Source organism: Dethiosulfovibrio russensis, from assembly GCF_021568855.1.
In the GTDB taxonomy this organism is placed as follows: domain Bacteria; phylum Synergistota; class Synergistia; order Synergistales; family Dethiosulfovibrionaceae; genus Dethiosulfovibrio; species Dethiosulfovibrio russensis.
In genome coordinates this window covers 114059-229401 of the sequence record NZ_JAKGUG010000001.1, presented here as the reverse complement: position 1 = coordinate 229401, position 115343 = coordinate 114059, and the positions used below count along the sequence as shown (strand labels likewise).

The 115343-nt window shown below is 52.6% G+C and carries 106 protein-coding genes and 4 tRNA genes (2 of these 110 running past the window's edge); 40 read left to right on the top strand and 70 right to left on the bottom strand.

What is annotated here, in order from left to right:
• On the bottom strand, nt 1-203 hold the start of the coding sequence (murJ, locus tag L2W48_RS01155; RefSeq protein WP_236097837.1) for a murein biosynthesis integral membrane protein MurJ. It extends 1384 nt beyond the left edge of the window; 203 of the gene's 1587 nt are visible here — the first part of the coding sequence; it begins with the start codon at nt 201-203; its stop codon lies off the left edge, out of view.
• 39 nt (nt 204-242) lie between these two features.
• Between murJ and L2W48_RS01150 the strand changes: the two genes are divergently transcribed.
• Complete coding sequence (locus L2W48_RS01150; protein ID WP_236097835.1) at nt 243-686, top strand: hydrogenase maturation protease; 444 nt, start codon at nt 243-245, stop codon at nt 684-686.
• Between the two features lie 7 nt (nt 687-693).
• Here L2W48_RS01150 and lptB read toward each other — a convergent pair whose 3' ends face one another.
• The 4 genes from lptB to L2W48_RS01130 form a co-directional block, all read right to left on the bottom strand.
• Nucleotides 694-1431: an LPS export ABC transporter ATP-binding protein gene (lptB, locus tag L2W48_RS01145; protein WP_236097833.1), complete on the bottom strand. Its 738-nt coding sequence runs from the start codon at nt 1429-1431 to the stop codon at nt 694-696.
• A 13-nt stretch (nt 1432-1444) separates the two neighbouring features.
• A complete protein-coding gene (locus tag L2W48_RS01140; protein WP_236097831.1) occupies nt 1445-2185 on the bottom strand; it encodes an LptA/OstA family protein in 741 nt (246 codons plus the stop codon).
• The gene (locus L2W48_RS01135) at nt 2182-2601 is read right to left on the bottom strand and encodes a hypothetical protein (protein WP_236097823.1); all 420 of its coding nucleotides are present in this window, start codon (nt 2599-2601) and stop codon (nt 2182-2184) included. Before L2W48_RS01135 ends, L2W48_RS01140 begins: the two co-directional genes overlap by 4 nt.
• A gap of 86 nt (nt 2602-2687) precedes the next feature.
• Nucleotides 2688-3941, bottom strand: coding sequence for a class II fructose-bisphosphate aldolase (locus L2W48_RS01130; RefSeq protein ID WP_236097821.1), 1254 nt, complete (start codon nt 3939-3941; stop codon nt 2688-2690).
• A 314-nt stretch (nt 3942-4255) separates the two neighbouring features.
• Between L2W48_RS01130 and L2W48_RS01125 the strand changes: the two genes are divergently transcribed.
• Both L2W48_RS01125 and L2W48_RS01120 read left to right on the top strand, forming a co-directional pair.
• A tRNA-Gln gene (locus tag L2W48_RS01125) sits at nt 4256-4329 on the top strand.
• Nucleotides 4330-4332: 3 nt separating this feature from the next.
• A tRNA-Glu gene (locus L2W48_RS01120) sits at nt 4333-4408 on the top strand.
• A gap of 55 nt (nt 4409-4463) precedes the next feature.
• Here the strand turns inward: L2W48_RS01120 and L2W48_RS01115 are convergent.
• From L2W48_RS01115 to L2W48_RS01095, 5 genes are all read right to left on the bottom strand, one after another.
• Nucleotides 4464-6020 (bottom strand): Na+/H+ antiporter NhaC family protein, encoded by a 1557-nt coding sequence (locus L2W48_RS01115; protein ID WP_236097819.1) that lies wholly within the window; start codon nt 6018-6020, stop codon nt 4464-4466.
• Between the two features lie 36 nt (nt 6021-6056).
• On the bottom strand, nt 6057-7175 hold the full coding sequence (locus tag L2W48_RS01110) for an ATP-NAD kinase family protein (protein WP_236097810.1): 1119 nt from the start codon (nt 7173-7175) through the stop codon (nt 6057-6059).
• A gap of 72 nt (nt 7176-7247) precedes the next feature.
• Nucleotides 7248-8819 (bottom strand): aminomethyl-transferring glycine dehydrogenase subunit GcvPB, encoded by a 1572-nt coding sequence (gene gcvPB / locus L2W48_RS01105; protein ID WP_236097808.1) that lies wholly within the window; start codon nt 8817-8819, stop codon nt 7248-7250.
• Between the two features lie 16 nt (nt 8820-8835).
• Nucleotides 8836-10215 (bottom strand): aminomethyl-transferring glycine dehydrogenase subunit GcvPA, encoded by a 1380-nt coding sequence (gcvPA, locus tag L2W48_RS01100; RefSeq protein ID WP_236097806.1) that lies wholly within the window; start codon nt 10213-10215, stop codon nt 8836-8838.
• 23 nt (nt 10216-10238) lie between these two features.
• Complete coding sequence (locus L2W48_RS01095; RefSeq protein ID WP_236097804.1) at nt 10239-11012, bottom strand: SDR family NAD(P)-dependent oxidoreductase; 774 nt, start codon at nt 11010-11012, stop codon at nt 10239-10241.
• A gap of 189 nt (nt 11013-11201) precedes the next feature.
• On the opposite strand from L2W48_RS01095, the gene L2W48_RS01090 reads away from it, so the two are divergent.
• Entirely contained in the window at nt 11202-11867 is a 666-nt protein-coding gene (locus L2W48_RS01090; protein ID WP_236097802.1) for a GntR family transcriptional regulator, read from the top strand.
• 48 nt (nt 11868-11915) lie between these two features.
• Here L2W48_RS01090 and L2W48_RS01085 read toward each other — a convergent pair whose 3' ends face one another.
• The 7 genes from L2W48_RS01085 to L2W48_RS01055 all read right to left on the bottom strand — a co-directional run bounded on the left by L2W48_RS01085 (nt 11916) and on the right by L2W48_RS01055 (nt 18942).
• Nucleotides 11916-12347 (bottom strand): MarR family winged helix-turn-helix transcriptional regulator, encoded by a 432-nt coding sequence (locus tag L2W48_RS01085; protein ID WP_236097800.1) that lies wholly within the window; start codon nt 12345-12347, stop codon nt 11916-11918.
• A gap of 161 nt (nt 12348-12508) precedes the next feature.
• Nucleotides 12509-13036: a chemotaxis protein CheX gene (locus L2W48_RS01080; protein WP_236097798.1), complete on the bottom strand. Its 528-nt coding sequence runs from the start codon at nt 13034-13036 to the stop codon at nt 12509-12511.
• 60 nt (nt 13037-13096) lie between these two features.
• Complete coding sequence (locus L2W48_RS01075; RefSeq protein WP_236097790.1) at nt 13097-14500, bottom strand: dihydrolipoyl dehydrogenase family protein; 1404 nt, start codon at nt 14498-14500, stop codon at nt 13097-13099.
• 192 nt (nt 14501-14692) lie between these two features.
• Nucleotides 14693-14768 (bottom strand) — tRNA-Ala (locus L2W48_RS01070).
• 77 nt (nt 14769-14845) lie between these two features.
• Nucleotides 14846-15589: a peptidylprolyl isomerase gene (locus tag L2W48_RS01065; RefSeq protein ID WP_236097789.1), complete on the bottom strand. Its 744-nt coding sequence runs from the start codon at nt 15587-15589 to the stop codon at nt 14846-14848.
• Nucleotides 15590-15680: 91 nt separating this feature from the next.
• Nucleotides 15681-16775: a RelA/SpoT domain-containing protein gene (locus L2W48_RS01060; protein ID WP_236097788.1), complete on the bottom strand. Its 1095-nt coding sequence runs from the start codon at nt 16773-16775 to the stop codon at nt 15681-15683.
• A 103-nt stretch (nt 16776-16878) separates the two neighbouring features.
• The gene (locus L2W48_RS01055) at nt 16879-18942 is read right to left on the bottom strand and encodes a tetratricopeptide repeat protein (RefSeq protein WP_236097787.1); all 2064 of its coding nucleotides are present in this window, start codon (nt 18940-18942) and stop codon (nt 16879-16881) included.
• Nucleotides 18943-19117: 175 nt separating this feature from the next.
• On the opposite strand from L2W48_RS01055, the gene L2W48_RS01050 reads away from it, so the two are divergent.
• A complete protein-coding gene (locus tag L2W48_RS01050; RefSeq protein ID WP_236116489.1) occupies nt 19118-20782 on the top strand; it encodes a phosphodiester glycosidase family protein in 1665 nt (554 codons plus the stop codon).
• Here L2W48_RS01050 and L2W48_RS01045 read toward each other — a convergent pair.
• From L2W48_RS01045 to L2W48_RS01030, 4 genes are all read right to left on the bottom strand, one after another.
• Complete coding sequence (locus tag L2W48_RS01045; protein WP_236097784.1) at nt 20761-23235, bottom strand: ATP-dependent Clp protease ATP-binding subunit; 2475 nt, start codon at nt 23233-23235, stop codon at nt 20761-20763. The genes L2W48_RS01050 and L2W48_RS01045 overlap by 22 nt on opposite strands.
• A gap of 11 nt (nt 23236-23246) precedes the next feature.
• The gene (locus L2W48_RS01040) at nt 23247-23726 is read right to left on the bottom strand and encodes a CtsR family transcriptional regulator (RefSeq protein WP_236098030.1); all 480 of its coding nucleotides are present in this window, start codon (nt 23724-23726) and stop codon (nt 23247-23249) included.
• An 85-nt stretch (nt 23727-23811) separates the two neighbouring features.
• Complete coding sequence (plsY, locus tag L2W48_RS01035) at nt 23812-24423, bottom strand: glycerol-3-phosphate 1-O-acyltransferase PlsY (RefSeq protein ID WP_329604249.1); 612 nt, start codon at nt 24421-24423, stop codon at nt 23812-23814.
• Complete coding sequence (locus L2W48_RS01030; RefSeq protein WP_236116488.1) at nt 24423-26474, bottom strand: acetate--CoA ligase family protein; 2052 nt, start codon at nt 26472-26474, stop codon at nt 24423-24425. Before L2W48_RS01030 ends, plsY begins: the two co-directional genes overlap by 1 nt.
• 596 nt (nt 26475-27070) lie before the next feature.
• Here L2W48_RS01030 and adhE point away from each other — a divergent pair.
• Nucleotides 27071-29698, top strand: a complete 2628-nt coding sequence (gene adhE / locus L2W48_RS01025) for a bifunctional acetaldehyde-CoA/alcohol dehydrogenase (RefSeq protein ID WP_236097781.1) — start codon at nt 27071-27073, stop codon at nt 29696-29698.
• Between the two features lie 47 nt (nt 29699-29745).
• On the opposite strand, the gene nifU is transcribed toward adhE, so the two are convergent.
• From nifU to L2W48_RS01000, 5 genes are all read right to left on the bottom strand, one after another.
• Nucleotides 29746-30174 (bottom strand): Fe-S cluster assembly scaffold protein NifU, encoded by a 429-nt coding sequence (nifU, locus tag L2W48_RS01020; RefSeq protein WP_236097777.1) that lies wholly within the window; start codon nt 30172-30174, stop codon nt 29746-29748.
• Nucleotides 30174-31367, bottom strand: coding sequence for a cysteine desulfurase NifS (gene nifS, locus L2W48_RS01015; RefSeq protein ID WP_236097775.1), 1194 nt, complete (start codon nt 31365-31367; stop codon nt 30174-30176). Before nifS ends, nifU begins: the two co-directional genes overlap by 1 nt.
• Before the next feature lie 68 nt (nt 31368-31435).
• A complete protein-coding gene (gene carB, locus L2W48_RS01010; RefSeq protein WP_236097774.1) occupies nt 31436-34570 on the bottom strand; it encodes a carbamoyl-phosphate synthase large subunit in 3135 nt (1044 codons plus the stop codon).
• Nucleotides 34571-34573: 3 nt separating this feature from the next.
• Nucleotides 34574-35605 carry a carbamoyl phosphate synthase small subunit gene (locus tag L2W48_RS01005; protein WP_236097768.1) on the bottom strand — a complete coding sequence of 344 codons (1032 nt, stop codon included), beginning with the start codon at nt 35603-35605 and terminating at the stop codon, nt 34574-34576.
• A gap of 162 nt (nt 35606-35767) precedes the next feature.
• Nucleotides 35768-37408 (bottom strand): bifunctional metallophosphatase/5'-nucleotidase, encoded by a 1641-nt coding sequence (locus L2W48_RS01000; protein WP_236097766.1) that lies wholly within the window; start codon nt 37406-37408, stop codon nt 35768-35770.
• A gap of 113 nt (nt 37409-37521) precedes the next feature.
• Here L2W48_RS01000 and L2W48_RS00995 point away from each other — a divergent pair, with 113 nt between their 5' ends.
• Nucleotides 37522-38061 (top strand): DUF2179 domain-containing protein, encoded by a 540-nt coding sequence (locus tag L2W48_RS00995; RefSeq protein ID WP_236097763.1) that lies wholly within the window; start codon nt 37522-37524, stop codon nt 38059-38061.
• A 63-nt stretch (nt 38062-38124) separates the two neighbouring features.
• Here L2W48_RS00995 and L2W48_RS00990 read toward each other — a convergent pair whose 3' ends face one another.
• The gene (locus L2W48_RS00990; RefSeq protein ID WP_236097762.1) at nt 38125-39783 is read right to left on the bottom strand and encodes a dipeptidase; all 1659 of its coding nucleotides are present in this window, start codon (nt 39781-39783) and stop codon (nt 38125-38127) included.
• A 270-nt stretch (nt 39784-40053) separates the two neighbouring features.
• Between L2W48_RS00990 and L2W48_RS00985 the strand changes: the two genes are divergently transcribed.
• From L2W48_RS00985 to L2W48_RS00960, 6 genes are read left to right on the top strand one after another with little or no spacing between them, the layout of a single operon-like run.
• Nucleotides 40054-40731: a queuosine precursor transporter gene (locus L2W48_RS00985; RefSeq protein ID WP_236097760.1), complete on the top strand. Its 678-nt coding sequence runs from the start codon at nt 40054-40056 to the stop codon at nt 40729-40731.
• Between the two features lie 19 nt (nt 40732-40750).
• Nucleotides 40751-42385: an ABC transporter substrate-binding protein gene (locus L2W48_RS00980; RefSeq protein ID WP_236097752.1), complete on the top strand. Its 1635-nt coding sequence runs from the start codon at nt 40751-40753 to the stop codon at nt 42383-42385.
• On the top strand, nt 42382-43371 hold the full coding sequence (locus L2W48_RS00975; protein WP_236097751.1) for an ABC transporter permease: 990 nt from the start codon (nt 42382-42384) through the stop codon (nt 43369-43371). The genes L2W48_RS00980 and L2W48_RS00975 overlap by 4 nt, the downstream gene beginning before the upstream one ends.
• The gene (locus L2W48_RS00970; RefSeq protein WP_236097748.1) at nt 43368-44525 is read left to right on the top strand and encodes an ABC transporter permease; all 1158 of its coding nucleotides are present in this window, start codon (nt 43368-43370) and stop codon (nt 44523-44525) included. The genes L2W48_RS00975 and L2W48_RS00970 overlap by 4 nt, the downstream gene beginning before the upstream one ends.
• Nucleotides 44522-45301 (top strand): ABC transporter ATP-binding protein, encoded by a 780-nt coding sequence (locus L2W48_RS00965; protein WP_236097747.1) that lies wholly within the window; start codon nt 44522-44524, stop codon nt 45299-45301. The genes L2W48_RS00970 and L2W48_RS00965 overlap by 4 nt, the downstream gene beginning before the upstream one ends.
• Nucleotides 45298-46233: an ABC transporter ATP-binding protein gene (locus tag L2W48_RS00960; RefSeq protein WP_236097746.1), complete on the top strand. Its 936-nt coding sequence runs from the start codon at nt 45298-45300 to the stop codon at nt 46231-46233. The genes L2W48_RS00965 and L2W48_RS00960 overlap by 4 nt, the downstream gene beginning before the upstream one ends.
• Here L2W48_RS00960 and L2W48_RS00955 read toward each other — a convergent pair.
• On the bottom strand, nt 46230-47138 hold the full coding sequence (locus L2W48_RS00955; protein ID WP_236097744.1) for a DMT family transporter: 909 nt from the start codon (nt 47136-47138) through the stop codon (nt 46230-46232). The genes L2W48_RS00960 and L2W48_RS00955 overlap by 4 nt on opposite strands.
• A gap of 139 nt (nt 47139-47277) precedes the next feature.
• On the opposite strand from L2W48_RS00955, the gene L2W48_RS00950 reads away from it, so the two are divergent.
• Nucleotides 47278-48081, top strand: a complete 804-nt coding sequence (locus tag L2W48_RS00950) for an EFR1 family ferrodoxin (protein ID WP_236097743.1) — start codon at nt 47278-47280, stop codon at nt 48079-48081.
• A gap of 93 nt (nt 48082-48174) precedes the next feature.
• Nucleotides 48175-48669 carry a peptidylprolyl isomerase gene (locus L2W48_RS00945; RefSeq protein WP_236097742.1) on the top strand — a complete coding sequence of 165 codons (495 nt, stop codon included), beginning with the start codon at nt 48175-48177 and terminating at the stop codon, nt 48667-48669.
• Nucleotides 48670-48732: 63 nt separating this feature from the next.
• Here L2W48_RS00945 and L2W48_RS00940 read toward each other — a convergent pair.
• From L2W48_RS00940 to L2W48_RS00905, 8 genes are all read right to left on the bottom strand, one after another.
• Nucleotides 48733-48818: transfer RNA gene (locus tag L2W48_RS00940), tRNA-Leu, on the bottom strand.
• Between the two features lie 64 nt (nt 48819-48882).
• Entirely contained in the window at nt 48883-49230 is a 348-nt protein-coding gene (rplS, locus tag L2W48_RS00935; protein WP_236097740.1) for a 50S ribosomal protein L19, read from the bottom strand.
• Nucleotides 49231-49264: 34 nt separating this feature from the next.
• A complete protein-coding gene (gene trmD / locus L2W48_RS00930) occupies nt 49265-50419 on the bottom strand; it encodes a tRNA (guanosine(37)-N1)-methyltransferase TrmD (protein WP_236097739.1) in 1155 nt (384 codons plus the stop codon).
• Nucleotides 50416-50949 carry a ribosome maturation factor RimM gene (rimM, locus tag L2W48_RS00925; protein ID WP_236097735.1) on the bottom strand — a complete coding sequence of 178 codons (534 nt, stop codon included), beginning with the start codon at nt 50947-50949 and terminating at the stop codon, nt 50416-50418. Before rimM ends, trmD begins: the two co-directional genes overlap by 4 nt.
• A gap of 2 nt (nt 50950-50951) precedes the next feature.
• Complete coding sequence (locus L2W48_RS00920; protein WP_236097733.1) at nt 50952-51197, bottom strand: KH domain-containing protein; 246 nt, start codon at nt 51195-51197, stop codon at nt 50952-50954.
• A 2-nt stretch (nt 51198-51199) separates the two neighbouring features.
• Entirely contained in the window at nt 51200-51475 is a 276-nt protein-coding gene (rpsP, locus tag L2W48_RS00915; protein ID WP_236097732.1) for a 30S ribosomal protein S16, read from the bottom strand.
• Nucleotides 51476-51549: 74 nt separating this feature from the next.
• Nucleotides 51550-52902 carry a signal recognition particle protein gene (ffh, locus tag L2W48_RS00910; RefSeq protein WP_236098028.1) on the bottom strand — a complete coding sequence of 451 codons (1353 nt, stop codon included), beginning with the start codon at nt 52900-52902 and terminating at the stop codon, nt 51550-51552.
• A 24-nt stretch (nt 52903-52926) separates the two neighbouring features.
• Nucleotides 52927-53277: a sigma factor-like helix-turn-helix DNA-binding protein gene (locus L2W48_RS00905; RefSeq protein WP_236097730.1), complete on the bottom strand. Its 351-nt coding sequence runs from the start codon at nt 53275-53277 to the stop codon at nt 52927-52929.
• 157 nt (nt 53278-53434) lie between these two features.
• Here L2W48_RS00905 and L2W48_RS00900 point away from each other — a divergent pair, with 157 nt between their 5' ends.
• Complete coding sequence (locus tag L2W48_RS00900; RefSeq protein ID WP_236097729.1) at nt 53435-54100, top strand: lactate utilization protein; 666 nt, start codon at nt 53435-53437, stop codon at nt 54098-54100.
• Between the two features lie 17 nt (nt 54101-54117).
• Nucleotides 54118-55110 carry an asparaginase gene (locus L2W48_RS00895; protein ID WP_236097728.1) on the top strand — a complete coding sequence of 331 codons (993 nt, stop codon included), beginning with the start codon at nt 54118-54120 and terminating at the stop codon, nt 55108-55110.
• Between the two features lie 42 nt (nt 55111-55152).
• On the opposite strand, the gene L2W48_RS00890 is transcribed toward L2W48_RS00895, so the two are convergent.
• Nucleotides 55153-55908 (bottom strand): sulfite exporter TauE/SafE family protein, encoded by a 756-nt coding sequence (locus tag L2W48_RS00890; RefSeq protein ID WP_236097726.1) that lies wholly within the window; start codon nt 55906-55908, stop codon nt 55153-55155.
• Nucleotides 55909-56026: 118 nt separating this feature from the next.
• On the opposite strand from L2W48_RS00890, the gene L2W48_RS00885 reads away from it, so the two are divergent.
• Entirely contained in the window at nt 56027-56452 is a 426-nt protein-coding gene (locus tag L2W48_RS00885; RefSeq protein WP_236097725.1) for a PPC domain-containing DNA-binding protein, read from the top strand.
• A 50-nt stretch (nt 56453-56502) separates the two neighbouring features.
• Here the strand turns inward: L2W48_RS00885 and L2W48_RS00880 are convergent, their stop codons facing one another.
• Together L2W48_RS00880 and L2W48_RS00875 are read right to left on the bottom strand one after the other, a co-directional pair.
• Entirely contained in the window at nt 56503-56979 is a 477-nt protein-coding gene (locus L2W48_RS00880; RefSeq protein ID WP_236097723.1) for a YbaK/EbsC family protein, read from the bottom strand.
• Nucleotides 56980-56981: 2 nt separating this feature from the next.
• Nucleotides 56982-57863 carry a LysR substrate-binding domain-containing protein gene (locus tag L2W48_RS00875; protein ID WP_236097721.1) on the bottom strand — a complete coding sequence of 294 codons (882 nt, stop codon included), beginning with the start codon at nt 57861-57863 and terminating at the stop codon, nt 56982-56984.
• Nucleotides 57864-58011: 148 nt separating this feature from the next.
• On the opposite strand from L2W48_RS00875, the gene L2W48_RS00870 reads away from it, so the two are divergent.
• The 3 genes from L2W48_RS00870 (at nt 58012) to L2W48_RS00860 (ending at nt 59998) form a co-directional block, all read left to right on the top strand.
• Nucleotides 58012-58671 (top strand): TenA family protein, encoded by a 660-nt coding sequence (locus L2W48_RS00870; RefSeq protein WP_236097719.1) that lies wholly within the window; start codon nt 58012-58014, stop codon nt 58669-58671.
• Nucleotides 58634-59005, top strand: a complete 372-nt coding sequence (locus tag L2W48_RS00865; protein ID WP_236114817.1) for a helix-turn-helix domain-containing protein — start codon at nt 58634-58636, stop codon at nt 59003-59005. The genes L2W48_RS00870 and L2W48_RS00865 overlap by 38 nt, the downstream gene beginning before the upstream one ends.
• A 126-nt stretch (nt 59006-59131) precedes the next feature.
• Entirely contained in the window at nt 59132-59998 is an 867-nt protein-coding gene (locus L2W48_RS00860; protein ID WP_236097716.1) for a MurR/RpiR family transcriptional regulator, read from the top strand.
• Here the strand turns inward: L2W48_RS00860 and L2W48_RS00855 are convergent.
• The 16 genes from L2W48_RS00855 to L2W48_RS00780 all read right to left on the bottom strand — a co-directional run bounded on the left by L2W48_RS00855 (nt 59992) and on the right by L2W48_RS00780 (nt 79023).
• The gene (locus L2W48_RS00855; RefSeq protein ID WP_236097714.1) at nt 59992-60696 is read right to left on the bottom strand and encodes a metal-dependent hydrolase; all 705 of its coding nucleotides are present in this window, start codon (nt 60694-60696) and stop codon (nt 59992-59994) included. The genes L2W48_RS00860 and L2W48_RS00855 overlap by 7 nt on opposite strands.
• A 79-nt stretch (nt 60697-60775) precedes the next feature.
• A complete protein-coding gene (aspS, locus tag L2W48_RS00850; protein WP_236097712.1) occupies nt 60776-62575 on the bottom strand; it encodes an aspartate--tRNA ligase in 1800 nt (599 codons plus the stop codon).
• A gap of 32 nt (nt 62576-62607) precedes the next feature.
• Nucleotides 62608-63876, bottom strand: a complete 1269-nt coding sequence (hisS, locus tag L2W48_RS00845; protein WP_236097710.1) for a histidine--tRNA ligase — start codon at nt 63874-63876, stop codon at nt 62608-62610.
• Between the two features lie 123 nt (nt 63877-63999).
• Nucleotides 64000-64260, bottom strand: a complete 261-nt coding sequence (locus L2W48_RS00840; protein ID WP_005661518.1) for a stage V sporulation protein S — start codon at nt 64258-64260, stop codon at nt 64000-64002.
• 133 nt (nt 64261-64393) lie between these two features.
• Nucleotides 64394-64969, bottom strand: coding sequence for a nucleoside deaminase (locus tag L2W48_RS00835; RefSeq protein WP_236097709.1), 576 nt, complete (start codon nt 64967-64969; stop codon nt 64394-64396).
• Between the two features lie 12 nt (nt 64970-64981).
• Nucleotides 64982-66349: an FAD binding domain-containing protein gene (locus tag L2W48_RS00830; RefSeq protein WP_236097708.1), complete on the bottom strand. Its 1368-nt coding sequence runs from the start codon at nt 66347-66349 to the stop codon at nt 64982-64984.
• Entirely contained in the window at nt 66346-68640 is a 2295-nt protein-coding gene (locus tag L2W48_RS00825; RefSeq protein WP_236097706.1) for a xanthine dehydrogenase family protein molybdopterin-binding subunit, read from the bottom strand. The genes L2W48_RS00830 and L2W48_RS00825 overlap by 4 nt, the downstream gene beginning before the upstream one ends.
• Before the next feature lie 14 nt (nt 68641-68654).
• Nucleotides 68655-69563 carry a dihydroorotate dehydrogenase gene (locus tag L2W48_RS00820; RefSeq protein WP_236097705.1) on the bottom strand — a complete coding sequence of 303 codons (909 nt, stop codon included), beginning with the start codon at nt 69561-69563 and terminating at the stop codon, nt 68655-68657.
• A gap of 31 nt (nt 69564-69594) precedes the next feature.
• A complete protein-coding gene (locus L2W48_RS00815) occupies nt 69595-70920 on the bottom strand; it encodes an amidohydrolase family protein (protein ID WP_236097704.1) in 1326 nt (441 codons plus the stop codon).
• Between the two features lie 81 nt (nt 70921-71001).
• Nucleotides 71002-73350, bottom strand: coding sequence for a xanthine dehydrogenase family protein molybdopterin-binding subunit (locus tag L2W48_RS00810; protein WP_236097702.1), 2349 nt, complete (start codon nt 73348-73350; stop codon nt 71002-71004).
• Nucleotides 73343-73810, bottom strand: a complete 468-nt coding sequence (locus L2W48_RS00805; RefSeq protein ID WP_268906595.1) for a (2Fe-2S)-binding protein — start codon at nt 73808-73810, stop codon at nt 73343-73345. Before L2W48_RS00805 ends, L2W48_RS00810 begins: the two co-directional genes overlap by 8 nt.
• A gap of 9 nt (nt 73811-73819) precedes the next feature.
• Complete coding sequence (locus L2W48_RS00800) at nt 73820-74626, bottom strand: FAD binding domain-containing protein (RefSeq protein ID WP_236097700.1); 807 nt, start codon at nt 74624-74626, stop codon at nt 73820-73822.
• 146 nt (nt 74627-74772) lie between these two features.
• Nucleotides 74773-75759 carry a bifunctional molybdenum cofactor biosynthesis protein MoaC/MoaB gene (gene moaCB, locus L2W48_RS00795; protein ID WP_236097698.1) on the bottom strand — a complete coding sequence of 329 codons (987 nt, stop codon included), beginning with the start codon at nt 75757-75759 and terminating at the stop codon, nt 74773-74775.
• Nucleotides 75760-75764: 5 nt separating this feature from the next.
• The gene (gene moaA / locus L2W48_RS00790; protein WP_236097697.1) at nt 75765-76742 is read right to left on the bottom strand and encodes a GTP 3',8-cyclase MoaA; all 978 of its coding nucleotides are present in this window, start codon (nt 76740-76742) and stop codon (nt 75765-75767) included.
• A 110-nt stretch (nt 76743-76852) separates the two neighbouring features.
• Complete coding sequence (locus L2W48_RS00785; protein ID WP_236097696.1) at nt 76853-78403, bottom strand: AbgT family transporter; 1551 nt, start codon at nt 78401-78403, stop codon at nt 76853-76855.
• Nucleotides 78404-78585: 182 nt separating this feature from the next.
• Nucleotides 78586-79023 (bottom strand): MOSC domain-containing protein, encoded by a 438-nt coding sequence (locus L2W48_RS00780; RefSeq protein ID WP_236097694.1) that lies wholly within the window; start codon nt 79021-79023, stop codon nt 78586-78588.
• A gap of 115 nt (nt 79024-79138) precedes the next feature.
• Here L2W48_RS00780 and modA point away from each other — a divergent pair, with 115 nt between their 5' ends.
• The 10 genes from modA to L2W48_RS00730 all read left to right on the top strand — a co-directional run bounded on the left by modA (nt 79139) and on the right by L2W48_RS00730 (nt 86724).
• On the top strand, nt 79139-79876 hold the full coding sequence (modA, locus tag L2W48_RS00775; RefSeq protein WP_236097692.1) for a molybdate ABC transporter substrate-binding protein: 738 nt from the start codon (nt 79139-79141) through the stop codon (nt 79874-79876).
• Nucleotides 79873-80502: a molybdate ABC transporter permease subunit gene (gene modB, locus L2W48_RS00770; RefSeq protein ID WP_236097690.1), complete on the top strand. Its 630-nt coding sequence runs from the start codon at nt 79873-79875 to the stop codon at nt 80500-80502. The genes modA and modB overlap by 4 nt, the downstream gene beginning before the upstream one ends.
• Nucleotides 80499-81587, top strand: coding sequence for an ABC transporter ATP-binding protein (locus L2W48_RS00765; RefSeq protein ID WP_236097688.1), 1089 nt, complete (start codon nt 80499-80501; stop codon nt 81585-81587). Before modB ends, L2W48_RS00765 begins: the two co-directional genes overlap by 4 nt.
• Nucleotides 81584-82603, top strand: a complete 1020-nt coding sequence (locus tag L2W48_RS00760; RefSeq protein WP_236097686.1) for a molybdopterin-binding protein — start codon at nt 81584-81586, stop codon at nt 82601-82603. The genes L2W48_RS00765 and L2W48_RS00760 overlap by 4 nt, the downstream gene beginning before the upstream one ends.
• Before the next feature lie 10 nt (nt 82604-82613).
• The gene (locus L2W48_RS00755; protein ID WP_236097685.1) at nt 82614-83051 is read left to right on the top strand and encodes a Fur family transcriptional regulator; all 438 of its coding nucleotides are present in this window, start codon (nt 82614-82616) and stop codon (nt 83049-83051) included.
• 1 nt (nt 83052) lies between these two features.
• The gene (locus L2W48_RS00750; RefSeq protein ID WP_236097683.1) at nt 83053-83805 is read left to right on the top strand and encodes a Rossmann-like domain-containing protein; all 753 of its coding nucleotides are present in this window, start codon (nt 83053-83055) and stop codon (nt 83803-83805) included.
• Entirely contained in the window at nt 83787-84896 is a 1110-nt protein-coding gene (locus L2W48_RS00745) for a DVU_1551 family NTP transferase (RefSeq protein WP_236097681.1), read from the top strand. Before L2W48_RS00750 ends, L2W48_RS00745 begins: the two co-directional genes overlap by 19 nt.
• The gene (locus tag L2W48_RS00740) at nt 84893-85483 is read left to right on the top strand and encodes a histidine phosphatase family protein (RefSeq protein WP_236097679.1); all 591 of its coding nucleotides are present in this window, start codon (nt 84893-84895) and stop codon (nt 85481-85483) included. The genes L2W48_RS00745 and L2W48_RS00740 overlap by 4 nt, the downstream gene beginning before the upstream one ends.
• Before the next feature lie 13 nt (nt 85484-85496).
• Nucleotides 85497-86294, top strand: coding sequence for an XdhC family protein (locus L2W48_RS00735; RefSeq protein ID WP_236097678.1), 798 nt, complete (start codon nt 85497-85499; stop codon nt 86292-86294).
• A gap of 61 nt (nt 86295-86355) precedes the next feature.
• The gene (locus tag L2W48_RS00730; RefSeq protein WP_236097677.1) at nt 86356-86724 is read left to right on the top strand and encodes a cupin domain-containing protein; all 369 of its coding nucleotides are present in this window, start codon (nt 86356-86358) and stop codon (nt 86722-86724) included.
• A 44-nt stretch (nt 86725-86768) separates the two neighbouring features.
• On the opposite strand, the gene gpt is transcribed toward L2W48_RS00730, so the two are convergent.
• Nucleotides 86769-87254: a xanthine phosphoribosyltransferase gene (gene gpt / locus L2W48_RS00725; protein WP_236097676.1), complete on the bottom strand. Its 486-nt coding sequence runs from the start codon at nt 87252-87254 to the stop codon at nt 86769-86771.
• A 187-nt stretch (nt 87255-87441) separates the two neighbouring features.
• Here gpt and L2W48_RS00720 point away from each other — a divergent pair, with 187 nt between their 5' ends.
• The 4 genes from L2W48_RS00720 to L2W48_RS00705 all read left to right on the top strand — a co-directional run bounded on the left by L2W48_RS00720 (nt 87442) and on the right by L2W48_RS00705 (nt 92198).
• On the top strand, nt 87442-88536 hold the full coding sequence (locus L2W48_RS00720; RefSeq protein WP_236097674.1) for a BMP family ABC transporter substrate-binding protein: 1095 nt from the start codon (nt 87442-87444) through the stop codon (nt 88534-88536).
• A gap of 158 nt (nt 88537-88694) precedes the next feature.
• The gene (locus L2W48_RS00715; protein WP_236116487.1) at nt 88695-90209 is read left to right on the top strand and encodes an ABC transporter ATP-binding protein; all 1515 of its coding nucleotides are present in this window, start codon (nt 88695-88697) and stop codon (nt 90207-90209) included.
• Nucleotides 90206-91270, top strand: a complete 1065-nt coding sequence (locus L2W48_RS00710) for an ABC transporter permease (RefSeq protein ID WP_236097671.1) — start codon at nt 90206-90208, stop codon at nt 91268-91270. Before L2W48_RS00715 ends, L2W48_RS00710 begins: the two co-directional genes overlap by 4 nt.
• A gap of 1 nt (nt 91271) precedes the next feature.
• Nucleotides 91272-92198 (top strand): ABC transporter permease, encoded by a 927-nt coding sequence (locus tag L2W48_RS00705; protein WP_236097670.1) that lies wholly within the window; start codon nt 91272-91274, stop codon nt 92196-92198.
• Between the two features lie 47 nt (nt 92199-92245).
• Here L2W48_RS00705 and L2W48_RS00700 read toward each other — a convergent pair whose 3' ends face one another.
• The 14 genes from L2W48_RS00700 to L2W48_RS00635 all read right to left on the bottom strand — a co-directional run bounded on the left by L2W48_RS00700 (nt 92246) and on the right by L2W48_RS00635 (nt 110293).
• Nucleotides 92246-93190 (bottom strand): ArsA family ATPase, encoded by a 945-nt coding sequence (locus L2W48_RS00700; protein ID WP_236097668.1) that lies wholly within the window; start codon nt 93188-93190, stop codon nt 92246-92248.
• Between the two features lie 21 nt (nt 93191-93211).
• Nucleotides 93212-93493, bottom strand: coding sequence for a DUF7990 family protein (locus L2W48_RS00695; RefSeq protein ID WP_236097666.1), 282 nt, complete (start codon nt 93491-93493; stop codon nt 93212-93214).
• Complete coding sequence (locus L2W48_RS00690; RefSeq protein WP_236097665.1) at nt 93483-93794, bottom strand: hypothetical protein; 312 nt, start codon at nt 93792-93794, stop codon at nt 93483-93485. The genes L2W48_RS00695 and L2W48_RS00690 overlap by 11 nt, the downstream gene beginning before the upstream one ends.
• Before the next feature lie 2 nt (nt 93795-93796).
• On the bottom strand, nt 93797-95644 hold the full coding sequence (locus tag L2W48_RS00685) for an ATP-binding protein (RefSeq protein ID WP_236097663.1): 1848 nt from the start codon (nt 95642-95644) through the stop codon (nt 93797-93799).
• Nucleotides 95645-95658: 14 nt separating this feature from the next.
• Entirely contained in the window at nt 95659-96900 is a 1242-nt protein-coding gene (locus L2W48_RS00680) for an HDOD domain-containing protein (RefSeq protein WP_236097662.1), read from the bottom strand.
• A gap of 54 nt (nt 96901-96954) precedes the next feature.
• Nucleotides 96955-98178 carry an MFS transporter gene (locus L2W48_RS00675; RefSeq protein ID WP_236097661.1) on the bottom strand — a complete coding sequence of 408 codons (1224 nt, stop codon included), beginning with the start codon at nt 98176-98178 and terminating at the stop codon, nt 96955-96957.
• Nucleotide 98179: 1 nt separating this feature from the next.
• Nucleotides 98180-100768 (bottom strand): acyl-CoA reductase, encoded by a 2589-nt coding sequence (locus L2W48_RS00670; protein ID WP_236097660.1) that lies wholly within the window; start codon nt 100766-100768, stop codon nt 98180-98182.
• A gap of 11 nt (nt 100769-100779) precedes the next feature.
• Nucleotides 100780-101922 (bottom strand): LuxE/PaaK family acyltransferase, encoded by a 1143-nt coding sequence (locus tag L2W48_RS00665; RefSeq protein ID WP_236097659.1) that lies wholly within the window; start codon nt 101920-101922, stop codon nt 100780-100782.
• Nucleotides 101919-103421 (bottom strand): GNAT family N-acetyltransferase, encoded by a 1503-nt coding sequence (locus tag L2W48_RS00660; protein ID WP_236097658.1) that lies wholly within the window; start codon nt 103419-103421, stop codon nt 101919-101921. The genes L2W48_RS00665 and L2W48_RS00660 overlap by 4 nt, the downstream gene beginning before the upstream one ends.
• A gap of 17 nt (nt 103422-103438) precedes the next feature.
• A complete protein-coding gene (locus L2W48_RS00655) occupies nt 103439-107023 on the bottom strand; it encodes an AAA family ATPase (protein WP_236097657.1) in 3585 nt (1194 codons plus the stop codon).
• Complete coding sequence (locus tag L2W48_RS00650; RefSeq protein WP_236097656.1) at nt 107020-108240, bottom strand: exonuclease SbcCD subunit D C-terminal domain-containing protein; 1221 nt, start codon at nt 108238-108240, stop codon at nt 107020-107022. The genes L2W48_RS00655 and L2W48_RS00650 overlap by 4 nt, the downstream gene beginning before the upstream one ends.
• A 4-nt stretch (nt 108241-108244) precedes the next feature.
• Nucleotides 108245-109306 carry a DUF2157 domain-containing protein gene (locus L2W48_RS00645; RefSeq protein WP_236097655.1) on the bottom strand — a complete coding sequence of 354 codons (1062 nt, stop codon included), beginning with the start codon at nt 109304-109306 and terminating at the stop codon, nt 108245-108247.
• A gap of 89 nt (nt 109307-109395) precedes the next feature.
• Complete coding sequence (locus L2W48_RS00640) at nt 109396-109593, bottom strand: YwbE family protein (RefSeq protein WP_236097654.1); 198 nt, start codon at nt 109591-109593, stop codon at nt 109396-109398.
• Between the two features lie 46 nt (nt 109594-109639).
• Nucleotides 109640-110293 (bottom strand): class I SAM-dependent methyltransferase, encoded by a 654-nt coding sequence (locus L2W48_RS00635; RefSeq protein WP_236097653.1) that lies wholly within the window; start codon nt 110291-110293, stop codon nt 109640-109642.
• Nucleotides 110294-110592: 299 nt separating this feature from the next.
• On the opposite strand from L2W48_RS00635, the gene L2W48_RS00630 reads away from it, so the two are divergent.
• The 5 genes from L2W48_RS00630 to L2W48_RS00610 all read left to right on the top strand — a co-directional run.
• A complete protein-coding gene (locus L2W48_RS00630) occupies nt 110593-111345 on the top strand; it encodes an IclR family transcriptional regulator (protein WP_236097652.1) in 753 nt (250 codons plus the stop codon).
• A gap of 71 nt (nt 111346-111416) precedes the next feature.
• Complete coding sequence (gene dctP, locus L2W48_RS00625; RefSeq protein ID WP_236097651.1) at nt 111417-112427, top strand: TRAP transporter substrate-binding protein DctP; 1011 nt, start codon at nt 111417-111419, stop codon at nt 112425-112427.
• A 66-nt stretch (nt 112428-112493) separates the two neighbouring features.
• Nucleotides 112494-113033 (top strand): TRAP transporter small permease, encoded by a 540-nt coding sequence (locus L2W48_RS00620; RefSeq protein WP_236097650.1) that lies wholly within the window; start codon nt 112494-112496, stop codon nt 113031-113033.
• A 34-nt stretch (nt 113034-113067) separates the two neighbouring features.
• The gene (locus tag L2W48_RS00615) at nt 113068-114372 is read left to right on the top strand and encodes a TRAP transporter large permease (protein WP_236097649.1); all 1305 of its coding nucleotides are present in this window, start codon (nt 113068-113070) and stop codon (nt 114370-114372) included.
• An 11-nt stretch (nt 114373-114383) separates the two neighbouring features.
• Nucleotides 114384-115343, top strand: partial view of a M20/M25/M40 family metallo-hydrolase gene (locus L2W48_RS00610; RefSeq protein WP_236097648.1) — the 5' portion only. 678 nt of this gene lie beyond the right edge of the window; the window shows 960 of its 1638 coding nt (coding positions 1-960); it begins with the start codon at nt 114384-114386; the stop codon falls past the right edge of the window.

Genomic DNA, 115343 nt, shown 5'->3' with positions numbered 1-115343 from the left:
GCCGCGGAGAGAGCCCCTTCAGCCAGAAGCTGCCTTGCCAGATTAGCAAGGGTGTAGGCTATATAGAAAGCGTCGAGAGAACGAGAGGCCCCGAAGAGGGCCGCGGTTATGATCTCTCTAGCCAGTCCAAGTATGCGACTAGCGAAGGTTCCTAGCATCATTGTAAGAGCGTTTCTGACCATACGAGAGAGAATTACAGACACAGAGTTTCCTCCAGTTCAAGATAGATCGAGGTGCATGAGATGAACAAAACGATGATATGGGGTCTGGGAAACGAGCTCTACGGAGACGACGCGGTAGGGGTAATAATATCGGACAGACTAAAGGTGACACCTCCTGCCGACACGGTGGTTTACACGTGTTATACCGTTCCCGGAAATTACGTATACGCCATAAAGAAAGAGAGCCCAGAAAGGCTGATCCTGGTGGACGCCTCCGACATGGGGCTCATGCCAGGAGATTTCAGGCGTTTTTCAATAGAACGGATATCGGATGTCTCTTTCACAAATCACGACATGCCCTTAAATTTGATGTTGAATCAGTTCGATCTGGAAACGTTCGTAATCGGAATACAGCCAGATAGAGTCGTTCTGGGAGCTCCCCTCAGCGTCAAGGTGGCCTCTGCAGCAGAAAAGGTAGAGAGAATCCTTAGAAGAGGGAGGGCCTACGAAATAGCTCCTCTTTGATTAAAAATCACCAGGTAAACCTCTCCCCAAGATAGAACTTCCTGGCTACCTCGCTTCTGGCTACCTCGTCGGGATTGCCCTCTATGACTATCTCTCCTCTATGGATGAGATAGGTTTTATCGGTTATGGCCAGGGTATCCCTGACGTTGTGATCGGTTATCATTATCCCATAGCCTTTTTCCCTGAGCCCTAGAATTATCTGTTGTATATCGTAGACCGCTATCGGATCGATCCCGCTGAAGGGCTCGTCCAAGAAGATGAAATCCGGCATTATAGCCAGACAGCGAGCTATTTCAAGCCGTCGTCGCTCTCCACCGCTCAAGGCATATCCCGACACGTCCACCAGTCTCTGAAGCCCCAGATCTTCTATCAGACGATCTGCGATCTCCCGTCTCTCCGCTTTAGCGATGTGCCTCTCCTCCAACACGAGGTCTAAATTTTCTCTAACAGTCAGACTTCGAAATACCGAGCTCTCCTGAGGCAGATAGCCTATTCCTATACGGGCTCTCCTGTAGACAGGAAGGCCGGTTATCTCCCTGTCTCCCAGTAGAACACGACCTCTGTCGGGTCTTATCAACCCCACTATCATGTAAAAACTGGTGGTCTTTCCCGCTCCGTTAGGCCCCAAGAGACCGGTGATCTTCCCCATAGGAATTTTCAGATCGACCCCTGAGACCACGGTCCGTTTTCTGTAACTCTTCGTCAGACCCTCTGCAGAAAGGGTCACTCCGTTTCGGGATGTCATAGTTAGCACGACCTCATTCCACGTCGAAGGTTATCTTGGGGTTCCCCTTCGCCTCTATCTTGCTTGTGGTCGGATAAAAGACCACGTTTTTGGCGGTTATCTTTCTACCCCTCTGAACCGCCACCGCTCCTCCGCTCATAACGATGGAACCTCTGTCTTTGGAGTATAGTGCCTTACCACCGGAGATTTTAGTCACAGTCCCGTCTTTTGCGTGTTTTATCTCCATTTTTACGGACCCTTCGGCCTCGAACTCTCGAAGCAGACCTTCGACAATCGCTCCTTTCACCCTATCACAGGACAGGGAAAGGCCTTCGTCGTCGTCCTTAAAACGAGAGACCTTAGTCGCTATAAAACGATCTCCGATCATCTCAACGTCGTAACATTTCAAAGAACGGCTTCCGAAACGACCTTCGACGGATCCGACCATGGATATTTTCTCCGGCTTAGAGAAGGACGCGCTAAGTTCCTGACAGTGAAACGAAAGGCTCTCTCCGCTCCAGGTTCCCTCGGCCCTGACGTTCTGCCACATCCTGGCGGTATTTTCCCTGTAGCTGCCCTCGCAACGGTCGGAGATAACCTTGAGATCCTCCCTTATCAACGTGACGTTTCCCACTCCGACCAAAAGCCCCGTAGCTGTGTCAAAGGTCATGTTGTCCGCTGTAAGCTTCACCTCAGCAAGAGTAGTGGAAGGAAGGGGAAACACCGAAAATAGAGAAAACAATAGCACCGCCAGAACCGTTTTGGATAGCCTCATCTACGACCGCCCTCGTCGGAATCAACAGGGACCCACCCCATCGAACCGATCCTATCAACCGCGTCTTCCACCTGATAACGAGAGTAAAAGCCCCTGTCGACGATTTTCTTCGTCGCCCGTAGTATTATCTCCTCCCCGTACCATCTGCTTATAGAATCCTCTACCAGGGCTTCTTTCGCAGCCCCTCCTCCACGAATTCTACAGTAGACTACGAACGGAGTTCTCCCTCCAGAAGGCACCCTATTGCGTCTGATATAGCTGGACGTCAGTTTTCTACTATCGACCACGACAGGATCTATGACCAGACGGGCTTCTTCCATATCGTCAAGTAGATGGCTTATCCTCTCATAGTTGGCTATCTCCACTGACAGAACATCCAGAAAGTGATCCTCCAAGCGAATAGATCTATCCTGCATTTTCCAAGCCCCCTTTAAAATCGAACATCGGCCTTGAAATTATATAGTAAAGGCCTCCATAATAGGAGGCCTCTGGGTAAAATGTTCTAGTCGGAGTAGTCCTCGCCGTCTTTCTTAGCTGCGTTGGGAGCTTTGTCCGCACCGAAATCCCCTCGAGAGGCTTGGACCTTAGTATCGGGGAACGGATTCCAGTTTTCCCTGGAAGACATCCTTTCCTTGACTATCTCGGCGGTCCCCTCCGCGTTGAAGGCCTTTATGAACCTCTCGGCCCACCATTGGGTCTCCTCGACTATCATATCGACACGCTCCGAAGGAAGAGACGCTATCCGCTCCCAGAAAGGAAGATTGGCTTTTTTATAGTTCCCGTCCTTACGACTGTAACCCTGACCGTCGCACCAAGAGACCAGATCTTTCCATAGATCCATCGGTATCCCTCGATCCGGCTCTTTCACATAGCTATCCCCTTCTATTACGGCGTTACCGGTCTCCTGATCCATCTTGATTCCGAACAGCACGTTTTGGAATAAAGTGGCCACGTTACCCTTGTTTATGCCATATTTTGAGAATTCAGCACACTTGTCTATGGCAGTACCGGATATGCCGTGTTGAGCTATGGATACACCGTAGGGGGCTATGGCTTCGGCGATTTCCTTCGTCCTCTTGAGATCGATCCCCTCCGCCTGCCCCTTCGAGGCATCGTAGGTACCGTGTAAACTCCCGTTTGAGATGGCCAAAAGATCGGGGAAGACGCTCCAGGAATTCAATCCGCCCACGAAGTAAAGAGCCTCCTCTACCGTTGAAAGTTCCCCCGCTCCTTTTATCTCGCCTACCTCGACCTCCAGACCAAAATAAGGAGGCACGTGCATGGCGACATCTCTAGTAGCACAGAGATTCTCCCAATCGGGAAGATGGGAGGCGTCTATGGCGACTGAGGTCCAACCGTTTTTGACTATCCTGCCTAGGTCGGAGACCGCCTTAATAACGTCGTCGTAGCCTTTTATGCCGTAGTGGTCCACATGAAGGGCAAAGACCGCTCCGTGACCGATCTCAGATGAGTACCGAACGGCAGCCTCCGGCAGACTATCGAAGTTACTTCCACAATAGTTGGTCTCCGATTTCGCTATTTCTATCACGACCGCGGCATCGAGTTTTTTTGCTGCCTTCAGAATCCCTTTTACCGTAAGGGGATGTCTAGCGTTCGCGGCCAAAGCGATTGCTCCTTTATGCTTCATAGCGCCGAAGACATCTCGCCCGCTGACCAATGCCACGTCCTCGGAACCCCATCTAGCTCTGACGTTTAGAGGACGTCTGTCGAGATACGAGCTCTCTTTGGATACCATAACACTATCACTCCTCAAGATAATACGATAACGTCTAGGTGGCACCTCTAAGACCTCTCTCCTCCGTGAGATCCTCCCATACGGGCTCCATCGGGACAACAACCTCACGGAGAACTCGCGTTTTTAGAGGTACGCTAAAATAGACGTTCCAAATACTTCGTTCCTCTTTTGCCATTATAGCCATACAGCCGGTTTCGTAAAAGAGGAGAAGTACGTCCAAAAAAGGGACTATTTCGATATTTATTCCGGGGTTGCGAACATCCAACCTCCATGGTATTATACCTTTCGCACCGGGCTGAAGCTCGGTCGACCATTGGGGAATCGTCCAACGGCAGGACGCCTGACTCTGGATCAGGTAATCGGGGTTCGAATCCCTGTTCCCCAGCCAAATGGTCCCTTCGTCTAGTGGTCTAGGACGCCGGGTTCTCAGCCCGGTAACAGGGGTTCGAACCCCCTAGGGACTGCCAAAAATTAAAGGCCTTCCATAAAAATGGAGGGCCTTTTTTGTTTTAGATCGTTCTCCTAAGATTCACTCACCTTCAAACCTCTCAAGTACCCCACGTGAAGGAGTTTCTGCAGCAACAATAGCAAAACCATGCCCATAGGTATTAAAATCGCAGGAGAGATCCTGAAAGCCCCGTACAAAATGTACATGGACAACACCACCACCGCTACGGTAATGGCGTAGGGTAACTGGGTGGCTACGTGATCTATATGATCGGCCCCGGAAAAGATAGAGGACATCACGGTTGTATCGGATATAGGTGAACAGTGATCTCCAAATATAGCACCAGACAGAACCACACCGGCAATGGCGGACGATGTCGAGGGATCCCCCGTTATGTTGTAAGCGAGGGGAATAGCCAAGGGAGTCATGATGGCCATGGTTCCCCAAGATGTCCCGGTAGCAAAAGCTATCAATATGGAAAGCAAGAAGATAATCACTGGAAGCATCACGAAAGGTAAATCCGTACCGATTTTTTCTATTATGAATTGAGCCAACCCCATCTCCTTCGTTATCGCACCAAGGGACCATGCCATCACCAATATGGAGGCGGTCAAGACCATCAGTTTAAAACCATCTACGAAGGTATCCATCGCGTCCTTGAAGTCCATTATCCTCGTCATTAGAGCCAGTGTTACCCCCGTCGCCGCCATAGCAAAGGCCCCCCAAAGCAAAGCTATCGACGCATCCGAATTCTCCAAGACCCCCATAAGAGAGGTTCCGCTCCTTCCGGTCCAGTAAAGCCCCGCTAGAATAACCACGAAAGCCGCTAAAAGGGGCAGTACGAATGTTATAACCATCGGGTTGGTCTTTATAGGTTCTCCCAGCTCAGACCCTACGTCCAACATCGGTACGGCTCCATCCCGGTTGAACTTACCCGTAGAGATAGCCCTCATCTCTGCCTTTAACATCGGTCCATAGTCCTTGCCCGTATACATAAGAACTCCAACGAAAAACAACGTAAATATGGAATAGAGGTTAAACGGAATAGTCTTAACGTAAGCCTCCACCGGTTTTATGGTAGTTATTCCGGCGATATCCAATCCCTGTTGAATCATCCCTATCTGATAGGCAACCCAATCGGAGATGAACAGAGCGGCGGCCGGAGCAGCTGTGGAATCTAGAACGTATGAAAATTTCTCGGAAGAGACCCTGTACTCTTTACAGATATCCCTGAAGACGTTGCCATCGACGGCGGCGACCAGACAATCGTTGATGGATGTGCCCATTCCCAAAAGCCAGGTACCGAGACAGACCGATCTTCTGGTCTTTATCCTCTTCTTGGCCTGATCCGCCAACGCAAAGCTGCCTCCCAGCCTCCATATGAAGGATATCCCTACTCCCATGAAAAAAGTAAAAAGCAGCAATCTCGCGTTCCATGGATCCACCACGTTATCGACGATCGTCTCAAGAGAGTATCCGATACCTGCAAGAACATTACCGTGCGATACTATAACCGCTCCGGTAAAAAGCCCGGCAAAAAGCGACGGAAGGACCATCTTGGTCCTGAAACACAGTATTATGGCGACCAAAGGCGGCAATACCGCCCATAATCCGTATCCGACAGATTCCATTCTTAAATACCTCCCAACCAAGTTCACATTCAAACATCATTCCAAAGGCCATATAAGCTCTCTACTGTCTCCGACTATAACCGACACAAATCCCCTCAGCTCTTCGTCCAGCTCTCGGTCCCCCGTATCAACCAGCAGAGGTTTTCCAAAAAGCTCCTCCATTTTTTCAGGGGTTGCTATAACCGATATCCCCTCCTTTCCTACGGAACGAACGATATCGGGACTAAGCTGTTGGTTTCCTCTTCCCAACAGAAATCCCTGTCCTCCTATTGGAGAGAGAATCATGGCTACCTTGAGGGAGGTCGCTTCGATCGCTTTCCTTATCTCTTCCTCGGTCATATCCTTGCCGATCATCCTTCCTCCTATGACGGCATCGACTCCGAGCAAGGTTCCGTCGATACCGAGATAATCTGAAAGCCCCTTAACGGTGGCCCCCGACCCAAGTAGATATATGACGTCCTCATCCATGGAAGAAGTGACGTAACAGGCTAATTCCTTCAACCGGAAGGACGACGACTCTCTGTGTCTTCCCGACTTCTTAGACTGCATGGCCTCCGGTGATACCGGGACTCTCATATATCCGTAAAGGCTGGCGGACAGTCTCCCATCTCTGAACGCTTCTTCATCTATGTCCATCACCTCGGCAAGACGAAAGTCGTCTATCCTCCCCCTGATATATCTCTCGAGTATTTCCCCCGCTTTCAGCGGAGTCTTCGCGAAAACCGCGGAGTGCAACTTAACCCCGCCGGGAATCCCTACCACCGGTATTCGATCTCCAATTACGGACGCGACATCTCTGGCTGTACCGTCCCCTCCGACAAAACTCAGGAGATCCACGTTCATATCGATCATTTTTTCGGTCGCGAAAGCGGTATCTCGACCGGTCGTAGGAATAGCGAAATCGCCGTCTAACACCTCAAAATCCATGCCTAAAGACAGAAACGCCTCCTCCCCCATAGGACCGGGACAGGTTATCCATCTAACCTCATCGAGATCCATCAATCCCCTCAGGACTGAGATAGCCCTTTCCATCGCTTTAGGGACAGCTCCCAAAGCGATGGCCCGCTCCAGGATCTCCGGGCCATCGGTTCCCTTTAGTCCCACCGCCCCTCCCATTCCTGCAACGGGGTTGACTATAAAACCGACGGTTTTCAAAGCATCACCCCTCTTTTCTAAAAAAGAACGGCCTTTAGACGTGAACCGAAACCCACGTCCAAAGGCCGAGAATCAATCTTTCCTTCTCTCAAAATAGCCGTCGTATTTCTTTTTATACGCTCTCCAGGTTATGGCCCAAAGATCGGGATCGTCCAAAACGTCGTGATCCACGTGGTGTATAGTGCTATTATGCGGAGCATGTCGGATGGTATCAGGATCGTCGTAACACTCTTGGGAGATCCGTTCCAATATGGCACAGAACTCGTCAAGATCGGCCTTTGAATAGGACTCGCTCGGTTCCACTGTAAACGGTTCGGGGATAACCCAGGGTTCGTGACTGGACCAGTAATGAGTTCCGAAGTCAGCTATACGACGCTGAACGTCCTCGGTGCCGAACCCCGTGTCCTCTTTGAGTTTTCTCCAGCTGTACCTCGCTTGTTCTATTCTCGGAGAATGATCGGGAAAGGAGATGGAACAGCCCTTTATGGAGAGAAGCTTTTTCATAACATAGTTATTGTTGAGAATGGCTACCCTGGAGACCTCGTTCAGACCTTCGGCTCCTAGGCTCATAATCCAGGCATAAGCCCTGACGATAACCGGAAGAGTGCCGTAAAACGCCTTTATCTTCCCACAGCTTTTAGGCATATCCCAGTCCAGCGAAAAACGGTCTCCTTTTTTAACGACCAGAGGAGCGGGTAGGTAAGCCCCTAGGAACTGCCTAGCAGCGACCAGACCTGTTGCAGGACCTCCACATCCGTGAGGAGAGGAGAAAGTCTTATGAAGATTGAAAAATGAGAGATCAAAATCGGCCTCTTTCGCCCGAGCGATACCGAGCAATCCGTTGGCATTGGCCTGGTCATAACAACATAGAGCACCGAATTTCCTGGCCAAACCGGTGAAATCCTTTATACGACCGTTGAATATACCGGTGTCCTCGGGATTGGTGAAAAATATAGCAGCAGTACGATCGGATAAAGCGGCCTTAAAGGCTTCAAAATCGGGCAAACCGTCCTTATCGGGCGGAAGGACTACCACCTTAAACCCCTTCACTATCGGAACAGCCGCGTCGGCGGGATGGGAGAAAAAGGTGGTTATCACCTCGTCTCTACGATCCTCCTCGCCTCTATCCCTAAAATATGAACGAACTACGGTGGCCATCGCCAGAGCTCCGTGTGACCCACCTCCAGGCTGAAGACTGAAACAGTCCAGGCCGGAAATCTCCTTGAAACACTCCCCCAGGCGGTACATGACCTCAAGGGCTCCTTGGACGGTCGATTCATCTTGATAGGGATGGAGATCGGTTATTTTAGAGGAAGTTGCAAATATCTCGTTGACCTTAGGGCTGTACTTCATCGTACAGGTCCCCTGTCCTATATCGACGTTGTAATCGGCTCCCAGGTTCTCCTGGGCCAGATGGTTGAAATGTCGCAACACCTGAGGCTGTCCCATCTCGGGCAACAGCGGAATATCGGAGCGACGCATGGATTCCGGGATGGCGGAGAGACCGTCTCCAACGGATTCCTCTATCTTCGGCCCCGCCTCAGGCACCAACACCCCTCTCTGACCTGGTTCGCTGAGATCGAATATTATCGGTTCATCCCAACTCGCCTGGTGAAATCTACGGATCATAGCGGTTTTATTCATATCGAGACCTCCCCGCTTACCCTAGACAATCCCGTAGAGTCTCCACGAGAAAATCGATATCCTCGGCGCTTGTCATCTCGGTGACGCAGAAGAGAGCACACTGCCCCAGTTCTTTAAAATCCGAGGAGATATCCTTGCCTCCGAATATGCCCTTACCCAGCAGATACTCGTTGATATCTTTCACGCATTTCCCGGTATGGTTGAAATCGACGACGAATTCCTTAAATGACACCGATCCGAAACGATCGGTGGAGACCCCCGGAATTTCGGAAAGGCGTTTTTTAGCATAGAGAGAACGCTGCATTATGCCCCGTCCGAGGTCCTCCATTCCACGAGGCCCCATGGTAGCCAGATATACCCCAGCTCCGATCCCCCACAAGGCGGAGTGGGTCCCCACAAACTCTTTAGAGGTCTCCCTATTGGCAAAGGATGTCCTCTCCCATAGGACGTCTCCAAAGCCCCACTCCCCTCCGGAGGTAGGAGCCAGGCTGAACAGCCTTGACGGATATTCCTCGACTATCCGAGGATCGTCTTTGGTCGCTATAAAACCGCCACCGGTACCGTAGTTCATGTGAATTCCCAAAGATTGGATATCTCCACAGGAGATATCCGCCCCGTATCGAGATGGGGGGGTTAAAACACCCAGAGAACTAGGATCGACGTATACGACGAAAAGCGCTCCCTCGTCGTGAGTAATTTGGGCTATAGAACCTCCTCTTTCCTCGATGGACCCCAGAAAGGAGGGATTCTCGACGTATACCGCCGCAACCTTATCGTTCAAACTCTCTTTCAGATCGGATGGATTTAACAACCCTGTTCTATCGTCGTACCCCAAATATTCGACAGATAGAACCGGATCCAGATACGTCTCGATCACCGCCCTGCGATCAGGATCGATAGCGCCAGCCAATAGGATCACTTTTCGGCCGCTAACACGGGAAGCCATTCTGAGCGAGGTCGCAGCCGCCTGAGCCCCGTCGTAGGTCGGGACGTTACAGACATCAACGTCCAGAAGCTCGGCCATCATGCTCTGATATTCAAAGAGAGCCTGAAAACGACCGTGGTCCTCGTAGGGTTCGCCCGCATAGGCTGTCAGGAACTCGGCGGAAGAGACTATCTCATCCACCACCGCCGGAACCTGATGGTTGTAACAACCGGCACCAAGAAAGGATATACTCCTACCTGCCGGGATGTTTTTGTCGATTATTCCGTCCATATGTCGACGGAGTTCAGCCTCCGAAAGACATGGACGGGGAAGCTTCAACCCTCCCCTGATCCGAAGTTCTTCCGGTATATCGACAATCAAATCGTCTATGGATTGGACTCCTATATACTCGAGCATCTCTTTCTGCGCTTCCGGTGCCGAGTTCGGTATATAGGGATACGTTTTTTTCATAACAGACCTCCTAAAGTTAAAATCTACGCAATCCCGCCGCCATCGACGACCAAACTACTTCCGGTCACCCAAGGAGACATGTCGCTAGCTAGAAAGAAGACACTTTTGGCTACGTCCTCTGGAGTTCCCAGCCTTTTGATCGGTCTCCTAGAACACTCCTCTCTGTATTTCTCGTCGTATACTCCTCCCAACTGCTCGCACTCGCTTTTCAACATAGGGGTATCGATATCTCCGGGACACACGCAGTTAACGTTTATATTGTCCGGTCCCAGATCTATGGCCATAGCCCTGGTCATGTTCCAGACTCCTCCCTTGGCAGCACAGTATGAAACGGCCTTAGGCCCTCCTTTGAAACTCCACCCAGAACCTATGTTGACTATTCGACCTCTGCCCTGTCTCCTCATATGGGGAACCACGAACTTTGACATCAGGAATACGCTTTTCAGGGTCACCCCGAGAGCCAGATCCCAATCGCTCTCGCTCAACCCCACCACATCGTTTCGTCTCGCGACGCCGGCACAGTTGACCAGTACGTCTATATGCCCGAACCTCTCCAAGGCGGCGTCAACGCCGCAAGAACAACTACCGCTATCGGTAACGTCACACAGAAAAAACTCAGAATCTCCTTCGATCTCGGCGCTCCTCGCCGGACCGGCATCGCCATTTATGTCGAACATAGCAACGGACACTCCGGCATTTGCGAAAAAACGAGAGATACCCAAACCAATTCCTGAAGCCGCTCCTGTCACTAGCGCCACCTTGCCTTTCATGCCAAAAAACTCGTTAAGATCGATCACCCTTACCCCTCCTCAATCGTCACAACAAAATTTAAGTATACATAGAATACACTGAACACCTTGTATATAACACTGACGCTCTATTTTGTCAACACATTGTCTGTATTTAGAATTATTTAGCACCAGAAAACTTGTAAATGCAGAGGGGTTCTTGTATGATTTTCGTTGTTCAGACAGGGAGGGAACCGCATGAGAGATACCGTCCTTTACACTACGACCGCAGATTACGTCTACCATGAATTGAGAAGCCAGATATTGACTAAAAAACTGAAAGCCGGTCAGAGGCTTCCTGAGATAGCCATAGCCAAACAGCTGGACGTAAGCCGCACACCGGTAAGAGAGGCCTTGAGGAAGCTGGCCAACGAAGGCATAGTGCAGTTGATTCCTAACGGGGGAGCCAGGCTGACCGCCCCGACGAGAGAGGAGATAGAGAGCACCTACGAGGTAAGGGAATACCTCGAAAAACTGTCCGTAAAAAAAGCGGCAACTCGTATAACACCGCTTCAGATCTGCAAACTCGAGGAACAGATAGAGAAAGAGGAAAAAAGCTTCGAGGACAAGGACCTAGAGGGCTATTTGGAGATAAACAAGAGGTTTCACAGCATAATAGCGGAGGGATCGGGCAATGTGGTCCTTGCCGAATACATAGAAAACATATTATCCAGAGCCTACGTATATATGGTTTTTTACGAGAATTTTTTTGATTTTCACGACAACCCTAGTCTCAACGAGCACCGGGCCATATTATCCGCTCTATCCAGACACGATGAGAAGCTGTCCGTCCAACTGATGAAGAACCATCTGGATCTCTCATGTCAAGGACTCGTCTCAAAACCAAGGGGAGAACAGCAGTAGATGCCGTCCCCCCCTAGATCGATAAGACATATTATGGCTTGACGAATGTTACAGAGCTTCTAAAAATCGGCCTAAAAAACCTATCAGGTTATCCTGTTCGTCGTCGTTAAGCTTTAAAGCCAGCCTTTTTACCAGCTCACGCTGTTTTTGACTATGCCGCTGGAAGTACTCCTCTCCCTTGGGGGAGAGAACTATTCTGTAGGAACGACGATCCATCTCGTTCCTACATCTTTCGACCAAGCCCATTTCCTGCAATCTATCGACCATGACAGTTACCGTACCGGTCGTAAGTTCCATCTTTTCCGCGATATCCTTCATTCGCAGGTTTCGATTCCGGCCGATAACACCTATGGTTCTCATCTGAGCGGGAGAAAGCCTTCCCAACTTGGCGACGGCCCCTTCCCATCCGCTAAATTTTTCACAAAATTCAACCAAAAGATCGGTCATATCCTCTATTTTTTCGTCCTTAACCTCTATCATTCTTTAACACACCCCGCCTTCAAATAACTCGGACTCGAGATTTATACCATATCGAGACAATAAAATCAAATGGCTTGATAGTCATTTTAAAGGCTTTCGTTATAACTAAACACGCTAGAGACTTAAAAAAGGGAGTTTCCTTAAGGAAACTCCCTTTACGTCTATAGGTTGGGGCTGTTGATTACCAGATGGGCCACGCCATCCCCTCCGTCTGAGTCATTCAGAAGGTAAGGCAATATTATGTGAGCCGTCCTTTCCGATTCCACCTGTCTGATCCTCTCGCCGCAAAAGGTCTGAGGAGGAGTTATATCCACTGAAAAACCCTCCTTGCTCATCTCGAGAGCCATCCTGCCTGCCACCATATTCAACATCTCCCCTATAGAACTAAGGGCAATGGCGTCCTCCACATCAGGACGGATAATGCCTCCAGTCAAAGCCCCTACGTAACGACTAAAACCGGATTGATCAAGTATTACGGAAAGTCCTCCTCTACAGTCTCCTACCACACCTATCATGGCGATTATGACGCCGTAAGGGATCGAGTAGGAAAGCGAGGTTTCCCTCCTCCGAAAGTGAACGTCTATGCCCATGGATTCATTAAAGCGGTAGAATCCTCTTTGAAAAGACTGCACTAATGCCGTCAAAGTCTCTATCGGGAGTTTTCTGAACTCCCTCCCAGGATCAACCATCGTAATCCCCCTTCAAGACCCATCCTACGACGATCAAGCCGGTATTCGGATCTTATCGGATCATCTCAAAATAAAACGGGCAAGCTTCCCAAGGATAGGAGATCTCATTTTCGACATCATCCATTCCTCCGCTACCATCTTGTTGATGGTTCCGACAGACGGGAAAGGATGTTGGGTCATCATGATATGGGTCATCCTACGTCTGTCCTGAATGGCCATGGTCCATTCCTGAATAAGCTCACTCGCCCCTTCACCCACAACGGTCGCTCCAAGGATTTTACCAGACTTCCCGACTATAATCTTTACGAACCCCTCCGGGTGACCATCCGCTACTGTCCTGCCATATGAACTGTACTTCTTCTCGCAAACATCGTAATTCAGCCCTCTTTTTGAAGCCTCTTTCTCCGTGATACCTACCTGAGCTATTTCCGGCTCCGTAAACACCGCCCAGGGAACCACATACCGATCTCGACAGGTCCAAGGCAGGCTGAACGGAGATAAGGCATCCATAAAAGCCAGCATACCCTGATGCATAGCCGCGTGGGATAGAAGATATTGCCCGTTGCAATCTCCTACGGCGTATATATTTTTGACACTGGTTCTCATACGTTGATCCACGGAGATACCTTTTTTATCGTGGTTTACCCCAATCTCGCCCAGTCTCAAACCAGATATACTAGGGACCCTTCCGGCCGCCACGAGGAGCTTTTCGGACTCGAAAACATCATCTCCGGAATAGAGGAAAAAGCTGCCGTCTCTCTTCTCCACTCTGTCTATCGAAGCGGAGTTTCGTACGGTAACGCCCTCTTCCACCATAACCTTTTCCAGCAGGCACCCTGCAGCTTCGTCCCCTGTCGGCACTAGATGGGGGTCCATATGCACGATGGTCACATTAGTTCCCAATCTAGCAAATGCCTGTCCCATCTCGCTGCCTATGGCACCTCCGCCTATGATAGTCATAGATTTGGGTATCTCCTCAAGCTGAAAGAGGTTCTCGTTCGTCAAAATATCTGGGAGATCCTTCAATCCAGGTATCGGAGGAATGGCGGGGCTTGTACCCGTAGCTATGAATATCCGTTTCCCCCTGTAGGTACGGCCGTTCACCCTTACGGCATCAGGTCCATCCAGAACGGCCTCTCCAGATACGAGGGAGACCTTCTCGAACATCTTCATCGTTTTTTTGCTGTTTATAGCGTCTATTTTATCCCGAACCACCGACATAGGGGAGATCTTCAGGATATCGGCATCGATATCGATCCCGTAGGAGGAGAGCCTCTTAAGCCCGTGAAATGCCTCGGCCCCTTTTAACAATGCCTTGCTGGGGATGCACCCACAGTTAAGGCACTCTCCACCGATTTTACGCCTCTCTATCGAGAGGACGTTCAACCCCATCGAGACCCCCATCGCGGATACCGCCATACCGGCTGGCCCCATCCCGATCACTATCAAATCATAGTTTTTCATATCTACCCCTCCTTAAAGTCGTGAGTCTAGATATGTCTTATACTATACCACTTTAAAAAGACCATAAATAATAAAGCAATCAGAGCCATGGCATAGAAACGCACAAGATTGGACACACAAAATCGACGCTTTTGAGAAGAAATTTAAGGGACAAAAAAAGGCCCACTCTACAGAGTGGACCTTAAAAAACAATGGTGGAGCTAAGGGGATTCGAACCCCTGACCTCTTGAATGCCATTCAAGCGCTCTCCCAACTGAGCTATAGCCCCGACCGATTTACATCGACGCCTCGCGGCGACAGGGAGAATTATATGTTAGGAGGTCGATCCTGTCAACACCTTTTGCATCAGTTTACGGGAAGGATTCTACCCCTCAGTCTGCGTAGCTCTTTTTCCAGGTAGGATCCTTTGAGGTCCTCTCTAACCCTGTCCCTTACTACATCAAAAGGCAGGACTCGACTACCCTGAAATTCTAACACCCTCGCTATCCAGAGGTCGCCATCGGAAGAAAGTACGGGAGGCACGTCTCCCAGCTTTAGATCGAGAAAAAAAACATCCTTAAGAACATCGGGGACATCCTTCAAGCTGAACCACCGTGGCTCTTCTGTATCGAGATTACCGTCATATGAGCCACCACAGTGCCGGACCTCGGCTAAAACCCTCTCTGGAGCTCTATACTTTTCACTGTTGGACGAGTAGTACTTTCGAAGAGCCTCTTCGGAGAGATCCCAGGTCAGAGCGATTCTGTCTATGTAGACTTTAGCCAATGTATTGATACCATCCCAACGGATTTTCCTGACCACATCCTGATTCAACCCCAGTCCCCTTAGCCTGGAGGCCTCGGAGAGAAACAGAACGTCCTCCACGTGGGATATAAAGTTCTTTCTCTGCTTAGAGTCCATTCCCATCCAGGCCAAAGCCGCTACGTCCAGGCTGCTGTCCATCCGTCTGGATAAAAGATATATAAGGTCGTCCTCGGTCACCTCCTGACCTCCGACCTTGGAGAGGCAGGGTTCCGCCAACGCGAAATCGGAAATCAAAAGGACGACCGCGATGACCAAAAGGCCCCGTAGAAAATCCTTAAAGATCAAAAGACACCCTCCTTACTGCCGGACCTAGACATTTCAAAAAAGGAGGGCTCTCGCCCTCCTGCACAGGTAAAACAAGCCGCACGAAACGGGATCAAACGCCCTTGATCCTATCCGACCCCATCTTTATGCCCAACCCCACGAGATCTTTGTTCTGAAGAACATCCCACTTCATGTTCAACACGAGCAGGAACACCGCAGAATAACCGTCCACTTTCCAGGAGGAGATCTCTTCCTCGAATGCGGAGTGGACCGTCTTAAGTTGCTCTATGCCGGTGCCGTCTCCCTCCATAGACGAGAGAAAATCTCTCACCTCGGACACTGAATTGAACTCGGCCGCCTTAAATATGCGGCACAGATAATCAAGGCTATCCTCCAGATAGGAACCGTCCGGGACAAACCCGGGGAAGCCCGTCTCTCTAGCAGCCTCGGACCACCGTGAGTAGAGTGCTCCGTCGGATTCCTCGAAAAGGTTACGTAAATCTTCCTTATCCAAAGGCTTTTTCTCCTCTGGAGGAGAGTTATCGATTATGGGCTTGGCTCGATCGGGCGTCACAGGTATGGCCAATCCCTTAGCTGCCTCTCTCAGATAGTGGAAATCTTCATCTGCTTCCTCAAGAAGGGCGCTTACCCTGGAAAGCTTCCTCTTCAGTTTACCTTTGGTCACTACATCGGTGGCTCCCGCTATTTCAGGGCTTATGGTAGCCCAGGCTTCCTGCAACATCGTACGAACCTGAAGATGAAGCTTCAGGTCACGATAGCGCTCCCATTCTCTCAACTTGCTCCTATCGGACTTCAAAGAGACGTCATAAACTATGGAACGATAGCCGAATATATCGGGATCCTCAAGATCCTTGCTGGTAGTGGATCTCGGAAGATCTATCAGGAACTCTTCCTGTATCGTCTTCTCCACCGCGATAGCATCGCTGGGGAAATAGAGGAGAATCCTCACCGTAGCCAAGTCGGGCATATCCTTAAACGGATCGGCAGGAAGAGCCTTACCGCTTTCCGTAAGGTCACGGATAAAACTTTCCGGGGATTTAGCCCATCCCTCAAGAGCATATACCTTTACATGCTCCCTTTCGATTAAATCTTGGAGAAGGTTCTTCATTCTCCTCACGAATTCCTGGTACATGGAGTAGCGCTGGATGTACTGAAACCCCCACTCCTCGACCTTCTGAGTCTGCATTCTGCGACCACCACCTGTGCTTGATATCGATATGTTACTAACGTAAAAAAACAAAACACCTTAAAAAGTATAGATGAAAAAGGGTATATTGAAAATGCCGTTTTTATATCTTCGTCGAAAAGCTGTCCCTCAGTTCTTTCCAAAAAGCCACCGAAGGGGCTAATTCTTCAACAGTATCGATCAAGACCAAGGCCTCGTCTTTTCGTCCGGAGACGAAAAGACCGTGGGCTTCCATAGCCATAGCGGAGGCCTTAAGGATCCTCGAAGAGAGGCTCGGAGTGATTTTGACCGTAAGAGCCATAAAATCTATGTATAGCTCTTTCCCACCAGGGTTAAGCTTTATGGCTTTTTTCAAAGGATCGTACATATCGAGACCGATTTTAGGCGCTATCATACCGGGAATGGACACTCCTTCATCCTCGGCATAAAGAGTAGCATCCTTCACCGTGCTATCGCCGCCGTTCCAGCCGATATTCCAGTTATTCCTCGATCTGTAGACCAAGACGGAAGGAGGGTCTCCCTTTAACGATGCTCCGCTCCTCTTGGTCAAGAGATGCTGCACCATGGCCATAGCGTCTTGATCTCTGCCGATGGATGAGCAACTATAGGCGGCTTCCAGTAAAAGACGAGAATCTTTATCGTCCAAAAGAAGTCCCTTCTCCAAGAAAAGCAAAGCCTCTCTGAAACGGCCTGCCGTATTATAGGCTTTCCCCAACCGGAAGAGGGATGATATATCGCGCTTATCGGTAAGTCGTCTCAACATATCCGAATCCTGAGCTCCTATCCTGCGGGAGGAACTTAACAGAACCATGAAGTGTCGTTCCTCAGGACTAGGACCGGACATCTCCGTTTTTTTTGTTTCTTCTCGGACGACCCTTTTTACCTCTTTAGGATCCGAGGCGACCTTGTATCCGACGGCCTTCTCAGCCTTAATCGGCTGAGTTTTCTCCTTTTGATCCTCTGAGATTTTTTCCTCGACTATCTCTATGGGAACCTCCACCGTCAATACCACCGAATCTTCGGAGAGTTTGTCTATGGACACGGCGACGGACTCATCGGGAGAGACCGATAGATCTCCCGATACATCCTCGGAGAGGACATCCTCCACATCCGACACCGGCAACAGCAGGTCCAACGCCTCGGATCTAAGCGAGTTTACATCGTCTCCGGATATTTGGATCGGAGCTTCGTCGATCAATCGAAGGACATCCAACGGCTGAGATATATCCAAAAGCACCCGGGCCAATTCGAGACGTGTTTCGTTATCGCCAGGATCTAGTCTCAAGGTCTCCCTGTAGCTCTTCTCCGCTTGAGCGGATGAACCAAGATGGGACAAGATCGATCCTATTTTCCGGTGAATATCCGGGCTTTCAGGGGATAACGCCAAGGCCCCGTAAAAGGAATCTAAAGCCTCTGCGTATCTTTCAGCAGTCAAAAGAGCCTCTCCTTTTTTTAACAGAGACTGAAGGGGAAGAGATCTTTCCATCTCGACTTTTTCATAAAGAGAGACAGCTTTTTCAAACTCGCCTGAGGAATACATCCGATCCGCCTCTTCGAGTATTCTAGTTGGCGTTTCTATTAAATTCCAGACCAAAAGGACGCCCCCTCCGACGAGAGCGAGGGACGAAAGGAGAATAGACCTACGACGGGAGGAACTCTTCTTCTCTTTTTCAGGCAAATTGGATTTCGATCCCTCGGGATCCTCTTCCTCGTCAGAGATAACCTTGGAGATAAATACAGGATCCTCATCGAAGAGAACCCGATCCTCCATATCCCTTATAGCCCCTTCTTCCATATGAGAAAGGGTAGAAGCCTCTAAGGAGGTCGTCGATTGGGGTTCGCCGGGCTCTTCTTCAAGATATGATTCTGGTTCTTCGTCGACCTTCTCCATGGACGGAGACGGAGGAGTTTCAACCGAGCCAGAGATCCCTGATTCTGTAAAGACCGCCGAACCCAAGGAATCGAGACTATTCTCGGGGGGTATCTCCTCTGTAGAGTGTGCCGGAACCCCGCTTTTTTTTATAAAATCGAGGGGAGAGGAGAAGCCCTCTTTCGACTTTTCAGGGATATCGTCATCGACATCGGAGGAGACGACGGGGAAACCCATGGCATCGGGATCCAGTTTTTTTCGTGGTTCTCGAATCCAGGCCTCCAGATTCTTCTCCATATTTGCCGATACCTCCCACTCTTGGTCTTTACATCAAGAGCCATTGTAGCACAAGGACGAGTAGATCTGTCCATACGTACCGTACCTATGGTACCATTTTAACCGGCTCTAACATAATCGATTACATCGGGGAGGTAAAACATTGAGACACCTTTTAAAAATAACGGCAGGTTTTATGCTGGCGTTAGCTATATCCACCTCGGCTGCCGCCGTGAACAGAGGGGAAGCTCTATCCGAGATAATATCCGCACTTAGCCTTCCTCTTTGGAACGGAAGAAGTTTCTCCGACGTTCCTAAGGACCATCCAAGCTCGCGTTATGTGGAATCGGCCTTCGCAATGGGGATACTCTTCCCTTCCGACAGATTCTATCCTGACATAGAGATCAGCAAAGCGGAAGCCATAGCCTTTTCGTTCAGAGCGATGGGCTGGCATCACGAGGCTAAAATGGTCGCTTCCCTTGTCCAGACAACAGGAGAGCTGCCCCCCTATCTGGAGCCATACGTAAGCCTAGCCGGGGAAATAGAACCTAAGATGCCTCCCGCTCTGATCCGTTCCCCTTCCAATACTTTGAACGAAGAGGATCTGAAAGATCTGACCGAATGGCTAAAAGAAAGCATCGTCTCAGGGGTAAGGTGGGACATGAGTGTGAACAGTTCGAGCTATACCCTTTCTCTACACAGAGAGGGGGTTGGCCGCCCACCTAAAGGATGGGCGATAGCCCTGTCGGAAAACTCCAGTGAGGAGAAGGCCAGAGCGACGATAAAAAGACTAAAGAACCTGAATTTCCCATCCTATATGGAGAAAACCGACTGCGCTTTCTCGGTCAGAATAGGCCCGTATAGCAACTATGCTCAAGCATGGTTATTGGCAAAGAGAGTGCCCAAAGAATTCGGGAAGGCCTCCATATTACCGATCGGAGGAGGAGGAAGGACTCTTTTCTGGTGCATGATAAAGGCTCTTCCGTCGAGAACCTCTATAACCACGGCACCTTCCATAGGAGCCAGAAAGCTCTCCCTGAGCAAGATCGGGGAACATTCCCATTCGGTGGCCGCGGTAAACGCCGGTTTTTTCTGGAAAAACAGGCCGGTCGGCACGATAGTTGTAGACGATATCCCTGCATCGCCGACCTATAAGAACAGGTCCGCCGTAGGCTGGAATCAGGATATGGCCTTCTTCGGAGACGGATCTTTTCGGCTGTCGGCAGAATGCGGGGATAAGAGTCTTCCTATATCGTCCATAAACCAGCCGACGTCCGAGGGCAAGATAGGTTTTTATACCCCTCATTTCGGACAGTTCGCCACCTCTATCAAGGGAAACGGAACGGAGTTTCTGTTAAAAAGGTCGAAAACGGTAAAGACCAGGAGAGCAGCCGGATCGAACCACTTCATGAAGCCGGAAGAAAATATCTTGTATTTAAGGACATCCGGATTAGGCCCCTTCTCCGATGCGGCTGAGATCAAACTTCAGACCATCTGGTCCGATGAAGCGATGATCGGGGCAAAACAGGTAATTCAAGCGGGACCTATGATCCTCGGTCTGGAAGGACCATTCTCCTCCGAATGGTTTTCCGATTCGATAATAAACAAACGCCACCCCAGAACCTTAGCGGGCTGGGATGGCGATAGCTTATGCTGGATCGTCATAGACGGTCGTTCGTCGTGGCATAGTGACGGCGCCACGCTGTCCGAGGCAGCCTTCATAGCCAGACAGGCAGGCCTCTTAAAAGCGATAAACATGGACGGCGGCGGATCGAGCCAGCTATGGTGGAAGGGGATCACGGTAAATATACCTTCGGAAGGGAGAGAACGCCCCCTCCCCTACGCTGTGACCTTTCGCTGATCTCCTTTTTTGGGAGGAACGCAACGCAACGATAGTTCCCCACGGGAGACTCCGACCCTGGAGGTATAGCCGTCTATTAGACTCCCGTCCAGTATCATATCCGCAAGAGGGTCTTCAAGCAGCCTCTGTATGGTTCTTCTAAGAGGACGAGCTCCATACTGAGGCTGATAGCCCTTTTCCAGGATCAGCTCCTTCGCCTTGGTCGAGACGGTAAGTCGAATACCCTTTTCAGAGAGCCTTTCCCTGACTTCTCTCAACATTACGTCCAGAATGCCAAGCATCTGCTCCTTGCTGAGGGGACTGAAGACCACCTGCTCGTCTATCCTATTCAAGAACTCCGGCCTAAATGACCGTCTAACCTCTTCGTCTATATTCTTGGAGACGCTGGACCAGTCCGAAAAGCCTTCGTGATTATCGGTGGCAAAACCGAACCCCTGCCGCTTAACGATATTTCTAGCCCCTATATTGCTGGTCATTATGACAACTGTGTTTCGAAAATCCACCTTCCGACCCTGACCGTCGGTAAGACGACCTTCCTCTAGAATCTGAAGAAGCACGTTGAAAACGTCCGGATTGGCCTTTTCTATCTCGTCGAAGAGTATAACCGAGTAGGGCCTTCTCCTTATCGTCTCGGTAAGCTTGCCGCCACTCTCGTGTCCAACATATCCAGGAGGCGCTCCTATAAGCTTAGAGACCTCGTGACGCTCCATAAACTCGCTCATATCCAAGGTCACTAGAGCATCCTCCGAACCAAAGAGGAAATCGGCCAAAGAACGGGCCATCTCTGTCTTGCCTACCCCTGTAGGCCCCAGAAAGAGAAAGCTGCCTATGGGACGCTTAGGATCTTTAAGTCCGCTACGAGCTCTCCTGATAGCCTTGGATACCGCCGATACCGCCGAGTCCTGTCCGACAAGACGGCGATGGATTTCCTCTTCCATGCGGGAGAGCCTTTTGGACTCCTCTTCCGTAAGCTGGCTCACAGGGACACCGGTCCACTCGGATACGACCTGAGCAACGCTCTCATCTGTAAGCACCGGAACTTCCTTGCTCTGTCGAGAGACCCATTCGCGACGTCTCCTCTCCAGGTCGTCGGAAAGTCGATTTTCGTCGTCCCTAAGCTTGGCAGCCTTCTCAAAAGCCTGAGAATTCACCGCCGATTCTTTTTCCTTCCTAATTCGCTCGAGTTCCTTGTCCATTTTCTTCAGGGGCTCCGGAAGCTCCATCGTGTCCAACCTGGCACGAGCCGCAGCCTCGTCTATGAGGTCGATTCCCTTGTCCGGGAGGAATCGATCGGTTATATACCTTGAGGACAGTTTTACCGCCGCGTCCAGAGCCTGATCGGTTATGGTCACCCTGTGATGAGACTCGTATCTATCTCTCAGCCCCTTCAATATCAGAAAGGTGTCTTCCATATTGGGCTCATACACCTTGACAGGCTGAAAACGTCTCTCCAGTGCCGCATCCTTCTCTATGTGACGACGATATTCCTCCAGAGTAGTTGCTCCTACGACCTGAAATTCCCCTCTAGCTAGACTGGGCTTCAGGATATTAGCCGCATCGATGGCACCTTCCGCTCCTCCTGCCCCAACTATAGTGTGGATCTCGTCGATAAAGAGGATGACGTCTCGGCATTCCTTCAGCTCGGCGACCAGCTTTCTCATTCTCTCCTCGAACTCGCCTCTGTATTTTGTCCCGGCTACGAGATTGCCCATGTTCAGTTGAACGACTCTCTTCTCCTTAAGACTCTCCGGGATATCTCCCGATAGGACCTTCTGGGCCAGTCCCTCCACTATAGCGGTCTTTCCGACACCGGGATCTCCGATCAACACGGGGTTGTTCTTGGTCCTTCGAGAAAGAACCTGGATGACCCTACGGATTTCCTTGCTCCTTCCTATTACAGGATCCAGTTCGTTCTTCTCCGCCATTTCGGTGAGATCTATTCCCAACTGATCCAGAATAGGAGTCCTGTTACGATCCTTTCTCTCCTGTTTGTTCGAGGATTTACCATCTCCCTCTCCTCCTGAGAGGAAACGAAGAACCTGTTTCTTGCCCTCCGCCGGCTCCAATCCCATATTTCTAAGAACCTGTACTGCCATACCCTCTCCCTCGGAGAAGATACCGAGCAAAATATGTTCGGTGCCGACGTAGTTGACCCCCATGTTCCTGGCTTCCCTTATGGAAAGGTCCAGAACCCTTTTGGCCCTGGGACTCAAAGGAAGGTCCATCGGTTTCTTTATGGGATCTCCAAGCGGAACGCTGGCTTCGACCGCCACTAGCAACTCGTCCGAAGGCAACCCCAAAGAGGAGAGTATCTGCGCGGCGACACCACCGTTCTCCAGAGCCAACCCCATGAGTATATGTTCCGTTCCGATCATATCGTGGCCCAATCGGAGGGCCTCTCTATGAGCCAGCTGTATGACTTTCTTGCTTCTCTCTGTAAAGAACTGCCACATACTACCCTCCATCACGAAAGAACCAGACTGCGAAGCATTCTCTTGAGAAGCTCGGCCTGGAGAACGTTTCTCTTATAGGGAGATACATCGAAGACCGATTCTCCCATATCGTCCACATGACGCAATGCGACCTCTATCAAGAGCCTCTCCCTAAGATCGAGAAGGCCTCTGGATTGAAGGGAAACCAACAATCTTTTAGCTTCCTGTTCGGTAATGCTGTCTCCGACCAGGTCGTCCAGATGACGGAGTCTGGCCTCCGGGGTCTCGTAACATATCCGTAAAATCCTTATATAGCCGTGACCACCCCTCTGGCTTTCCACTAGGTACCCTCGTTCGGGGGTGAATCTACTCCTCAAGACGTAGTTTATCTGACTGGGGACGCACCCGAACCTCTCGGCAAGCTCCTTTCTACGAAGGGAGACAGCATCCTCGTCGTTCCCCTCAAGAAGCTCTATTATGTGACTCTCTATGACCTCGGTGAGGCTCCGCACCACAACTCCCCCTGTCCATATACGATAATAACGACATTCTATCCTCTTGGTCAAAAATAGTCAATAGGTCAGAACTCTGCTGATCTTATTTAGATCGGACCCTTGACTCTCGACCGGAGAGAAGCCTTTTAACGTTGGCTCTATGTCTCCACGTAGATAAAACAGCCAATCCAAAGGCAGACAAGGCGAAAGAAGCAGGAACTCCGCAAAGAGGGAGAATAAACACCAAGCCAAATAACGAAAGGATCGAGGCAAGAGAGACATATTCACCGATCTTCAAGATAGCCAGCCAGAGAAGTCCACCGAGAGGAACGGCTATCATCGAGCCAGGAGGGGCTACGAAGAAAAGGGTCCCGTAGGTGGTAGAGACCCCCTTACCACCCTTAAAATCCAGCCATATGGGATAGTTATGGCCCATGACGGCGGCGAAAGCAGCCATAGCCACTGTGACATCTGATGCTCCCAAAAGCCGGATCAGGAGCACCGCGACTCCCCCTTTTAGCATATCCACTATAGCCACTAAAAAAGCCCATTTTTTTCCCATAAGCCTTCCCAGGTTGGTCGCCCCAACGTTACCGGAACCGTAGGTCCTTATGTCTACGCCCCTGAAGCGTAGGGCAATCAGGTAAGCGGTAGGGAAAGACCCTGCCAGGTATCCCAATACCAGCCAAGCGGAAGAGACAAAGAGACTCCACATCAGACATCATCCTTTCTCGCCCTGAAAGCGTAAACGTCGGCTATTTTAACGCCTTCGGAGGTCACGAAGGCCGAATCTATATCCAGAAGCTGAAGGTCCGGCTCGGCACAGGATAGTCTGGAGACCTTTACCACCTCGCCGGCAAGAGCCTTAAAATCCAGCGCTTCCGTCCCCTTTAATCCGGAAAAAAGAGGATACCCTCTGAGGCTTTCGACCATCTCCAGAGCCGAGGGAAAATCCAGAGGAGCTAGTCTGAGGGCCAGGTCCTTGGTTACGTCGTAGAGAACCCCTCCCAAACCTACGGCTACGACTGGTCCAAAGACAGGATCCCTCTTCATCCCTATCATGCATTCGATACCCTCTTCTACCATCTCCTGTACCAGCACACCATCTATAATCGCTCCCGGACAGGAGCGTCCTGTCCTCTCCAGTATACGGCCATAGGCGTTCTGCAATTCTTCCTCCGTCCTGAGGCTCAAGGCTATGCCTCTGGCGGCCTTCTTGCTGAACACGTCGGTGGAGACTACCTTGAGGACCACAGGATAGCCGATATCGTTACCGGCTGTGAGGGTTTCGTCCAAAGAACGGCAAAAGCGTTGTCTGACCAGGGAGAGTCCGTAACGACCGATAAAATCGGTGGCATCGTGTTCGTTGAGATCCTTCGGATACAGTTCCAGCATGGAGGCACCTGAGGGAGAACATTCCAACTCTGACGGAACCTGAGCCTGTATCATACCTAAAAGGGATACTAGAGCATCCGCACATCTTCTAGGACTATCGAAAAGGGGTATCCCGCTCCTACGGAGCCTCTCCAAAGCGTGGTTACCGTGAGCATCGTCTATCAACCAACAACACAGTATGGGCTTCGAATCAGGGCGAACCGTGCCTATCAAGGCATCAGCCACCAATTCGGCCCCTCCAGCGGACATGATCGGTATATCCACTATAACTGCATCGACCTCATCCGCATTTTGAAGGATACAGAGCGCATTGGACAAAACGGAAAACGGATTTTCAATTGAATTAGGAACGACTACAGGGTTTTGGGATATGCTTCCTAAGGGCAGCACGTCCGACAGCTCCTCTTTGGTCCTATCGGATAATCCCACCACGTTAAGTCCTAGGGAGACGCACTTATCCGCCTGAATAACCCCGATACCACCTGAAAGGGACAGAATCGCCACGTTGCTGCCCGATGCTCTCCCGCTTTCCCCTATAATTCTTGACATATCTATCAGCTCTTCAAGATCGTCTAACAGCACCAATCCAAACTGCTTCGCCACAGCTCTCCATATACCGTCGTCGGTAGAGGAACCTAAGCCGTATCTATCTAAGACCCTATCCCTGACGCATTTCGACGTCCCGCCTCTCATTACCGCGACAGATATTCCCCTTGCCCTGGCTTCCTGAGCCAAACAAAGGAAAGCCCGCCCATCAGACATACCCTCGATATAAAATATGATCAACCTTACATCGCGGTCCTCCACTATCCAACGTCCGATATCTATCATGTCCAGATCCATGGATACCCCGGTGGTCACCACGTAACGGAAACGAACCCCTGAGTCGATCCCCATGGCCAAAGCAGAAAAACCCAACGCTCCACTTTGAGAAATTAAGGCCACATGTCCCTCCTCTCCCTGACTGAGATCCAGAGCGCTGGAACAACTGATCGGTATGGAATCAACGAAATTGACGAACCCCTGAGACTCGGGACCGATAAATCTGGTTCCTCTGGAGAGGACCCTCTTCAGGATGGGTTTATGATCCCGGCCGGAATTTTCCAGGCGAGAAAATAGCACTACATAGGGAACTCCTACGCGAGAACAGAGATCCAAGGCCTTCAAAGAGGAATCCGAAGAGGAAAGAATCATAGCCAGGTCGGGGACAAAAGATAGATCCTCAATCGACGTCGCGTTCTCTTCCGAGATGACTACGACCTCGCCGGAGAAATCCCACTCGTGAAGGAGTGCTCTCAACCTTGAGATTACGCCACCGCCTAGAGCATCCTCAACTATCAGAATACTCTTGGGGCGAAAAAGGCGTTCCATGGATCGATACGAAAAGGACTTGTCTTCATATGACATCGGGAAAACCTCTCTTATCAAATTTATTTACAACCCCATCCATGATAAAACCGATAAAAATGCGAGTATACCACGAGGATTGAAAAAGGGACCGGTTAAAACCGGTCCCTTTTTCAATCCTCAAATTACCGCCGATCGACGTCGCTTTCTTCCTGCCCTACCTCGGTGTTGACCTCGAATCCGAACAGCTTAAGTCTTTCTCGAACCAGAACCTTACGTTTCAGAAACCTCTTACCCCGGAAGGCCTCATACCGTGAGTTTTCCGCCGAACGTGCTTGCGCCTTTGTCTCAGCTACGCTCAATCGATTCACCTCACTGAAAAATGATATGGTTCGGTTACGTATCTGTTTCGATTATACACTTAAAAGAATCGAAGGCAAACTTTTCTCTGTATTCAATTCTGCAGCAGCAAAAAACGACCTCTCTTTATCGGTAAAATCTGTCTCTTCTGACCCATAAGGATCTCCCTTGACTTATTTGTGAATGTGATTACAATACCTATCAAGCTATGCGATAGTTATTGTTTTACCTAATAATATTTTTCAAGGAGGTTCTACAAAATGGCCACCAAAAAAATCCAAGAAGACACAAAGACGACCGAAAAACCCGTCAGAGACATACCGAGAGAGATCGATGAGCTGGTATCCAGGACCAAAGCGGCCCAGGAAAAATACGCCACATACTGTCAGGAAAAGGTCGACGAGATCTTCTTCCAGGTGGCCATGGCGGCCAACCAAGCCAGAATTCCCCTAGCCAAAGCGGCCTCGGATGAAACCGGCATGGGCATAGTGGAAGACAAGGTTATAAAGAATCATTTCGCCTCCGAATTCATATACAACAAGTATCGTAATCATAAGACCTGCGGCATCGTCGAAAAGGACGAGACCAACGGTTTCTTCAGGGTAGCTGAACCTCTGGGGGTCCTGGCCGGAATAATCCCGACGACAAATCCGACTTCCACCGCCATATTCAAGGCGTTGCTGGCATTGAAAACCAGAAACGGGATCGTATTTTCCCCTCACCCCAGAGCCAAGAAATGTACCGTCATGACGGCAAAATTGATACACGATGCCGCCGTCAAGGCAGGAGCTCCGGAAGGCATTGTTGCCTGCATAGAGGAACCTTCCGTCGAAGGATCCCAGTACCTCATGTCCCATAGATCCATAAGCATGACCCTCGCTACCGGCGGTCCCGGCATGGTTAAGGCCGCCTACTCGTCTGGCAGGCCTGCCATAGGGGTAGGCTCGGGGAACACCCCCGCTGTGATAGACGAGACCGCCGACATAAAAATGGCGGTAAACTCCATACTTCTGAGTAAGACCTTCGACAACGGACTGATATGTGCCTCGGAGCAATCGGTGATCGTGTGTGAAGCCGTATACGATAAGGTGTACAGAGAGTTCACCGAGAGAGGTGCCATAATACTTAACGACGACCAGAGGGAAAAGCTGAGAAGAACTATAATCCAGGACGGAAAGCTGAACGTAGACATAGTCGGCCAACCGGCCCACAGGATAGCCGAGCTCTCGGGTTTCAAGGTTCCGGAGGCAACCAAGGTCCTGATAGGAGAGGCAGAAAAAATAGGCTCCGACGAACCCCTCAGCTACGAGAAGCTATCCCCAGTCCTGGGACTCTACAGGGCCAAAGACTTCTCCGACGCAGTGGAAAAGGCCTCCAAACTGGTGATATTCGCAGGAATGGGACACACTTCGGTTCTCTACACCCAGCCCAGCAACAGAGACAGGATAAAGACCTACAGCGAAAAGATGTCCACCGGCAGGGTTCTAATAAATATGCCCAGTTCCCAGGGAGCCATAGGAGACGTCTACAACTTCCGCCTCGAGCCCTCTTTGACTCTGGGATGCGGTTCCTGGGGAGGCAACAGCGTCAGCGAAAACGTCGGAATCCGTCATCTGATCAACCTGAAGACAGTTGCGGAAAGAAGAGAGAATATGCTGTGGTTTCGCGTCCCCTCCCAGGTCTATTTCAAACCCGGATGCCTTTCCGAATCGTTGAACGAGCTGGAAGGCCGTAAAAAGGCGTTTCTCGTGACGGACCGCCCGCTGTACGACCTGGGCTACTCGGACAAGGTGACCAAGCATCTGGAGAGCATGGGAATGGAGATCGAGATCTTCGCAGACGTCAAACCCGACCCAGACATCTCCACCATCCAGAAGGGATTGGAGAGGCTGAAGGATTTCAACCCCGACGTGGTATTGGCCCTCGGCGGAGGATCTCCTATAGACGCGGCCAAGATCATGTGGCTACTCTACGAGCATCCGGAGGTCCGTTTCGACAGACTGTCCATGCGTTTCATGGACATAAGAAAAAGGGTCTGCAAGTTCCCTAAAATGGGGAAGAAGGCCATCATGGTCGCAATCCCCACGACTTCCGGCACCGGCTCGGAGGTCACTCCCTTCGCTGTCATAACCGACGACAAGGAAGGGGTTAAATACCCCATAGCGGACTACGAGCTCACTCCGGACATGGCCATAGTGGACCCGGACCTGGTTCTGTCCATGCCTAGAGGAGTGGCTGCGGCATCGGGGATAGACGCAGTTACCCACGCCCTGGAGGCACTGGTAGCCACCACCGCCACCGACTATACCAACGGCATAGCCATGGAGGCTCTGAAACTCCTTTTCACCTACCTACCGGCGTCCTACAGAGACGGAGCCGCCAATCCCGAGGCCAGGGAAAAGGTACACTACGCTGCGACGATGGCGGGGATGGCCTTCGCCAACGCTTTCTTGGGACTGTGTCACTCGATGTCCCATAAACTGGGCTCGGCCTTCCATGTGGCTCACGGGGTTGCCAACGGGATACTCATAACCGAGGTTATCAGATACAACATGACCTCGGCACCTAGGAAACAGGCGGCGTTCCCCCAGTACAAGTACCCTGAGGCCAAGGAAAGGTACGCAAAGGTGGCCGATTACCTAGGACTGTCGGGCAAGAGCTACGACGACAAGATAGAGGCACTCATCTCCGCCATAGAGAAGCTGCGAAAGGATCTCGATCTCCCCTCGACCATTGAGGAGGCGGGGGTCAACGAAGCGGATTTCATGGCCAAGGTGGACGAACTGAGCGAGCTGGCCTTCGACGACCAGTGCACCGGTAACAACCCCAGATATCCCTTGATATCGGAGATAAGAGAGCTTTACCTGAAGGGATTCAAGAAAAGATAGAACGCAAAGAGGAGGAGGGGGTCCCCTCCTCCTCTTTTTATAGCCCTCTATCGGTTGCCGTGATCGTGGGCAAGCTGATTCTGGTTTCTCTCGGGAAGCAGTGGACGCCCTTTTTTGCCCAGGTAATCGTTGAGAGCCTTTGTTATGGCTTCCTCGGCCAGCACAGAACAGTGCATCTTGACCGGAGGCAAGCCGTCCAACGCCTGAGCCACTGCTTTGTTGGTGAGCTCGGCGGCCTCCCGAACGGATTTGCCCTTTATCATCTCGGTAGCCATGCTGGAGGAAGCTATGGCGGAGGCACATCCAAAGGTCTTAAACCTGACGTCGATTATGACGTCATCCTCTATCCTGAGATATATCTTCATTATGTCGCCACATTTGGCGTTACCTACCTCTCCGACCCCGTCGGGATTCTCAATCTCCCCGACGTTTCTCGGATTTCTGAAATGATCCATCACGATCTCGCTGTACAGCATCACAGGACCTCCCGTCGGGCCACGTAGTCGTCCCAAAGAGGAGACATCGCCCTTCTCCTCTCCACGATGTAGGGCAAGACCTCCAGGACTCGAGACACGTCGTCGTCGGAGCTGGACCGCCCCAGAGTCAACCTGACAGAGCCGTGGGCCATCTCGTGAGACAGGCCTATGGCCATTAGGACGTGAGACGGATCGAGAGAGGCGGACGCGCATGCGCTTCCGGTAGAGACGGCTATCCCGGCATCGTCCAGGTCCAACAGAAGGGTCTCTCCCTCAATTCCGACGAAGCTGAAGTTGGCGTTGTTGGGCAAACGTCTGTCTCCCACGGGACCGTTGAGCCTGGCATGAGGTATGGTGGACATGACTCCATCGATGAGACGATCACGAAGTTTGCAGATCTCTAGGGAATCGAACTCCATTTCCTCCGAGGCCAAGGAGGCGGCCTTTCCCATACCGACTATCGATGCTACGTTCTCCGTACCTGCCCGTCTAGATCTCTCCTGACCTCCACCGTGTATGAGATTCTCCAATCGTATCCCCTTTTTCACGTAAAGGGCCCCGACACCTTTGGGGCCGTAGAATTTATGGGCCGCCATGGAAAGCATATCTATCCCCATAGACTTCACGTCTATAGGCACGTGAGCCGCGGCCTGAACCGCATCGGTATGAAACAGTACACCTCTGTCCCTACAGACCTCTACGATCGCCTCTACGTCCTGAATGGTGCCTATTTCGTTGTTGGCGAACGCGACCGAGACCAACAGGGTGTCGTCTCTTATGGCCTCCTTCAACTTATCGATGGGGACGAATCCCTCCGAATCTACGGGAAGGTAAGTAACCCGAAAACCCATCCTCTCCAGAAATTCCATGGAATGGAGCACCGCATGGTGTTCGGTCTCGGTGGTTATCAGGTGTCGTTTATCTTTGCCAGCCTGAGAGAAAGCCAACCCCTTAAGGGCCCAGTTATCCGCCTCCGAACCGCCGCCGGTGAAGAAAATCTCCTCAGACAACGCTCCTATGAGGTCAGCCACCGCTTCTCTGGCTTCCTCTATAGCTCGTCTGTTACCATTGGAGTAGCTATAAAGCGACGAAGGGTTTTCAAAGGAAATCGAGTGGTAGGACATCATGGCCGACACGACCTCCGGTCTGACAAAGGTGGTGGCGGCATAATCCATATATACTTTGCCGTTCATGGCATCGCCTCCTGAAGATAGACGTAAAGTCCACTGTATTGCGATGTCAGACTAGCATATCCTACCAACTACGTCAAGTTTAACGCCATCGCCACAGCCGACGCCGCCTCCAGCGAGAAAAGACAGGGCGTCGACGTTTCCATGGCATTTCTCCTTATCCCTGCTCCCTCTTTAATAGCGCCAAGATCGGGCCCCGGAATGTTTACTATCAGATCCCATCGTCCATCGTTCAAGGAAGCCGACAGTCCATCCTCTTTAACGACAGAACGGCAGTCCACCCCCCATCTGGAGAGGAAGGAAGCGGTCCCAGGAGTTCCCTCCACCTCCCATCCCTTGGATTCGAAAAGAGCCGCAATGGCGCAGGCCTCCGCCTTTTTGCCGTCGTCCACGGAGAAGAGGACTCTGCCTTTACGGGGGACGGACCACCCGGCACCGACCCAGGCCTCTCTCAGGGCCTCGCTTAAAGACTCGCCCAATCCCAGAGACTCCCCGGTAGAGCTCATCCTCGGGCCGGGTCTCACCTCTGCCCCTGGGATCTTCTCTGTTGAGAAAACCGGAACCTTGACCCCCATCGGTCCTCGATGACGATGAATTCCGGGAACGACGAAAGATGAAAGGGGCTCTCCCAAACCCACGCCTACCGCTATATCCACCAAGGGCAATCCCGTGAGCTTCGCCGCTATGGGAACAGTTCGGCTTGCCCTGGGGTTGGCCTCTATGACCCACAGTCGACCACCGTGAAGAACCATTTGAACGTTCAAAAGTCCTTTTACGTTCATCGCTTTCCCGAGAGATTCACAGATATTCGCTATCTCCAAACGCATCTCTTCGTTCAAGGAGATATCGGGAAACACCGCCATGGAATCCCCCGAGTGGATGCCGGCCGGATCCAGATGCTCGAAAATACCCGGCACGAACACGTCTTCGCCGTCACAGATTACGTCCACCTCGAATTCCTTGCCTGTGAGGAATCGATCTATCAAAACTTCCTGATCGGCATCGACGGAAAAAGCCCTTTCCAGGACCCCCCCCAAGTCCTGAGGACGGTAGACCACTCTCATGGCCGCCCCTCCTATGACGAAGCTGGGACGAACCATGAGAGGATAGCCGATGTCATCGCCGCAGGTCATCCCCTCCTTCACGTCTCGTATTGCAATTCCTTTAGGATAGGGAATGGACAGCCTGTCTAGCAAGGATACGAAAGCACCTCTATCCTCGGCCTGAACCACCGTATCGCCTGAGATTCCTATAAGCTCATTACCTCTGGCCTCCAGATCCAGCCCTACCTTCAGCGAAGTCTGCCCGCCGAAGGAAGCGAATACAGAGGAGATCCCCTCCCTATCGAGCAACGCTTCGACGTCCTCGGCAGTCAATGGCTCTACGTAGAGTCCGTCGGAGATATCGTGATCGGTGCTCACCGTCTCGGGGTTATCGTTCACCATAATCGCCCGGATCCCCCGCCGTCTAAGGGCCTCAACAGCCTTCACGCAACAGTAATCGAACTCGACCCCCTGCCCTATCCTTATGGAACCGGAACCGAGGACCGCCACAGATCTGCCTGAAGGGGCGGAAAAGACATCTCCTTCGGCGGAGTAGCTACCGTACCAGAAACCGGACCCGGCGGGGAACTCTCCGGCGCAACCGTCGACCTCACGATATCCCGGAACGATCCCCATCGTCCTCCGAAGATCCCTGACATCTCCCTCTTCTACTCCGGCCCAGTAGGCGACGGCCCTGTCGGAAAACCCCATGGACTTGGCCTTTCTCAAGACGAATTCGTCCAGCCGCCCTCCAGAGGAGATGGCTCTTTCCATGGATACGATCTCCTCGAGAAAATTCAAAAAGCAAGGAGCGATAGAGGACCTCCGTGCCAAACGATCCGTCGAATAGCCTCTTCTGAAAAGCTCCATGGAGGAAAGCATCGCTCTGTCGGTAGGGATCGTCAGATCTCCCTGTAACTCTTCGTCGGACAGACATGCCCCGTCGACGGAGGAACGCCAGGGCTCGGTTCCCAAGGATCTCATGGCTTTCATCCAAGCCTCGGAGAAGCTAAGCCCCATCTCCAGGACCTCTCCGGTAGCCTTCATCTTGGTCCCTAGGGATCGGTCCTTCGTGTCGAAGGTATCGAAGGGAAAACGTGGAACCTTTACCACAACGTAGTCCAGTGCCGGTTCTGTCATAGCGCTCCCCGTGCCGGTCACAGGGTTTGGCATCTCACTCAAGGAACGCCCCAGGGCGATTTTCGCGGCTATCCTGGCGATGGGATATCCCGTCGCCTTGCTGGCCAGGGCACTGGATCTACTGGCCCTCGGGTTGACCTCTATGACGACGTATTCATCTCCATCGGGAGCTAATCCGAACTGAACGTTACAGGCTCCCCTTACGTCAAGGGAATCCACGATCCTGAGGGCCGAATAGCGCAGGGTCTGCCAGATCCTGTCGCTAAGAGACAGGACCGGGGATACCACGACCGAATCTCCGGTATGCACCCCCATGGGATCGACGTTCTCCATACCACAGACTGCCAGGGAATTTCCCGATCCGTCCCGAACGACCTCTACCTCTATCTCCCGCCATCCCTTAAGATACCTCTCCACCAGGACCTTGGATACCGGAGACGCCTTAAGTCCCTCCACGACTATCCTTTTCAACGAAGGCTCGTCCCATGCCACTCCTCCGCCGGTTCCTCCCAAGGTAAAATCGGGCCTTACCACCATGGGAAAGGGCGTATCTTCCGCGAAGGCCAGGGCCTCTTCCACCGATCCCACGTAGGCGCTTTCCACCACCGGCTCCCCTATGGAGCTAACACAGTCTCTAAAGGACTCCCGTCCCTCCGCCTTCAGGATGGACGTCACAGAGGTACCCAACACTCTCACACCGTAACGGTCCCAGAGGCCCATATCCTGACAACTCACACAGAGGTTCAGGCCGGTCTGTCCTCCCAAGGTAGCGACAACGCCGTAGATCTTATGAGCCGTGAGAATTTCCTCCACCGACTCCACCGTAAGAGGACGTAGATAGACCATGTCGGCCAAAGACGTATCGGTCTGGATGGTGGCGGGATTGCTGTTCAGCAGGATCGTGCCGTATCCCTCCTCCTTCAGAGCTCGACAGGCCTGACTCCCGGAATAATCGAACTCGGCGGCCTGTCCTATCCTTATGGGTCCCGAACCTATAACCAGTATTTTCTCGATAAGGTCCATCGATCAAATCCTCCTCAGGGTGTCTACGAAGTCGTCGAATATCCAGAGTCCATCCAGAGGCCCGGCCCCCGCCTCCGGATGGAACTGTACCCCGGAAATGCGGAGAGCGGGATCGGAGATTCCCTCCACGGTTCCATCGGAAAGATGACGGAAGGAAATGTCCAGACCTGTATCTTTCAAACTGGACTCATCTATGGCGTAACCATGATTCTGGCTGGTCACCATGGCTCTGCCGGTATGAAGATCCAAAACCGGGTGATTTCCTCCCCTGTGTCCGTAGGGCAGCCTGACGGTCTCGGCACCGCAGGCCAAAGCCAATATCTGACAACCGAGACAGATACCTAGGATAGGAATTTTTCCCAACAGCTCTCTCACAACGCCTATCTCTTCGGACAAAAGGGATGGATCGCCGGGGCCGTTGCTGAGCAGGACTCCGTTGAAATCCCCATCAAGTACGAGACGAGGGGCGGCTGAATGAGGCAAAAGGGTCACGGAACACCCTCTGTCGACCAAACGCCTGACTATATCCATCTTCGTGCCGTAGTCGATCAAGGCCACGGAGAGGGTACCGGCTCCATAATTTCGCACCGCCGAAGAGGAGACTTCAGAAACGAGGCCCGCCCCCAAAGTATCGACGACAGGGGGCTCTCCCGTCTTGGATATTCTGGCCATCGGAGTGTCTATTTCCCTCAACTTCAAGACCAAAGACCTACAGTCTAGCCCGGTTATAATGGGAACACCCCATTCGGCCAACCATTTTTCCAAAGTCCCCTCCGTATCCTGAAGTCTCTGGACGACCACGGCCTTAACCCAAGGTCTGGAACTCTGAAAATCCACTTGATCCAGTCCGTATATTCCTATACAGGGGAAGGCGAACACCAAAATCTGACCGTGATAGGAAGGATCTGTGATGGACTGAGAGTATCCCGGATAGGCGGTGGTGAATACGAGCTCCCCCTCGATATCGACTCCATCGATCGTCGAAAGGCAACTCTTCGAAGCTCCATCTGACAGACTTAAAGCGACCTGATACATAGGCACCTCCACAAAACTAAGGTTTCTTAAAAAACCAAGCTATGATTTTAAGTTCAGAACATCCTACAACAGGACGCAAAAAAAAGCAAGTGCGCCATCGATGGCACACCTGCTTAAAGACCAAAGCTACTTCAGAAAACCCTTAAACCTAAAATCTTAACTTCATTTTTTCACCACAATGCGCCCGTCCTTGGATTTTTCCACTATCCCCGCGGTGTGTCTTATGGTCTCAGCCAAAACGTCCGAGTCGGTAACGTAGGATTCGACGGCTTTTTTACGAGCAAAGGGATAATATTTATCCCCTCCCCCTCCGGTCCAGGAATAGGTGGCGACGGTGTATATTTTGTCATCTTCAATAGGGAAAACTTCCCCTGCCCTCTCTATCTCCATGGATAGCACCCGGGCTCCCGGACGAAGCAACTTGGAATCGTTGTCTATCAGTGCAGGGGCCTTGGTGAGATCGAGGACCACCTTCAGACCGGAAATCTGTAGAAACGCTCCGCTAGGGGCTCTCACAGCCGGATCGTATTCATCGCCCGTTCCCTTGAGAGCCGAGGCGGATATTTCCATCACTTCCCGCAGCTCCGCTCCGGTGAAGGAAAAGGTTTGCATAGTATTACCCCAAGGGAAGATCTCCATTATCGTGTTGTAGGATATCTCTCCGGCAGGAAATACCCTGTCTCCTCTGATCCCTCCACCGTTCACGAATGCCACGTCTGTTCCGGCCTTCCGACGAAGTCCGTCGGCCAGATAGTCTCCCAATGCGGATTCTCGCCCTCTAACCACCAGTTTGGTGGCATCCATATCGGAAACGAAAGTTCCGACCTTTTTGCTAAGATTCTTCTTTAGTTCATCTCCGTAAGGCTTTATAGCAATCTCTATATCCTGGGCCTTGGGAACAGACTGGCGCATCTCGATCAGCTTCCAACTCGATTTTTCTGTATCGAGTTTTCCTTCCTTGACCGTTACCGTCATAGAACCGACGTATCTCGCCATGGCACCGGCCTGTCCTATCATGGTTTTCCATCCGTCAGGACCTTCCACTACCTCAGGAGATTCCATAACGGTATGACTGTGTCCTCCTAAGATGGCATGTATTCCCGAAACGGATTCGGCCAATTTTCTATCGGAATCGATTCCCACGTGAGTTAAAGCTACAATTACATCACATCCCCGTTCTCGAAGGTCCTCAACGCATTTTTCGGAAACGGCGATCAGATCCTGACCAGCCGCTATATCCGGACCGGGAGTGGTGAGGGAAGCCAATTCAGTACAAAGCAGGCCAAAAAAACCTACCTTAACACCGTTTTCCAGAGTGATAGTCCAGGTGGACGACAACTCGCAGTCGTCTCTGGATGTCTCCAGATTGGCACATATCAAAGGGAAGGAGGCGGTCCGGACGAACTGGCCGAACACATCGGCTCCCAGATCGAATTCGTGATTGCCAGGAATCCCCACGTCTACCGGTATAGCATCTATCCCTGCCAACTCAGCTTTTCCGTGAAAGAAGAAGAAAAGCGGACCTTCAACCGTATCACCCATCTGAGCCACGACAACGTTCCCGGGAGATTGAGATTTTATCTCCCTTATAACCGAGGCTATTCTGGCTATTCCTCCAACGTCTTCCTTGACCTTTTCGCCGTCAACCTTTACCGTGGCTTCGTAGGAGAATATCTTCCCGTGCATATCGTTGAAACCCACTATAGTGGCGGTTCCATCCTTACCCCAAGATGGCATGGAAAAGGCCATTATCGCCATCAGGACAAAAAATAGCTTCCCAACTCGGACGGTGCATCTTTTCATATAAAAGACCTCCCGAAAATGTATTTACGCAGGCTGAAATGCCTCCGTATCGAAGCTTTATCTCACGACTAAGCATAGCACAGGGAAACCCAAAAAAGACACTAGAAAGGACCGTGATTTCATTGATCGACACCGCTCTTCTGCTCAGCATGACAATGATATTCTTAGCCAGAGTAACCGACGTTAGCCTCGGCACGTTCAGAATTTTACAGTTGGTGAGAGGACATAAGATAGCCGCCACCATGATAGGCTTCTTCGAGATCATGATATATATGGCGGTGCTGAGTCACATACTTGGAGGCGGTCGCACCCTCAAGACCATGGAACTACTGGCCTACTGCACGGGATACGCCTTCGGAAACTATGTAGGGGCCTTTATGGAGGACAAGTTCATGAAAGGCTACACGATGCTGGAGGCGATGGCGCCATGTAGCGACGAGACATTGAAAGTCGTAGACGACCTCAGAGACAGAGGTTTCGGCACTACGATGATAAGAGGTGAGGGGAAGAACGGCCCCAGATATATAATCAAGATAATATGCAACAGAAAGGACATCCCGGAGATAACCAGAATGATCAAGCACCTGGCCTTCGTAACAGTTTTCGACGTAAAAAGCTGTTTAGGTGGCTATTTCAGGATGAAGAGAAAATGACGACAGGAGAAAGGGCTGAAGAGTCCCTCCTCCTCTCGTCTAGAGCTCAATAAAAAACAATTTTTACTTAGGATCGGAGGGATTGGACGTGGATCCGAATCCAACGTCCTTCAACCACCAGGTAGGATAGCCAGCTCCTTCCTGGGAACCTTCGTCGGTCATTACGTAACCGTCGCTGTATTTACCGACCAACTCGTCTCCGAGCACCCACCACCTGGCCTCCACTTCCTCCATGGCTTCTTCGGTATAGTCGGTCACCATGGAGACGGCCTTGGAGGGATCCTTACCGTAGACTTTGGCCGCCTCGTCCCTGAGTTTGGGCACTTCGGCAAGGAAACGGCTTTCGAACTTCTCCTGCTCGGCCGCAATATCCACGATCATGTAGTTCCACTTGATCGTGGCCCAGTTGGACACGAAGTTGAAGGCCCACCAGGCGCTGTTGCGATCCATCTTGTGACGCATACCGGTCGCCCAGCTCTCGGGAACCTCGGTCACGCCGCAAAACACAGGCACGTAGACCGTGGTGAGAGGCTGATCCAAACCGAACCATAGCACCCCTCCCACCGGATCGGGAAGATCGCTCCAGGATTGGGCTACGTGACTGTAGGAGCAACGGAAAATGCTGATGTTCCTCTCCCAGTAGGTGTGCTCGGTTCCCTCGGGCTTCTGATCCCTGTTTGGCCTGTAGAGCACGGGACACTCGAAGGGGCCTCCGGCCTTGGTTTTGGCAAGATCATAGGGGGTTCCTTGATAATGATCTCTGTTTATGGTCATAAGATCCTCGGCGGAAACTTTTCTGTCCGGCTTGACCGAAAGGGGGTACTGGGCCCCGGTGGACTTGAGCTCCAGTGAAGGCGCCATCAGATCAAGCACCCTCCACTCCCTGCGGCTACACACAGGAGAATAAGCGTAGTCCTCAGCTGGCATGTAGGCCTTGTTGAAGAGGAACTCCTCCCCTTCCTTCCACCATCCCATCTCCTTGGCAAAGGTCTTGACGTTGGAGGAGTACATGTAGTTCTCGTCGTCATCGAAGTCGACTCTGCCTATTCTGGAACGGTTGGCGATTACACTGACCTCGTCGTCTGGAATCCTGGCTGCTACCCACACGGCACCGGACTTACCGCTGTCGGAGGTCCAGAGAGGGCCCGGTCCGGCGATCTCGAAAAGCCAAACCTCGTCTCCGTCGGCTATACAGAGTCCCTCGCCAGCGTCTCCGTAACCGTATTTCTCGGCAAGAGAGCCCATGACAGTTATGGCTTCCCTGGCGGTCTTGGCTCTCTGGAGCGCAAAGACCTCCAGCATCTCGATCATCATCCAGCCGTTGTCGCAGTAGAGCTCCTCGCGACCACCCCAGGTGGCCTCGCCTATCATGAGTTTATGCTCGTTCATGAAGGGATATCCCACGTTGAAGTAGGTGTAGGTCTCCTCGACCTGAGGTATCTCGCCTACTTTGTTCAGAGGTTTGATAGGTATCGTCTGATAACATAGGTTTTTGTAAACCGGAGCGGTGGCTCCATTATCCCATTTACGACCGGGGATTATCTGAAGCCTATGATCGTACCATCCATCGGCCGTGTGACTGACCATGGTGGATCCATCCACGGTGGCCTTCTTTCCCGCCATCATAGCGGTACATCCGAAGGCGGATCCTACGAGAACTGCCGAAACAGCCAAAGCCCCTGCGGCAACTCCCGCCCTCTTGAAAACGTTTCTCACGGACATAAAAACACCCTCCCGAACAAAAATACCCGCCAAGAACGCGACGGGGTCGATACTTGGATACCACGCATTCACCGTGAAAAATTTTAACGAGCAGGACCGTTTAGGTCAATTATTTGTATAGAACTGTTCCTATATGTAGGGATTTTGTAACATAACGTTCGTTTTTATGTTTCTAAGCAATATCAAGGACATACCGAGAAGAGACCGTATCGTCTTTATGGGTTAAAATGAGCGACATAATTCGAATCGACGACAGGGAGGAATCTTTACGTGTCAAACGAAATTTTATGGTTCGCCATGATGCTTCTGAACTTCGGATGCATAATGGCCATCTACAGACTTTGGGGAAAACAGGGCTTGCTGTGCTGGATTCCGGTATCGGTCATATTGGCCAACATTCAGGTAGTCAAGATGGTATCCCTTTTCGGTATAACATCGACCCTTGGCAACATAGTCTATGCATCGGCCTTTTTGGTCACCGACATCTTGTCGGAAAACCACGGCAAGGAGGACGCCAAACAGGCGGTCTACATCGGATTCTTCTCCTTGATAGCAATGACGGTAATAATGAACCTGGCCCTGTGGTTCAACCCTCATCCGGACGATTTCGCCCAAGGGGCACTGGAGACGATATTCAAGCTGATGCCCAGACTCGCTCTGGCCTCGTTTATGGCCTACGGAGCCTCCCAGCTCCACGACGTATGGGCTTTCCACTGGTGGAAAGAACGCACTGGAGGCCGTCTACTGTGGCTCAGGAACAACCTTTCCACCATGGTCTCCCAGGCGCTGGACAGCGTCATATTTACACTGGTGGCATTCTATGGGACGGTCCCGACAGGGGTTCTGGGAGAGATCGTCCTATCCACCTATGTGTTGAAATTCATAGTCGCAGCCTGCGATACTCCCTTCGTCTACTGGGCCAGAAAAATCGGAGGGGAAAGAAAGTAGAGAAAGGAGGACGCAAGTCTTGAAAAAAAGATGCCTTTTAGTCCTTATAATTGCCGCAACGGTGCTGCCCCAAATCGCCAACGCCTCTGTCGATCCGGATAAAATCCAGGGACCATCGATAGACGAACTCTACATGGTGGTGATCAAGGACCCCGACGCCAGGGCTCTGGCCTTGGAGAAAGGTGAAGTCGACCTGGTAGGAGACATAGCCAGCCCTGCGATAATAGACAGGCTCTCAAAAGCCGACGACAGGATCTCGATGTCCATGGCCAAAAGCTTTCACGCTTTGTCTATGGGGATGAACCTCCGAAGAAATCCATGGAACAGGGTCGAGCTTCGACGGGCTATAAACACGATCATTCCCAGAGGAAGGTTGGTACGAGAGCTCTTCGGAGGTTTTTCCGAGCCGCTGTATTCATACCTACCTCCTGTGTCTCCCTATCACGACCCCGAGATATCCCAACCGAAATACGATAGGGAGAAAGCCAGAGAGATGCTTAGGGCATCCGGTTGGAGCTGGAACGACGAAGGGGTGTTAATACCCCCCGAATCCTCAGAGCCTCTGAAGCCAGTATCCATACTATCCCCCACGGCAAACTCGGCTCCCACCACGGCGGAACTGGCATCCCGCATAGCCGACGAAATGACCGCTCTGGGTATACCTACGAAGGCGGAACCGATGGACTTCTCCACCATGCTGGCGAGGCTCGACGCCAGAAACTTCGACTGCTACATCATGGCATGGAGTTTGACCAGGGATCCCGACGTTCTCTACTCTCTGTATCACTCGTCGATGGACGTCCCAGGAGGATACAATCTCCCCGGCGTCCGATCTTCCATTCTGGACGAAGCTCTCGAAAGGCTGCGCTACGCACCAGATGAGGAATCAGCTATGGCGGCAGCTCACCAATCCCAGAAACTCCTTTCCGACCTGGTACCGGTCGTTCCCATATACAGTCGTTCGTCTGTAGGAGCCGTAGGCAAGGGGTGGTCCGGAACTGTCGCTACCGCCGCAACCTCGGTAAACTCCATATGGACCCTTCTGTCGGCCCACAGAGACGGACACGATCGGTTCAAGATGGCCCTGGAGGACGATCCCAGAGCCCTCAACCCCTTCACATCCTCCAGTGCCACGGCGTGGAAGGTCCTGGGGTTGATATACGACTCCCTCATTGAGGTAGATCCTACGACTCTGGGAGACCGACCGGGATTAGCCAAGTCCTGGAAGGTCGAGACTGTAACGATCGACGGCGGCGAGGTGACCAGGATAACCTTCAAATTGAAGGAAGGGCTCCTCTGGCAGGACGGCTCGCCTCTGACCTCCTCCGATCCGGCGGAGACTATCCGATATATCGCGGAAAACGAGATTCCACGGTTCTTCGACAATGTATCGGATCTTATGGCGGTGGAGACCCCGAACGAATCGACCTTGACTGTTACGATGGACTCGATCAGCTACTGGCACTTTCACCATATAGCGGGACTTCCGGTTCTCCCTGCTAAAGTTCTGAGAAAGATAGACGACTGGAAAAGCTGGCAGCCAATGGAGGACGGGGGACTCATCGGCTCGGGGCCCTTCATTCTAAAGGACTACAGGCCCGGTGAGTTCGTTAGATTCTCTTCGAACGAACATTACAGGAGGTACCGCCGTTGAGTCCATCAGTCGGCGAAGGATATTGGATCAGGAGACTTGCGGGGGCCGCAGCGATAATGCTGGCGGTCCTCGCCCTGAACTTTCTCCTGTTCAGGATTATGCCGGGCGATCCTGTATCGTCCATCGTCGACCCCGGCTTTTCACCCGAGGCCAAGGATAAATTGAAGGAATTGTACGGTCTGGATCGTCCTCTGTGGAGTCAATTTCTGACCTACGCTAAAAGAACCCTGACGTTGGACTTCGGGATTTCCTTCATATCGAGAAAGCCGGTGTGGGGGGAAATCGCCTCCAGGCTTCCCAACACGATAGCGCTCATGGGAATCGCCGTTCTAGGTTCCGCCGCATCTGGAATATGGCTGGGGGTAAAGGCCGCGACGAGAAAAGGCAGATGGACGGAGAAACTGGTCCTATGGGGGAGCGCACTGTCCTTTTCCTTTCCCTCCTTTTTCGTACAGATGGTGCTCTTGATGGCCCTGGCCTACGGCCTTCCTCTATTTCCCCTCAGAGGATCGGTGTCGGTTCCACCGCCGACGGAGCCCCTCCAGATTCTGATCGATTACCTCTGGCACCTCGTCCTTCCCGCCGGTTCCCTCATTCTCCTGGGATTCGGGGGATGGGCTCTATACGCCAGGAACCTGATGGTTCGGGTTTTAGAGGAGGACTTCATCCTGATGGCCAAAGCGAGAGGGCTGTCCGAAAAGAGGATAATATGGCGACACGCCTTCCGATCCATACTGCCGCCGATCCTGACGATACTTCTGATGTCCATGCCATCACTGGTATCAGGGGCGGTGATAACCGAAGCGGTGTTCTCCCTTCACGGCATAGGAGCCTTCCTGCTGCAATCGGTGATCGGACACGATTACCCCTCCGCCGGTGCCGCTTTCTACCTGCTGTCTTTGATTACGGTGGGTTCCAACCTCTTGGCCGACGCCGCATATGAACTGGTGGATCCCAGGGTAAGGCTGGGGAGGACCATTAAATGAACATCAAGATAACTGGAAGATGGAGCCTCTGGGCTCTGGCGGGATTGTCGATCATGGGATTTTTAGGACCTACAGTGATGAACCTATCGGTGGACTCCGTAGCCCCACCCTTCTCGAAACCTCTATGGATAGACGGAGATCTTCCGCCCAGCATGACGTTGGATATCGATGGAAAAAGATCGGGACAGATAGAATGGGCTAGTCAACCCCCGGGAGGATTCAGATTATCCGGCACGGTTGTCCTGCCGGATAAGTGTTCCGGAGAAATCATATGGGAAACCCCCGAGAGCCCATTAAAACTGATCGACCTGTCAGGAGGAAAAAACGAGATCGACCTGGACGACCGAGACATGTCGTTCAAGTTGAACCTGGGCATGTCCCCCTTCGACGATCCGATGGAGCATCTGTTTCCGAGAGAGGGGGCGTATCGAGCCGAGATCACAGGAGCCCCAATCTCCTCCGATCTGACCCTCCACCTCCCTGGAGAGAGATGGGGACTTTTAGGCACAGATCAAAGGGGAAGGGACGTTTTTCTGCTGTTCCTTCTCGGCATCAAGGTGTCCCTCGTGGTAGGACTGGCCACCACGGCCATAGCCTCGATCCTTGGTTTGACGGTGGGGATGATCAGCGGATACAGGGGAGGCTGGATAGACGGGGCTATCATGAGGGTAGTCGACCTATTCATGGCCATACCGACCCTTCCTATACTCATGGTACTCGCTTCCCTGTGGGGAAAGGGCTTGATACAGATGATCGTCATACTCTCTCTGTTTTCATGGATGGGCACGGCCCGTACGGTCAGGGCCCAGGTTTTGTCGTTGAGGGAATCTCCCTTCGTGGAGGGGCTGAGAGCTCTAGGAGCTCCGACGGGCTATATACTGAGAAGACATATACTGCCGGAGACGATGCCTATAATGGCCGCAAACGTAGCCCTAGGGGTCCCGGGCGCCATATTGGCCGAGGCGGGGTTATCCTTTCTGGGGCTTTCCGATCCCCGTGTGATCTCATGGGGAAGGATGCTCCACGAGGCCCACAGCTTCGGAGCCTTTTCCGCCGGAGCATGGTGGCTCCTCCTGCCTCCCGGGCTCGGCATAGTCCTAGTCTGTCTTATATTCCTGGATTTCGGAAAAATATCCGAGGAGGGTTCGCCATGATGGTAAACCTATCCAACCTCAGCGTCAGATACCCCAATTCACCTCCGTCCTCCCCTCCTGCCCTGGACGACGTGTCTCTATCCCTCAGGATGGGGGAGATACTGGGGTTGGTAGGAGAATCGGGAAGCGGGAAAAGCACCCTTTTGATGGCCATATTGAGGCTCCTGCCGAAAGGGACCTTCGTTAAAGGGACCATCACATCGGAGGGACAGGACCTGCTTTCACTGGACGAGGAGGAAATGCGTCTTTTCAGATGGGACAGGATCTCCTTGGTCCCTCAGGGAGCGATGAACGGTTTCACACCGGTATTGACTGTGGGATATCAGATCGCCGAGGTCCTGCTGGAGCACTCGGACATACCTATCGGCGAATCCTCGAAGGAAGTCCGAAGGCTGCTGTCCGAGGTGGGGCTACCTGAAGACGCCTACGAGAGATACCCTCACGAGCTGTCGGGAGGGCAAAAACAGAGGGCGGCCATAGCTACGGCCCTGGCCTGTGCTCCTTATTTCCTCCTGGCGGACGAACCGACCACGGCTCTGGACGTCATAACCCAGGCAGAAGTGATATCGCTTCTGAGAAGAGCCGTCAAGAAGAGAAACATGGGCATGGTACTGGTGACCCACGATATAGCCCTGGCATCGTCGATATGTGACTCAATAGCGGTCTTACGTCACGGGAAACTGGTAGACCACGGAACGGTCGAGGAAATCCTGAGCCATCCCACCGACGAACACACGAAATCCCTTTTGAGAGCTCAGGAGGAGATGGAACGATGAAAGACGTTATATTGGAGACCGACGAACTTGAGGTCGTCTACCGAGGCAGGGATAAATCGGTGAGAGCTCTCAGACCACTCTCCATAAAATTGGGACGGGGAGAGTCTCTGGCCGTAGTCGGAGAGTCGGGGTGCGGAAAGACCACCTTGGTGAGGGCCATCCTGGGACTCCAGCCTCCGTCCTCCGGAGCGATCTCTCTATTCGGAGAAGACATCTCCGAACTGGACAAAAAGGGGACAATCGCCGTCAGGAGAAGGTGCGGGTTCATTCCTCAAGACGTATATGGAGGACTTCCGCCGGGCCTCTCCGCCCTGGATACAGTCAGAGAGCCCTGGGATCTTCTTCACCCTAAAAACGACAAAGAAGCCGGTAAAAAATACGCCGTCGAACTGATGGAGCGGCTGGGACTGAACTCGAAAAACCTGGGGAACCGAAAGGTTAAAAAAGGGCTGTCAGGAGGACAGAGACAGAGAATAGCGGTAGCTAGAGCCCTAATCAACAACCCGGAACTGCTTCTGGCCGACGAACCTACCAGCATGCAGGACATATCCACGAGAGACAAAGTCATAAGGTTACTCCGAGAAAGGGTGGACCGCGGTATGTCTCTGATCTTCGTCACCCACGACCTCCTCCTGGCACGATCCATAGCCCAGAAGACAGCGATTTTTTTCGGAGGATCGCTATGCGAGACGGGGAATTCCGACGATATCGTATCCGAGCAGATCCATCCCTACACCAAGGCGCTTTACGGAGCCATGCCGAGTTTGAACGAGAAGATGGTGCTGCGGACGTCGAAGGACAGGACCCCATCCCCCAGCGGCTGTCCGTTTAGAAAAGGCTGCCCTGAAGCCATGTACGTCTGCGAGAAGACCCCTCCTATGAAGGACATGGGGAATGGCAGGATGGTTGCCTGCTGGAGGACGGGAAACTAGAGGCTTATGGCCACGGAGCCCGCTATGATCAAAAACACACCGAGGATCTGAGAGGGAGACAGCCTCTCGGAGAAGAGCAACCTGCCCCATATGGTGGCTATCAGAGGGCTGGTGGCCGCTATGGGACTTACCAAAGAGGCAGGAGCAAGCATCATCGCCCTGGTGATGAAAAAACCACCTACCGAGAGGGCCAAAGCTCCGGCTATCACCAAAGCTACCCAACTTTTGGAATCTGTCCTGAAGAGATCGGGGCGATCGGCCTTCTCCATGGAGAGATATCGACACCCCCACCATCCCCAGGCAATGGGGAGGAAGAAGATCGCCCTCCACAGATTTAGGGCCGCCGGCCCAAGATCGCTTTCCAGAACCGCCCACCTGGTCACGACCAGGCTTCCACCCCAGAGGAATGCGGCTCCTAAAGAGGCTAAAACCCCCTTGAAGATGGCCCCCGATCCCCCCTCCTGTCCTACGGAACGGCTTCGAAGAAGGACGAGTCCGACTATGACGGCGACTGTGGCGGAAATGGCCGTCAAGGTAACCGACTCCCCCAGTAGAAGCACCGATATGACCGTCACGAAGAGAGGGTAGCTACAGGTCACGGCGGTGGCCTTTCCAACCCCTACCGCGTCGATACCTATGAAAAAGAGCAGATCCCCTGCTACGTTGGCCAGAAGCACCGCCAGCCCCAGCCCCACCAAGACGACCCAGCCAGCGCCTCCCATGGAACTTTCTCCGGCGAGCCGATATATTATCAGAGAACTGGCTAGAAACCCGAAAGACCTTATGGCGTTCATCTTTTCCATCAGGACCTTGCCCATTCCAAGCTTATATATAACCGGAACGGTCCCCCAACACAGGGACGCTCCCAAGGCGAAAAACACCCCGGCACTATCCATCAAATCCATCTCCGTTTCGTATCCGAATTCCGATCATTATACCCCATAAGCAGAACTGTATTTCAGCTATAAAATCCACAGATCATGTACTAATATATCGATAGATCCTAAGGCTAAATCACCGTAGATATTTGAGAGGAGGAGTTAGATGAACCTCATGTACGTCTACTCGGGGACGGGAAACACGCTTCACCTGGCGAAAAGGCTTTCGGAGAGGATAGGTGAACACGAGATACACAATATGGTGGGACTGATGGGTAAAGACGTCCACGCCGACGGAGACACAGTAGGCATATTCTATCCGGTACACGCCTTCGGGGCACCTGCCGTGGTACACCGCTTTCTATCCCGCCTATCGGTAAAACCGTCCAGCTGGGTATACCTCGTATTGGACAGCGCCGGAACGCCGCTGGGAGCCGCGGCACAGTGCCGCAGGATATTGGAGAAGAGAGGGATAAGGCTGGACGCCTCCTTTTCCGTAAAGATGCCGGGGAACTACCCGCCTCTCTCCAACCCGCCGTCGGGAGAAAAGCTGAGGCGTCTGGCCCAAAAAGGTGACGTTTCCATGGACAAAGTCATCGAGGCCGTATTGACGAGAAAGGATTCCCGATCTCCGAATAAACTGTTAGGTATTCTGTCCGACTTCATCAATTCCGGAGCCCTCAGAGCGGCCCCCAAAGGGGACTCGAAGTTCTTCTCAACGGACGAATGCACAGGATGTGGAATCTGCGCTTCTGTATGCCCCGTAAACAACGTGAAGATTGTCGACGGTCGTCCCTCCTGGCTTGGAAACTGCACCGGATGTCTATCCTGTTTTCATTGGTGCCCATCCAAGGCCATACAGTACAACCGGGGATCGTCCCTCCGCAGAAACAGATACGGACATCCATCGATCTCGCTGAGAATGTACCTGGATTGGTGCTCTCTGGACAGAGAGGAAGACGAAAAATAATCGAACCTGTTTCTGGACTGTAGGATAGGCATAGGGCATAATACTTCCGGACCGGATAAACAAGGCCAATCAAGACGACGGAGGAGATAGTTTATGGTAAAACTGGAGACCAACAGGGGAGATATCGTCCTGGAATTGAACGAGGAACTGGCACCTAAGACCACCGAAAACTTTCTAAGGTACGTTAAGAAGGGATTCTACGACGGTACGATCTTCCATCGGGTTATAGACGGCTTCATGATCCAGGGAGGCGGCTTCGACGAGACGATGAGCCAGAAGGAAACAGGAGACCCCGTCGAGAACGAAGCCGATAACGGGCTGAAAAACGAAGCTTACACCATCGCGATGGCCAGGACCCAGGATCCTCACTCGGCTACGGCCCAGTTCTTCATAAACGTAAAGGACAACGACTTTCTCAATCACAGCGCTCCTACCGCTCGTGGTTGGGGCTATGCGGTTTTTGGGAAGGTAACGGAGGGCAAGGAGATCGTGGACGCCATCAAAGCGGTAAAGACCGGTGGATTCGGACCGCACCAGGACGTTCCAATCGAGCCAGTGGTGATCTCGAAAGCCTATATTCTTGAGTAAAAATCCGAGAGAACACATACAAGAAAAGGCCGGAAGCTTAAGCTTCCGGCCTTGCTTTTTTAGTGGTGCGGAGGGGGAGACTCGAACTCCCACAGGCTATGCCCACAAGATCCTTAGTCTTGCGCGTCTACCAGTTCCGCCACCCCCGCGTTAGGACAGTGCGTATTATACAGAGGCCCAAGCGGTCAGTCAAGCCCCTATCGCAAAAGAAGTTTAGATCCTGCGCTCTCTGATTCTCGCGGACTTACCGCTTCTCTGTCTCAAGTAGTAAAGCTTGGCCCTACGTACCCTGCCGAGACGTTTGACCTCTATTTTCTCCACGCTGGGACAATGAAGAGGGAAAATTCTCTCGACGCCCACTCCACTGGAGACCTTACGGACCGTGAAAGTCTCACTGAGACCACCGTGTTTTCTGGCAATCACCACTCCCTCGAACATCTGGATACGCTCTCTGCTTCCCTCTCTGACCCGAACGTGAACCTTGACGGTGTCGCCGGAGCGAAACTGGGGGACATCCTGCCTAATGAACTTTTGCTCTATTAGATTAATTCTGGGATCCATATGCATAACCCTCCCTGTCGTGTACATATAAGATTTATCGCCATCCGAAGAAGCGATCTAATACAACCGAAATGGCGTTCTGTACCGGAAGAGCGGATCGAGACCGATCATCTCCCGCGACAGGACGCATAGTTACATCGCAATCCTTATCGTCTCCTCCGGCCATGAATATCACCGGCCTGGAGACCTCGAGGATCTCCCTTTTGATTTCAAGCCAGGAAAGACCCATCGAGTTAGAGCTATTGACCCCTACTACATAGGGAATTGCCTTCTCCTTATCGGAGACCCATCGCAAAGCCTTCGCCACCGAGGGGAAAAGCTTTACCAGGGCCCCGAGATCCTCGCTCAGGACCAAAGATCGCACCGAGTCCCGTGTATCCCTGTCCTCTACTGGGAGCAGCAATCTGGAGACACCGTAAAAGCTGCAGGCTCTAGCTATCGAACGAATTTCCCAAGGAGACGATACTTCCGATAAAGGAAGCATGAGGAACGCATTTTTATCCATATACCCCAAAAGACCGGAACGGCTCAAAAGATCCGGACGTCTCTCGAGGGTTCTACGAACTGCCTCTCTACGACGCCAGTCCTCTATAGCCCCATCGTTACCGGACAGCAGGACGTCTGGGACGTCCTGCCCTCTCCAGCTCGACGGTCTAGTGAAATGAGGGGTATCTAGCATACCTTTGAAAAAGGAATCCTCCTCTACGGATCGTCCCTTTCCAACCACTCCGGGAACCAAGCGAGAGACCGCGTCGATTATCACCATGGCAGGCAATTCCCCTCCTGTGAGGACATAATCACCTACCGATAGCTCAAGATCGACCCGGGACGACACGAACCTCTCGTCTATCCCCTCGTAATGGCCGCAGACTATGACGACGTCCCCTTTGGAGAACAGGGTCTCCACTGTTTCCTGGGTAAGAGAAACCCCCTGGGGACTGGGATAGACCACGTAGGGATCACCTTGCAACCCCTCCAAAGCCAGAGTTAAGGGCTCGGCCATCAGGACCATTCCTCCCTTACCTCCGAAGGAATAATCGTCTATCTTGCTGTAGGATCCCTCTCCGTAATCGCGGAGATCCACCACATCAACTTCGAGGAGACCTCTCTCGACGGCACGACCGACGATGCTGGTCTCGAAAAAGGCACGGAAGAACTCGGGGAAAGCGGTTATCACCGTTACTTTCATAGATCTCTAAGACCCTCAATGTTCTTTACCTTGAGGACCCCAGAAGCGATATCCACGGAAGAGACGTACACTCCTACAGCGGGGATCATCATGTCTCGTCCATCCGGGCGTTTAACCGTATAGACGTCCGATCCCCCGGTAACCATGACATCGCACAGAGTACCTATAGTCTCGCCCGATCCTTCGTCGATTACGGATAGACCGATGAGATCGTCTATCCAGTACTCGCCTTCAGGCAGATCCCTGCGTTGGTCCTTGGAGACCTTTACCAACATGCCTCTCAGAGCTTCCGCCTCGTCTCTGTCCCGTATTTTCGGGGAGGTAATCATAACCTCGCCCTTATCCGGTCTGAATCTAACCGAGGATATAGGGACGGTCTTGATGAACCGCCCGTTGCCGTCGTACAGATCCAACTCATCCATGGATTCGAAACGATCGGGAAAATCGGTAAGAGGGAAAACCTTAAACTCACCCTTGACCCCGTGAGGAGCTATTATTTTTCCTACTTCAACGAGGTCGTCGCCCTTCACCGTTAATCCTCCCTAACGTCCACGTCGACCCGCTCGCTGGACTTGACGGCAGCGGCCCGTACTACCTGACGAATAGCGTTGATGGTTGCCCCCCTACGACCGATCATACGACCTATATCGTCGGAATCGACTTCCACCAGAACCTTCACGGTGCCATCCTCCACCGTCTGAGATGACACCTGAACCATCTCGGGTTTCGTGACCAAGGCCCGAGCGACATACTCGACCAGGGCACCGTAATCAGGCACGACTACTCCGCCTTGCCTTTGCTCTCGACGAACTTCTCCCAAACTCCAGTCTTCTTGAGAAGTCCTCTGGCCGTATCGGAAGGGATAGCTCCCTGCTGAAGCCATTTGACCGCCTTGTCGCCGTCGATGGTTATCTCCGATGGTTCGGTCATAGGATTGTAGGTACCAAGCTGCTCGATGAAACGACCGTCTCTGGGACTTCTGGAGTCCGCTACCACCAAACGATAGAAAGGAGCCTTTTTACGCCCGTGACGGGCGAGACGAATACGTACTGCCATGTCTAGAAACACCTCCTGATATAGATACGTCATAGAACCGGGTAACCGGTTTCATGCCTCGTGAGTGACTTTATTTAATTGAAGAGACCGCCGAACCCCTTGAGCTTCGGCATCTGAAACTTCTTTCGTCCCTTCCCCTTGCCCATTTTCTTCCAAAGATCGTTCATCTGACTCTGTTGCTTCAAGAGTTGGTTCACCATCTGAACGGTAGTTCCCGATCCCTGGGCTATTCTTCGCCTTCGGCTTCCCTTGATCACCGCAGGACTTCTACGTTCCTCCGGCGTCATGGACTGGATTATGGCCTTCATCCTGGCGATTCTACGGGGGTCCATCTCCCCGTCCTTCAGTTCCTTTATCTTGTCGGCTCCCGGGATCATCTCCATAACCTTATCCAGAGGGCCCATCTTCTCGATCTGCTCGAATTGAGCCAGAAGATCGTCGAAGTCCAGTTTGTTCTTCTTTAGAGACGAGGAAAGTCTCTTGACGTCCTCCTCGCTGGTGGCCTGCTCTATCTTCTCCACCAATCCTACGACGTCTCCCATACCCATTATGCGTTCCGCCATACGTTTAGCGTCGAAGACCTCCAGGGCGTCTATTCCCTCTCCGACACCGGCGAACTTGATGGGCACTCCGGTAGTAGCAAGAACGGCCAAAGCCGCTCCTCCTCTTGCGTCGCCGTCGACCTTGCTGAGAACTACTCCGCTAAGGTCCATCCTACTGTGGAAAGCCTCCGATACCGATACGGCCTCCTGCCCGGTCATGGCATCCACGACCAGAAGAATCTCGTGAGGGGCTATCCTGGCCTTCATAGCGTCCAGCTCTGCCATCATCTCATCGTCCACCGTCAAACGACCGGCGGTATCGAAGAGAATAACGTCCATCAATCTATCTCTGGCATAACACAACGCTCCGTCTATCACGTTGAGGACGTCCGACTCCCCTTTTTCCGGACCGTAAAATCCTACTCCGGCGGACTCGGCTAGGACCCTGAGCTGATCGACCGCAGCGGGTCGCCGAAGGTCACATGCCACGACAAGTGGTTTATGTCCCTTACTCAGTCGTTTGGCTAACTTCACGGTGCTGGTGGTCTTACCTCCACCCTGAAGTCCTACCATCATCATCAAGGTCGGAGGTTTAGGCGATATGGTCAAAGGTTTGGGCTCGGAGCCCATGAGATCCATCAGTTCCTCGTAGACAACCGCCACTACCTGCTGTCCCGGGGTAATGGAATCCAGGACGGACCTCTCCATAGCCCTTCGACGGATGTTATCGACCAGTCCCTTGACGACCTTGTAGTTGACGTCCGCCTCCAAGAGAGCTCTACGGACTTCCCGAAGGGCTTCCTGTACGTCTCCCTCGGTCAGCTTACCTTTTCCCTTGAGTTTACCAAAAACGCCGTCAAGCCTTTCCTTCAGGGCGTCGAACACGGTCAAATCTCTCCCTTCGCCGCTCTAATCAACTTCGGAGAGGATCGCCCGAATCTCAGAGATGAAATCCGAGGGCAGACGGTCCTTTTCCAAATCGATCAAACTCAGCACATCGGCGTAGACTCTATCCCAAGCCGCCGATCTTTCGAAAAATCCCAAGATATTCTCCAGTTCTTCCAGACGGTCTCTAGCCCTCTGTAGCTGATCCGATATACCCTGACGACTTATCCCCAGCTCGTCGGAGATCTCCGAGAGAGACAGATCCTGAAGATCGTGCATCTCGTATATCCGCCTCTGCTTCTCGGTGAGAACCGGGCCGTAAAGATCGTAAAGACCTGCTATATAGAATCTTCTGTCAAGCTTATCGGCACCCACGGCAACCCCTCCCGACGAGACGTCATAGTATAGAACGGCCTCCGGAAAGTGTCAAGCTATAGACCTTGACACCTCCTACGAGACTGGACTTTTACTTGAAACTCTGCCATTATCGTCAGAGATGAGACTAAACCAGATATTTGGGAGGTATGGATTCATGAGCGAAAAACAGGCATCCGCTTTCGACGACATCCGGACAGAGTGGAAAAATCGTCTGGGAACTACGATCGTCAAAGCTCTGGAGGGACGCGGCTATGGAGCCGCATACGTAAGCACTAAGGAAGAAGCGCTGAAAGCGGTGCTTAAACTCATCCCCGAGGGCGCATCCGTAGGGGTGCCTGGTACCGTAACCATAAGGGAGATAGGAGCCTTTGAGGCCTTAGAGAAAAAGGGACACACGGTGCACCATCACTGGGATCCTTCTTTGACCGCCGAGGGGAAAAAACAGAAACTAAAGGACGAGCTGTCAAGCGATGTATTTCTTACCAGCACAAACGCCGTGACCATAGACGGGAAGATGGTGAACATCGATGGCACCGGCAACAGGCTGGCCGGCATGTGCTGGACCGGAGGAAAGATAATCTACGTCGTGGGGATAAACAAGGTCTGCAAAGACGTTGAATCGGCCATGCAAAGGGTAAGAGACGTAGCCACTCCGATGAACGCCATCAGACTCGGATTGGACGTTCCCTGTGCCAAGCTGGGGTATCACATAGGTTGCCCCGTTCCCAAAACGGTATGTAGGGCTCTACTGATAATGGAAAACCCGACCATGGGACGGGAATCCCACGTCATCCTGGTAGGCGAAGACCTTGGATATTAGGGCAGGAGGCTTTTACCTTGCCTAATCGGGGTAAAATAGCGTTGGTGATGGCCGGAGGAGAGATCGGAATGCGTTACTCCGAACGCAAAAACGGCCATACTCCAGAGGTCACGGCGGAGGAGATGCTGCAATGGCTGCCTCCGGAAATGGCCGAGGAAATCCATCTGGTAGATTGGAGTCACCAGGCCAGCAGCCATTATTCCATACGCATGACCTCCGACCTAATGGATATACTGAACAAGCTGGTGATAGACGGAATACAGGGAATCGTCATCACCTGCGGCACAGACACCATCGAGGAGATGGCATACCTGGCCGATCTTATGTGGGCCTATCCGCAACCGGTTATATTCACCGGCGCGACCTATCCATCGGACGTAATAGGGACGGACTCCTCCGTAAACCTATACCAAGCGCTCCTATCCGCCAGATCTCAGGCGTGCTGGGGTGCGGGGGTCTTGGTGTGTATACAAGACTGTATCTTCGCCGCTTCCGAGATAACTCAGGAAAGCAACTACAGGAGAAGTGGATTCGTCGCTTTGGACAGGGGACCGGTTGGAGAGATTATCGGCGAGGACGTGATGCTACGGAGAGCGCCGAAGAGAGGGAAGATAATCGAAGGCGTGACACCGGCGAAAGGAGTCGAGCTGATTCAGGCGTCTCTGGGAGGCGGGGAGCGTCTGTTGGCAGCCTTGACCATGTCTTCCGACAACCTCCCCGACGGGGTCGTTTTAGCCGCTTTCGGAAACGGAAATATATTCCCCGGCTGGATTCCCTCAGTCAAGGCACTGGTAAGATCATCGGTGCCGGTTCTGCTTACCTCGAGATGTTCGGCCGGTAGGGTCGTCGATAGATATTGTTTCGAGGGATCCGCCAGTCGACTCTTCGAAATGGGGGTATTAAACGGAGGAGATCTGTCTCCCGAAAAAGCTCGTCTGAAACTTTCTGTGGCCATAGGAGCAGGACTCTCCGGAACGGAGTTACAGGAATACATATTCTGTCAAAGATGATACGAGGCCGACCTTGAGGTCGGCCTCGTATCTTTTCCTGTCTCAAGCGGAAAGAGCCTGAAACATCATCTTGAAAGCACTTACGATAACCGCACCAACAACCATCCATCGAATCCAACAACTACCCTTGGACACGGCAAAACGAGCCCCTAAATAACCGCCGAGCATGGAACCACAGGCAAGCACCAGACCGACCTTAAGATCCAGCAATCCCTTCGCTGCGAACATAGCAACGCTGATGGACGTATAGGACAGGATAACCGCGACCTTGAGGGCGTTTGACCGAAGGAGATCGTGACCGACAACCCCGGAAAGGGCCCAAAGGAAGATGAACCCCACTCCTGCCTGAACGAACCCACCGTAAACCCCTATTCCAAAGAAGATGAGAAACAAAACAGGCCTGGGAACATCCCTACGCCTCTCCTTCTCCCACATGGACGGCTTGAACAGAAGAAAAAAAGCCATAACGGATATTAAAATCGATATGGAAATCTGAAGGACTTTAGGATTCAGCTCTATAGCCAAAGATGTGCCGACCACAGATCCTAACGTGGCAGGGACGGTTAAAGACAACGCCTCCCGGACGGAAAGAGCACCCGACCGGTAAAACTTCGTGGTGGCCACAGTGTTCTGAAAAAATATGGAGATACGGTTAGTGGCGTTGGCGACAGGAAGAGGAAGTCCCGTAAAAACCAACATAGGCAAGCTCAACAGGCTCCCTCCTCCCGCCGTAACGTTCAAAAACCCCGCCGCTATTCCCACAACGAACACCGCTACAATACCGAGATAAGAAGACATGGAGACCCTCCATAGAAAGATACGACTTGAATACTTTTGGGAAAACGCTCTCTATATAGTACAATAAAGACAGGAGGAACCGATCAAAGGGCACGAGATAAAAAAAGGGGGCGAGATAATGCAGTACTGTGGAACGGAGGAACTCCTGGCGCTTCACATAGAGGACGGGGAAAACCTTCACGGTTGCATCGTCACGGCCTGCCGGGGAAGCAACGTAGACTCCGCCGTAGTAATTTCCGGACTAGGAATGGTCTCATCCGTAACCTTCGGATGGTTTACCGGAAAAGAATATCTCAAGAAAAATTACGACGGAACGATGGAGCTAATCTCTCTCTCGGGAGACATAAGCTTCAGGAGAGACGGGATGTATCCCCATCTCCACGGAGTCTTCAGCTCCCCGGACCATCAGGTGATAGGCGGTCACATCATGGAGGCAATCGCCATGAGAAACATCGAGCTGTTTCTGAAACCGATATACTCCCAGCACTTCAACAGAAGGGACATAAACGCTTTCGAGGCACTTATCCCGGAAAGAAGAAGCTGACCTCGCAGACGAGGGGGGAAATCCCCCTCGTCTTTTCTATATGGACGATACTATTTTTTCAAGGACACCATTCTCCCCTCCGTATACTCCAACAGGAGCTCAGGCGAAATAGGAAAGAAGTCGTGATCAGTACCGGCAGCGGCCCAGACTACGTCAAACCTACTAAGCTCCTCGTCCACCAGAGCAGTAAGAGACGGCAGATACCCTACGGGAGGGACACCTCCCACCTTATAGCCGAAATTGGAATAAACGTAATCCGGCTGAGCCATCTTAACCTTCGAGTTGGCTGTTCCCATGATCGAGGCGATCCTCTTGGGGTCGACCCTGTTATCACCGGACATCAATATCAAAACAGGATCGCCGCTTACCATGAAGATTAGGCTCTTCAATATCTCCTCCGGAGGAGCTCCTACTGCCCTGGAGGCGTCCTCCACCGTAAATATGGTATCGTCGGTATGATGTATCGTTCCGTCGTAGCCCTTGGACTCGAGAAAGGATCTTACCTTTTTCAACGCTTCGTTCTCCATCGTCAGACCTCTCTGCTCTCCGCTTTTTCCATCAGGAAGGACACCAAAGACTCCACCGCCTTGGTCTCGCATAGACCGTAAACCATGTAGAAAGGCCTCCTGACCGGAGGATCGAACGCGACTACAGCCACATCTGGGTTGGTTTCCGCCGCCACCCGGGACACCACGCCTGCCTCGGCGCCGCTGGCTACTGCATTGACCACGGCCAAAGCGTGACCGAATTGCAGAGGAATATCCTTCGACCCAGCCTCTACGGATCTGTAAGCCCTCTCCCATATCTGTCTGGTTCCCGATCCCGAACTCCTGCCGGCCAACTTCAACGAGGCAAGCTCCCCCAGTCCGACGCTCTTTTTCGTAGCAAGAGGATGTCTTCTGCCCACCACCAGCACAAGTTCGTCGTTCAGAAAAGGAACGCTGGAGAATCCAGGCAAAGAACGGTCGGTGCCGACGATGGCCAGATCGGCCTTATGAACAGACAGATCTTCTAGCGCAGTCTGGGAATCTCCGACTCGGACCTTTACGTCCACCCCCGGATGGCGTTCGATAAACTCTACGAGAAAAGCGGGGAGGATGTAATCTCCGGGGATCGAGCTGGCGCTTATCGTGACCGAGCCGTAAAGCTCCTCGGAGATCTCGGCTATCTGAAGCTTCGTCTTTTTTCGACAGTCCAGCATCCTCAGAGCGGACTTGTAGAAAACCGACCCCTCAGAAGTCAGACTCGAATGTTTGTGCCCCTTGGCAAACAGCGTCGCTCCCATCTCTTTTTCGAGCCTGGCAACCCTCTTACTCACCGCAGGCTGGGAGACGCCTAGGGCGGCAGCCGCAGCGGAGATGCTGCCCTTTTCCACTATAGCTATAAAAGTCTCCAATTCTCTAAAATCCATAGGATACCATTCCTCTCAGCGACGTCTACAGATCTTTTCATCCGACGAAGATTATCACACGGGATAAAAGGCTTGGCAAGAACGGAAGGTTCGGTTAGAGTCATTCTAAGCACACCAAAACTCTAAAAAAAAGGGGATTTGTCGATTTATGGTCGAATTATCAACGGTCCTTTTTGACGAAAACATGGACGTAGCTCTAGCCTGTCTGGATCATCCTTTCATACGAGGACTCAAAACGGGATCTCTGAAGTTGGAGACCTTCCAAGGTTACCTCTCCCAAGACTCCTTCTATCTCAAAGCATACGCAAAGGCGTTCGCCTTCGGGATATCCAAAAGCCAAGACGATGAGACCATGGAGGTATTCGTCTCCCTCCTCAACGGTGTCTTCGAGGAATTGAAGCTCCATGGAGCCTACTCGAAAAAATGGGGATTTCCCCTAAACTGCTATCCTTCCAAGGCTACGTCCAACTACGTCGATTTCCTGCTGAGGGTAGCGGCCACGGAAGGGATCGGAGACATAGCAGCGGCTACACTTCCCTGTGATGCGTTGTACCTTTTTTTAGGAACCGAGCTGAAGCGAGGGGACCATTCCAGATCACGCTATATGGAATGGATCGACACCTACTCCTCCGAATCGTTCAGAATCCTGACGAACACCCTGGCGGAACTGGTAAACCGTCACGGAACAAATCATGAGAGAGCTCGGTGTCATTACAGAAGAGCCATGCAGCTGGAATATGACTTCTTCGACGAGGCGTATCACTCCTACATTGCGGAGGAAACCCAGAAGGGAGAGACCAACAATTAGAAGCACCGGCCTCAGGATAAAACTGCTCAGGGAAAGTCTCGGGATGACCCAGTTAGAGCTGGCTGAAAGAGCAGATATAAGCAGAACCTACGTTCAAGCTCTCGAGGGCAACAGAAAGACACCCTCGATAAAATTGCTCGGGAAGCTAGGCAACATACTGAAGGTGGACCCGGGGTCGCTGATCCCCTCAGGGGGTGACTCGGGAGGGGAGAGAATCTACCTGGAGGAGATCTTTGACCGTAACTCGTGTGCAGAATACTGGTATAAAAATAGACGTATTACCGAAAAAGAGGTTGAAAAGATAGAGAAACTGATATCGGCACTGTTGGATTGACTCGACGAAAACGAGAACATTCTGACCAAACGGCGGTTTCGTTGTTTCGACCGAGAGAATTGACTAAACTATCCTTTCGTCTTAAACTGTACTAGGGTACAAGTTTCTTCGGATGGAGGTGTTTTTTTGGAGACTCAACAGTTACAGGACCTATTGAGGTCCCATCTTGACAACATGCCTACCAAGGCACGAAGGGTAGTGGAATACCTCTTGACCCACATGAGGGAAGCGGCTTTCATATCTATAGGAGACGTGGCTGACCGTCTGGAGGTATCAAAGGCCCAGATGGTGAGGGTAGCCAGGGTCTTGGGGTTCGAGGGATACGCGGATCTGAAAGAAGCACTAAAAGAAGCCGTTTTAGAGCAGGTAAATCCGGCAGCAAGGCTGAATCGGGTGATGAACGATGAGAACGACCTTCCCGATAAAATCCACCAAATGGAACACGCCAATCTAGACGACACGTGGAATCAGCTCTCTCAGGACAAGATCACTCTCTTCTGCGACATCGTCAAAAAAGCACAAAATATATACTGCACCGGCTGGGGGATCTCGTCCATGGTGGCCGAGTCCATGTTCTCCAGATTCAGGGAGATGGCTCTAAACGGAATCCTGATGAAGAGGGGATCCTTGACCCTTATAGAACAGGCTAGGGGCATAAAACCGGAGGACATGGTAATAGCCTGCGATCTTCCAGGCTATGCCATTCAGGTAACCGAATCGGTAGAGAGGGCGAAGAAAAACGGGGCCGCCATCGTCACCATAACCGACAGCCCCGCGGCCCCTATATGTAGATTCGCCGATCTATCTTTCTACGTCAGCGATAACAGCCCTACATTCGGAAGCAGCCTGATCGGGCCGATCTTCCTGGTACATGTGCTGACGTCGATCTTATCTATCAGTTTAGGCGAAAAAGCCCAGGAAGCCCTGGAAGACCAGGCACAGTGCCTACACGACGAGAGGATATACCATCCGGTATTCGGCCTTCGTTACTGATCCAAAACCTCGACCAGAGGGAACTCGACGCTCTCTCCGGAAGCCATAATCACCACGTCCACCGTCCCGCTGACTGCGGCGGCGAACTCCTCCGGACTGGCTTCTATCACCTCGAAGGTATCGTAATGCATAGGTATGACATGATTGGGACGGATGAGGTTCGCCGCCTTTGCGGCGTCCTCTACGTCCATGGTGAAATTGCCTCCAATAGGCAACATAGCCACCTCGATTTCCTCTTCTTTCAGCAATCCCATATCGAGGGTCAAGCCGGTATCCCCGGAATGATATAACCTCCTACCGTCCACCTCTATGACAAACCCTCCAGCCGCACCCCCCGGTATCATCCCGTCAGGAGAATCTATATCCGAACCGTGTAGGGCAGGGGTCATCTTTACCTTCCCGAAGGGAAACTCAAAGGAACCGCCGATATGCATGGCATGACATCTTGTTCCCGATCGAGATAGATAGACCGATATCTCATAATTACACACGACGGTGGCCCCGCTTCTTCTCGCAATCTCCTGAGTATCGCCTATGTGATCGCCGTGACCGTGAGTCACGAAGATGTAGTCGACGTCGTCAAAATCGTCGATTTTTCCTACGGCTTTAGGGTTTCCCGTAAGGAAGGGGTCTATCAAGAAACTGACCGACTCCCCTCTTACGTGAAAAGCCGAGTGACCTAGATAACGGACCAACATAAGAAACGCCCCCTCTCTAAGCACAGTATAACAAAAATGGGACCGCCACCGTTCAGTGACGACCCCGAAAAAACTCAATCTATCCTTTGGGGACGAAGGTCGATTTTATGTGGAGTTCCTCCATCTGGGTGATTCCGACCTCGGAGGGAGCACCTGACATGAGGCTCTGGGCCTTGGCGGTTTTGGGAAAAGCCATGACCTCTCTGATGGAGTTGGATCCGGTGAGAAGCATGATCAATCGATCGAATCCAAGGGCTATACCTCCGTGAGGAGGAGTCCCGTAGCTCAGGGCATCCAGAAGGAAGCCGAACCTCTCCCTGGCCTGATCCTCCGAGAAGGCCAGACAACCGAACACCTTGGACTGTATAGCAGGATCGTGGATCCTTATGGATCCTCCTCCAACCTCGTTTCCGTTTAAAACCAGATCGTAAGCTCTGGATCTTACCGATCCAGGATCCCCGTCCATGGACGGAAGGTCTTCCACCATCGGCATGGTGAAGGGATGGTGTACCGACGTCCATCTCTTTTCATCTTCATCCCATTCGAACAGAGGAAACTCCGTCACCCAGAGGAATTCCCAGGAATCCCTTACGTGGCCATGTTCTTTTGCGATCTCCAACCGGATCTGCCCCAGCACGGAGCACACAAGACTCCAGTTTTCATGACCCATCACGTACAGGACATCTCCGTCGGAAGCACCGGAGACCCTTCCGAGATCGACCTGTTTGGCGTCGCTCAAGAACTTGGCAAGAGGTCCTTTGACCCCTCCGTTTTTGAACTGGAAATAGGCCATCTCAGGAGCTCCAAGCGTCTTGGCCCTCTCGCACACCTGCTCTATCAGACGTCTGGAAAGAGAGGCTCCCCCGGGAAGGACCACTCCTCTGACGTACCCCCCCCTTTTTAGGAGTTCCTCAAAGGGCTTGAATCCACCGTCTGCAAAAACATCTCCAAGATCGACTATCTCGAAGGGAATTCGCAGATCGGGCTTATCGCTTCCGAAACGGTCCATGGCCTCCCTGTAGGGCATCCTCAAAAAAGGAGTTTGGAGCTCAACTCCCAGTCTGTCCCTGAAGAGACCTACCATGTAGGCCTCCATCATCTCGTATATATCTTCCTCTGTGAGAAAGCTTAACTCGATATCCACCTGTGTAAACTCCGGCTGTCTGTCGGCCCGAAGATCTTCGTCCCTGAAACATTTGGCGATCTGAAAATATCGATCCATACCGCTTATCATCAGTATCTGCTTGAAGATCTGGGGCGATTGAGGCAGGGCGAAGAAAGAACCGGGATTGACCCTGCTGGGAACGAGATAGTCCCTGGCCCCCTCAGGGGTGGACTTAGTGAGAACAGGGGTCTCTACCTCGCAAAATCCCCTGTCGCTAAGGAATTCTCTGGTATACCGCGCCACATCGTGGCGTACCCTTAAGTTTCTCTGCATCCTGTTACGCCTCAGATCGAGGTATCGATAGGAAAGCCTGAGGTTTTCGTCCACTCCGTCGGTGCCCTCTCCAACCTCGAATGGCAGAGGTCTAGCCGGAGCCAGGAGAACGAAATCGTCGACCATGATCTCCCATCGCCCCGTCGCCATATCGTCGTTACAGGTCCCGTCGGGACGAACTCTTACGGATCCCTTAACAGCCACGACGAACTCGCTCCGAAGAGCTTTAGCCCTCTCGTGAGGCTCGGGACACAGTTCGGGATTGAAGACGACCTGAACCGTCCCGGTGTGATCCCACAGCTCTATGAAGATAATACCGCCCAGGTCACGACGTTTTCGGACCCATCCGTTTACCGTTACGACTTGGCCTTCATGGCTTCCGTTTACAGATCCGCAGAAGACGGACCTTTTCCAGGAAGCCGAAAAAACACCTGTTCCCATAATCTAAATCATCCCCACTTTATTAAAACACTCTAAACCAATAGTCGGGAGACGCTGGAGGTCAAACTCTCCAGTTCCACCTGGGTCTGCTCCGACCTGGAGAGATCCTTTACCGTCACGACCCCTTTGTCCAACTCGTCTCCGCCTACTATACAGGCGACAGAGGATCCTCCATTGACGGCGGACTTCATCTGGGCTTTCATGCTTCGGCCAAGATAATCCATATCCGCGGAGATCCCCTCCCTTCTGAGACGATAGAGGACATCTACCGCCAGAGAGCGAGCTATCTCGTCCGCACAGACCACGAAAACATCCGGGGTCGGTTTCCGCCCGAAATCGCACCCCTGCTGCTCCATTGTCAGGACTATCCGATCAAGCCCGGCGGCGAAACCAACGCCTGGCACGTGAGGTCCTCCGATCGCTTCCGACAGGTTGTCATAACGACCTCCGCCGCAGACGGCGTTCTGGGCGCCGAGATCTCCCGACTGCACCTCGAAAGCCGTCTTTGTGTAGTAGTCCAACCCTCTGACCAGTCTCTTGTCCACGTGATAGACGATACCGAGGGAATCGAGACCGGATGTCACAGCTTTGAAGTGTTCGGAACACTCGTCACAAAGGGTCTCGAATATGGCCGGAGCTCCGTCGGTGATCTCTTTGCACCTGTCGTTCTTGCAGTCCAGTATTCGGAGGGGATTTCTGTCGAATCTGTTCTGGCAGGTACCGCATAGCTCATCCAGGTAAGGACGAAGGTAGTCCATCAGAGCCTCCCTGTAGGCAGGGCGACATTCAGGACATCCTACCGAGTTTATGACCACTTCCAGATTGGACATGCCGAGATTTCTAAAAAGCTCGATGGCGGTCATTATGACCTCCAGGTCCACTAGAGGGCTATCAGAACCTAGAGCCTCGAAATCGAGCTGCCAAAACTGGCGGTATCTCCCCTTCTGAGGTCTCTCGTAGCGAAACATCGGGCCAGATCCCCATAGCTTAACAGGCTGAGGTCCGCCATTCATGGAATGTTCCAGGTAACATCTGACCATAGATGCGGTCAGCTCCGGTCTTAAAGTTATGCTCCGCCCACCCTTGTCCTCGAAGGTGTACATTTCCTTTTCCACGACGTCGGTGGTGTCGCCGATGCCTCTGGCGAAAAGCTCCGTATGCTCGAATATGGGGAGATGGACCTCTTTATACGAAAAAAGATCGGCGATCTTTCGGGACATATTCAACGTATGGCCCCATTTCCATGAATCATCGGGAAGAATATCCCGAACTCCTCTAGGGGCTTTAATACTTTCGGCCATAGCGTTACCTCCTGTGTCGTGAGTTTAAGGATAAAACGTTATCGAGAAATTATACATCGTCTATCTCGACAACGCCAATTAAAAAAGCGGCCCTAGGGCCGCTTTTTCTATCGTTCCGGGTAGCTAACGGGATTCAAGCTGAAAACGGATAGCGGTTCTTTCCTCGCCCTCTATCAATATCTTGGCGAAAGCCGGCACACAGACCAAATCGATTCCGTTAGGAGCCACGTAACCTCGAGCGATGGCGATCGATTTGACCGCTTGATTCACCGCACCAGCTCCAACGGCTTGACATTCCACCATACCGGAATCTCTCATGACCGCAGCGATAGCTCCGGCCACCGATTTAGGTTGCGAGTTTGCGGAAACTTTAAGGACTTCCATGACTTTTGCCGACCTCCCTCTGCTTGGACGTTATCGTGCGACTCACATCATAATGACGTTAACCAGCTGTAAAGCATATTCAGTATAGACGAAAGCCTACATCCTTGGCAAGAGGAAGAGATCTCCTCCGTTTTTACTTTAAAGGGATCGAGTTCGTATCCTTTCTCGACTGGTAGACCGAAGACATAGAATCGTACTCGCGCTGGATCCTAGAGATACGCTCTTTAGCGTCGTCGGGATCGTCCAGATCAGGGACCATCTCCATCAAGGGATGGGCCTGGTAGAAGGAATTTTTCCTGGTAGGTGCATCGCATTTAAAGACCTCTTTTAGCATTTTTATATCGTGAGGTATGGAAAAGGCGTCTTTCGTATCGTCGTAACTGAAAAGAAAATAGAACTCCGGAAAACCAGCCCAGGCGATGGCAGACAGACACATCGAGCAAGGCTCATGAGTGGACAGAAACACACAGTCTTGCGGATCAGGCCTGTCCGAAATCTCGTAAAATTTCTTTATGGTGTAGACTTCTCCGTGCCATAGAGGACATTCAAGCTCGTGGTTCGTCCCGGCGACCACCAACGAGAGATCGTCCTTTTTAAGGATCGCCGCACCGAAGACCTTATGTCCTTCTTCCACCCCTTTACGGGTTAGGGGCACTACGTCTCTCTCTATAACGTCCAACATCCTGTTGAAGATAACGTCGGCTTCCACTGTCGTCCCTCCTCAAAATCCCTGACCAAGCTCGCCCAGAAAACGAGCTACCATATTTCCGGTGATGTTTTTTCTGTACTCCTCCGAGGTTCTCGGATGGACTCCGTCTCTGGCTTTTTCTCGAACGACCTCTATCAGAGATGCCGTTATCGGCTTCCCCTCGACCATCTCGGATACCTGTACCAAAGGGCTTGGGAGGATCGACATCGTCCCGGCTACTACCTTCATATCCCTCACCACTCCGTCCTCCAGTCTAGCAGAGCAAGCCACGTTTACCCTCGAGATGGTCAGAGATTTTCTCGATCCTCTTTTGTAAAAAGCCTGAACAGTTCCTTTTTTGGGTATGGGAATCGTTACGGAATCCAGGAGCTCGTCGGGATGACGGACAGTCTCCCGGTAGCCTTTGAAGAGGGAATCCATCGGAACCTCCCTTATGCCGGAGGAACTTCGAAGGACCGCCTTAGCCCCCAGCATCATGAGGACCGGAGGCATGTCGGCTGCAGGGGACGCAGTCATCAGGTTCCCACCCAAGGTGGCTCTGTTTTTTATGGCGATCGCCGCGGAGCTGTCGGCGGCTTCCCTGAGGGCCGGAAAAAACTCCGCTATAGCCGGATCTTCCGCTATCCTTTGGGTGGTAACTCCGCTCCCGACAATCACATTGGCTTCCGATACGTCTATTTTCTTCAGTTCGCATATATGGGTAAGATCCATCAATCGCTCTGGAAGGGGCTTCCCTTTCTTAAGGTCCGGGTAGAAATCTGTCGTACCGGCAAGCATGTAAACATCGTCGAAACGGCTTAAGACCCGACAGGCTTCATCGAGATCGTAGGGTAGAAAAACCTTGTCTATTTCGTCTTCGCTAAGACCGGCGGTCTCGGAGGGCCTTTCCATTTCCTGAAAACCCAGATCGGTCTCAGCTATCTCGCCGTATCCCTCGTCAGCCGCCCTGGACACGGCCTTTATTATCTTTTCGTAGCCGGTGCAACGACATAGATTGCCAGCAAGCCCCTCCTTGATCTCCTCCCTGGTCGGATGGGAATGCCTGGCGAGCAGGGCCCTGGAGGCCATGACCATCCCGGGAGTACAGAAGCCGCATTGTACCGCTCCCTCCTCCACGAATGCCCTTTGCAGGAGATCGCCCTCCCCTTCAAGTCCCTCTACTGTCAGCACCTTGCTGCCGTGGAGTTCCATGGCAGGGATCATGCAGGAGTTGACCAGTCGGCCGTCCAGAATGACAGCACAGGCACCGCATTCTCCCTCTCCGCAACCTTCTTTGGTTCCGGTCAGTCCCCTATTGGTCCTAAGTATATCCAAGAGACGGTCGAGAGGGCTCACCTCGAGGTTTAGTTTTTCTCCGTTTACAGACAAAGCGATTCTCATCGCCGTTCCTCCTTTGAGGTCAACATGGCGGTGATCCTCTCCGGGGTCACCGGGATGTCCTTGGGGAATATCCCTAACGCATGCCCTATCGCCTGGGCCAAAGCAGGAGCGGCTCCGTCGTGGGGGAGCTCGCCCAACCCTTTAGCTCCATAGGGCCCGTATTCGTATGGTACCTCTAAGAACTCGACTTGGAAGGACGGCGTATCCATCGTGGTCGGTATAAGATATTTACTCAGAGACCCCGCATCTATGCGATCTCTTTTGACCTTCATATCCTCCAGCCAACCGTAACCGAGAGCCTGCAGGGTCCCCCCTTCGTACTGTCCCTCAGCCAGGACCGGGTTGATAACCGTCCCTATCTCAACGGCGGCGTAAAGCCTGGTGGGGACGACCTCCAGGGTATCTCTGTCCACCTCCACCTCTACCACGTCGCAAGCCCAGGAATAGGAGGGATAGGCGTCTCCGCTGTTCGTATCGTCGTCCCAGCGGCTTCCGGTGGAACGATATCTACCCCACCCTACGAGCTCGCCCTTGACCTCGGAATAGCTATGGGCCGCCTCCATAAAGGATATCGTTCCTCCATCGAAACGGAATAAACCGTCCTCGTAGGAGACAATCGAGTTTTTTCTCTCCCCTATAAAATCCCTCAGCTTATCTATCATATCCTGGGCCGATCTGGTCAATATGGCCCCTACGACGACGGTGGTACGAGAGGCTACTGTCGGCCCGCTGTTCGAAACGGCGGAGGTATCGGGGTCCATGTAATCCACCTTCTCGAGATCCAGCATAAGGCCTTCAGCGACTATCTGGGGCAACACAGTGGCAGCTCCTTGGCCCATCTCTGTGCTGCCTATTCTTATCTCGACCCGCCCGTCTTCCGGAACCTCTCCGGGAACAAAAACGACCTTTGTGACGCCGTCTATATGGTCCTCTCCTGAACCGGTGAAGGCCCCTCCGTGAAGGAATACCGCCGTCCCTATGCCTTTAAGCACCTTAGATCCAGAGCGATTTTCCTCCGAATATCTCTTCGCCTTTTCGAAGTAGTCCGAGCTCTTCAGGGCTTTATCCATGACCTCTCTGGCTGCGACCTGATCCAGAACCTGTCCGCAGGGCAGGATGTCCCCCACTTCGAGCATGTTCGCTCTACGGATGTCGACGGGAGAGATTCCCAGTCTGGAGGCTACAAGATCCATGTGACGCTCCACGGCGAAAACCGACTGGGGAACACCGAACCCCCTGTAGGCTCCGCTGGGGGGTAGATTGGTGGCTACCGCCCTTCCCAGTACCCTGACGTTCGGGACCCGATAACACCCCGTCGCGTGGAGGACCCCCCTCTGGAGCACTACCACGCTCAAGGTGGTGGTGGCCCCTCCGTTCAGGATAAAGTCCACGTCCATGGCGGTTAAGGTACCGTCTTTTTTATGACCGGAGCGAATTCCGGTGACCGACGGGTGCCTTTTGGAGGTAGATGCCAGATCTTCCTCCCTATCGAATATCATCTTGACAGTTTTACCCGAGGCCAATGCCAAAACCGCCACATGGAGGGCAACCAGAGACGGATAAAACTCCTTTCCTCCGAAGGCTCCTCCCGTGGTGGACTGCTTCACCACTATGCTCTCCGGATCAAGAGGCAACCCCTTGGACAACGAGTTATGCACGTAAAAAGGGCACTGACAGGATATGGTGACCTCGACTCCCCTTCCGTCGGAAGTGGGCACGGCAAAGGCACCCTGTGGCTCCAGATAGGCCTGTTCCTGATGCTGGGTGCTGTAGGTTTCCTCGAAGATAAAGTCAGCTTCGTCGAAACCGGCGGCCAGATCTCCTCGACGGATATCGAACTGCTGTATAACGTTGTCCTCTCCCCATACGATCCGTTCGGCCTTCAATGCCTCCATCACGTCGATCACAGGATCCCCGTCCGGCTCTATGATCGGTCTCAGGCAGGATAAGGCCCTTTCGAGCAATTGTCTATCCGGGGCGGCAACCAAGGCGATAGGCTCCGTAACGTAGGAAACTCGGTTCTCCGCCAATATGGGACAGTCGTCTCGCACCGAGGCCACCATATTAGCCCCTGGCAGGTCCGCAGCGGTCACGACCGTAACCTTGGACCAGTCGAAGGAGGGATCTCTATCGATCCCCTTGAGAATTCCTCTGGCAACGGTCGACCTAAGAACTCCGCCGTACCAACATCCATCCAAAGGTATATCGTCCACGAAAAGAGCCCTGCCCGTTACCTTATCCCAACCGTCCTTCCTCGGCTCCGGCTTCCCCACCACCCTGCGTCCATCCATATCGAGGCCTCCGATCATCTCGAATCGCCCGCCTCGACCGGAGCATATAGACCACGAATATCGTCCAACGAGCCATATCCCTTTCGATCCATCCAATCGGATATCTCGGAGGCTATCTTTCCGTATATGCCGGTTCCTCTGCGTATCGCCTCGGAACATATTCCGACCAAAGAAGCCCCTGCCATAATAAACTTGACCGCATCCTCTCCGGTCCTGATGCCTCCCACCCCCACGACCGGTTTATCCTGAGAATGGGATATCTGATAGACCGCATAAAGAGCGACGCCGGTGATGGCCGGTCCGGAAAGCCAACCGTGGCCGTCCTCCGTCCCCAACCGAGGCTTAGGATTATCGATATCGAAATCCAGAGCGGGACCTACCGAGTTGACCGCGACGAATCCGTCGACATAATCGGACATGACCTTGGCCATCTCAGGGATATCCGGGGTACTGGGAGATACCTTCATCCATACAGGACAGGAGACAGACCCTCTAAGGGCCTCGGCCACCCGTTTCAGTGGATCGAGGGTCTTGCCGACGTAATGGGTGGAGAACTCCACCACGTCGGGACCGACCTCCGTCTCCAGCGCCTTTCCAAGCTCGGCAACGTCCTCGGGGCTGTAGCCGATGGAGCATATCAGGGGAACACCGGTCTCCTTGACCTTGACATAGTCATCTATATAGCTCCGCCAGGGTCGATCGGACCACGTCTCGCAGTTCAAAAGACCATCGCAGGGTCCTTTGGAGATACAGGGTTTAGGGTAGACGGCCGGTTCTCTGGACACCGTCTTTGTCACTATGCCTCCGGCCCCTCTCTCCACTGCCTCCAACATCTGCTCCAGCCTCATGACGTTGGGACCCGCTGCGGGAAGCACCGGATTTGTGAACTTTAAATTCCCTAATTTAACGGTCAAATCTGCCATATTTACCCTCCCTTTCGGTAAGCCTATCGAATCACCTGAGATGTCCGTTCCAGTCCAGGGCCTCGAATCTGCCGTGAAGGCTGAAAGCAGCCTTTCGGGCCTCCGATATCAAAGAGACATCGTTCAAATCGCTGTCGGTGAAATTTCCGTCATGCCAGAGGATCTTTCCGTCAACCACCGTCATAAAAGAGTTTCCCCCCTTGGCTCCGAATATGAGATGTCCCAAGAGGTTATCCTCTGATACAGGGGTAAGGGGAACATAGTCCAAAACGGCTATATCCGCGGCTGCCCCTACCTCGAAGCCTCTGAGATCCGGGAAAAAACGACGGACATAGTCGTACCTTCCGTCGAAGAAGGCGTCTTTTAAGCCTTCCCAAAGCCTCGGGGCCTGACGATCGAGCAGAAAAGCCGAGCGCAGAGACGCCACCATATCTCCCGACATACCGTCGGTTCCAAGGAGAAAACGCCCTATACGACCTCTATCCATCCGTCCCACCCTGTTGTTCGCGTTTGACTCAGGGTTGGTCACCACCGCGGGAGAGATATCCTCCAATATGCGGTAATCCCTTTCCGAGAGATGAATACAGTGGACCAGCAGAGACCCGGGGGAGATCAGTCCAAACGAGTCCAGTCGATGGACCGGTCCGTGATATCCCTTCTCGACGCAGAAATCGTAGTCGGGACGTCCCTCTCCACAGTGGACGTGGATGGACATCTCCTCGGGCTTTTGCCGTCCGAGAAAAGCCATGGACTCGTCCGACAACGTCATGTTGGCATGAATACCAAGCATTCCCTTTCTGGCGGTATCGTTTCGGTGGGCGCTCCAGAAGCGGACGTTCTCCTCGAACTGCTCCTTTACCCGCTCCCTGCCGAGACGATCGGACATCTCCAGACATAGGACCGCCCTCGATCCGACCTTTTCGACGGCACGGTCTATCACGTCAAGCGCTCCCTCCGACAGGTTCATCGAAGCGTGATGATCGAAAAAGGTGGTAACCCCATGGCGAACCGAGTCCATGGCGCCACATAGGGAGGACCAATAGACCGAGCTCTCGTCCATGGAGGCGTCAAGAGGCCACCATAGGTCCTCCAAAACCTCGACGAAACCCTCCGAAGGACCGTGAGGAGCCAGACCGGGGGCAAAATGGGAGTAGAGATGATGGTGCATATTCACCAAACCTGGCAGTATCAACCTACCACCCACGTCCAAAACCGGAAGGCCCTCTACCTCCATGTCGTCGAGAGGACCTACGGAGGCGATCCTACCGCTATCGACCAAAACGGATCCGTTGTAAAAGAAGACGCCTCTGCCGTCGGCCACGACGCCGTTAGAGATGATATAGCGATTTTGATCCACTGTGACATTCCCCCTTTCGAGGAAAACACCTCAACTCGACGGGGGCGGTCCTTGACCGCCCCCGTCGAACAGACCTCGCTCTCAGCGATCCACGTCTTTCAAGGCGGCCAGGATCTTCTCGGGAGTAAGAGGAAGGTCGAATATCCTCACGCCTACGGCGTCGTATATCGCGTTAGCGATGGCCGGAGCCGGTCCGTTTATACATACCTCCGAGACGGATTTAGCTCCGAAAGGACCGGTTTCCTCGTAGGAATCCACCAGAATGGTCTCGATTTTCGGGACATCCAGGGATCCGAAGACCTTGTAATTTCCGAAATCCGGGTTGGTCATTCTTCCCTTGTCGTCGAAGAGATACTGTTCGGTCAAGGCGTAACCTATACCGTTGAGGACTCCTCCCTCGACCTGCCCCTCGGCCATTTTAGGATTGAGAGCTTTACCGCAGTCCACGGCGCTGACGAAACGAAGCACCTCCACCCTGCCGGTGAAGGTATCCACCTCCACCTCGGCGAACTGGGCGATGAAGGGAGGCGGTGACACCGGAGACGTGTAGGATCCGTACCCCTGAATCTGTTGCATGTTTTCACCGGCACCGTAGAGGGAGAAACAGCACAGCGATCCGAAGTCGGTGGAGACATCGGAATTATCGCGATCCCATATCCTACCCCCGGAGGTCTCCAGTCTTTCGACCGGAACCTCCAACATGACGGAAGCTACCTTCATTATGTTCTTAAGAAAATCCTCTGCGCAAGCCCTTACTGCTCCTCCTGATACGTAGGTACCGGAGGACGCATAGGCTCCTACGTCGAAAGGAGTGACGTCCGTATCGGAGGAAAGCGGGACCACCATATCTGTGGGTATATCCAGCACCTCCGCGGCAATCTGACACATCACGGTGTCGGATCCGGTTCCGGTATCGGACGCCCCCATGAGGAGGTTACAGGAGCCGTCCTCGTTCAACTTCATGTAGGCGCTTCCCATGTCTATGAGCGGAATTCCCGATCCCTGCATAGAGACCGCCATGCCTACCCCACGGACCTTTCCGGGGCTATCGGATATACGTCTGTCCCTTTTCTCGTACCACCCTATGGCCTCGGCACCTCGATCGATACACTCGCTGAGTTTACAGCACGTTATGACCTGAGGAACTCCTGCCTTGCCCTCTCCGATGGCCTCGAACACGGGAGAGCCCTCCCCCTCTTTGATATGCCACTTTTTGACGTACTCCAAGATATCCACGTCGAGTTTTCTCGTCAGATCGTCGATGAACTGCATAAAACCGAATGTCGCCTGGGTAACACCGTAGCCTCTGTAGGCTCCTCCTACCGGCTGGTTGGTGTAGACGGTGCGACCGATGAACTCGACGTTCTCCACCTTGTTGAAGAGGGGAAGGACCTTGGAAGCTGCATTACAAAGCACTGTAAGGCCGTGGGGGCCGTATGCTCCAGCCGTCATCAGATCATCCATCCTGAGAGCGGTAATGGTCCCGTCCTTCATCACCCCTGCCGTGACGTGGACCCTCATGGGGTGTCTCGTCCTGGACGAGGTAAAGGCCTCTTCCCTCGACAGTATCGCCTTCACCGGACGCCCGGTACGAAGGGCGAACTTGGCCGCTAGGGGCTCTATGAAGGCCTCCTGTTTGCCGCCGTAAGCTCCTCCCACCCGGGGTTTTATGACGTGAACCTTTCTAAGGGGGTAATCCAGCACCTGGGCTACTATTCGACGAACGTGAAACGGCACGCTGGTAGACGAGTAGACGATCATCCTTCCGGTCTCGTCGAAAAGGGCAAAGGCCGAATGAGGCTCCATCATGCAGTGATGGGCGTAATGGGTGCGATAGACCTGGTCCAGGACGAAGTCGGCCTCTGCCAGACCTTTTTCCACGTCCCCTATGGAGAAGATCTTCTCCGCCATCAGGTTCTTGGAGGGATCGTATGGGACGGGGATCGGCATATATTCGTCCCTGTCGTGAACCACCGGGACACCTGGCTCCATGGCTCTCTCAGGGTCGAAGAGGGGCTCCTGCAGCTCGTATTCCACCTTTATTTTCGATACCGCCTCCCGGGCTATGTCCAGAGTCTCCGCCGCAACCGCGGCTACCCTGTCGCCGGCAAATCTGACCTTGTCGTCGAAAAGCCACGAATCGTAGGGAGAGGGCTCGGGAAATCCCTGACCGGCGGTGGTATGAACTACCTTAGGCATGTCGTCGTAGGCGTTTTTATAGGACATGACGTCCACCACTCCCGGAACCTTCCAAGCCTCCGAGTCGTCTATATCCTTTATGATCCCGTGAGCATGGGGAGAGTATAGCACCGCCACGTGAAGGGTTCCGGGAGCGTCAAAATCGTCGGTGTAGCGTCCCGTCCCCGTCGCCAGGGACAGACCATCGATCTTCTCAACGTCGTGACCTACGGAGGAAAAATCCCTATCCATGATCTCTCATCCTTTCAGCCGCCAATCGGACCGCGTCGAATATCTTCACGTAGCCGGTGCAACGGCACTTGTTGCCGTCCAAGGCCCTTCTGATCTCCTCGTCGGTGGGATCGGGTTTCTTCGACAGCAGCGCGTAGGTGGCCATGACCATGCCGGGAGTACAGAAGCCACACTGAATCGCCCCGGCGTCGACGAAAGCCTGTTGTATAGGATGGGGCTTCTGTACCGTACCCAACCCCTTTGCCGTAAGTATTTCAGAACCGACCACAGAGGCGGCGTAAACCTTGCAGGATGTCACGAGGTCTCCGTTAAGGACGACAGCGCAAGCGCCGCACTCACCGGTATCGCAACCTCTCTTAACCTCGGAGAACCCGCCATCTCTAAGAGCCTGGAGCAAAGTAGCGTCGGCCTCGAACGACAGGACCTTCTCAACCCCGTTTATCACGAAACGTCCTTCCAAGATAGCCACCTACCTTTCCAAGAGCCCAGCCAGGCCTCTTTCAAACCAGACCTTGGCGACCTGACCGAAATACTCACCGCTTCCGGATTTTTTATCCGGAAAATCCAGCTTAAGCTTTTCGGCCACAGCGTTGACGTCCACATCGCCGTAACGGATCCCTTTGAGACTCTCGGAGATATCGTTAAAAATCTTGAAACGCTCCTTGGTCCCCACGCAAACACCTCTAAAATCTGCCAGGACGTCTCCGTCCCTTTGGGCCAACAGGGTCATCGTGAAACCGGGGTAATCGAAACCGACGCGGACCTCTCGGTAATACCAACCGTCCATAGGAAGGTCGGGAACAACGATGGCTCTAATTACCGACCCCCTGAAAAGCCCCCTGTTAGACACGAAATGCTCTATCGGATAACGTCCCGATACCGTTCCGACCAGATCCACCGATGCCCCCAGAGCCAAGAGAGGCCCCATGAGATCGGACCAAAGGGGGAAAAACGCTACGCTACCACCGAGGGTAATCCTGTTTCTCAAAGGCGTAGAGGCCGCCTGACTAAGGGCGGACACCAGGACATGTCCGGGACGAATTCTCGACAGCTCCTCCACCGTCCTAGAAAACGAACAGGTCGCCCCCAAAAGGATATCTTTTCCATCCTCGTAGCAACGGTCCCATCCCATCCGACCCAGATCGACCACGACCTTAGAGGACCTGACACGACCTCGAGGAATTCCAGTTCCCCCTCCGTGAACCAGGGGATTATCTCTCTCCAATAAACCGACGAGCTCATCGATATCGGAAGGAAAAAGCCATTTTGAACTCAAGTTGCCCCCTCCTCTGACTAAGACATGACATTGTCTTTTTAATGTCAATATCGTATATTTCGGCGACCTCGGTGTCAAGAAAACCGACGCCCCCTGCCATAGGGAAAGTCAATGGATTGGATCGAATATTCCCGATATACAACGGTTCAATTACCGCAATCGCCACTCCATCCTCTTAAAGTCTCCAATCCATGACCGATCACAGACTCCACCGCCTGAAAACACTGGATCGCTCCTCTTACGCTTCCGGGCATGGCCAATATCAAAGACCTACCTCTAGTGACGGCCAATCCTCGGGACAAAACCGCTCTATCGGTGAAGTTGAGAGAATAGGATCTCATCCTCTCTCCCAGCCCGGGCACCTCCCTGTCCGCTATCGACATAACCGCTTCCGGCGTCACGTCCCTGGAGGAGAGACCGGTTCCGCCTGTTATCAAGACAATATGGACGTCTTCCTCGTCCACCCATTTCACGATTCTGTCCGCTATAACATCCTTCTCGTCCGGCACTATAGCCCTATCTTGTAAGCGGTATCCGAGTTCCTCTACAGTCCTGCACAGAGCCGGACCGGATCGGTCCTCTCTCTCCCCTTGGCTGCCCTTGTCGCTCACGGTCAGGACGGCCACGGTTATCTCCGGTAGATCGCTACCCCTTTCGAAGCCGTCCCTGGTCCATTTACCGCTTTTACCGCCTGATTTTTTCAGGAGCCTGACCCCCTGTATCTCCATACCCTTATCGACCGCTTTACACATATCGTAGACCGTAAGTGCGGCTACTGAGACACCGGTTAAAGCCTCCATCTCCACTCCAGTCACGTCTCCGGCCTTGACCTTGCAGGTTATATGAACCCCTTTGTCCGGATCCAAGCGACAGATAACGGCACCGTGGTCCAGTCTGAGAGGATGACAAAGCGGGATCAGGTCAGAGGTCTTTTTTATCGCAGAGATCCCCGCAAGCTCGGCAATGCGTAATACATCACCCTTCCTGTTTCCTCCCTCCGCCACGGCATCACGGACCTTATCGGACATCAGAACCCATCCCTCCGCCTCGGCGGCTCTGTCTGTCCTTGGCTTTCCTCCTACATCCACCATCCTGGGATGCCCCTCGTCGTCGATATGGGTGAACTTCGACATCGATATCAACCTCCTATCCTGGACATATGGCTCTCACCACGGGCGACCTTGGTCCAACATTCGGGTTTATCTAGGGCAGCGGCCGCTATGGTCTCAACTAGCGCCTCACTGCATCTGTCCCTGAGAGCTGACATGACGCTGCGGCCTCTAACATCGAAAAGACAAGGTCTAACCTCTCCATCGGAGGTTATTCTGAGCCTGTTACAACGATCGCAAAAATGATGGGATACGGCAGCTATCAGACCCAATCTCTGCCCCGTTGTTCGATTTCTGTAATACACGGAAGGCCCGGAAGTAAGGCTATCGGACGGTCTTTCCGGAATCCAAAGCTCCCCGTCGGGAAGGCCATCGATCATGTCGTCCACGGAGACGAAAGCGTTTTCCAGCCACACTTCGGAATCGAGAGGCATGAACTCTATCAGTCTCAAAAGAACCCCTTTCTCTCTGGCGAAATCGAGCAAATCCGGCAATTCGTCGTCGTTGAATCCCTTCATCATAACCGTATTCAATTTCACTGCATTCGAGCTATCGACCAAGGCATCGATACCCTCTATAACAGATCCCAGATCTCCGAGCCTGGTTATATTCCTGAAACGATCGGGCTTGAGGCTATCGAGGCTAACGCTTATACCATCTAGACCAAGATCTCCCAGCCTTTTGGCCCAGGGCTTCACCAAAGAGCCGTTGGTAGTCACAGCCACCGCAAAATCGGGGAGTTCCGATCTCAGTCTCTCCAAAAAAGGGACGAAATCCTTTCTTACGAAAGGCTCCCCTCCGGTGAACCTCAACCGTTTCACCCCCATGGAAGACAGGGTCTTAGCCAGAAAGAGGATATCCTCATAGCTCATTATCTCCTCGTGGCTCAAGATCGGCACTCCTCCGGACGGCATACAGTATCGACAACGGAAATTACACCTATCGGTCACGGAGATCCTGACGTAGTTCAGATATCTTCCAAAACTGGACTCTATGCCTCGTTCCATCGCCTCAGCTCCTTAGCGGTCTTTTGTTATTATTCCAAACCACTTTAGCACGACGAGCCCCCTCCAACAAACGGAGGGGGCCCGTCCTTACCGCTAAAAAACCGCTTAGATTAACCTACGAAGATACCCGCTCCAGGTCCGAGAGGCAGATTAAGAAAGTACCACACTGCCAAAAGGCTTATCCAGGCAACGGCAAAAAATATCGACAGAGGAATCCCTCTGGATACGATCGTCCCTATACCGGCATCTTTATCGTACTTGGCGGCGAAACCCAGAAGTATGGGGAAATAGGGCATCATGGGGGTTATCGAGTTGGTGCAAGAGTCACCGATACGATACAGAAGCTGCGCAAGCTGAGGAGAATACCCGAGATAGTAGAGCATCGGAACTATGACGGGAGCCATGAAAGCCCATTTGGTAGAGCCACTGGTTATGAAGAGGTTCACGAAAGTGGAGAATAGAATTATCATCACCAGAAGGCTGAATCCGGTAAAACCGGCGTTCTTAAGCCCCTCAGCCAGTTTTACCGCCATCACGATGGCCATATTCGACTTGGAGAAAGCCGCTATGAAGTTGGCGATAGGCAGTATTATGACTATGTAACTGGCCATACCTCCCACGCCCTCTACCATGGAGTTGACCAATTCCTTCGCCGTCTTTATCGTTCCGGCCTTCTTACCGTAGATGAGCCCGACCAGGATGAAATAGAGGAGCAGAATAGGAACAAGGCCCTTGATGAAGGGCGAAGGTATCAGAACGTCCTTTACCGGATCTCTCAGTATGCTGCCGGGAACCATGGCATAAGAGATGAGTCCGATCCAATAGACGGCGGTAAAGATCATGGCGGCCCGGAAGGCTTTATTCTCTTGCTCGGATACCTCGAATCCTCCGTCACCGTGCTGCATCTCCTTGGCCGCCTGACAGTGCTCGAATTTCTCGTCCCACTGACCGAAAGAGGGCATCATAAACTTGCTGACGAAGATGGAAGCCAAGCCGGATATCACGAAGGTTGACACCACCATGAAGAAGTAGTTGGCGGTGGGATAGACTTCCGCACCGGGCTTGACTATCTGATAGGCGGTAGTGGAGATTCCCGCCAGCAACAGATCGGTACCGGCTATGAACAGATTTGCGGTAAAGCCGGCACACACAGCGCCGTAACCGACAACCAGACCGAATATGGGGTTCTTTCTCATAGAGAAGAAAAGAGCTCCCGTAAGAGGGGGGACTATGACTATGGCCGCATCGGAGGCCAGGTTACCGCAGATTCCGAAGAGAAAAACCGCAAAGATGAGGAACTTTTCCGGCACCTTGGCGATATTCTTCATGAGGTTCTCCAAGAACCCGGATTTCGTGGTAACCCCTAGACCGATCATCATGACCAGGACCAACCCGAGAGGCGGGAATCCTGCGAAATTCTTGACCATGCTCCTCACGGACCAATCGAACCCTTTATGCGACAACAGATTCATTATGGCCACGGTATTCTCCGTCCCCGGTTTTTGGACCGAGACACCCTCGAAAACCGCGGAAAGAGCCAGGACTATAGCCCAAAGCCCCATAAACAGCCAGAAAGGATGGGGCAGTTTATTTCCCGCTACCTCAATACCCTTAATGACCTTTACGAAAAAACTATCTTTTTTGATCGTATCCTTAGACATAAAAGCCCTCCATGAATAACACTAAAAAAAAGCCTGAACGAGTCGAGCCACCCCCGACATACATCAGCTGCAGACAGAAAAAAGCCCACTATCGCGACTACCCCTTTAAACCACCACCCCTATGAAACATAGACTCATCTATCGAACTATCATACCAAAAAATTGTCTGCGGTGGATACCTTTCAACTTAATTCGGAAAACTCCAGAGAGACCTCGTCCCCCAATCTCACGATTCCCTCATCTACGACCTTCAAAAAAAAACCTACGTAGGGAAGGAGACACCATCCTCTATAGTCGTAGGAATGGGGCTCTCCCGGCTTCTTCCCTATCTCTATAAGCAAAAGAGACACGGCACCTATTTTAAGCTCCGTCCCTACAGGAAGATCCTTCGGCAGCCCCGAAACTATCAGGTTCTCCGCCAAAGATCCTGGGGGGAAGCTGAATCCGGCATTGATCTCCGCGGCCGATATATCCTCCGACCTCAACATGCTGACCTCTCTCTCGGAGACACCTCGGTGAGAGTCCCCGTCTATACCGCCGTACAGGAAAGAGGCATAGGGGACGGATCTCTTAGGTTCCCTACGTTTGGAGCTAATACATATACCCTCGATTTTCGACATGATTATATGGGATCCTCCTTTTTTTTCGGTGTATAATATACTCGCAACTAGGTTGCATTATATAGTATCCTCCATGAACAACGCTCGGGGGAAATATCGAAGGAGGTCCTGCAACGTGAAGCAGTCAACAAAGAGAAACATTGTATCGATCGTTTCAATCGCTCTGTTCCTTTTCTCAACTTTGCCCTCGACAGCGACGGATCGAGAGATAGTGGCAGTGGCCGCCGGAATAGCACCATGCGTCGAGGAGGTCATGACGCTTTACGTATCGGCAGGGAACGAGCCTCTCTCAATCGTGAAGGGACCCTGTGGTGCCCTGGCAAAACAGACTGACGCAGACGCCCCGTATGGCCTTATACTGCTATCGGAACCGAGATGGCCAAAGTGGATGGAGGATCGCGACCTTCTGGTGGACGTCCACACCTTCGCCATCGGACAACTGGTACTATGGAGTCCAGGGACGGAAAAACCGAATCTGTCCGATCTCGAAAAGAAAACCGTAGCCATACCGGATCCGGATACCACCGCCTACGGGATGGCTGCAAAAAAACACCTTCAGACACTGAATATGTGGGACTCGCTCGATCGAAAAAAAGTCCTACCGGCAAAATCGGCCCCTCAGGCGATCATCACAGTAAAGAGCGGCGCCGCTGAATGGGCTTTTATTCCCGAGAGCGCGGCTTTGAAGGCCGGAGGTTCGTTTACCGTCATGGAGGGAGCCACTCTGCCCCAGGTAGGAGGTCTATCCCCTTCCGCCGGGGTCGAGGCAAAAAAATTCTGGTCTTTCTGCCGTTCCTCCCAGACCGATCCTATATGGCTGAAATGGGGGTTCGCTCTGGAGAAACGTAATTGATCCAATCGCTGATAATAAGCCTTAAAGTCCTGGTCGTAGATGTCCCCCTTCTCTTGATAATCGGCACGTCCTCGGGCTGGCTCCTCGCTAAAAAGGATTTTCCAGGCAAACCTATTCTGGAAACAGCCCTGATGCTTCCGGTAGCGCTCCCTCCGGCGGTTTTGGGACTCTACCTGCTCATTGCGCTCGGCAGCATACCTGCAATGAGATCGATGGGATTGCTCTTTTCCTTCCCCGCCGCCTCTATAGCGGCCCTTATTCCGTCGATGCCTTTGATAATATCCGCGTCCAGGACCGGTTTTCTTTCCGTACCCAATTCTCTGGAGGAGGCGGCACGGACTATGGGGAAAGGAGAATGGCAGATATTCTACAGGATAACCCTTCCTCTGGCACGGAAGTACATACTGGCCGGGTTGGCTCTGTCATCGGCCAGAGCGTTAGGTGACTTCGGAGTTACCCTGATGATTGCGGGAAACATACCTGGAAGGACACAGACCTTGCCGTTGTACATATACAGCCAGGTCGAGTCTCTGGAGTTCGCAAAGGCGAACGCCGCAGCGGCTGTGCTGGCATGCGTCGGCGTAGCCAGCCTGCTTTTCGTGAGAAGAATGGAAGGCCGATCGTGACGTGGCTGGACGCATCCTTCAGACACAGCATAGGAGATTTCGATCTAGACGTCGACATCTCCATGGAAAAGGAGATCTCGGTCCTCTTCGGACCCAGCGGAGCGGGGAAAAGCATGACCCTGAGACTCATGGCGGGACTAATCAAGCCTAACGGCGGAGGTAGACTGGTCCTTGGTAACAGAGTGTTGTCTGACGGGAATTCATGGGCATCCCCTAAGACGAGAAAGATCTCAATGGTGTTTCAGGATCTCGCCCTTTTTCCACACATGACAGCCCAACAAAACGTGGCTTTCGCCATGGACGACAGAATGCCCAGAAGAAAAGCTAATAAAGAGGCGAGTAAATGGCTCGAAAAGGTGGGATTAAACGGAAAGAAGAACCTGTTTCCGCCCCAACTCTCCGGAGGGCAAAGACAACGGGTCGCCCTGGCCAGATCTCTGGCCTCCGAGCCGGATCTGATCCTCCTGGATGAACCGTTCAGCGCTTTGGATACCCCTCTCAGAAGATCTCTGAGAAGAGAGTTGAAAAGGCTTCACAGAGAGACCTCCGTTCCCATGATATACGTTACCCATCAGATAGAGGACGTCTGTTCGCTGGGGGACCGTATCTTTCTGGTAAAGGACGGCAGGATCACAGGCAAGATAAGATCGGAGGAACTGCTATCCGGGACGGGAGAAAGATGGCATTCCCTGGGCTGGGGAACCACTATGGAGGGGACGGTGGTGAGAGGCGACGGAGGTATGCGTTTCCTTTGGAACGGAGGAAAGCTAATGCTCCCGCCTTCGATAAACGAGGAGGGTCCGGCCTCAGCCTTCATAAGCCCCGACAATATATCTCTGCTGTATCCGAACATACCGATGGATCCTATCTTTTCCGAAAATATAGTGCGAGGAACGGTGCTCGAGAGGTACATCATAGGCAACTTGTGCCATCTACACGTGGAAGGAGGAGGGACCAGCTGGCAGCTGGAATTTCCTTCGACTTCATACACCTCGCTGGATACGGAGGAAGGTTCAGCCGTGGCGATGGCGATAAGGCCGAGGAATATATCGATCATATTCAAGAATCGGAGGAATCTACCATGAAGAAAAAAAACTTGCCCCTGGAGGAGGCCATAGGCCATCCTCTATCCCACGACCTAACACAAATATCGCCGCAGAGAGGATTCAAAGGGGCTCGTTTCAAGAAAGGGCACGTCGTGGAGGAATCCGACCTTGAGATCCTTAGGTCCATGGGAAGAGCCCATCTCACGGTATTGGAGCTAGAGCCGCAGGAGGTTCATGAAGACGATGCATCGGTTAGACTCTCGAGGATGCTGACCGGAGACGGGGTCTCCACATCTGGGCCGTCGGAGGGGAAATGCACTTTGAAAGCGGAAAGAGACGGTCTGCTCCACTTTGACACCGACGGGATAAACGGGATCAACCTGGATCCAAGCTGGATAGTCTCTACATTGCCGGTCAACGTCCCTGTTAAACGGGGAGAGATCGTGGCTGGGTTCAGGGTATTGCCTTTAGCCGTCGACGAAGAACAGGTAAAAAGAGCGGAGGAGATAGCGTCCCCCATATCGGTGATACCCTTTTATCCTCTTAAATTAGGGCTCGTAACCACCGGCAAAGAGCTGGCCGAGGGACGTATAAAGGACTCTTTCAGACCGAAACTGGAGGTCAAGATAGCCGAATACGGAGGAACGATTATAGAACAGACCGTAGTTCCCGACGAAAAGGAGGTCATAGTCCAGGCGATAAATCACATGGTCGATATAGGGGCGGAAGCGATCATATGCACCGGCGGGATGAGCGTGGACGCCGACGACGTCACATCATCCGCCATAAAGACAACCACGGGCGAGACTATCTTCAAGGGGATACCTGTCCTTCCCGGATGCCATATAATGCTGGCCCGAAAGGGAGGACTGCCCGTACTGGGAGTCCCGGCGGGAGCGGTATTCGAGACGTGGACTTCCCTGGACCTTCTGCTACCCAGGGTATTCGCGGGGATACTCCCCTCCTTCGAGGAGACCAGAAGATGGGGAGTCGGCGGGCTTTGCAGACACTGCGGAATCTGCAACTTTCCCAACTGCGGCTTCGCATCCCGTTGAGCCTGACATCATGGACTACAGAAGAAAACTCAACGAGCTCGGGCTCAAGGCCACTCCCTGTAGGAAAGCTATCCTACAGAGATTAGCCCAAGAGGGAGAGCCCATGGCTCACTGCGACCTCGAGTCGGATCCCGAGCTGGCCCCCTTCGACAGGGTCACCCTATACAGAAACCTGAAGGCTATGGAAGAACGAAAAATGATCCACCGCATACTCGGCATAGACGGGGTGTGGAGATACTGCATCCACGACGAAGGCATCGTAGGCTGCCCAGGAAATCACGCTCATCTAATCTGCATCGAATGTGGACGAATGGTATGCTTAAAAGATCAGCCCATACCCAACATCAGCCTTCCGGAGGGCTGGACCATAAAGGGGAAGCAACTTCTGGGATATGGAATATGCGACGAGTGCAATTCTAAAAAGGCGAAGGATCACGAGGAGGATTAAGATGACCTTGTTGACATCGGCGATTAAAACCCTAAACGACGTGATAAGAGAGAGCAGCTACCCTACCGGCTCGAGCATAACCGCCAGAGCTCTCGGTGTTGAGGAAGCTTTAGGCGACCCGTCCCCGTACAAGGATTTCGCATTACAGAGAGGCGTCGAGAAGTTAATGGACGTCGAAATAGACGGTCATCATGGGCAGTCCTTCACTTCCAGTCCATCCAATTGGGTTGGAACTCTCTCGGACGTACTGACGATGGATCCAGACGACGACAGATCGAGAGCCCTTATTATAGGCACCGTCAACGCCCTGTCGTCAGCCCTCGGCATATGCGGGCACACGGTCCACTGCAAGGACTCGGAGCCCGACTCCTGTGGATCTGAGATAGCCGACCTGATAGAGGAGAAACTCCCACCTGACGGCATCCTGGGCATAGTAGGGTACCAGCCCGCTATGCTGCGCAACGCTTCGGAGAAACTGGGGCCACGAAGGGTAAGGATCGTCGACCTGAACCCTGCCAACATAGGTCAAGTCCGATATGGCGTAGAGGTCTGGAACGGAGACGAGGACATGGAGAGGATGGCGGACCAGGTCGACCTCTGTCTAGTCACCGGCTCCACCTTGGTCAACGATACGATCGACTCGATAGTCGAAATATACGAGAGAAGGGACAAGGAGATCATCTTCTTTGGCACCACCATATCGGGGACAGGCGCCCTCTTAGGGCTAAATCATCTATGCCCGAGATCATGTTGAAAACGGGAGCGATAGTTCCAGCCGCCGGATATTCCTCCCGAATGGGAGCCTGCAAGGCTACCATGGAGATACTGGGACTTCCCGCCATGGAATGGGTGGTATCGAATCTTCGACAGGCCGGTATCGAGGAGATCCTGGTAGTCACGGGACACTGGAGAGAAAAGATCGATCCCTTGGCCCAAGCGCTCGGATGTAAGACGGTCCACAACGAACGATACGAAGATGGGATGTTCTCATCGGTCAGAAAGGCCCTTGAGGCCATGCCTGTAAGTTGGGATCGTTTTCTCTTCCTTCCTGTCGATATTCCTATGGTAAAGGCCGCTACTCTATCGAGACTCGCCAGTCTGGCAGGGAGTTCTACCGTCGCCTACCCCACGTTTCTCGGAAAAAGAGGCCATCCTCCCATTATAGACAGGAAATCCGTTTCGAAAATCCTGGGCTGGGACGGAGAGATGGGCTTGAGGGGGGCCTTGAATCTGTTGGAAGATCAGAGCTCCGAAATTCCCGTGGCGGATCGCTTCATACTCTGCGACATGGACGACAGAGAGGATCACGTAAACCTTTCCTCAATGGCCTCGAATAGAACGATCCCCTCCGAAGAGGAGATCAGAGCCCTCGAAACTATGTACGAAACCCCGACGAGGGTGATACGACACGAAAAGCAGGTTACCGAGACCGCCCTCAAGATGGCCAATCTCCTAATAGAGAGGGGTACAAAGCTCGACCTGCCTTTATTGAAGGCGGCAGCATCCCTCCACGACCTCTGTCGCACCGAGAAAAAACACGGAAAAGTCGGAGCGGAAGCACTGCGTTCTCACGGATTTCCGTCGGTCGCTAGTCTGGTGGAACTGCACATGGACTACCCCTACGACGGCGTTCTGGACGAAGGCGCCCTGCTCTATCTGGCGGACAAGCTCACCTGCGACGACAGAATATGCTCTCCGGATGAACGGCTCGCCGGGATGCTGGCCAAGTTCAAGGATCGTCCGGAAGCCAGAAAAAACGCGGCCAGAAGGCTGGAAAAAGCGAAAAAGATGCTGGATGATTTTTCTAAAGCGATAGGCAGGGACGGTATGGAGGAACTGAGATGACGTGCAGAGTCTATCTGATACGCCATGGTGAACCAAAACTGGAGGAGAAAAGGACGCTCTACGGCGCCACCGACCTTCCTCTTTCAAAGAAAGGTAGAAAATCGGCGAAAGCGCTGTCCGACGTCATCGGTAGAATTTCCCCGGACCTCGTCGTATCCAGTCCCATGATCAGATGTCTGGACACCGCCGAAGAAGCGGGCTTTAAGCCTTTGGAGGTTCCGGATCTCAGGGAGATCGACCTGGGAGAGTGGGAGATGAAGAAATTCTCCGACCTGGCAAGGGAATGCCCGGAGGACCTCGACAAGAGGTGGACCGAGATAGAGACCTTTAGACCTCCCAAGGGAGAAAGCTTCGAGGACCTCGCAAAGAGGACCGTACCTGCCATCAGGGAAAAGCTGACAGACCGCAGGTCGCTAGCGGTTTTCGGACATTTGGGTGTATTCAGGACCATTTTATGGAAGGAGATCGGAATTCCCCTCAAAACCGTCTTTTCCATGGAACAGGATTATTGCGGGATCCACGTACTGGACTACGGCTCCAAGGGGGTAAAACTGGTCAGATCCAACTGGAGCCCCCAAATAACGTAAAAGGAGAAACAAGATGACCCCAGAGATAATCGAAACGATGGAAAGAGCTATAAGAGAGAGGGTCCCCGGAGTACTCTGCACGGTAGTGGCGAAAAACGGATCCACCCCCTGTCGGGTAGGTTCGAAGATGTGGGTCGAAAAAAACGGCACCACGATCGGCACGGTCGGAGGTGGGGCTCTGGAAAGAGAGACCATATCGAAAGCACAGAAGCTGCTCTCAGATGGCCGTCCTCACGAGACGATGGAATACCGGCTGGAGGCGGAGCCTTCCGATACGGAGGGGCTTATATGCGGAGGCAGCACCGCCGTCTTCATGGAGGCGATAGGCAGGAGAAGAGACCTGGTCATATTCGGAGCAGGACACGTGGGACGGGCGGTGGGAACCATAGCCTCCCTCTGCGGTTACTCCGTGATTTTCTGGGACGACAGAGACGGGATAACGGCTCCCTCTGGCTGTTCTAGATTTGTGGATCTGCCTCTCGAAGAGGCCATCGACACCCTCCCGATGGAACCGGGAGTCTCCGTCGTTATATGCACCTGGGCCCACGGAAAAGACGGCGACGTGGTGAAACTCCTGGATGGCAAAAATCCATCCTACGTCGGCATGCTTTCCTCCAAAAAGAAGGCCGCCACCCTGTGGGAAACACTGGGAAAAAAGGGAGTATCGAAAGAACATCTAGAGAGAATCCATACCCCCATAGGACTGGAAATCGGAGCCGGGTCCCCTCAGGAAATAGCCGTGGCAATAATGGCCGAGATCATCTCCAACGACTCCGGAAAAAGTTCCTCCGGCTGTCCTTCCGCAATCTGAGAAAGGGAGCTTTCTGTTATACTGATTTTCGAGAGATCTTACTCGAAGGGGGATTTGGAACATGAAAGAATATACCGGATCGTTGAGAGACATAACGCTGGACGACGCCAGCGGTCCCACCATGGAAAAAAGAATCGTATTCAGCCCGAAAGTCCACGACTGGCCAGGACACGTGGTACGCTATTTCACCATAAAAGCGGGAACGGGAAACCCGCTTCACTGCCACGAATGGCCTCATTGGGGGCTGATCCTGAAAGGAGAGGCTACGGCGATCGTAGACGACCAGACGTTCGAACTAAAGGAGGACGGCTGGTTCTACATACCTCCGAAGGTACACCATAGATTCCAGGCCAAGGAACATTGTGACTTCCATTTCATCTGCATGGTACCCGAGGAGGGGGACAGACTTCCTCCCACACTGGTGGAGTAAAAGAACGGGACGTGGTTCGGCCGAACCTACGTCCCGTTCTACCGTTATTTTTGCCTCATGCTTATGGGATCCGAATACTGGGGCTCGGCGTCCCAGGGAAACAGTATCCAGGTATCCTGACTGACCTCGGTTATGTACGTATCGACGTACGGCCTTCCCTCCGGTTTGGCATAAACCGCTGCGAACCGAGCCTCCGGAAACATATCCCTGACAACCTTCGCAGTCTTGCCGGTATCGACGAGATCGTCCACGATAAGCCACCCCTCGCCCTTGCTGGACGTATCGATCTGCTTCAATATCTCCAGCTCGCCCTGGCGCTTCATGGTATAGCTGGAGACACATACGGTATCGACCAGCCTTATATCGAGCTCTCTGGCTATTATGGCGGCGGGGATGAGTCCCCCTCTCGCTATACCTATTATCCTCTCCCACTTGCGGTCCAAAAGTCTCCAGGCCAGGGCCTTGCAGTCTCTCTGAATCTGTTCCCACGATACAGAGAAAGTCTTGTGGTATCTTTCCTCCGAACCCATCTGGCATTTCCTCCAAAAATAAAAAGTCTCCCCTGTGAGGGAAGCGTTTTGCCTGCCCATTATTTTACCCAAACCGAGAAAAATGTAAAACCAGGATAACTGTATTCATGGATATACATCGTCCTTACGTGATATACTCTGGCAAAGACGGGCTTCGTCTCGTTAATACGTAGAGGAGGTATTGACTGTGAAAAAACGGTTACTGACAGGAATCATCGCCCTATCCCTGGCGGTTCTCATGATCGGCACCGCTACCGCCGCCATGAAAGCCGTCCCAATTCAGGACATAAAGTCCGGCTTCATATACATAGGGCCGGTGGGAGACGGAGGCTACACCTTCATGCACGATCAGGGAAGAGCCTATATGCACGAGAATAACCCCGACCTGCCTAAGAGCATTATAGTGGAGAACGTCCCGGAAGGACCTGATTCCGCCCGAGTCATCGAGACCCTGGTGAGAAAGGGATGTAACGTGGTCTTCGGAACCTCCTTCGGTTACATGGACTTCATGGTCGACGTAGCCAAGAGACATCCCGACACCTACTTCATGCACTGCTCGGGATATAAAACGGCGGACAACATGGGAACCTACTTCGGCCGCATGTATCAGGCCCGCTACCTTTCCGGAATAGTGGCTGGAGCCATGACAAAGAGCAACGTCCTCGGTTACGTGGCGGCTCAGCCGATCCCGGAGGTCATAAGAGGCATAAACGCCTTTACCCTTGGAGCCAGAAGCGTCAATCCCAAGGTCAAGGTGAAAATAATATGGCTGTTCTCCTGGTTCGACCCAGGCAAGGAGAAAGAGGCAGCCAAGGCCCTCATCGACGCCGGCGCCGACGTCATAGGAATGCACGCCGACAGCGGAGCAGCACCTCAAGCCTGCGAAGAAGCCGGAGTATACGTAATAGGATACAACAACGACATGTCCAAGTTCGCACCGAAGATGCACCTGACCTCCCCTATATGGAACTGGGGAAAATACTACGACTACACGGTCAAACAGATAGCCCACGGAGTATGGGCTCCCGATCAGGTATGGTGGGGACTGAAAGAAGGATTGGTAGAACTCGCCCCATTCAACGAGGCAGTGCCAAAGTCCCTTCAGGAAACGGTAGAGTCCAGGGAAAAGGCCATAATATCCGGAGAATGGGACGTCTTCTGGGGACCCATATGGGACCAAAACGGCGAGCTGAAGGTCGCCGAGGACGCAAAGATGACCGACGGAGAGATGCTCGGAATGAGTTGGTTCGTGCAGGGCGTCGAAGGCACTATTCCCAAATAGATCCATTCATAATTAATTCGCCGAGATAGGTTTTCAGTGTATCATAGCAGGAGGGTGCTTCATAAAAGAGCACCCTCGCTTTATTTCCTCATATCCATGATACCGTGCAAGGGGGGACTCTTTTTATGACGACGTCGGAACCAAGCCCTTTGGTCAATATGAGAGGAATCGTAAAATCCTTTCAAGGCATCAGAGCTAACGACGAAGTGGACCTCTCGGTCAAACCGGGGGAGGTAATGGCGCTTTTAGGGGAAAACGGAGCCGGGAAATCCACCCTGATGAACGTACTTTCCGGCATATATCGTCCCGACGGAGGATCCATCGAGATCGACGGAGAAGAGTGTTCCTTCGGATCCCCTCACGACGCGATAGCCAGAGGTATAGGTATGGTACACCAGCACTTCATGCTGGTCCCCTCTCAGACGGTATGGGAAAACATGATCCTGGGTTCCGCCGACCTTCCTCAGATACTTCCGAAAAAAAAGATCATATCCGATATAGAGTCAATATCCCGTCAATACGGCCTGGACGTCGACCCCGAGGCCCTGATATGGCAGCTTTCCATAGGAGAACAGCAGAGGGTCGAGATACTCAAGACCTTATACAGAAACGCCAAGGTCCTGATACTCGACGAACCGACGGCGGTCCTCACTCCTCAGGAAGCCGGAAATCTATTCTCCACCGTAAAGAAAATGACCTCCGAGGGAAGAGGCGTGATCTTCATATCCCATAAACTGGACGAGGTGATGGAAATTTCAGACAGGGTCACCGTCCTCAGAAAGGGGAAACTCATAGGCACGGTGGACACCTGCAAATCCTGCAAGGAACGGATAGCCGAGATGATGATCGGCCGAAGGGTGTCGCTGGAGATGGATAAAAAACCCCTTTCCCCAGGGAACGTCACATACAGTCTGTTCGAGACCACAGCTCTCAGCGATCGAGGTCTCAAGGCTCTGGACCAGGTATCTTTCGACCTCAAGGAAAGGGAGATACTGGGGATAGCGGGAGTCGCCGGAAACGGACAGACCGAACTGTGCGAGGTCATGGCCGGCCTCAGAAGGCTGGTCTCGGGAAATCTATTCCTCGGCGGAAAAGATATAACCGGAAAAGGGGCCAGAGAACTGATAGACGCGGGAGTTCGCTACATACCTGCGGATAGACGGGGAACCGGCATGGTCTCCAACATGGACGTAGGGGAAAACTCCACCCTCAAGAGATATTGGAGAAGCCCCGTAGCTCACGGCGTTATCATAGACTGGAAGATAGTTCTCAAACACGCTTTGAACATCATAAAGAACTTCAACGTGGATACACCCTCGGTGGGGACCCCCGTCAGAAATCTATCGGGAGGTAACATTCAAAAGCTGATGCTCGGCAGAGAGCTCAGCGACGTGCCTAAGATCCTGATAGCGATGAACCCGACATGGGGACTGGACGTGGCGGCGACCAGGTTCGTCAGGGAGCAGCTTCTGGACGAGAGAGAGAAAGGAGCCTCAGTTCTTCTCATATCCGAGGACCTGGACGAACTGTTGGCTCTGAGCGATCGCCTAGCGGTTATGTACAGAGGTTCGATAATGGGGATCGTCGACGAACCATCGTCGTTCGGGGTGGAGAAAATAGGCATGATGATGGCCGGAACCAGGATGGATGAGCTGGGGAGGACCAAGGCATGAGGATAAAAAGACAGAAAAGGATAGGACAGCCTCTTTGGTTGGACCTGGCTATTCCCGTCGGAGGACTTCTTATGGCCTTTCTGGCAAGCGGAGTCTTTCTCATCATGATGGGGGTTTCTCCCGTCGAGGCCTACAGGGAAATGTACTATTCCGCCTTTGGCGACAGTTACGGCCTGAGCGAGTGCATGGTCAAGGCCATACCTCTGGCCATGACGGCGATAGCCCTTATGCTGTCGTTCAAGATGCTGATATGGAACATCGGGGCGGAAGGGCAGATATTCATGGGAGCCATAGCGGCGACCGCCGCGGTAAGGTACTTCCCCGTTGAGGGCCATTGGACCATGATGACCATAATGGGCATATCGGCGATTATCGCAGGAGGCATATGGGCCGCTTTCGCTGGCTATTTAAAGGCCCGATGGAACGTCAACGAGATAATAACTACCCTCATGATGAACTATATCGCCATACACCTGATGGACTACTTCGTCTACGGTCCCTGGAGGGATCCGTCCAGTCTGGGCTTCCCCATGACGGCGCCCTTCCCGGAGACGGCCAAATTGATACCTATAGGGTGGGGCAGGGTCCATTCGGGCATTTTCATAGCCCTGGCTTTGATTCTACTGGCATGGTGGGTCTTCAAGATGACCCGTTGGGGGTACGAGATAAGGGTTATAGGGGAAAACCCCAAGGCAGCTACCTTCGCCGGAATAGACTACGTCAAAAACGTCGTCGTTGTGATGTTCATATCGGGAGCCATAGCCGGACTGGCCGGAATGAGCGAGGTCGCCGGACTTCAGGGCAGGTTGCAGCACGGCTTTTCCGGAGGATTCGGCTACACTGCCATCATAGTGGCCTGGTTATCCAGGCTGAACCCTCTGGCCATAGCGATCGTATCCTTTCTCATGGGAGGCCTGCTGGTCGGAGGCGAGTCCCTCCAGATCGTCATGGGGCTGCCTATCGCCAGTACCCTAGTGGTTCAGGGATGCATCCTGTTTTTTATACTGGCCGGAGAGTTCTTCCGAAGATACCGAATCGTCCTGGTGAAGGAGGAGATCTAACGTGGAGATCATCGTACCCATATTGGCCGCAGCGGTCAGGAGCGGAACCCCGATCCTCTACGCCACGTTGGGCGAGATAATAACCGAAAAGGGCGGAGTGATGAACCTCGGGCTGGAGGGATTGATGCTTTTAGGAGCTTTATCCGGTTTCGCCGTCACATCGTCCACGGGGAACCCCTGGCTCGGGGTTGCGGCAGCCTTCGGCATAGGGGCCTTCTTCAGCCTGTTTCACGCCGTCGTCTGCATAACCCTCGGGGGAAACCAGGTGGTCAGCGGCCTGGCCTTGACCATGCTGGGAACGGGAATAACCGCCATACTCGGGATAAATTACGTAGGAGAGACCATCAAGGGACTGACGAAGACGACTATACCCTTTCTGGGAGAGCTCCCCCTCGTAGGGCCGGTCTTCTTCGATCACGATCCACTGGTCTATATATCCTACGCCTTGGTCGCCTTCATGTGTTGGTTTCTATGGAGAACGAAGACCGGATTGAACCTGAGGGCGGTAGGAGACAATCCCCGGGCCGCCGATTCGGTCGGTCTGAACGTAGCGGCCATACGTTACGCGGCCACACTAATAGGAGGCGGAGTCGTTGCCGTAGGAGGAGCCTATATGTCCATATCCTACAGCCACATGTGGACAGAGGGGATGTCCGCAGGCAGAGGCTGGATAGCAGTTGCTCTGGTGATCTTCGCGATATGGCACCCCGCCAGGGCGGCATTCGGATCCTATCTTTTCGGAGGAGTCGAGGCCTGTCAGCTCAGGATACAGGCGGCGGGGACGAACATCCCGGCTCCCCTCCTCCTTATGCTACCCTACATACTGACTATAACGGTATTACTGGTCATATCCGTTAAGAAAGGGAAGGGGATACTGTTCGGGGCTCCAGCCGCCTTAGGTACCCCATTTTACAGAGAGGAACGTTAAAGCTATTCCTCGATAAAGAGGACCGGTTAAAAAACCGGTCCTCTTTATCATAGCTCCTCCACTTCCTTTATCGACTCGGAGATGGACTCTAACTGCTCCACACCCTGAATGTCTGATTCCAACATGGGCAGACGAACGATACCATATTCCCCAAACTTTTCGTCGATGGTCTTCAGATATCCCTCCTGAGCCTCTCTACGCTTCTCGAAAAAGGCCCCGGCCTCCGGAGGGATTATCCTATTGACCACCACGGAGCCTACTTTTATATCGAACTCCTTTAACAATTTTATAGCCCTTTCCGTCTCGAGAATGGGCATCTTTTCCGCGTTTAAAACGAAATGAAAAACTGCGTTATCGTGATCGGTGAGCAGATCTTTGGCTCTCTGGAATCTATCTCGACGACGGGAGAGGATGTTGAATATCGGATCGTCCTTGAGCTTTTCCTGAAGCTCCTTCTCATATCTGGCCGCCAGTCTCATCAGATCCATGGCCTTGGTTCTCTTTTTTATCAGATGATCGATCCAGACCTCCAGCACCTCGGGAAGGGTTAAAAGCCTGAGGGTATGGCCGGTAGGAGCGGTATCGAAAACTATTACGTCGTATTTATCCCCCGCCTCCTCCATCAAATCGATAAATCTGTCGAATATGGCTGCCTCCTCCGCACCGGGAGAAAGATATGCGATCCTAAGCTGACGTTTTATCTCCTCGACTATCGCTGCACTGACTATGTGAAGCATCTGCTGCTGAATGGACTCCATGTATTTCTTCGCCTCAAGCTCCGCGTCTATCTCCAGGGCCCAAAGATTTTTCTCAACCTCCACGACCTCGCTCCCAATCGGAGATCCTATTGCATCAGCCAGAGAATGAGCAGGGTCGGTCGATACCACCAAGGTTCGTACACCCCGACGTGCTAGGGAGAGAGCATAGGAGGCGGCACAGGTCGTCTTGCCGGTTCCGCCCTTTCCTCCAAAGAAGGTATATCTACGATACATGTTTAGACCTCCGTCCTAAGATCAATCAAAATCAAACTGAGCCGCCTTCTCGGCCAAGATCATCTTTCTGTTCTGAATCCGCCTCTCCCAGGCGTCCATATCGGACGCCACGTAGGGCAACAGCTCGAGCATGTAATAGGAGATGGGGTTCGGTATACCTAGATAATCGCCGAAGAGAAGTAACATGAGATCGTCGTTCTCGTCGAAGGCCTCTTTTCTAACAACGGCACTACGTTTATCTAAAAATGTCCCGAATAAGAACAACTTAGCATAGTACAATATTTTCTTTATTCTACCGATCATGTTTAAAATTCCTCTTTTCCTCTTCGTCGAGGCCATCTTTGGCTATATCCTTATCGCCTAGTCCGCTGAATCTAGGATCTTTCAGCAACATCCTGGCCACCCTGGGGGGGATTCCCAGATCGGTCTCTATTCTCTCCAAGGTAGCCTTCTGCATTGGCTGATGCCAAAGATACTCTCTCACCATTTCCCGGAGCTTCTCGTATTCCTCTCGACAGGATCCGCAGGCCATGTCCTCGGGGCCACCCCAAAAAGCCCTGTCACATATGGCGCATTTCTTCAGTTCCACTCTAGATCGATCCATCGTCATCCCCCGGACATCAAAGCCGATATTATAGTCTTCATCATTATGTCTCGGTTAAGGGGTTTGGAGAGATAGTCGTCCATTCCAGACTCGATACATATCTCTCTGTCGCCCTTCATCGCATTGGCCGTCATGGCTATTATTATCGGACGATAGGATATAAGCCCCTTTTTTTCCATTAATCTTATATTTTTGGTCGCCTCCAGTCCGTCCATGCCGGGCATCTGTACATCCATAAAGACGATATCGTAACTTTTGCCCGATACCGCCTCTACTGCCTTGAAACCGTCCTCAGCGACGTCGATGGTCCAGTCGAGCCCTGCCATCATGGCTTCCGCCAATTTGCGGTTCAGCATATTGTCCTCTACCAAAAGAACTGTCAGTTCGCGAGGAAGCACCATGTCATCGGCGTTAACAACCGAAACATTCTCCACAGCGATAGGGTGAGACTCATCGGCCAAGACGGGAAGAGGCACATCCACGAAAAATGTGCTTCCCCTGCCTTCCTCACTCTTTAACCACAGGCGACCTCCCATGATCTCCACTACTTGCTTGGCGATAGAAAGACCGAGACCAGCTCCCTTATGCCTCTTGGATCGGGAATCGTCTCCTTGATAGAATGTGCCAAATATTTGATCCCTCTTATCCTCCGATATACCTATACCTGTGTCCTTAACGGCGAAGCGAATCGTAGCCTCTCCCTCGGAACGACGAACCATGGAGACTATCAAGGTAACGGAACCTCTCTCTGTAAACTTAACCGCGTTTTCCGTTAAGATCAAAAGCACCTGTCTCAGACGTAAGGTATCGCATTTTACCCGTCTAGGAGCATACTCATCGAAAACGAGCTCTATCGCAAGCTCGTCGGAACTATTTCTCACCCTCGTCATATCAATAACGGAACGACACAATTCGTAAAGATCGCAAGATTCCAGGGAGAGGCTCATCTCTCCAGACTCAACTCTAGACAGATCCAGAATACCGTCTATAAGCTTAAGCAACTCTCTACCGGCCAATCTAGCGTCTTCAAGATATTCTCTAGGGCCATCCGGAATATCTCCGGACTCCAAGGCCAGGTTGGTCATACCTAGTACTACGTTTATAGGAGTACGGATCTCATGGCTCATGTTGGCCAAAAAAGCGCTTTTGGCGGCGTTGGCCGCTTCGGCCTTCTCCTTTGCGAGGAGAAGTTCGTCGTGGGTGCTTTCCAGGTCGGCGGTCCTACGTTTGACCAAATCTTCAAGATTACGCTGGTAATTGGTCAACCTTTTTTCCGATTCGGTCAAGCTGGATACCTTTTTCTCCAGATCCTCATTCAGCTCATGTACGAGACCGTAAAGCTCGAGGTTTTGAAGAGAGATGGAGGTTATATTCAATATCAACGCCATAAAAGAAAGAGAGATGTCATCCATGCAGCCCTTGTCCCGTTCGACAACGGCGACGAACATTCCCATTATCCGAGACGCGGTGGAGAGAGAGCACAACATCAAACTATAATTGCCGTCGCTGGAACTCAGTACGGTAGGCTGAGTCCTTCCCAGAACCCATGCGAAGGTTCCATCGTCGACCAGTCCATTTCTCTCGGCCTCGATGAAATCTCGCCATTCGGAATCGTCACAGAAGGCCTGATAGAAATCCTGATCTTTCCTATTCACGAGATAAAAGGACACACAACTAAAGTGACATAATCGCCGAAGCTTAGCGGAAGCGTCGGTCAAAAGGCCGATACGCGTCGTCGATTCCCCTATCATAGAGGATCGACTGTTGAAGCTCAACACAGAGTCCAGGGAAACTATGACCCTGTCCCTCTCCCTTTCCAGATAGTCGAGTCTTTTTTTAAGATCGATCATACAATCTCTCCGATTCAGCCTATGAAGCTTCCTAGGATTTCGCTTATCTGTCTGTTGGCCCTGGCAGTCAGGGTGTCCAAGACGTTATGAGACAGATCAAGGTGATCCCAGGCATCCTGATCCAGCGATGGGACCGGAATTATAGGACTCCAACCGTACCCCATCGCAAATGACAACACATCGGCAACGTGTAAAATGGAAGATTCCAAAACATCGTCGGAGGCCAAGGGATTGTCCTTGTACTTTATGGTACTTATGAGATAGGGTGGGACCTGCCATTCCGAAAGCAAAGCAGCTCCCAAGAAGGAATGAGAGAATCCGAACGCCTCTCTCTCGCACACCGGCAGAGACATTTTCCTGGAGCTTGCCCTATCCAAGAGTTTCCCCATGAAATCCGGATACTCCCCTAGCAATAGTAGCAGGCCGATGTCGCGGAGCAGCCCTGACAGAAAAAAATGGCTGTCCGATAGGAGATGCTTCTCTCCGGCCAGAAGTCTGGCAAACACACCGCAGGCCACGGAATTACGCCAGAAACGGTCCATATCTATAACGTTTTGGGATAAACCGGAGAAATAGCGTATGGCAGTCACTCCGACCGCCAAGGTGGTAAGCTCTCTGCCTCCAAGCACGGTAACCGCCCTTTGGATCGAGCCTATCTTTGAGGGAAAACCGTAATAAGCACTGTTAACTATTCTGAGGAGCTTGGCGGACAGGCTGGTGTCCTTCTCCACGACCTGAGCTACATGGGCGGAGGAACTCCTGGGAGACCGAAGGACCTCTACGATTTGACGGTACGTCTCGGAAAAGGAAAAGAGCTTGGTCTGTTTCCCTACCAATTGAGAGATAGACAAATCGAGCGACTCGGAACAGGAGACATCATCTAGGTCGTTAATATGGGGTATATCGGGAACAGCCAAGATGCCTTTTTCGGCAATTAGAGCCATTGTCCTCACAGTGGAAATACGGAACATCTCCCTGAGAACCGGAGACCCTCTGCCACAGAGAGAATACAGATGATCCAGATAGCCCGCACCTTTGGTCATGGCCTCTCTGGTCATAGGAGGCAATTTGGGCAAGCTCTCCGGATGGGGGCCACCTTCTATCTCGACCTCCACTACTCCCCAGCTTTTAAGCAGCCGGACGTGTTTATCCTCCAGCTTCGTGCCGACCGGCAGCACCAACCTTCCGGAGGGAGCCATGACATCTCCCTTTACGACCATACCTTCCTTGAGTTTGTCTACCCGCAGTAAAGTCATAGGATCATCTCCCTCCGATACTTTCTCTATACTATCACAGCGGGAAAAACCCGATCAGCTCCTACCGGATATCGTCCCCGGAATCCTCCACACCAAAGCTCCCATCAAGGCAACTACCGCTCCATCTACCGCGAGAACCGCCCTCACTGGCCATATCTGACATACCACGCCGTTCACCACAAGGGCGGCGGGCATAACCGAATAGGCGACGGCTGTGAGAACGGCAAAAAAACGCCCCCTCATAGAGTCGGGAACCCTTCTCTGAAAATATCCCATAGCAGCGGCGTTTACCAAAGCCAGACCTCCCCCGGCGACGAACACCGATTGCATTCCTCCGGCAAGACCGGAAGACGAGGCGAAAGCGGCCATCGCCAGACCGGTCGTAAGGATACCCCAAAAAACCCTTCTAGATACCGAACCGGGAGGAAGGAAGCTCACGGACATAGCCACCACCACAGCCCCGAGGGCGAGGCTCCCCTCGAGAAAGGCAACCCAGGAGACAGGACCATCGAAGCCATATTTGACCATCATGGGAACCGACACCATCAACGGAGCGGCAAAAAAGTTGAGCCCTCCGAAAAGGCAGAGGTACCCTAAAACGTCGCGATTACGTCGTAGCCATAGCAAAAGTTCTTTCATACCGCCCTCCGTCGAGGAAACCGGCGACCTTTCGGGACGGAGAGGGTTACCTATCATCACGATTAATAACAGGGAGAGAAGAAACGTCCCCCCATCCACGCCGAACGCTCCGGCGGTGCCCAAAGTAGCCAGAGCCACTCCGCCTAAGGCCGCACCTAGAACGTTCGACAGCTCGACAACGGAGGAGTTCACCGCCGCGGCAGCAGACAGGCTCTCTTCGTCGGTCAAGGCTTCGAGACATCCGTTGGCTGAGGCCTCGAAGAGAGGCATAAAGGAGGAAAGAGCCAAAACCAAGAGGTACATCAAGGGCAAAGACATCTCCCCGGTTACCAACAGCCCCGTCATAATCGACATAACAGCCAACCTAGCGCAATCAGCCACGATCATACAGGTCTTGCGGCTGTATCGGTCCGCTAAGGTTCCGGATATCGGACCTAACACCACCGCAGGCAGTAAGGTTATGCCCATGAGAAACCCGAGGTGCATCGGCCCGGTAGGACCCGCATCGTTGACGGCCCACCAAGACAGGGCTATGGTGAAAAATTTATCCCCTATGGAGGACACGAAGCGAGCCAGGAAGAACCGCCTAAAATCCCCGAATCTGACCAGAGGGTGCCCTGTCAATGCCTTAAATTTCACCTCAACGGCTCCTCCGATCCACTATGCGGCGAACCTTACCCGTCCTTCCAAGCCTCTCTATCGTACCTCTGGGTACCACCGACAGCTTGACCGGACATCCGAAGTCGGAGAGATGGTCGAACTGAGACGATTTTTCCTTAAGAATCTGGAGAAACTCCTCTTCGATCGAACAGTCGTCTCCTTCTACCGCTATAGCAACATCCGGTCCCTTCGAACCATCCTCCACCACGACCTGATAGATCGGAGAAAGCCCGGAGAAAAGCGATACAGTGTCGTCCAGATCCTTAAGGTAAAGATCGTTGTAGAGCAGACGGACCGAGTCGTCAGATCTGCCCATAAGCCTGAAACGGGGGGCCTTTCTGCCGCAATCGCAGGGCTCTCCTATCCACTCCGCTCTGTCGCCCAACCGATATCTTACTATCGGCTGAAGGGTCCTCTCTAGAGTGGTCGCGTAGAGCTCGCCATCGTCGTCTATCTCGACGTAAACCCACGACTCGTCCACGTGGAATTCATCGTGTCTACAATGAGGACATTGAAACGCCAAGGGACCTATCTCCACCGCCCCGTAGGACAGAGAACCTACACGACTGGGAGAAAAGGCCTTTTCCAGCAAGGCAATGGACGACTTCCCCATGGTCTCTCCCGTGTAGAAGATTCGATCCAGATGGAGCCCTCCCCTTTTCAAAGCCTCCTCGGCAAGCTCCACCAGGGTGCTCGTCATGGCCATAACGACGGTAGGAGACAGTTCGAGCAAAAGATCGACTGTATCCTTCGGAGATTGGTTGGCCGTCATAGACAACACGGTACATCCCGTTTCCTCCAATCCTCCGTTGACCGCTAAAAATCCTGTATAGAGGGAACCGGCCACCATAAGGTTCGCCACCACATCGTCCCTGCCTATTCCGAGAACCCTAAACCCCCTTCCAAGAGCCTCCGCTGATTTTCGGAACTCCGACGAAGTCCAACGAAGCAGTCTGGGACGACCGGAGGTTCCACCGGAGGAGAAAACGTATCCTCCCAAATCTGGATCGGTCAACATATTTTTGGAGGGGTAACAATTTTTCTCCAGGTCGCTCTTCTCCACACAGGGGAGCTCGGCAAAGGCTGAAAGGTTTTTCAGAGGAAGGGACAGATCCCTGTATTTTTCCCTGTAGAAAGGTGCCTTCATGGCCTCAGAGAGAACCCGATTGAGTCTTCCCAGGAGCAACTCTGTTCGTCTGTCTTTAGAAACCCAGTTGAGCCCCAATCCATCTCTCGAGATATCCTCCCTGTTTATAAGCCGCACCAAACTGAGCGCAAGATGAACGCCGTCATGAGACGCCTTTCCGTCGGCACCCAATCCCATCGTCCCAGGAAGACAAAAACGCCGAACTCCAAGCTTTTGAAGTACCTCTATGGTCTCGTCCAAGAGGACGTCGGGAACGGCCAGGCCGACGGTCGACATGTAATACCCCATATCGGGGATATCTCCCTTCGCCAACTCACCGATGTCCCTTATAGCAGAGACGAAAACGGTCCGATTTAAAGGAGACGGCAAAAGCCTAGCGCCCTGACCTAACACAACGGTATGTCCCAATCCCTGAAAGAGCTTCTTGTTACCGTGAACCTGATCCCAAAAAGCCTGTTCTCTTTCCCTGAGTATATCCACGGCATCGTCTATAGAAAGCCTATCCTGCGGGATCGACTCCTCCAGAGAGGACAGCTCCTCGTGAAGTTTTTCTGCAACTCTGTCGACCAGGTCGCGCCCCTCTACGAAGAGATTCTGGCAGCTGGTGCAGGCCCTCTGCTCCCATAGAGAGACATCCATGGCGAATCCTTTGATCGCCTCGTCCAGCTCCTCTTCGGAAAGTCCCTCCCGTATCAGTCCCCAGCTGATCTTGGGCCCGAACGCCAGCACCTCAGTTCCCGGAGACGCCACGGCTCGGTAGGAACGGACGGCCTCCTCTCCCCCAAAGAGCAGTATCCCGTCGAACCTCCTACCTACGAGGTCCATTATTCCCTCGTTGGAATGACTCCAAGAGGTAATGGCTATAGAAGATGAAATTTTTCCCCCACGGTCCTCCTCAAGCAAGGCTTCGAGGAATATAAAAGGGAATATCGGATCCTGTCTGGAGATCTTGAGGACGTTCAAATTCTTGGTTATCATACCCATCACGAGAGAATCGATCGATCCAAGGAAGATGTTGCCCGCCGCTATATGGCATATGCACCCGAGAGGGACAGCCCTTATGGGACTGCCTCCGCTCTCGGTCCAACAATCCAGAACCCTGCGATCCCCTAGGCAGGACAGGCGCTCCTCCAATGAACCCCGGGAAAGCAGCCCTTTCAGGACATCTATCCCTATCTCGATCATGGAAGGAGAAAACCCCGTAACGTCCGGCATAGTATCCATAATCCTATCCCTGTAAGGTCCAGGAGATGTAAGCCTGGTCCCCACTCTATCCAGAAGGGATATAACATCATCCACCGATATGGAGGAAAATTTTTTCAACCGCTCTGCCATAGCACGACTTTCAAAAACGCTGCGGGCCTCGTCGAGAGGCAGATCGGGGGGGAGCTCCTTCCACTCTCCGAAAAGAAAATGTCTCATGCTATCCACGTTTATCGTCCCTCCCTATCGGCACGTACTTTATCCAATATTTCCTGGGCCGCAATGGCACAGCCCTTATGCTTTTTTTTGCCGCCTCTTCTTATCGAAGCGATATATTCGCCAGGGATACCGCAAGGACAGTTTTCCTCCACCCGAACTAAATCGGAAGACAGTATGGAGCAGTTCGGCTGGGCGATATTCCAAGGAGATATCAGCTGAAGCAAACCTTCCTCCCCGTGAGGCAGAAATTCCATGGTCACAGGATGACGGACCGCCACCCTGGAAAACACGGGAACGTGGTGATGACCCATTGGACAGGAACAATAGGGTATGCCATGCTCGACCATTCCGTAGAGGTCCCTGACGTTCTCCTTGGGAAGTCCTATCCTCCTCTCCAGTTCAGAGGCAAACTCGGACTGCGTCATAGGCACCCCTGCATGGTTTTTCCAGCCTCCTCCAGCTATGACGAAACTGTCTCTATCTACCTGAATCGACCTTCCCTGTCTATCCAACTCTTCCAGAGTCTGAAAGATAAAAGAGGGAAAACCAAGAAGACGCACGGGCCCCCTCTCAGCCATATCCGCAAGGGCATCAACAGCCTCCTCTGGATCGAAGCCGAATCCTCCCTCATCGTCCTTGCGAAGCAGCCATTTTTCCTCCGACACGGGAGCGCACTTCATCTCTTGCTCATCGCTCCAACTGGTGCCGACGGACTGGGCGTCCTCTCTGGCATAGCTGAACATGAGATACCCCGCAGGCCTGGACGAACAGAAACCTATATCGTTAAAGACCTTACTGGATATACGTTGTATCCTCTCTACACCGGGCCTGTCGAACAACGCCTGGGTGACCTGCCCACTCGTCCCAGAACTGGTGAGAGTCATGATAACGTCCTTTTCCGGAACCGAGATAAAACGATGGTATTTCATAGTATCCACGAAAAGAGGGGGGAGTTTCAAGACATCCTCCGGCCCCTTCAGATCCTCCGGAGAAAAATCGTATCTCTCCATAAGGGCTCTCACATAAGACTGGCAACTGAGCTGAAACAGATAGTTCTCCCTGACTGCCTCGAGAAAAAGCGTGTCCGACTCCTCGGTACGGCCAAAGGCTTTATCGATACAACTGTAAGTATCTACCGCTGGGAACTCTCTCATAGAGACTCCTCCCTTTCATCCATCTCGGCGACTATATACTCCAGTATTTCCTGCCCCATCTTATCGGCTAGATTTATCCGAGACAGGTCCAGAGGAGTGTCCTCTAGATACTGAAGTATCAAAGCATCGTGTCCTCTCAACTCCCCCGGAAGATATCCGGAAAACACGAATCCCATTCGGTGACATTCCTCTGCGAAAGGCACGGCCTCGGGGATCTCTGCGTCCAGATAAAGGTACACGACGTCCAGCCGATCTCTACGAAACTCCCTCAGCCGATGTTGCAGCTCCGCCAAAGAATCCTCGCCGAAATCCACTATTCTGATCTCCCCGAAGTTGAACTCCCCTACCTTATAGGATCTGTTCCCCTCTCCTATTCTGGAGGATCTCTCCGGAAGTGAGACTGGCGACGATCGGACCTTTCCATTCACCCCACAGGAAGCGACTATGGCGGACACGATGGACACGTATCTATCGGGAACCCAGATATCGTAATCTACACGATGGCACAGGGGACGGTACATAACCGCCGCGCTCTCCCTCTGCCGCACCTCTCCGGCCAGAGCCTTGAAGTTCAAGTCAGAGAACAATGCTCCCAAAAGGATCCCGGTAGACATGAAACCGGACTTGACTGCTCCCCTCTGTGAAGCTACGTGACTGGTCACGGCATGGACGAACAATCCCTGAAGGCCCGACCTCTCCGCCTCCGCCATGACCATCTCATTCATCATCCCGAGAATCCCCTGTCCTCTACAGGAGGGATTTACGAAAGCCGCCGCCATCTCGGCTATGACGGAATCGGGGTCGGAAAACGAAAGGGCCAGATGTCCCACGAGGGAACTCCTGGAATCGATTGCGACGAAGGACTTCATCATTCCGCTTTCGTTGAGCTCTCTTATTCTCTCCGGGTAGTATACGAACTCTCTGTAGCTGTAACCATAGGCTCGATAGGCACAGCGAGATATCTCCAAAGCCTCCTCCGGCTTCATGGCTCGGACCTCGAATGGACCGAAAAAAGACTCCTCTCTGGGCGATTCGACCAAGTCCCCATCGGAAAAGTAGCTGTCTATTCTCCTGTGACGAAAGTACTTGGTCATCCTGACCAATTTTCCACCCTTGCCTAGATTGAGGAACTCCACCCTGTCCATGGCGCCCTTCATCAACTTTATGCCTATTCCTCTCTCCGGGGCAGCTCCCTCCGAGGGAGGCTCTTTGGGAAAAAACGACTCGGGATCGAAGGGAAGTCCTTTATCGTGGACCTCGACAACTATGCCGGCGGCGCCCACATCGAAGGAGACGTCGAAGACATCCGTCTCGCCCTGGTCATATCCATGCTGGATAACGTTGCTGACCGCCTCCTCGATCGCCAACGCCACCATGGACGTGTCCCTTTGATCGCACCCCGCGACCCTGCACAGTCCCCTGACGAATCCCTCAAGGGGTTCCAGATACGTCAAATCCGTGGGCAACGAAACCGACGATCGCAACGATTCTCCAGCCATGACCTTCCTCCTTCTATCTATTTTTCTCGTAAAACTCCGGGACCACTCAGACGGCTTCTGCCTCCTCCCGAAGGTTCCACCCTTATCCGGGCCCCTATCCTCTCTCTTATCGCAGAGACGTGGGATATCACGCCTATGAGCTTACCGCCCCGCCGAAGCTCCGACAAGGCCTCTAGAGCCTGGTCCAAAGCGGCTTCGTCCAATGTGCCGAACCCCTCGTCCAGAAACAACGAATCCACCCTAACCTTACGACTGGACATATCGGAGAGCCCCAGGGCTAGGGATAGACTGACAAGAAAGCGCTCTCCTCCGGACAGGTTCCTGGTAGACCGTATTTCCCCAGCCTGATAGAAGTCCTTGACGAGGAGCTCCATAGGCTCGTCCTCTTTGGGAAGCAAGACATACCGATCCGTCATCCTTCGAAGCTCGCCGTTGGCGAGGGAGATCAGGGTCTTGAAGGCTATCCCTTGGGCGAAAGACCGAAATCTCTTCCCGTCGGCAGACCCTATCAGACCGTGAAGCCCTCGCCAAAGCTCGACGTTCGAAACTTGTTCCTTAAGCCTGGACTTCAGCTCCGATCTGCTTTTTTCCATCTCTTTTATCCTGTCCAATTCGGCATTCAGCCGACCTTTTTCTGCCAGTTTAAGGTCCCTTTCGGACCTCAGAGCCTCCGCCTTCGCCTCGACGGATCGGAGATCTTCTCCGTCGAATTCTCCTATGGAGCCCTTTCTGCTTTTACGATCGTCTAGATTGGCCTCGGCGGTATTCTTTCTGTTTCTCCAATCTTCCATCCAAAGAGAAAGCCCTTCCATGTCGTCCTGATCGCAAAAGGAAGCGACGAAATCGGGCTCACCGGAAAGGCCTGCCTCACTACAGAGCTCTCCAAAGGCGACCTCGGCCGAGGCAAGCTCCGACTTCATCGACGCCGCTTCATCCGATCTCTTACCCCTTGACTCTTTAAAAGAGTCAAGCTGTCTTTCCGAAACCGCCAAAAAACGGCTAACTCTCTCCGATTCCGAGGAAAGCTCCTTCAGCCTTGCGTCGAAATCCTCCTCGGCAACATCGGGGTTCCCCGAAAACAACGCCTCCCTCTCGACAAGCCGCTTGGCGATCTCTTCCTCTCTATTCTTTATCCCCTCAGAGATAACCTTCAATCGACTGGAGAGGGAGGAACGCTCCGCCTCCAGTTCCCTCTTATCGGCAAGAAGCTCGGTCTGACTATCCAGCAAGGAATCAAGAGATCTGCTCACTTTTTCGAACTCTAAAGCTCCTTCGGAGATCTCTGTCTCCAGATCGTCCCCTATGTCCAGACCGACAGGAGACAGGTCCGCCTCAAGGGAGATTTTTATCGAGGAGAGATCTCCGACAAGTCGACTTTTTTTCTCTCTGGCGACGCGAAGACTATTCTCCAACTCGGACAGGGATAGCTCGATACGATGAACCATCCTTTCCTTTTCTCCGATAGAGGATCTGAGCTTCTCCAACAGCCCTCTTTTTTCATCCCTGATCTCCGATATCCTATCCAAAAGCTCGAGTCTTTTCTCCAGACGTCTTTTTTCAAGAAGGGATTTGCCTTCGTCGGAAGGGATCGATACTGACAAAGATTCCGCCGAGGACATCAGGGCAGATTTCTCCTTTTCGATAGACCTCAAAAGCTCGGCTCTCTCCGACTCCAGCCTTTTCATCTGGTCAGACGAAGCCTCGACCGTGGTCTCGAGCCTGATTTTCTCGTCTCTCAGCCGGGATAGTTCGGCTTTTCTGGAACGCCAATCTTCGTCCAATCCATCGTCGAAATCGGGTGCCTCCAACGAATAGGGGTGATGGAGCGCCCCGCAGAGAGGACAGGGACGTCCTTCGACCAGAGCCCCCCTCTGTTCCTCCATCGCAATGGTTCTCGCCCTATCATCCCTTCTCTTCTCCAGAGAGTCGACCAAGGACTCGAGAAGATCCCCTTTCTCCGCTAAAACCGTTAGATCCGCCTCTTTTTTCCTGAGATCGGTCCTCAACGTAACTATCTGCTTTTCCAGTTCGACAGACCTGGACTCTCCTTCAAAAAGCGAGATTGAGCGACGAAAAAAGGCTTCCATGGCCCTCCATTCCGCAATTGGACGTCCCGATAGAAGACGTTTCAGACGGGAATCCTGCCGAACTTTGGATTTCTCCAGCGAGTCGACTTCGTCGGTCAGACCTTCCAGTTCCGACCTGGACCGATCGAGTTCGGAGGACCTTTCGACGACCTCCTTAGATAATCCGGGGAGGCGTCCCTCCAGGGATTTCAGCTCGGAGAACAGAGCCCTAAATCTCCTCAACCGTTCCTCTATATCCGAAAGCCGGGGGATCATGGAATCCCAGCCCTGCATCCGCTCCATCCTGAGACTCCAGAGTTTTTTTCTCTCCTCCAAAACCTCGAGTTGTCTTTCCACGTCAAGGACCCGTTCCTCGATCTTAGACAGACCTTTCCTCTCCTCGTCTCTTGCCCTTTCCCTCTCGGACAGGGAGGAACGGAGAGATCCGATATCGATGTCCATGCCCCTGGCCTTCCGCCATATAGGGATCGATCGCTCTCTCTCTATCTCCATCTCTCTGATGTCGGACGACAGACGTTCGCTTTCTTCCTTCCGGGCCTTTACCTCGAAGAAAGTGGATTCTATGGACCTGTCTATTTCCAGAAGAGAGGAATCCAGCTCGGCAAAACGTTCTCTGATGGAGGAAAGCCTTTCGTAGGGAGCGGCTAGGGTTTGAGCGCTCCTATATCTCTCCAGACGGCCCAGGTCGATCTTTCTGGAGAGTCTCTCTTCCTCCAGGTCAGCGATTGAAAGCTCGATATTTCTTATCTCCGACTCAAGTCTCTCCCTTTCCCGAAGAGAGCCAATCCGAGATTCCATCTCCTTCAGATCCGAGGAGATCCTCTTTATATCGATCTCCAAACCGTCGAGATCTCTCTCCACCTCTTCGCCGGAAGGACCGTCTTCCACCTCGGAGGAAAGACGGCTCTCCAGATCCTTAAGGAGCTCCTCCTCTTTTCTTTTTCTATCATGAACGGCAACGGATATTCGACTGAATATCTCCGTCCCGGTGATCCTCTCAAGGAGAGGAGCCCTGTCTCCGGGAGAGGCGTCCAGAAAAGCGGCAAAACCGCCCTGGGCAAGCAGAACCGATCTGGTAAAGCGATCGAAATCCAGGCCGGTCAGATCGGAGACAGCAGAGGAAGTTTTGCTCAAGGCGGACTCCAGAACCTCCCCATCCGAACGGGACAGTAGGTGAGTCGGCTGTTGCAGCTTTCCGGAAGGAGATTTCCTGGAACGGTGTTGGCTCCATATACAGCAAAAAGACTCTCCCCCTGCCTCGAACTCGACCTGAGCAAAACATTCCCCGGTCTTTTTGCTCATTATCTCGTTCTCCGAACCGGTTACCCTGCTCAACCTGGGAGTCCTGCCGTAGAGGGCCAGACAAAGGGCGTCGAGAACGGTGGACTTGCCAGAACCGGTGGGACCCACTATGGCAAAGAGGCAATCGTCAAGATATCTCTGATCCCTGAAGTCTATGGACCATCGTCCCTCCAGTGAATTGAGGTTCCCGAATCGAAGTCTAAGGAGTCTCATGACGTTGTTTCATCTCCATCCTGGTCCAGAATGTCCTGAAGAACTTCACGGAACATGGCGACGTAACTATCCCTGACGTTCTGTTCCAGAGGAACTCCCTCCAACCTCCTCAAAAAGACATCTTCCTCCGTCATGCTCTCCAATCCGCCGGAGACATCAAAACTCCAGTTTCCGTTTATACCGGTACCGTCCTTCACCCGAAGCAACTCTACCGACGAACCTTCGACTATCGATTCTAGATCCTCCCTCAGGCTGGAGAAGGGCACATCCTCACAAAGGACGGCCTCTACCAGACAGGGGCGTCCGGCAAGAACCAGTTCCGAAAGGGCCCCGGAAAGGGCATGTCTGTTTCCCCCCAGCGAGACGACCTCCGTCCTGGACGGAACATGGACGGCTCTACAGGAAAAATCCGGTCCGTCCAAATCCACCAAATACACCGACTTCTCCAAACCGGACTCCCCGAAACCGAGGGTCATAGGAGACCCGCTATAGCGACATCTCTCTCGCCCTCCGACGATCTGGGCTCCGTGAAGATGTCCCAAGGCGACGTAGTCCAACCAATCGGGAAAGAGATCCACTCCCACTCGGCCCAACCCTCCCACGTAGAGATCTCGACTTCCGTCGTCTTCCTTAACCTTGCCTCCGGCGGCGAACAAATGCCCCATAGCTATCCTTGGTACACCGGGCGTGGACTCGCTTTTTTTCTCCATAGCCTCGAAAATCCTCGAGTAATGCTCCTCTATGCCCAACGCCAAAGCCCTATCGCGGTCCATGGGATCGTCGGACCAAGAGGAACGCCGAATGTCCCTCTCCCTGAGATAGGGGACAGCACCGACCAGAGCGATGACCTCGTCGTCTCCGTCGACTATGGGAACGACCTCTCTCTCCGGATCTGCGACGCCAAGAACGAAGACATTCATGTATCCCAATATATCGGAAGGGGCATCCAACAACGACGGAGAATCGTGGTTACCGGCCACCACGACGACGCTACAGCCACTTTCGGCAACCGAACACAGAAAACGGTAATAAAGTCGTTGTACACCGCTTCCGGGAGTACCGGTATCGAAGACATCTCCCGCTACCAGCAGCAAATCCACCGACTCTCTAAGTATGAGGCCGGCAAGCCAATCCAGGAACTCTGCCTGTTCCTCCGTTCTCCTCCTACCGCAAAGGGGCTTTCCCAGATGCCAATCGGACGTATGCAGCAACTTCATTGGATCACCTCAAAGACGAATCGCCGCGGATCTCTCGAATCCTCAAAAACCACCGGGGCATTCTGGATTCCATCCACAGAGTCAAAGAGTTCCTGTTTTTGTGATACCACAGCCCGAGCCACATAACGGATAAACCAAAGAGGACCAACAGGAAAGGAAAATAAAGGGTGTCTTTGAAGACCACCCAGGCGAGATGACCTAGATAACCGAAAAAACCCAACGCTCCCAGTACCAGGTATATCGACCGATCCACCAAAAGTGAGAACAGGACGAACCCGAGGTTTATCAGACAATATAGAGCCCTTCTCAGCTCGGTCCTTCCGTCCATGGTGGAGAGTCCGCCCCAGAACGCTACAGCACCGAAGAGATGGAGCCAAAAACCGTATTCCCGTCCCTCCACGTCCTCTCTCAGATCCCACCAAAGAGCAAAGCCGATCATAAAAATCCCGAACACCAAAGAGACCACCCTATGGTCGACACCTAAAAGAGGGGTTATATCCATAGAGAGAAACCACAGAGAGAAGGAGACCGGAGCTACCAGGAAGGGGAAGCTCACGTATTTCATGGCTATCAATCCGACCAGGACGGTAGATATCTCCATCACGCACCAACCGGACCGCACCCAGTTGAAAAAATCGACATACTCTCCTGGAGCAGAACCTGTCCAGAGTCCGGTGGCCTTCTGTAGTCCGTAGGTGAAAAGGGGGGTCAGACAGACCGACATGGTTATCAAAAGCCCCCCCAGAGTCTTCGTGTCGCTACGGCCGTAAAAGCGAAATCCCGCCGCAGCGAAGCCACAACCATACGCGAAGGCGATGGCGCTAAGACCCCACCCTCCTACACGATCCCAGGAATCGGCCACAAACCAGGTCAAAGCGGATATGACTACCATAGCTCCAAGGTAGTAAGCCAAGCTAACGAACCTCAGGCCCTCTCCCCTATCGATAGAACGTTCGACCAAAAAAGCCTCGAGCTCCTCTCTGTTTTCCGTCGAGAGGAGCCCTTGAGATACGGCTTCGTCCAGGTCACGGCCTGTTATCCTCATCACAACATCTTTATTGCCCATGAATAGACCCTCCGGGTTAAAGTCTTTTACTCCACCATTATAACGCAACAAAAAAAGACGGCACTCCCTAAAAAGAGAGATGCCGCCGTTCAGTCCTTCACTATTTCCTTTACCCTTCCGACCACTCCGCCTTCCAGTCGAACCTTAATTCCGTGGGGATGGCTGGGGCTTTTCGTCAGAAGGTCCTGAACAACCCCCTCGGTAAGCTTTCCGGTTCTCTGGTCCTGCTTCTGTACGACCTTGACCCTCATTCCAGGCTTTATATCGCTTCTTATATTTCCAGACAAATTCAGTCCCCCAGTTCTTCTACGCGATAAAGCGACTTCCTAAAAACTATAACACAACGGTCTGTCTTACGCATGCTCGATCCCGTCGCCTCTTCAGACGATAAAGACCGGTAAACCACTTTCTGTCACGGCGTCCCAGAGAGTCCTCGTTTAGATCCTCCTCCAAAAGATCGAATCCGATAACGGCAAGCATCAAACTCAGCCGACGGGAAGAAAGACCGTTAAAAAATCGACCATCTCCGTCCAATCCCCTTATCGGTTCTCCAGCTGCATCCATCGGCAAAGAGACCAGAAGGGTTCCACCGGTACGAAGCACCCTGGCCAGAGAGATCAGAGACCTCTCAAGGGAGTCCTCGGCCATGTGCATCAACACTGCGGAACAGAGCAAGCCATCGAAGGAACGATCATTCTGAGAGGCCAGATCGGGTAATCCATCCACGACGACCCGCCCTTCCAGAGAGGGGTATAGCTTCAAAGCCTCCTGGAGGAACCTCTCGGAAAGATCCACCCCGAAACCGTCCCATCCCCCGGCTAGGAGGCGATCTAAATCCCTTCCAGACCCGCACCCCACATCCAGGATCCTCCCCCCCTCGGGGAAGGCCCTGAAAAACCAAGAGGATATCCCTTCCGTCGCCTCGTCATAAACTTGAGCGATATCCGAAGCCTTTCTATCGTAATATCCCCAGTCGTTCCCGTTCAAAGGCACAGTCTCCTTTCATACTACAAAAACAGCTCGTTAGGCTACACGGAACAGATCGTCAGACCTATTTCCTACGCTCCCTTAGGTTTCAGATAATGCACGAATATCCTCGGTCTGGCAAGGGAAATTACTCGAGATAAATCCCTGCCTGTCTTGTACAAACCACCTTGGAGGGCACGTCTTTAGATATCATTTCTGAACTATTTGACAAATTCAAAAACCTCTGCTACTGTAATTAGGGTGGTTTCCATAAAGGAAATATATTTTCTTATTTGGATAGCCGATTTGGGGGTGTCTCGTTGAGCAGCTTGCAAAAAGGACTCGATATCCTGAGGCTTCTGGCGGATCCACCGTTCAGCTACACGCTGTCGGAGATGGCTTTAGCCACAGGAATGGGTAAAAGCGGTCTGTACAAGATCCTATCGTCCCTCAGGGACAAGAATTTCGTGGTTCAGGAGATTTCCTCCAAAAAATACCATTTGGGACCTATCGTGTTGAGGATGGGAAACGTCTATTCCCGACTGATAGGGATCGAGGATCTAGCGGAACCGGTGCTGTCCCATCTATGCCAAGTTCTCGGAGAGACCGTTTACATAAGCATATGGGAAGGGGATAGAGCATATCCGGCCTGCAAAAAGTGTCGTCCCGGCGGAATCTACGACGCTAACGACTTCATCGGGAAAAGCGTCCCCATAAACGCAGGAGCTTCGGCGAAATTGCTGGCGGCATATCAGGACAGAGACAGAATTAAAAAGCTGCTCGACGAATCAGATCTAAAACCGGTGACACCCTACACAATGACGTCGATCTCGGAAATCATGGAGGAATACGAGGTCATTCGATCGCAGGGGTATGCGGTGGAAGATCAGGGTTTTAGCCTGGGGGAATGGTGCCTATCGGTGCCTATCTTCGACAAAAACGGAGAGGTCCATTGTGCCCTCTCTGTGGGAGCTCCGAGGGAAGCGGTCTCGGAAGACCTCATACCAGTATGGCTCCAAAGACTAAAGGACGGAGCGGACGAGATAGGCATGCAGATGCAGCTAAGACGGTAAGGTAGAGGGATCCACAAAAGGGGAAAGAGGTTCAGGTTTCAAATGAAGAAAGAACAGGGAGGAGCGAAAACATGAGAAAAGGTTTTTTAGCAGCAGCATTACTGGGAATCATGGCGACGGTTTTCTGCACCACGGCTATCCCCGGAATGGCCGAGGCCAAGGGGGATAAATTCAAGGTAGCCGGTATATCCGCACCGGAGTACAGAGGGACGAAGTCTCTTTACGCCATCAAGGACAAGTTCGAGGCAGCCACGGATGGGAAAATAGAACTTGATGTATTCCCCGCCAACCAGCTTGGAGACTACACCCAGGTATTCGAGGAAATCCGTCGAGGATCTATCGAGATGGGGCTTATCTTTCTTCCCAGTCAGTTCGACGTGATGCTGGAGGTAGGCTCCCTTCCCTTCCTTGCCTCTACGGGAGAAGAAATGAAAAAGCAGCTCTCGCCGGGATCGGTTGTCTACGACATCATAGACAAGTCGCTGGATAAATTGGGAGTCAAGCTTCTAAGGCTCTACGGAGACGGATTTATCGGAGTCGGGATAGCCAAAAAGCCCTCGAACCCCACAGATCCATCTGCCGATAAAGATGCCCTGATAAGGGTCGCCCCTGTAGCGGTCTACAAGGAAACCGCCGAGGACATGGGTTTCCGGACGACCAACATCCCTTACGCCGACACCTACAGCGCCATTCAGACCGGAGTCTGCGACGGATGGATCGGGGGGTCGTCCCAGATAAACTATCTCAGCTTCAGAGACGTCATAGACTACTACATACCCTATAACTGCCTCTTCGATCAGACAGCCTACATAATCAACAAGAAACTGTGGGAGTCGATGAAGCCGGAGGAGCAAAAAGCTCTTCTGGACGCGGTTAACGTCGAGGCGGACAAGAGTTTCGCCGACAGCACCATTGAGGATCTGGAGTTCCAGAAGAAACTCGAAGAAGCCGGAGTGGAGATCATAGAGGTCTCCGACGAAGAGAGAGCCGCTCTAGCGGAACATATCAGAGCGACCACCTGGCCCAAACTGGCAAAGACCTACGGAGAAGAAACACTGGAGAAAATAAAGAAAGACCTCTAGGTCGTGAGTTATCGGAGGCCGGCGAGGCTATCTCGTCGGCCTCCTATTATCGAGGGGGATAAATATATGCTTGCACTGGTAGAAAAGATAAAAAACTCCCCTCTATGGAGGGGCCTAATACGGTTCCAACAGGTCCTAATGGTACTCACCAGTGTCTTCGTGGTTCTGATAATGTGCTTCGAGGTGCTGTTACGGTACGTCTTCAAGTCCGACCTGTTCGGCATAGAGGAAATAGTGGTCATAGCGGCGTTCTGGCTATACCTCATAGGAAGTTCCTATGGAGTCTACGACAAAAGCCACGTCAAGGCGGACATAATACCTCAGCTTCTGCCCCTAAAGGCACAGGCTTTTCTATCCGTCCTGGTCAGGCTCACCATGACGGTGTTGTGCGTAGTATTCAGCTGGTGGGCGGTGGACATGGTGCTCTACAGCATCGAATGGATGCCAAGGACCACCGGACTCAGGATACCGATATTCATATCTCAGGTATCGATTCTTGTGGGCTACATACTTATGAGTTTCTACTCGCTGGTCTATTTTCTCGAGGACCTGGGAAATTTCCTGTCCCTTGGAAAAGAAGATAAAAAAGGAGCCTTCACATCATGAGTCCCTATATCTTTTATCCTAGGAGGGAAATAAAATGGCGATAACTATAGCTTTAATTTTAATAATAGTGACTCTCCTACTGGGGCTTCCTGTACCCTTCTGCTTCATGCTATCCACTCTGTTCATGGTGGTTTCCCACAGCTACGATCCATCTTTTCTTTTGCCTTACAGCTTCAGCCAGATGAGCTCGTTAGTCCTTCTCGCCATACCTCTATTCATCATGGTAGGCGGACTTATGGACCGGGGAGGCATAGGCAGCTCGCTGGTAAAGCTGGTCGAGGTGTTTGTAGGGAGGATAAAGGGCGGACTAGGCGTGGTAGCGGTTGTCTCCTGCGCCGTGTTCGGGTCCATTTCCGGAAGCTGTGCAGCTACGCTCTCCTGCATAGGGTCGATAATGTTCCCCAGGCTGAGGGAAAACGGCTATCCCATGGGACACAGTGCCGCCCTGGTATCGTGCGCTGCCCCTCTAGGGCTTTTGATACCACCCAGTTCTCAAATGATACTCTACGCCTGGGTAGGACAGCAGTCGGTTCTGGCCTGTTTTCTAGCTACCGTCGGCCCGGGACTTCTCCTCATGGTTCTGCTATCGATCATAAACCTGGTATTACTCAAGGACGACCCCAATGTCCATGTCTCCCCTCCCATAACAGGAACCGAAAAAAGAAAGATACTGTGGGACCGTTCTGGCAAGGCCCTTCCTGCCCTCATAATGCCGGTGATAGTTTTAGGAGGCATATACGGAGGGATAATGACTCCGACAGAGGCTGCAGCGGTCGCGGTACTATACTCCGTGCCTGTAGGATTCCTGATCTATAAAGGGCTCAACAAGGATAACTTCCTGGAGGTAGTCATAGAGACCGCCACCACCACCGGCGTCGTCATGCTCATGATGTTCTGCATAATGATGCTGAGCCGTATCTACGTCCAGGAGAGACTGCCTTCCATGATAATAGACCTCCTGACTTCAATATCGAGCAATAAATACGTTATAATGCTAATGATAAACCTATTTATGATAATAATAGGTATGATAATGGACGACGTCAGTGCCATGCTGTTGTGCACCCCCATACTGCTCCCGGTGGTCACCAAACTCGGCATAAGCCCCATCCATTTCGCCGCAATAATAGGGGTCAACCTTGGACTCGGGAATGTAACCCCTCCCACCGCTCCCACCCTTTATTTCGGAGGAAGAATAGCCAACACCCCGGTATCTCAGATGCTCCGGCCAGCGATGATATTTATCTTGTTCGCATGGCTTCCAACCCTGGTGGCGGTGACCTACATTCCCGAACTATCGCTTTGGCTGCCCAGGCTGGTACTGGGAGGACGCTTCTAGGAGGATAAAACATGGTGAAAAAAGATAACTCCAGCACCTACAAAAGATTGATAAAAATCGTTGGGATACCTAGTATGTCCCCCTCCTCCGAGGAGGAAAATCGGGTAGCCCAGGAACTGTACGACGAGATATCCCAAGAGAAGTACTTCAAAGCCCACCCGGAGGATCTCAGGCTCCTACCCGTCGAAGGAGACAGCCTTAACAGACACATAGTGTTCGCCATGGTCCGAGCTTCGGAAAAGACGGATAAAACGGTACTCATGATGGGGCACATGGACGTCGTGGCGGTAGATGTCTTCGGTCCGTTGAAAGATCTGGCCTTCGATCCCGAGAGCTACACGGAGAAACTCGACCCGAAAGATCTTGGAGAAGATGCAGCCAAAGACCTCCGCTCCGGTGAATGGCTCTTCGGAAGAGGCGTAGCGGATATGAAGTCGGGAGTCTGCGCCGGGACGGAGCTTCTTGTGGAGCTGTCGAAAAAAACGGAGGATCTGAAATCCAACGTGGCGGTGCTGTTCGTTCCCGACGAAGAGAACAACTCGGCCGGAATGTTAGGAGCGGCGAAGTGGCTTGCCAAGTTCCAGGAGGAGGGCCTGAGTTTTCTATGCTGCGTCGACCTGGAACCGACCTTCGCCACCGGAGAGGACGCCCAACCGACCATATACCTGGGAAGCCTGGGAAAGATCAACCCCTTCATCTACTGCCTGGGCAAGGAAGCTCATGCCGGAGAGTACTACGACGGTTTCAGCGTAGGCCCCACCGTCTCCCGAATAGGGCTGAATCTGGACGGCAATATCGCCCTGTCCGATCGATTGGGCAGCAACGTCTATCCTCCCTTCGCCGCTCTGAAGATAGAGGACATGAGGGACGAGTACTCCGCCACCATTCTGTCCAGATCCGCGATGGCCTTCAGCTACCTCACCTCCACTAAGATGCCGGGAGAGATAATCGAGCTGCTGAAAGACACGGCC

Excerpts from the sequence above, each read along its gene's own strand:
- L2W48_RS01140 (WP_236097831.1), bottom strand. The coding sequence starts at position 2,185 with ATGAGGCTATCCAAAACGGTTCTGGCGGTGCTATTGTTTTCTCTATTT.
- moaA (WP_236097697.1), bottom strand. The coding sequence starts at position 76,742 with ATGGAACGAGGCATAGAGTCCAGTTTTGGAAGATATCTGAACTACGTC.
- L2W48_RS00690 (WP_236097665.1), bottom strand. The coding sequence starts at position 93,794 with ATGGATCGATCTAGAGTGGAACTGAAGAAATGCGCCATATGTGACAGG.
- gpt (WP_236097676.1), bottom strand. The coding sequence starts at position 87,254 with ATGGGTTCGGAGGAAAGATACCACAAGACTTTCTCTGTATCGTGGGAA.
- rplS (WP_236097740.1), bottom strand. The coding sequence starts at position 49,230 with ATGGATCCCAGAATTAATCTAATAGAGCAAAAGTTCATTAGGCAGGAT.
- nifS (WP_236097775.1), bottom strand. The coding sequence starts at position 31,367 with ATGAACGGCAAAGTATATATGGATTATGCCGCCACCACCTTTGTCAGA.
- L2W48_RS01075 (WP_236097790.1), bottom strand. The coding sequence starts at position 14,500 with ATGAAAAACTATGATTTGATAGTGATCGGGATGGGGCCAGCCGGTATG.
- L2W48_RS01115 (WP_236097819.1), bottom strand. The coding sequence starts at position 6,020 with ATGGAATCTGTCGGATACGGATTATGGGCGGTATTGCCGCCTTTGGTC.
- L2W48_RS01030 (WP_236116488.1), bottom strand. The coding sequence starts at position 26,474 with ATGGAACGCCTTTTTCGCCCCAAGAGTATTCTGATAGTTGAGGATGCT.
- L2W48_RS00715 (WP_236116487.1), top strand. The coding sequence starts at position 88,695 with ATGAGAGGAATCGTAAAATCCTTTCAAGGCATCAGAGCTAACGACGAA.
- L2W48_RS00900 (WP_236097729.1), top strand. The coding sequence starts at position 53,435 with ATGAGCGAAAAACAGGCATCCGCTTTCGACGACATCCGGACAGAGTGG.
- L2W48_RS01055 (WP_236097787.1), bottom strand. The coding sequence starts at position 18,942 with ATGGAGAAGAATCTGGAGGCCTGGATTCGAGAACCACGAAAAAAACTG.
- L2W48_RS00945 (WP_236097742.1), top strand. The coding sequence starts at position 48,175 with ATGGTAAAACTGGAGACCAACAGGGGAGATATCGTCCTGGAATTGAAC.
- L2W48_RS01135 (WP_236097823.1), bottom strand. The coding sequence starts at position 2,601 with ATGCAGGATAGATCTATTCGCTTGGAGGATCACTTTCTGGATGTTCTG.
- hisS (WP_236097710.1), bottom strand. The coding sequence starts at position 63,876 with ATGGCCGAAAGTATTAAAGCCCCTAGAGGAGTTCGGGATATTCTTCCC.
- rpsP (WP_236097732.1), bottom strand. The coding sequence starts at position 51,475 with ATGGCAGTACGTATTCGTCTCGCCCGTCACGGGCGTAAAAAGGCTCCT.
- L2W48_RS00650 (WP_236097656.1), bottom strand. The coding sequence starts at position 108,240 with ATGAAGTTGCTGCATACGTCCGATTGGCATCTGGGAAAGCCCCTTTGC.
- plsY (WP_329604249.1), bottom strand. The coding sequence starts at position 24,423 with ATGTGGAGTCTCTTTGTCTCTTCCGCTTGGCTGGTATTGGGATACCTG.
- L2W48_RS01005 (WP_236097768.1), bottom strand. The coding sequence starts at position 35,605 with ATGTATCAGGTCGCTTTAAGTCTGTCAGATGGAGCTTCGAAGAGTTGC.
- L2W48_RS00840 (WP_005661518.1), bottom strand. The coding sequence starts at position 64,260 with ATGGAAGTCCTTAAAGTTTCCGCAAACTCGCAACCTAAATCGGTGGCC.
- L2W48_RS01045 (WP_236097784.1), bottom strand. The coding sequence starts at position 23,235 with ATGTGGCAGTTCTTTACAGAGAGAAGCAAGAAAGTCATACAGCTGGCT.
- L2W48_RS00880 (WP_236097723.1), bottom strand. The coding sequence starts at position 56,979 with ATGGAGAACGAAGCGTTGAAAAAGGTAAGATCCTTTCTCGAGTCCAAG.
- L2W48_RS00820 (WP_236097705.1), bottom strand. The coding sequence starts at position 69,563 with ATGGCAGATTTGACCGTTAAATTAGGGAATTTAAAGTTCACAAATCCG.
- L2W48_RS00645 (WP_236097655.1), bottom strand. The coding sequence starts at position 109,306 with ATGGGCAATAAAGATGTTGTGATGAGGATAACAGGCCGTGACCTGGAC.
- L2W48_RS01080 (WP_236097798.1), bottom strand. The coding sequence starts at position 13,036 with ATGGTTGATCCTGGGAGGGAGTTCAGAAAACTCCCGATAGAGACTTTG.
- L2W48_RS00665 (WP_236097659.1), bottom strand. The coding sequence starts at position 101,922 with ATGAGAGAGTTCCCAGCGGTAGATACTTACAGTTGTATCGATAAAGCC.
- L2W48_RS00620 (WP_236097650.1), top strand. The coding sequence starts at position 112,494 with ATGCTTGCACTGGTAGAAAAGATAAAAAACTCCCCTCTATGGAGGGGC.
- L2W48_RS00825 (WP_236097706.1), bottom strand. The coding sequence starts at position 68,640 with ATGGATGGACGCAGGGTGGTGGGGAAGCCGGAGCCGAGGAAGGACGGT.
- L2W48_RS00660 (WP_236097658.1), bottom strand. The coding sequence starts at position 103,421 with ATGGCTGGAGAATCGTTGCGATCGTCGGTTTCGTTGCCCACGGATTTG.
- L2W48_RS00780 (WP_236097694.1), bottom strand. The coding sequence starts at position 79,023 with ATGTCGAAAATCGAGGGTATATGTATTAGCTCCAAACGTAGGGAACCT.
- adhE (WP_236097781.1), top strand. The coding sequence starts at position 27,071 with ATGGCCACCAAAAAAATCCAAGAAGACACAAAGACGACCGAAAAACCC.
- L2W48_RS00710 (WP_236097671.1), top strand. The coding sequence starts at position 90,206 with ATGAGGATAAAAAGACAGAAAAGGATAGGACAGCCTCTTTGGTTGGAC.
- L2W48_RS01090 (WP_236097802.1), top strand. The coding sequence starts at position 11,202 with ATGAGAGATACCGTCCTTTACACTACGACCGCAGATTACGTCTACCAT.
- L2W48_RS00955 (WP_236097744.1), bottom strand. The coding sequence starts at position 47,138 with ATGGATTTGATGGATAGTGCCGGGGTGTTTTTCGCCTTGGGAGCGTCC.
- L2W48_RS01130 (WP_236097821.1), bottom strand. The coding sequence starts at position 3,941 with ATGGTATCCAAAGAGAGCTCGTATCTCGACAGACGTCCTCTAAACGTC.
- L2W48_RS00750 (WP_236097683.1), top strand. The coding sequence starts at position 83,053 with ATGACCTTGTTGACATCGGCGATTAAAACCCTAAACGACGTGATAAGA.
- L2W48_RS01085 (WP_236097800.1), bottom strand. The coding sequence starts at position 12,347 with ATGATAGAGGTTAAGGACGAAAAAATAGAGGATATGACCGATCTTTTG.
- L2W48_RS01060 (WP_236097788.1), bottom strand. The coding sequence starts at position 16,775 with ATGCAGACTCAGAAGGTCGAGGAGTGGGGGTTTCAGTACATCCAGCGC.
- L2W48_RS00830 (WP_236097708.1), bottom strand. The coding sequence starts at position 66,349 with ATGAGAATCGCTTTGTCTGTAAACGGAGAAAAACTAAACCTCGAGGTG.
- L2W48_RS00730 (WP_236097677.1), top strand. The coding sequence starts at position 86,356 with ATGAAAGAATATACCGGATCGTTGAGAGACATAACGCTGGACGACGCC.
- L2W48_RS00990 (WP_236097762.1), bottom strand. The coding sequence starts at position 39,783 with ATGTCCGTGAGAAACGTTTTCAAGAGGGCGGGAGTTGCCGCAGGGGCT.
- L2W48_RS01000 (WP_236097766.1), bottom strand. The coding sequence starts at position 37,408 with ATGAAAAGATGCACCGTCCGAGTTGGGAAGCTATTTTTTGTCCTGATG.
- L2W48_RS00870 (WP_236097719.1), top strand. The coding sequence starts at position 58,012 with ATGGTCGAATTATCAACGGTCCTTTTTGACGAAAACATGGACGTAGCT.
- L2W48_RS00785 (WP_236097696.1), bottom strand. The coding sequence starts at position 78,403 with ATGTCTAAGGATACGATCAAAAAAGATAGTTTTTTCGTAAAGGTCATT.
- gcvPA (WP_236097806.1), bottom strand. The coding sequence starts at position 10,215 with ATGAAAAAAACGTATCCCTATATACCGAACTCGGCACCGGAAGCGCAG.
- L2W48_RS00885 (WP_236097725.1), top strand. The coding sequence starts at position 56,027 with ATGCAGTACTGTGGAACGGAGGAACTCCTGGCGCTTCACATAGAGGAC.
- L2W48_RS00685 (WP_236097663.1), bottom strand. The coding sequence starts at position 95,644 with ATGATCGATCTTAAAAAAAGACTCGACTATCTGGAAAGGGAGAGGGAC.
- L2W48_RS00890 (WP_236097726.1), bottom strand. The coding sequence starts at position 55,908 with ATGTCTTCTTATCTCGGTATTGTAGCGGTGTTCGTTGTGGGAATAGCG.
- L2W48_RS00670 (WP_236097660.1), bottom strand. The coding sequence starts at position 100,768 with ATGAGACATTTTCTTTTCGGAGAGTGGAAGGAGCTCCCCCCCGATCTG.
- nifU (WP_236097777.1), bottom strand. The coding sequence starts at position 30,174 with ATGCTGTACAGCGAGATCGTGATGGATCATTTCAGAAATCCGAGAAAC.
- lptB (WP_236097833.1), bottom strand. The coding sequence starts at position 1,431 with ATGACATCCCGAAACGGAGTGACCCTTTCTGCAGAGGGTCTGACGAAG.
- L2W48_RS00745 (WP_236097681.1), top strand. The coding sequence starts at position 83,787 with ATGCCCGAGATCATGTTGAAAACGGGAGCGATAGTTCCAGCCGCCGGA.
- carB (WP_236097774.1), bottom strand. The coding sequence starts at position 34,570 with ATGGACCTTATCGAGAAAATACTGGTTATAGGTTCGGGACCCATAAGG.
- L2W48_RS00655 (WP_236097657.1), bottom strand. The coding sequence starts at position 107,023 with ATGAGACTCCTTAGACTTCGATTCGGGAACCTCAATTCACTGGAGGGA.
- moaCB (WP_236097698.1), bottom strand. The coding sequence starts at position 75,759 with ATGTCGAAGTTCACCCATATCGACGACGAGGGGCATCCCAGGATGGTG.
- L2W48_RS00950 (WP_236097743.1), top strand. The coding sequence starts at position 47,278 with ATGAACCTCATGTACGTCTACTCGGGGACGGGAAACACGCTTCACCTG.
- L2W48_RS01050 (WP_236116489.1), top strand. The coding sequence starts at position 19,118 with ATGCTGGCGTTAGCTATATCCACCTCGGCTGCCGCCGTGAACAGAGGG.
- gcvPB (WP_236097808.1), bottom strand. The coding sequence starts at position 8,819 with ATGAATAAAACCGCTATGATCCGTAGATTTCACCAGGCGAGTTGGGAT.
- L2W48_RS00735 (WP_236097678.1), top strand. The coding sequence starts at position 85,497 with ATGACCCCAGAGATAATCGAAACGATGGAAAGAGCTATAAGAGAGAGG.
- L2W48_RS00700 (WP_236097668.1), bottom strand. The coding sequence starts at position 93,190 with ATGTATCGTAGATATACCTTCTTTGGAGGAAAGGGCGGAACCGGCAAG.
- L2W48_RS00740 (WP_236097679.1), top strand. The coding sequence starts at position 84,893 with ATGACGTGCAGAGTCTATCTGATACGCCATGGTGAACCAAAACTGGAG.
- L2W48_RS00965 (WP_236097747.1), top strand. The coding sequence starts at position 44,522 with ATGATGGTAAACCTATCCAACCTCAGCGTCAGATACCCCAATTCACCT.
- aspS (WP_236097712.1), bottom strand. The coding sequence starts at position 62,575 with ATGGGAACAGGTGTTTTTTCGGCTTCCTGGAAAAGGTCCGTCTTCTGC.
- L2W48_RS00960 (WP_236097746.1), top strand. The coding sequence starts at position 45,298 with ATGAAAGACGTTATATTGGAGACCGACGAACTTGAGGTCGTCTACCGA.
- dctP (WP_236097651.1), top strand. The coding sequence starts at position 111,417 with ATGAGAAAAGGTTTTTTAGCAGCAGCATTACTGGGAATCATGGCGACG.
- L2W48_RS00875 (WP_236097721.1), bottom strand. The coding sequence starts at position 57,863 with ATGGATTTTAGAGAATTGGAGACTTTTATAGCTATAGTGGAAAAGGGC.
- L2W48_RS00680 (WP_236097662.1), bottom strand. The coding sequence starts at position 96,900 with ATGACTTTACTGCGGGTAGACAAACTCAAGGAAGGTATGGTCGTAAAG.
- L2W48_RS00970 (WP_236097748.1), top strand. The coding sequence starts at position 43,368 with ATGAACATCAAGATAACTGGAAGATGGAGCCTCTGGGCTCTGGCGGGA.
- L2W48_RS00855 (WP_236097714.1), bottom strand. The coding sequence starts at position 60,696 with ATGTTGGTCCGTTATCTAGGTCACTCGGCTTTTCACGTAAGAGGGGAG.
- L2W48_RS00695 (WP_236097666.1), bottom strand. The coding sequence starts at position 93,493 with ATGATCGGTAGAATAAAGAAAATATTGTACTATGCTAAGTTGTTCTTA.
- L2W48_RS00810 (WP_236097702.1), bottom strand. The coding sequence starts at position 73,350 with ATGGATAGGGATTTTTCCTCCGTAGGTCACGACGTTGAGAAGATCGAT.
- L2W48_RS00760 (WP_236097686.1), top strand. The coding sequence starts at position 81,584 with ATGAAGAAAAAAAACTTGCCCCTGGAGGAGGCCATAGGCCATCCTCTA.
- L2W48_RS00615 (WP_236097649.1), top strand. The coding sequence starts at position 113,068 with ATGGCGATAACTATAGCTTTAATTTTAATAATAGTGACTCTCCTACTG.
- L2W48_RS01150 (WP_236097835.1), top strand. The coding sequence starts at position 243 with ATGAACAAAACGATGATATGGGGTCTGGGAAACGAGCTCTACGGAGAC.
- trmD (WP_236097739.1), bottom strand. The coding sequence starts at position 50,419 with ATGAAAGTAACGGTGATAACCGCTTTCCCCGAGTTCTTCCGTGCCTTT.
- L2W48_RS00755 (WP_236097685.1), top strand. The coding sequence starts at position 82,614 with ATGGACTACAGAAGAAAACTCAACGAGCTCGGGCTCAAGGCCACTCCC.